Genomic DNA, 111,143 nt, shown 5'->3' with positions numbered 1-111,143 from the left:
AACGATACTTACTTAGATAGTTTCGCTTTAGCGTCAGATCATTGGTGTTTATTCGCATAACAAAATTAGCTTAGTTATATAAAGCTAATTCTGTTACCGAATTATCTAACCTTTACAATTGCGAGCGAAGCGCGGCAACCTCGTAGCTATACAGGGTTAAGAGGCATAGCTACGAGATTGCCACGTCGCTGCCTTCCTCACAAGGCCCGGCATGCTCCTCGCAATGACATATTTTTAATTGTTTGCAAATAACTCTTAATATCAATCAATATAACATGATCAAAAGAGTAACCATAACCCCCGAAGCTTCAGGATTGATAGCCGAACTCAAATCCCGCTTTGGCGAACTGATGTTCCATCAAAGCGGCGGTTGCTGCGACGGCTCATCGCCCATGTGTTTTGAAAAAGGAGAGTTTAAACTCGGTGGCAGCGATGTGAAATTAGGGGAGGTGGATAACTGTGAGTTTTGGATGAGCAAAGACCAGTTTGAATACTGGCAGCATACCCAGCTACAGCTTGATATTACCAAGGGGCGGGGCTCGAGTTTTTCAATAGAGATCCCAACGGGGTTTAGGTTTATGATCCACTCCAGGTTGTTTGCTGATGATGAATTGAAGGATTTGGAGCCGGTGAGTTTTATTGAAGATTGATGTTCGTACGTATCCAACAAAACCGTCCCTTAATGGCGCAAGTCTTGTATGGTTGTCGGCAGGGTGGATGACTTGTGACTGTCTTTTTTTAGTGTAGAAGGCACAAGTCACCCCCCAATGGCGCAAGTCTTGTGTGGTTGCCGGGAGGGCGGATGACTTGTGACTGTGTAGCCTTTTAGGACGACGTAGAAGGCAAAAGTCCCCCCGTTCAATATCCGCCGCACAAGACTTGCGCCAGTTTGGGAGACTTAAAAAAGCTTTCTACTTTGTAAATGCTTATTTCCCCGCCTGCACTTTATCCAGCTTATCCATAATTTCTTTGGTGTACTTGATTGATAAGGCCTTTTTGAAATACTGTTCAGCATTTTGTCTATCACCACGGGCTAAAAAGCAATCGCCCATGCTATCGTAAACGTTAAAGTTTTTGGGGTAATTATCGATATTCACCTGGAAAAACATGGCTGCTTTTTCATAATCCTTTTGTTGCAAAAATGCGTAGCCTATGCCATTCATCTCGGGTTCGGGCGGGCGCACATTATAACCCATTTCGGCAGACATTGCTTTGTAATGCGCTTCTATCATTTGTCTTAGCTGCGCGGCACTGTATTGCTTGTCAAAATATTGATTATAAGGCTGGTTTCGCGGAAAGCGGTTGTTTTTGAAAATAAACCGTAAGGCATCATATTCGGCATTGAAAGGAACGGAATTATGATCATCATCGGGGTAATACTTTTTAGCCCATTGCAGGTTGTTGATTCTATTAGCAGAAAGATTATCGGCCAGTTTCATGATCGACCGGATATGATGCGATATTGCGGACGTATCCTTTTTTACCTGTACCGTGTCCATGCCTGGGTTCATGGTATTGGCAAAACCAAGAAAAAGCTTTTTGCCGCCAAAATTCTTTTGTTTAAGGATGGCGGCAGCTTGTTTAAGCAAATTATCATTGTCATAAAACATACTGGGGTCAATAGCTGCATAGGCGTTAAAAACCTGTGTATGTTTCAATAACATATCAATCACCATTAAACCGCCCAGCGAATGCCCGATCATGGTTCGGTACGGTGCTGTAGGATATTTTTTATCTATGTAAGGGATCAGTTCATTCCCCATAAATGCTGCGAAGTTTTCGCCTCCTCCAGATGATTTATCCATAGCGCTGTTGGTAGGTGTAAGGTCGCGGGTACGGTGCCCGGGTGTATTCAGGATGCCGACTATAATCATTTGCGGAAACACTGTGTTTCCTGCCGTAGCACTTAATTCTTTGACCATAGTAACCAGCGACATGAAATGATCATCGGCGTCTAAAACGTACAAAACCGGGAATTCCGGTTTTGAAAAGTAGTTGGTATCATATCCTGGCGTATAAACCCAAAGCGGTCGGTTTTCTTTTAGGATGTTGGAATAAATGGTGTCCACCCGTCCCAAAACTATGGGTTGCTGCGGTGGCTGCGCCTTTAGCAGGTATGCAATGGTGAGGTGAACAAGTATCAGGATAAGTTTTTTCATGTGGCTGTTGATTTATTATTCAATGATACAGCAACAATGCACCCTACAGAAGTAAATGTGATGAATGCCCCTGTTGGTGTGATGGAAAATGATCTTTCGGAATTTATTAAGTTAGATAATATATAGGTTAAACAATTTGCTTACTGGGAAATAATTTCCAGTTCATTTTCGTTTTACAAGCGACTTAAAAAACATGTTTTGATAAGTTTGCGTTAATGTAAATCCATCTATAAATAATTGCCGTGTTAAATACTTACAATACTGCCCGTAAAAACAACAGCTTAATAAAGCTTGAGATCCTGATATTCGGGCTTGCGGCCGTTTTGACCCTGGCTGCTATTGTGATGTATTTTGTAGATAAAACATATTTTGAGATGATATATAATCCGGAAGGGGGATTTATCGGATATATCTCCGTCCTGCTGCTAACAGTGATTTTTGGAGTTGTGATTATATATTTAATAAGGCTTTCCCGTTATCGCAATATCCGGTTTAGTGTTGTTTTAGCTTTAACCGGAATTTTAAGTTTGTTCTTTGCTGCTGAGACGATGAGCGATTTGCCAAATCTCTTTCACACATCAACACATAACATTTTTAAAGCAAACAATACGGCAATATGGACAAATGTAAATAGGGTCATCAAAATTAATGCTGCCGGCAAAATTGCTTTCTGTTGGGTAATGATTGCTATAGGCGCTTTTTACTTTTTAATACTCCCGTTTATATACCGTGGTAATTTTAATGCTAAACGCTTTGCCGATAAAACTGGGATCCCTATCCCGCACCGTAATCATATTATAGCTATGATTATATTAACTGTTTTGGCCGTCTTGTTTTCCAGTGCAACTAATTCGGGGGTTTTACAGCTTAATCTGTCCGCCATATTTCTGCTGATACTACTTTACCCCGAAAATATTGGTGTTTTCAGACGGTAACCTGTTTTTTAATAGTGCTTTAATTTATTGTTTTACAGCCTTATTAATCCGAACATTTACTGCAACTTTGTAATAAACGTACCAGTTACAACCTTATAAAATATGGCTACAGTTTCATTGGGCAGCCCGGCCGGTAAATGGATCATGGTTTCGGCTATACTGGCTTCGGCCATGGCGTTTATTGATGGTACAGCGCTTAATGTGGTGCTGCCGGCCTTGCAGCAAAGTCTTGATGCCAAAGGTGCCGACCTATTCTGGATCCTGAATGCTTATCTTCTGATGCTGGCCTCCCTTATTTTGATAGGCGGTTCATTGGGTGATAAACTTGGGCGAAAGAAGATCTTTATGATAGGCATCTTCATTTTTATAGCTGGCTCCGCACTTTGCGGACTTTCACCGGGTGTTTTTTACCTTATTGTTTTCAGGATTATACAAGGTATTGGTGGCGCACTAATGATTCCGGGGAGCCTTTCACTTATTTCATCATCTATTGATGCAAAAGAAAGGGGTAAGGCGATAGGTACCTGGTCGGCCATTACCACGGTGGTTACCATGGGCGGGCCGGTACTTGGCGGTGCTTTGGCCGATGCCGGTTTGTGGAGGTATATATTTTTTATCAATGTGCCGATTGGGTTAGTGGCTTTACTCATACTGTGGCGCAAAGTTGCAGAAAGTAAAGATGACAGGGCCGATCAGGCCCTTGATTTGCCCGGTGCTATTTCTATAGCTTTGGGGCTTGCTTTGCTAACGTTTGGTTTTTTACGGATGCCTGCGGTTGGCTTAAGTAATTGGCAGGTATACGGTTCGCTTGCCGCAGGTATTTTATTGCTCATTATATTTATTTATATAGAAAATACAAGTAAACATCCTATGATGCCGCTAACCTTGTTTAATAGTAAAACATTTAGCGGCATAAATCTCCTTACATTTTTTCTTTATGCAGGCCTGGGTGGCGGGATGCTGTTTATGTCGTTAAATATGGTACAGGTGCAGGGTTATAGCCAGCTGCAATCAGGTTTAACGTTTTTGCCTTTTACGGTGCTCATGATCTCCATTGCGCGTTATGCCGGGGCTATTGCCGATAAAAAAGGTCCGCGTTTATTGCTCATTATCGGTCCGGCTTTGGCAGGAGCGGGGTTGCTGATGTTATCGTTTATCAAACAAACTGCAGGCCCGTCCGATTATTGGACAAGCTTCTTTCCTGGTGTGATTGTGTTTGGCTTCGGCATGTCAATAACTGTAGCGCCGCTTACGGCTACGGTAATGGGATCGGTGAGCGATCATTTTTCGGGTACAGCATCGGGCATTAACAATGCCATGACCCGCATTGCCAATGTTTTTGCCAACGCCATTTTCGGTGCGCTGGCCGTGCTGTTTTTTTCAGGTGCGATGCAGGGGGAGTTGAAGAAGCTGCCGCTTAACGAAAAAGATAAAAAGGTGGTTATGGAACAATCTGCCAATCTGGGCAATGCAAGGGTACCTGCCAATATTGACGGAGCCAATAAAAAAGCTGTAGAAATTGCCTATCATAACGGATTTATTTCGGCTTACAGCAATATTATGCGCATCTGCGCCGGGCTGGCGTTTTTAGGTGCGCTGATGTCGGTTATTTTTATCAGGAACAGTGCTGTTAAAAAAGAGTGATTTTTTTGTAGAGACGCATCACATGCGTCTCCTTTTGGACAGGCAGCCGGAAATGAATAACGGCAGACGCATGTGATGCGTCTTTACAAGGGTAACCATATGAAAAATTAAATTGGTGTTGCAACCATTTGTTTATAATCATCGTCTACTCTGTAAATCACATCAATCTAAAATATTGTTATGCTAAATCTGATATCACCCCCAAATTTTTTAAAACTATTTACTGTATGCTTTTTATGCCTTGTTACTATCGGCGCATCTGCACAGGATAAAACCAAAACAATAGGCAACAAACCGCGCACCGGCTCATCCAACACTTCTTTCGATGCTGTTAAAGGCAGGCAAGTTGGCATTGAAATGAATGCAGGTAAACATCCTGTTCAATTGCTGAAGCTAAGTTTTCACACCCAAAACCGTTCAAACGATAGCATCCCATTTAAAGTGAATGTTTACCAAATGGCCGGAAAGCTTCCAAACGAAGCTGATTTGGTTAAAGACGAAATAAAAGGCTATATCAAAAAATATAATAACCAGGATAATCACCAGCTAATCACAGTCGATCTATCGCCATATAATGTTAAGGTAGCCGGGGATATTGTTGTTTCTATTGAGTTTTTGACAACTAAAACCGGTTCCAATATTGGTTTTGCTTGTGGCTTGTTTAATGGCGGCACATTTCACAAAGACACTGAAACCGAGCCATGGAAAAAGATCCCGGTTGTTGGGGTTGATTTTAATGTTTTAGTGAAAAAGTTGAAGTAAAGCCCATCTAAATCTCCCCTAAAGGGGAGACTTTTAAATTATAAAGAGGGTATTATTTCGCGTAAACCCTTATAAAAAATGTCATTTCGATAGAGCAGAGGGCAGGCCTGAGCGTTGGGGCGAAAGAGAAATCTTCTACACGCTGCATGCCGTTTTGCAGGGTGTAGAAGATTTCTCACTCGTTCTTCGTTTCGAAATGACATTTTTTTATTTAAGTATAGATCGTCCTTTTAAGCTCATGGTTATCTACTCAAACAACTCTTGTTCATCAGTATAATAAGTTTTCCTTGAGGCTTCGTTAATCAGGATCGCGGCGCCGGTTGGGCTGTGTTTTTTCTTTGAATTGTGAATGTTCATGAAATCGCGTACCTCTCCATTAATAATGTCGGGATTTGATTTTAGGATACTTTTTTCGGCATCTTCCAATACTGATCTTATTGCCTGAACCAGGTCCTTCAGTTTTGCCTCCGGTATTTTGCTGCTTACAGAAAATGGAGAAATACGAGCATGCCATAAAATTTCATCAGCGTAAGCATTACCAATACCTCTTAATATTTTTTGATCAAGTAAAACAGTTTTGATATTGGTTTTTGTTTTAGCCAGGCGTTTTTTCAAATATTCGGCATCGGCGTCGAGGGCATCAGGTACGTCCTTTTTTTCGGGGTTGAGGGTAGGCGTAGCTATCCCCTGGAAATCGGTTAGCACCAATCCACTGTCATCTTCAAAGTGCAGCTCAATAATGCCGTATTTGTTTTCGTTTCTTGTGTCGAACAAAAACAGCTTGCCATGCAGCATCAGGTGTAAGCCAAGCACATCGCCTTTGCCAAATTTAATGTGCAGTTCCTTACCTTCGCGATAAACTTTTTCCAACTTTTGTCCGCTTAAAACCTCGTCCAGTTCATGTGCACTAACGTTTAGCTTTTTAGCATTCGGTACTTCTATCTTTTTTACTGTTTTACCGGCAAGTGTTTTTTGCAGGTTATGGCTAAAAGCCTGCAGATCTGGTAATTCGGGCATGATGTATTGTTTTTATATGTAAATATTGCTATAATTAATGTTTGTTATGCGAGGCCATTGAACTTTTTAAAACGCTGTACAGCGGTTTCAATAGCCTCACTTTGAGCTTTGCTGAGTTTATCAAATGGTTTTAGCTCAATATCAATATTCTTTTTACCGATGTTCCGGCTCCAGTTGCCTATCACCTGGTTATTGACCATTATGGTTGGAAAAAAGGTAATAGCGCCCATTTTATCATGGAATTTGACAGGTACTATGGCATCACGGTTTTTGTAGGCAATAATCAATTCATCGTAAACAGGCAGGAGGTAGGTGCCGGATTTTTTGGTCTTGCTCAAATCTACATCAGCACTCATCCAATAGCTTATTCCTTCAACATTGATATTACTTAACCGGCCCTTGTTTATCTCAATACCGGTTTTGGCATCGGCAACCGTAAGCCCGCTCCAATGTACAAAATCATTTACTGTAGCGGGGCCGTGACTTGTAAAATAACGCGAAACGAGGCGGGCGACCGCCTCATCACGAGGTATGGCCTTTGTTGCCGGCGCACGTTCATCAAGCAGCGCATAAGTAAACTGTTTGCCCCGCCTTGCACCGCTGCAAATTAACTGATCCAGTTCGGCTTTCATTAATAGTAAGGTGAGTCTTAGGTCGTCGGTTGCTATATCGGCCTCATGCAGGGCTGTTACAATTTCAGTCCGGGTTAATTGCTTACCGCCCTGCATGTTTTTTATAAATACATTAAAGCTTTTATTAAAAACGGCATCTGTAAGTTCATGTTTTTTATACATGGTGGCATTGCCCGCGTTGATCCTTGGTGCAGTAAGGCTAAGCATCCAGCGGATATCCTCTGGCAACACAAAATGCCAGGTTGGCCTTAATACATGGGTTCGTAATATGGTGCCGGTTGTCATGGCTTTTTCCACCGCTTTATCCGTAGCAGATAGCATCCGCAAACCAATTGCCCATTTGGCCAGAGCATATTCCTGCGCTTGCATAGCGCACATATATCCAACTACCTCTTCGGGCTTTTTAAATTTATTATAGTTAAGGTGCTGGTTATACACCCGCAGGTTGGCTATATCCCGTGTCGTCATGCTATCAGCTTTTATACTATTCAAAATAAATATATAGTTATGACAACTGTTTGTCAGCAGGGAAAAATGATTTAATTTGAAAACTTATTTTTTATGAACGAATGAACAGGATAGACCCTAATTATTTTGCAGGCGGGCTGGTTGTTGGCACTGCCATTGGGCTGGCATTACATAGCCTTGCCATGGGTATAGCAATTGGCGTAGCTGTAGGCTTGTCAGTGGGCTCGAGAAAGAAGAAAGGGTAGGGAAGCGTACTGAATTCCAGCCTTACGAAGTTTTTAAAACTTCGTAAGACTTAGCAGAGATTAAAAATCGTGGTATAAATTCCTGAACGAACTTCTTAATCCGAAAGTGATCAGGGTGGTTTTTGAATCCTTCAAATCATTTTTTTCCTGGCGATATAATGCGCCAAGTTCAAGGCGTAAATTATATTTAGGGTTCAGGATGTAGGCAACTGTGCCTTCGCCATAATAAAGTTGTGTGCTTATGCCCTGACCAATAGTAGTTGTAGTGTTTGCTGAAGGCACAAAGGGCTTGGTAATTATTTTGCCGTTGTTATCTGCTTTTGTAGCATCAAGACCGTATTTGGCATAGTTAAGCTGTCCCTGGAAATCAAAACGGCCAACCGAATAATTTAAAATTCCTAAAAGCTCCCTGAAATTTGCTCCATAAGGATGGGCCAGCGGATCGCCATAAAAAGAATAGCTGCTTATTGACTGCTGATTACTATAGGTATAAGGTTTAACGGTATTATATTCAAACAGGTAGTTTAACCTTTTAACTTTAAATATATCTGCCCCCCTGATACCCAGCTGCCAGCCGTTGGTATTATCTGTACTGTTGCCCGAAAAGAAATCACTGCCTTTAAACCTGTCAAACATGATCTGTCCGTATAAAGCAGCTTTATCAAAGATTTTGTATTTGGCATTAAAGCCTAAAAATACATTGTCTTTTTGGTATCCTCCCGGACCTAATGAACTTGCGAATAGAATAGGGTTTACAAAATTGGCGTCAAAGCCCGACCGGTTCCCCTGGTTATCTGCTTCAGGAGTTATAAGGGCATTAAACATACCAAATGATGCACGTTTGGTTATGTTCCAGTCAATGTAGTGGAACAAGGCCCATTTGCGGCGGTTTCCTCCAAAGGAATCAAATTTTGGCGCAGTAACAGTATTAAGGTCTTCGATGTAGGCCCAGGCTATCATATAACGTACTGGTCCAAGGTCGGCCGTAAGTCGTAACAGGGGCATATTGGCAGCAAAATCAGATAAAAGCACCGAGCGGTAACCATCACCGATAAACATTTTATCCTCGCCTAAAGTAATATTCAGCTTTTTAGTCAGAGAGTAGGAAAGGATGGCAGTTACGTACGACCAATCCTGTGAATTTCTTACTTGCCCTGTGTAATGCCTTGCATAAGCCTGACCCGGTATAAAGCCGCTGGCATTTATATAATTGTTGTAATAACCTGGAAACTTGGCCGAATTTTCAAAACCACTGGTGTAAAACGAAAATTTCTCACCTACTGTTCCTCCTATCTGGTAGCCACGTACATTTAAATTAGTTGTAGTACTGTTGTTGAAATCCCTGCCGGCCTGTACATCAGTGATATAATCGGCATAAAAAGTATATTCTTTGGCTTTTACATCAAAAAGGTGCTCATTAAATAACTTACGCCCGCCCCATGTTTTACGATCTTTAACACCAACATTCATCACCGAATCATAGGTGCGCAGAATAGTACTATCTATTAAAAACGGACGCAATGAAGTATGAACCGAATTTTTGACAGAATAGATATCCGAATTGAATTTTTGATACAGTTGGTATGAATTGGGTAAATAAACTGATTGAGCCTTACTTAACTGCGATGAGAGTAAGGCAATTACAGCTATTATGAGTGTTTTTCGGAAACTTAAGGAGTAGAGTTTTTGCATTACAACAAAATAAGTATTAATTGTTCTAAGATAAAAATTTCATTCATAAATAAGGGTATATACATAAATGTATGGCAGGTTGTTTCTGATATGTTTAAATTATACAAGCGGAATATAATTTCGATTAAAAATTACTGTCTGAATAACCTAAGAGAATATGTGAAAATTATGTATGAAAATCCGTTATAAAATGCTGCAGGTTAAAATCTGTGGTTAAATTTTCTTTAATCTCAATGCCTTGAAAAGTTAATTAGTGTTAAATTTTGTCACGCGGAGGTGTTTTTTTTAAATAAGTTATAAAAATCATGATATTTGCCGCGCTATTAAATCAATTGATATATTATTAAATGCAGTACAAAAAAATCAATAACCTGTTAGGCTGGCTTTGTTTTGTTATAGCCTCAATAACTTATATTTTAACATTAGAGCCATCTGTAAGCTTTTGGGATTGCGGTGAATTTATTTCATGTGCCTACCGTTTGCAGGTAGCCCACCAGCCGGGTTACCCGGTTTTTGCTATGATAGGCAAGGTTTTATCCCTGCTATCTTTTGGTGATAATACTAAGGTGCCTTTCTTTACCAATATGGGTTCGGCACTGGCCAGCGGGGCAACCATCATGTTTTTATTTTGGACAATTACTGCTTTTGCCAAAAAGCTGATGGTTGAAAAACGCAATGAAGCTATTGACGGTTATAAACTGTACGTAATTATGGGAGCCGGCCTTGTAGGCGCGCTGGCATTCACTTATACCGATACGTTTTGGTTTTCGGCTGTTGAAACCATTGTATTTGCCTTGTCATCACTATGTACCGCTATTGTGTTTTGGGCAATTCTTAAATGGGACGAACATGCCGATGAGCCTGGTGCCGATAAATGGATTGTTTTTATAGCTTATGTTATAGGCTTATCCATCGGGATCCACCTGTTAAACCTGTTAACTATCCCGGCCATTGCCATGGTATACTATTTCCGCCGGACTAAAAAGGTTACGGTTGGTAGCGGCATACTGGCTTTCCTTGCCGGTGTAGTGATCCTTGGTTTGGTTCAATATGGCATCAGGGGATATACCATCAAGTTTGCCGCTTACTTTGATCTCTTCTTTGTTAACTCATTAGGAATGGGCTTTGGCAGCGGGGCCTTCTTTTTTATTTTGCTGATATTAATCGCTTTAGTACTTGGTATCATTTACAGTATCCGCAAAAAGAAACCAATGCTTAACCTTGCACTGCTTTGTGTTGCATTTATTTACTTTGGTTACGGCTCATTCGCTTATATTCCAATCCGCGCTACTGCCAACCCCGATTTGAATAACTCACACCCTGATAATGCCTTTACACTTTACGGTTACCTTAACCGGATCCAGTATGGCGAAGTGCCTTTAGTAAGCGGTCCGTTTTATGATGCCCAGGTTACCGATCAAAAACAGGGCAGTATTATTTACCGTAAAGGTAATACCCAGTATGAAAACGCTGGTCACAAAACCGACTATGTATATGACCATACTACGGCCTTGCCGCGTATGTACAGTACTGACCCTAACGATGTGCAGTTTTACAAGCAATGGCTGCGAATCCCTGAAGGACAGGCACCAACTATGGGCGATAACCTGAAATGGATGTTTAGCTGGCAGATGTACCAGATGTATTGGCGTTACTTTTTCTGGAACTTTGTTGGCCGTTATAATGATGCCGACGGACAAACCAGTACCGAAGGTATTGACGGCAACTGGACAAGCGGAATTTTTGATGGTGGTAAGCACCTGCCAAAATCAGTAACCGAGGCTACCACCTATACCCCGCTATATGCTTTGCCTTTAATAATTGGTTTAATAGGTTTGTTTTTTCATGTTAACCGCCGCAGTAAAGATGCATTGATTGTTGGATTATTGTTTTTCTTTACCGGCTTGGCAATTGTATTGTATGTAAATCAGGCATCTGTACAGCCGCGCGAACGTGATTATTCGTACGTGGGCTCGTTTTATGCCTTTGCCATATGGATAGGGCTTGGTGTAATTGCCATTGCCGAATTTGGCCGTAAATATATTGATGCTAAAATGGCAGCTATCGGTTCAACCGTGATTGGTTTGCTGGTTTGCCCGGTAGTATTGGCTGCCAAAGAATGGAAAAATCATGACCGTTCAACCAAAATGACGCCGCATGATATGGCCTACAATTACCTTATATCGTGCCCGCCAAATGCCATTTTGTTTACTTATGGCGATAATGATACTTACTCGTTATGGTATGACCAGGAGGTTGAGGGCATTCGCCCGGATGTGCGCATCGTAAACCTGAGCTTGTTCACCGGCGACTGGTACATTCGCCAGATGCAGAAAAAAATGAACAACTCCGAGCCGCTGCCTATTACCATGCCTTTTGATAAGTATAAAGAAGGGGTGAGGGACGTTATTTATTTTAACGATCAGAAATTGCCAGGCTACCAGGATATCAAAGAGGTATTTGATTTCATTACTTCTGACGATAAAGCTGCGCAGGTACAGTATCAAAGCTTAGAATATGGCAACTATCTGCCAACCAAAAACCTTAAAGTTACTGTTAATCCTGATGAAGTAATTGCCAACGGTGTTGTAAAAGCCGATCAGAAAGATAAGCTGGCATCTGCCATGGAGTGGAAGTATACATCAAACTATGTAACCAAAGAGAACCTGGCCATGTTTGATATTTTGGCGCACAACCACTGGAAACGCCCAATCTGTTTCACAACTACTATCGGTAACGAAAACCTGATAGGTTTGCAGCCATACTTATACAAAGAAGGATTTACTTATCACCTGATACCGTTTAAACCTGACACGGCTTTACACGATCAGTTAAGTAAAACCAATACCGATGTAATGTATGACAACGTGATGAACAAGTTTAAATTCGGTAACTTCAAAAAGGCCAGATATCTTGATCATGAGTCAACCTCTATGTTTTACCCTGTAATGGTAACCACTTTCCTTGACCTGGCCCAAAACCTTGTTCAGGAAGGTAAAAATGATAAAGCATTAAAAGTTGTGCAGAAGTATGATGCTGAGCTGCCAGATATCTACCCGTATGTAGACGTTGCTGGTCGTAAGTTGTATTTAACACAGCTGGCTTACCAGCTTCATGATGTAGTATTGGGTAACAAACTGGCAACCAATATTGATAATTACCTTACCGATCAGCTTGATTATAATGCTTACCTGCTTAGCCAGGATGTGAACAGCATTAACGGCCGTGACGTGCAGATAGGTATGCAGGTACTGAATGGCCTTGTGCAGTTTACAAAGGACAATCATCAAACTGCCCTTGCAACCAAATTTGAAAACCAGTTAAAGGGCTATGAAACAAAATTCCGCGCTGTATTAGGCGGAGGACAATAATAATCCTTAACTATATTTATTAACAAAGCCATCCTGGGTTCGGGGTGGCTTTGCTGGTTTAAGGATTTTACTCACCCCGACATCGCTGCGCTTGTCACCCCTCTCTACGCAAGCGTAAAGAGGGGATAGAAAATTGTAATTTTGATTCTAATCGATATATTTATCATCCTATAGCCTTATCTAAATGATCAGTATTATTGAATTTTGCAGAGAATTAAGACAGCGTGAAACCGCAGCCGAAAAACTGCTTTGGCAGGAATTAAGAAATAGAAAATTAGTCAATAAGAAATTCCTAAGACAACATCCACTTTGTGTGCAATCATATTTTGGAAAAAGCTTATATTATATTCCTGATTTTTATTGCCATGAAGCAAGATTAGTTATTGAAGCAGACGGGCCGATTCATTTATATAAAAAAGATTACGACAAAAATCGCGATAGAGTTTTATCAGATTTAGGATTAAAAATATTGCGGTTTGAAAACGATGAGATAATAAACAATATGAATGACGTTCTGAACAAGATTATTTTAAACTTACGCTAATATTCTCAGATAGTATGGACATATTTAATCTCTGGTTGTCCCCTCTTTACGCAAAGCGTAGAGAGGGGTGGCGAGCGAAGCAACGCCGGGGTGAGTAAATTCTTCGCGCAGATTCAGCCTCCCACTTTATTATCCCATATAAATAAACCGTTAAATATTAAAATAGTTACACCAAGTTCAGTTGGTTTTCTTTATTTTCAAAGCCGGTATACAAAAGCTTTTAAAATGCGTTTTACGTTTTCCCTTTGTTTGGTGGTGGTGTTTTGGTGCAGCGGGGCTGCTTTTGGCGATACACCATCGGTACATATATCAACCAGGCCAACCTGGCTCAACACATTAAAACCATACAACCAAAAGCCATCGTCGCGCACTATTGAGCGTGGATTTTACTATGCGCTTATTGAGGAGCAGGTACAGGTTGAAAAACAGGCAGATTATAACCACATAATCCGCGAGATAGTATCTGAAACGGGGATCCAGAATGCTTCGCAGATCTCCGTTAGTTTTGATCCTGCCTATGAGCGGCTCGATTTTCATGATATTACGGTTTGGCGCGATGGTAAGCCGCTGAACCGTTTAAAAACCACGGCTTTTAAAGTACTGGCCGACGAAAAGGATTTATCCAACTTTATTTACCAGGGAAGCTTTTCTGCTTTGTATATTCTGGATGATATCCGCAAAGGCGACCGTATTGAATATTCATACACCATTACCGGCCGTAACCCTATCCTTAATGGCAAGTTTTGCGCCAATATGTATTTGCAGTGGTATACGCCCATCGCCCATCATTACACGGCCATAATTGCATCATCACAACGAAAACTGAACTTTAAAACTTTTAATAATGTGCCTAAGCCCACCATTAGTGAAGCCAATGGCTTAAAAAGCTATGTTTATGAGGGCTTCCAGGTGCCGCCGGCCCATGATGACGACAGCGAGCCGTCATGGTATAACGAACGTGGTTTTATCCAGGTAAGTGAGTTTGCCAACTGGGCCGAAGTTGTGAACTGGGCTTCAAGTATCAATCAGCCATCGCTGAATATTAAAGGTGAGCTTGGCGGGCAGATTGCCAAATTAAAAAAGGATGCAGGTAACGATAAAGAAAAATATTTCAGAGCGGCGGTTCGTACGGTGCAGCAGGAAGTGCGTTATATGGGTATTGAAATAGGTGAATACTCGCATCGCGCCAATAATCCCGAAAAGGTATTTAAACAGCGTTATGGCGATTGTAAGGATAAATCACTATTGCTGGTATCCATGCTGAAAGCCGGTGGGATTGATGCCTCCATGGTTTTGGTAAACGCCGATATGAATGAGCATGTTGAACAGTACATACCTACAGCTTATGCATTTAACCATGCCGTGGTAACTGCCAATGTGAACGGGAAACAAGTTTGGGTTGATGCCACTATGGATAACCAGGGCGGCGAGGGAACAGATATTTATTTTCCTCGGTATGGTAAAGGCCTGGTATTGAAGACGGGCAGCGATGCGCTTACCACTATTCCGCCGTCAAAAGGCGGTAAAGTTACCGGCGAGGATATTTATACGGTAAAGGACGGAAAGTCACCGGTGTTGTTCACTGTAAAAACCATTTATACCGGCGATGAGGCCGACTACATGCGTGGCAAGCTTGAATCATCAGGTATGGCCGAAACGGAGAAAAGTTATCTGGACTATTACGCAAAGATCTATAACAAAATTGAGACTAAGGACTCAATCACTGTAACAGATGATTTGAAAGCGAATAAACTTATTATCATAGAAACCTATAAGGTAGGCGATTTCTTTAAAAAAGACTCTACCAGTAATAAACTAACTGCCGATCTTTTCGCCAATTCCATTTATAATCAGTTTCCCACAATAACCGGTCGCATCAAAACACCGGTAGCCCTTACATATCCATATGATGCTGCCTACTCCATAAAAGTAGTTTTGCCTGGTGGATGGAATATTAATGAAGATCATGATGCCATTAACCGGGATTATTATCGTTATGAGTCGGATTTTACAACTGCAGGCGATACTTTGTTACTTAACTATAAGCTATCATTTTTGAAAGATAATGTACCTGTAAACAAACTTGACGAATTTAAGGCCGATATCAAAAAACTTAATGATACCAGTCTGGGTTACAGTTTTTCTTATACGCCTCCAGACTCAGACAGGCCGTCAACAATTAACAGTTTCCTGGTTTTGATTGCTTTTTTGCTGACTGTAGGGCTTATTGTACTTGGTGTATGGCTTTATCAGCGCGAAACGCCGGGTATTGTATTTGCTTACGGTTCAACATTTGTACCGTTGGGCGGCTGGCTTATTGTAATAGCCATTTTTTTAGGCGGTATGGTTATATCTGCTATATGGGGGCTATCGAGCAGGAGTTATTTTGAACTCAGTTCATGGAACTCACATGCGGTGAAAAATATTATGGAGCACCGGTTCCTGATTGTATTAGAGAGCCTTGGAAATATTGCAATGGCTTGTTATGCTGTGTTTTGCCTTGCCCTGCTGTTAAACCGGCGCGATATATTACCGCAATATATCATTGGTTTCTTTGTTTTCAGGGCATTAGTAGCTATAACAGATTACTACATAGCTTATAATCTTTACGGCACTGTAAGTGACACTGCAATGCAGGCTTTAGCCGGTTCTTTTATTGTGGCAGCTATATGTGTGCCGTACTTTAAACGATCATCACGTGTGCAGGAAACCTTCATCGTGCCGCATCCGCCTTATAACTATAGTTATGAGGGGCCCGGGGTTGCAGAAGAATCAGCATAATTATATTTAGTTAAAAGGCCTTAGCAATAAGGCTTTTTGCTTTTAACGTCATAACGTTTCGGCATTTAACGATATATCGTATTGCGATTTCGTGTATTGCTGCTCAATGTATTGATATTCAATTGTATGGTTGTGTGGCATGCAGTTTGTAAATGCAAAGACAAACATTTTCTTGCCTTTTGTATAAACAATGCCCGATAAATTGATGTTTCTCCGCGGGGCATAGCTGCAATTAGGTATTTTTAAAATAAATTTGATTTACTTTAACAACAAAAAACTACGATGAAATTTCAACCGCTGTTAGAACAGGTAAAGCAGTATGTTATATCCTATTTTGATGTACATCATGATCCCGATTTAATTTATCATAACCTGAGGCATACCAAAGACGTTGTTGCAGCGGCCACCCAGATAGCTAACCATTACCAGTTAAGCGATGAGGACTTTTTTGTGGTGATCTCGGCGGCATGGTTTCATGATACAGGATATTTTACAGATAAAAAAGACCATGAATCAAAAAGCGTGGGCATTGCTACGCATTTCCTGAAACAGCATAAATTTGATCAGCCTGTTATTGATAAGGTTACCGGTTGTATTACCGCCACTAAAATGCCGCAAAACCCGGCCGACCTGCTGCAGCAGATCATTTGTGATGCCGATCTGTTCCATTTAGGTACCGATGACTTCCGCGATAAGAACAAGCTTTTGCGTAAAGAAATGGAAGCAATCAAAAAACATGATATTGATAAGGACGAATGGCGCAGCTATAACATCGAGTTTTTACAGGGGCATGAATATTATACCGACTACTGCCGCCTGCTGCTTAACGATCAAAAACAAAAGAACCTGCAAAAACTGGTAGAAAAGCAGGCCGATGTTGAGGTGAAGGAAACACCGGTTATCCTTACCGCTGATACCGATGGTGGCACTGTAGTTTCGCGTGAAAAGGACGACGACGATGATGACCAGGGGCACGGTCACAACAATAAAAAGCATAAAAATGACAGGCCCGACCGCGGTATTGAAACCATGTTCAGGATCAGTTCAAGCAACCATCAGCGTTTGAGCGATATGGCCGATAACAAGGCTCATATCATGATCACGGTTAATTCCATTATCCTTTCGGCCATTATCAGTTTGGTGCTGCGCAAGCTTGATGAACATTCCAATTTGCTGATCCCAACTTTTATGCTGTTATCGGTTAGTTTGGCTACGATGATCTTTTCCATACTTTCAACCCGTCCGTCAATTCCACCGGGCTTGTTTACCCCTGAGGATATCAGTAAGAAAACTGTTAACCTGTTGTTTTTCGGTAATTTCTACCGTATGTCATATCAGGATTACAGCGATGGTATGGAAAAAATGATGGAAGACAGGGAGTTTTTGTACGGCAGCCTGATCCGTGATAATTATTCGCAGGGGGTTGTGCTGGGCAAAAAATACAGGTTGCTCAGGGCATCGTACAACATATTTATGTTTGGGCTTATCGTATCAGTAGTAGCATTCATCATATCATCATTATTGTAAGCAGCAGGGGTACTGCCAAAAACAAAATCTGCAACTATGGAATACTCATTTTTTGACAGGGACCTAAGCTGGTTACTTTTCAATGAGCGCATATTGATGGAGGCCGAAAGCGAAGAGCTCCCTGTAATGGAAAGGGTAAATTTTCTTGCTATATTCTCTTCAAATCTCGATGAATTTTACCGCGTGCGGATGCCAGTGGTAATGGCATTACACAAACTTAACCTACTCAATAAAACAGAACAAACCGAGGATGTGCTTCATAAAGCCCAGGAGCTTGTAGGGGGTCAGCAAAACCGTTTTGGAAAGGTTTTTACCGGCAGGCTTATCCCGTTGTTAAAAGAAAACAACGTAAACCTGCTGTTCAATGAGCCTATCCCGGCTTCGATAGCTGATAGGGTGAGCGACTATTTTTACAGCCAGGTACTTGCCTTTTTACAGCCCGTTAATCTGGTGGGTGGTAAAAAACAATTCTTCCCCGAAAATAACCGGCTTTACTTTCTGGTAAACCTTGGGCTGGATAAGGGGAAAGAACGATCGGTGATCCTTAATATTCCATCTAACCAGTTGCCACGATTTTTTAGCGTTAATGAGGATGGCAAGCAATACATTATTTTCCTTGATGATATTGTGCGGTATAACCTCGGCAAGATCTTTAAAACCGAAGAAATAAAAGGCTGCTACAGCTTCAAAATAACCCGCGATGCCGAGCTTGAGCTTAGTGATGATTACAATGGTGATGTTCAGGAACAAATTGAAAAACAGCTTCAAAAGCGTGACCAGGGTTTAGCAACGCGCTTTTTGCACCAGCCGGGTATCCCGTTGCGCATCCTTCATGTAATTGAAAATAAGCTGGGGGTACAAGGTTCAAGTATTGTGGAAGGTGGATTTTACCATAACTTAAAAGATTTGATGGGTTTACCTGTAAGCATTCCCGGTTTAAAATATGCTAAATGGCCGCCATTGGTAAACAGGCAGATCAGCGCTGATGAATCCATATTTGATTATATAGATAAAGGAGATTGCATTTTTCATGCCCCTTATCAGTCATATAACTCCATTCTCCGTTTTTTTAACGAGGCTGCTATCGACGAAAGTGTTGAAGAGATCTCCGTAACCCTTTATCGTGTAGCCAGCGACTCGCGGATTGTAAATGCCCTTATCAGTGCCGCCGAAAGCGGTAAAAAGGTAAGGGTGCTTGTTGAGTTGAAAGCCCGTTTTGACGAAGCCAATAATATCAAATGGGCAAAAAGGTTAAAAGCAGTAGGAGCAAATATCATTTACAGTGATAAGGCCATAAAAGTACACGCTAAGGTAGGTCTGGTAAAACGTCTTGTTGATGGCCGGGTGAAATATGCCGGTTTATTGGCCACTGGTAACTTTAATGAAAGTACGGCTGCTTTCTACACCGATCATATCATGATGACAGCCAACCCGCAACTGCTGCGCGAAATGGACCTGTTGTTCATCTATCTCGCCAAAAAAGCCAAATCGGCTGAGGGCTACGATATCGATTTTAAGCACCTGCTGGTAGCCCAGTTTAACCTGCATTCGCGTTTTATTGAATTGATTGACAGGGAAATTGAGCAGGCCCGTAAAGGCAATCCGGCAGGCATCACTATAAAACTGAACAACCTTGAAGAGCGTGTGCTGATAGGCAAACTTTATGAAGCATCGCAGGCGGGGGTAAAGATCAGGATGATTGTGCGCAGTATTTGCTGTTTGATACCTGGAGTACCGGGCATGAGCGAGAATATCAGCATAAGACGTATTGTTGATCGTTACCTGGAGCACGGGCGTATTTTTATATTCCATAACAGCGGCAACCAGGAGGTTTTCATGGGCTCGGCCGATTGGATGAACCGCAACATTTATCGCCGTATTGAGGTGTGTTTCCCTGTTTATGATGAACGCATCAGGAACGAGGTAATAGCCATGCTTGAGATCCAATTGGCAGATAATGTGCAGGCTGTAACTTTAAATGAACAATTGCAAAACATAAGGGTTGATAGAACTGAACCGCCGGTACAATCGCAGCGGGCTGTTTATGAACTTTTACAGCAAAAAAAATATGACAGGGTTTAAAAAACAAGATGCTAAACGTAAGCTGGCTGTTTTAGTGACGGCAATGTTTGTCGTGGCTGTTGTTTTTTTAACCATCTCATGCAAAAATAAAGAGAAAGCTATTCCTGTTAGTCCACCGGGATACGATCTTAATAAGCCCGTTAAGTATAAAATGCCTGAGGACCTTACCGAGATCTCCGGCTTTGCTTTTCATAATGGTAAAAATGATTCGGTTTATGCCGAGCAGGACGAAGAAGGCTTTTTGTTTAACCTGAAGCTGGGCGACAAAAAAGCCAGCTATACCAAATTTGCCAAAAGCGGCGATTACGAGGATGTGGCCATTTGCGGCGAACAAGTGATCATGCTTAAAAGCGATGGTACATTATTCACCTTTCCTTTTAGCCAGGTAAGGAGTAAAGTGGTATCAAACGTACAAAAAACTAAAGGTGAATTGCCCGAAGGTGAATTTGAAGCCATGTGTGCCGATGAAAAATCAGGCCTTATTTATGTACTGTGCAAGCATTGTGCTGATGAAAAAACATCAAAAAGCAGCAGCGGCTATGTATTAAAACTACAGCCGGATGGTACGTTGAAGCAAACCGGCAGTTTTGTGATAGATGTTAAAGAAATTGAGCGGCTGGTAAATAAAAAGCGTGTGCCCTTCCGCCCGTCGGCAATGGCAAAAAATACATTCACTAATGAATGGTATATCCTTTCATCTGTAAATAAAATGCTGGTTGTTACTGATGCCAACTGGAAAGTGAAAAACGTTTATCCCTTAAGCGTTACCATATTTGGTCAGCCCGAAGGTATGGCATTTGATAACCAGCGCAACCTGTATATCTCTAACGAAGGTGACCAGTTAAGCGCCGGTAATATTTTGAAATTCAGCTTTATAAAATAGCGTACAGGTATCGCTAAACTATAATACATCTTAACCAAGCCTCATGATTAAAAAGTTACTTTTATTGTCTATTTTACTAATAGGCCTGTGCAAAGTACAGGCGCAGGATTCTATAAAGTACAGGATGATCCTGATTGGTGATGCCGGCGAAATGGATATACAGCAAAGCGCTGTATTAAAACATGCCGCAGCCAATGTCCTCAAAAATAAAACCTCGGTATTTTACCTTGGTGATAATATTTACCCGCGCGGCATGGGGCTGCCCGGCAGCCCTGAAGAAGCCGAAACCAAAAAGATCCTGCAATCACAATATCAGCCTATGCGGGCGGCTGGTGCACCGGTCTATTTTATCCCCGGCAATCATGACTGGGACAAGAGTGGGCCACTTGGTTTGGCTAAAATAAAACGCCAATGGGAGTTTTTAGATCAGGAGGGCGATAAGCTGCTGAAAATGGTGCCGGAAAACGGCTGCCCCGATCCGGTTGAGATCCACCTTACCGATAACCTGACGGTGATAGCTTTCGACAGTGAATGGTTTTTATATCCTTTCAGTAAAAGCAACCCCGGTGCCGAGTGTGATTGCAAAAACAAGGACGATATTGCCGATAAAATCAAGCTGATATTTGAGCGCAACAAGGATAAGGTGATCATATTGGCCTCACACCACCCGTTCCAGAGCTACGGTACCCACGGCGGGTATTTTTCGCTCAAGGATCATATCTTCCCGCTTACAGTGGTCAATAAAGATTTTTGGATCCCGCTGCCTGTAGTTGGTTCGCTTTACCCGTTTTTGCGTTCTACATTTTCAAACCCCGAAGACCTGGGGCATCCCCTGTATCAGGATATGATCAAAAAGGTGGACGCCGTTTTTGCTGGTTTTCCAAACCTCATTCATGTGGCCGGTCATGAGCATGGTCTGCAGTTTATCAAAAGCAAACAGGTGCAGGTAGTGAGTGGGGCGGGGGCTAAGCAAACCTATGCTATCAAAGGTAAATACTCACTTTTTGCCGATGCAACGCAAGGTTACGTAACCGCCGATCTGATGACTGATAAACGGATGCGTTTCACGTATTATATAGACAGTGATCAGGGTGTTAAGCAGGTGTTTACCTATACACAGCCCTATACCTCGGTGAAAAACGTTCCTGATAGCCTGCATACGCCTATCAAAGCAGATAGCATTATGGTTAGGGTACACCCGAAATATGACAGCGTAAGCAATTTTCACCGCCGCTGGTTTGGTGAAAACTACCGCAAGGAATGGGCTGCCGAAACAAAACTGCCGGTAATCAGGCTGTCGCAAATTCATGGCGGGTTAAAGGCCGAAAGTATTGGCGGCGGTTTCCAAACGCATTCGCTCCGTTTAGTTGATAAGGATGGCAAAGAATGGGTACTGCGCAGTGTAGAGAAACAACCTGAAAAGATCTTGCCTGATGAGTTCCAGGAAACGTTTGCCAAAGACTGGGTTAACGATGCCATGAGCGCTCAGCACCCGTTTTCGGCGCTGATAGTGCCGCCATTGGCTACTGCAGCGCGTGTGCCGCACGCTAACCCGATAATCGGTGTGGTATCGGCCGATCCCGTTTTGGGTCAGTATGCCAATATTTTTGCCAACAAGGTTTGTTTGCTTGAAGAACGTGAACCGGGCGGTAAATCAGATAATACGGTAAAGATGATAGGTAAGATGCTGGATGACAATGATAATACGGTTGATGGCGAAGAGTTTTTACGGGCCCGACTGCTGGATCTGCTCATTGGCGACTGGGACAGGCATGGCGATCAATGGCGCTGGCGCGATGAGGACAAAGGGAAAGGCAAATTTTACACCGCTGTTCCGCGCGACCGCGACCAGGTATTTTATACTAACCAGGGGGTATTGCCAACTATAGCGGCCCAACCATGGATAGCGCCGAATTTGCAGGGTTTTAGCGGCGAGATCTATAATGTAAAATACTCTTTATGGAAAACCATGTTTATGCAAAGGTGGCCATCGGTACAATACAGTCATGAGCAATGGACAAAAATTGTAAGTGATTTTGTTGCCGCCGAAACTGATGAGGTACTGGAAGCTGGTTTAAGGCGTTTGCCCGAGTCATCCTATAAACTGAGGCATGATGTACTGCTGAAACAACTGAAGGAACGTCGCGCCAATATCCCGGCCGAAATGGAGTACTATTATAAGTTCATCAACAAAATAGTTGATATTCATACCTCCAACAAAAATGAGCTGGTAACGGTAAAGGACGAGCCAAACGGCAGTCTTAATGTGGTCATTAACAAAATTAATAAGAATGGTGAGGTTAAGGATACCCTCATGAACCAGAACTATCACCCCGACATTACCAAAGAACTCCGCATTTATGTAAGTGGTGGTGATGATAGGGTAGTACTTGATAATGCCACATCGCCAATAAAACTGAGGTTTATTGATAGTACAGGTACTAAAACCTACAATATTGTAAAGTCGCTTAATACGGTGCAACTGTATGACAGGGGTAAAAAACTCAGCATAACCGGCGATGAATCAAAAGTTAATAAACACATTGATAAGGACAGCGCCAATACTTCATATCTGCGTGTTAACCTCATGAATGTGATAGCGCCGTTGGCCAATATCTCTTATAATCCGGATGAGGGTGTATTGCTTGGCGCTGGTTTTAAATATACACACCAGGAGGGTTTTCAGAAGCTTCCTTATAACGATGTACAAACGGTATTTGCCAGCCATTCGTTCAGTACAAAGGCTTTCAAGATCAGTTACAGCGGCGAGTGGATCCATGCTTTTGGCAAGGCCGACTTTTTGATGAACGGTCAGCTTGATTATCCGGATAACATTAACTTTTTTGGCAGGGGTAATGAAACCCAGTTTATTAAAGTGGGCGACTACCGTAAATACCACCGTATCCGCTTCACTAACTTTACATTTAGTCCGGCGTTCAGATGGCGTAATGAATCGGGCACTTCGGTAACCATAGGCCCTGCGTTTCAGTATTATAAATTAGATGTTAATGACAATATCGGCCGATTTATTACATACCCCTTACTGACAAACGCGCCTGACAGTTATACCTTTGATAAAACAAAACTGCATGCCGGTATAGTTGTTAACTTTACCAACGACAAGCGTAATAATAAGGTACTTCCGGCCTGGGGAAGTTTTATAAATATCAAGCTTCAGGAGTTTAAAGGTTTAAATAATAACTCCACGAGTTTTGCCCAGCTAATTCCCGAGGTTGCCTTGTACAAAAGCCTGAATGCTAAAAGCAGTATTGTATTGGCCGATAGGGTAGGTGGCGGTATTACCATTGGCAAAACTTCCTTTTATCAGTCGTTATTTTTAGGCGGACAGGATAATTTATTAGGATACAGGTTATACAGGTTTGCCGGCCAGCATAGTTTTTATAACAACCTGGAGCTGAGGATAAAATTAAGTGATTTTGCCAGTTATATAGTTCCCGGCCAGATAGGCGTTATAGGTTTTTACGATATAGGCCGGGTTTGGGAAAACGGGCAAAGTTCAGATAAATGGCATAACGGCACAGGCGCAGGCTTTTACGTAGCACCGGCAAGGCTTGCGGTTATTAAAATAATTGCCGGTTACTCTGAAGAAGGATGGTACCCTTATCTTTCAACCAGTTTCAGATTTTAATGAAGGGTAAAATTGTAATTTAAAAAATGCACACCGAAGTAATCAATATAAACAAAAACGAATGCACCATTTGCCAGGTTGAAACATGCCTGACATTTAACCCGTTCGTGGCGCATTTAAAAGAACGGATTGCTACAGAAAAAACGCTCAAAAGCGAGTTTTACCGCTATGTGCTGGGGCGTTTTGAGCATGATATCTGCATTGACCTGGATATGCGGCCATCTGATGCCGAAAAATACCGGGAAATGCTGGAACTTATTTACTCCATACTCACGCCGCCCATAGCTAACGAAAAGGAATTATACTGGGCACTAAGCACACCGGTACCTGATAAGATCTTTTTCAGCACCGAGGCTTTTTATGATTTTCATTCAAGCCACCATTCCAATTTGTACGCGCTGAATGTGCCTAAAAATGAAATGTTCAGCGACAGGCAAAAGCGTTTTATTTATAACCTGATCTTGGAGCGTATGTACGGCTTTTCATCGGCTATAAAGAATGAAATGCTGTTTTCATATGAGGATCCTGAAACCGGCCTTTCCCGATACTTTAATATCCAGACAGACCCCCGTTTTGTAGAAATTGAACTTATGGGCGAATTGCCTGAACTTAGCTTTGATACTATTGAGCCATATTTACATTCCAATACAAGTCTTGATTTAATTGAACAGGTACTGCCGCTTAACAATTTTAAATTTACGGGCTTCTCTATAATCACCTTAACCGATGTAACCCTTACCCATGCGCTCGAAAGTATCCGTACCGAGCTGGTTAATCATTCGGCAAATGAGGAGGAGCAGTATGCGCACGTGATCAGGTCACTTAAAACCCTCGCCGAAAGCCCGGGCATTGAGTTTGGGCTGATGCCTTTTTTAACCATTAATAATGAGCCGATATTTGACAACGACGAATGTTCAAAAAGCGTTTTGCTTGAGGCAGCCAAAGAATTTAATCTGGCCGAAGAAACATTTGACGCTGTTGTTGATGATTATAATCAAAACCCGCGGCCAATTTTCTTCAATTCCATTACCGACGATAAGATAGAGAAGTTTCCGTTTTTGCAGGTTTTGAAACAGGCAGGAATTAAATCATACGGCATTTTTCCGGTATACTACAACAAGAAAAATGTGGGGATCATGGAAGTGTTTTCATATAAAGAGATTGTTTTTTATGAAAAACTGCTTTCAAAGCTCCAGGCCACTATTCCGCTGATAGCACAGCTGCTGCAAAATAGCATCGATCAGTTTGAGGCACGTATTGCAGGGGTTATTAAACATAAATTTACCTCGTTACAACCTTCCGTTCAATGGAAGTTTAACGAGGTAGCCTGGAATTATCTAAAAGAAAAAAGAAAGAAGAAAAAGAACCAGGAGATAGAAACGGTATCCTTTAGCCATGTTTACCCATTGTTTGGCGCGGTTGATATCCGTAATTCAACAGTTGAGCGTAACAGTGCGCTGCAGGAAGATTTAAAAAGCCTGCTTACCATACTTATTGATACGCTCCGCCACCTTGATGAGCATATTCACTTAAGCCTTACAGGTAAGCTGGTATCTAAATGTGAAGAATGGCTTGAGCGTGTCAGCGGTTATATTACAACCAACGATGAGTTGATGCTGGATACTTTTCTGCATAACGAGGTTAACCCCTTTCTGGAGCATTTCAGAAATAATTACCCTGCCGAAAGAGAAATTATAGGCCGGTATTTTGATGCCATGAATGAGGAAACCGGCGCGTCATTTGAGCACAGGCGCGGCCTGGAAACCTCTATGCAACTGATTAATACTTCTATTAACCAATACCTGGAACAGGCTCAGACTGAAGTGCAGGAATCGTTTCCATGCTATTTTGAAAAGTTCCGTACTGATGGGGTGGAGTATGATATTTATATTGGGCAGTCAATAGCACCGCAACGTGTTTTCGATACATTGTACCTTAAAAATATCCGTTTATGGCAGTTACGGTCGATGGCCGAAATAGCCCGGATGACAAACGAGCTTAGCGAACAGCTTTCGCGCCCGCTTCAAACTACGCATTTGATCTTCATTCACTCCAACCCGATAGATATCAGTTTCAGGAATGATGAAAGGCGTTTTGACGTTGAAGGTGCTTATAATATCAGGTACGAAATAATAAAAAAACGTATTGACAAAGTTTTGATAGCCGGCACTTTTGAACGCCTCACGCAGCCCGGAAAAATAGCCATGGTGTATTTTAATCCAACCGAAGCTGCCGAATATGATGAATACATCAGGTACCTGCAAGTGCAGGGCTATTTACTTGACGATTTGGAATACCTTGAACTGGAAGAATTGCAGGGTGTAAGCGGATTGAAAGCATTAAGGGTAGGGGTTAATTATCAATTGCCGTTGTTGACTAATTAAACAAGTAAAATACAATTAAAAAGAGTCGTCACTGTGAGTTTGTGCCGTTGTTGTCACTACAACTATTCGGAAGATGCAAATCAGTTGAAAATGTTGGTTAATAAAACCCATGTCATTGCGAGGAGCTTGTACGGGGCTGCGCATGGCGCGACGTGGCAATCTCGTCGGTATGCATAAGCGACATGCTTATTCGACATGCATTGGCTACGAGATTGCCACGCTACGCTCGCAATGACATACTTTTTTTAAGAAATAATTTCATCTTCCGAACAGTTGTAGTGTTGTCACCAACAAAAGCGAGAGTTTGGGATTGCTTCGTACCTCGCAATGACGCTTTTTTATGCAAAGCATTCGTGTATAAATTAAAACTATTTTGTAATATGCATTATTCTACTGTTGCATCACTTACAAAACCACATGGGCGGTAAAAACCTGTTAAAAGCTTTATCCATTTTTTTAACGGCAGCCTTGTGCCTGGCCGTCAATATTTCATATGCCCAAACCCATGGCGATAGTGTTAAACTGGCTATCGAGCCGTCCTATAATAATGTAAGCGGTACCCACCAGTTTTTTTTAGGCGATAATTACCGTAAGCTTTGGGCCGCTCCGGTTACCCTCCCAGTATTTCATCTTACTGCCGAAAAGGGTGGCCTCAAAATATTGCAAAGGGGCGGGGGCAAGCAAACCAAATCATTGCGTCTTCAGGATCCTACCGGGCAGCAATGGGTGCTGCGCACCATTCAAAAATATCCTGAAAAAGGTTTACCTGTTGATCTGCGGCCTACCGTAGCTAAAGATATCCTGCAAGACCAGGTATCGGCCGCTCACCCATTTTCGGCGCTTACTGTACCACCATTGGCCGAAGCGCTTGGCGTTCCGCATTCTAATCCTAAAATTGTTTATGTTCCTGATGATCCTGCTTTTGGTGAGTATCAGAAAGATTTTGCCAACCAGGTGTTTTTGTTTGAAGAGCGCGAGCCGCTTGATGCCGAAAAAACTGATAATACCGAAAAGGTACAGCGCAAATTACAGGATGATAATGATAACCGTGTTGACCAGAAGATTGTGTTGCGTGCCCGGCTGCTGGATATGCTTTTGGGTGATTGGGACAGGCATGAAGACCAATGGCGCTGGGAAAAGATAGATGGCAAGCATGAAACCGTTTACGAACCTGTTCCGCGCGACCGTGACCAGGTGTACTATAAAACATCGGGCGTGCTGCCATGGATTGTAGCGCACCAATGGCTTAAATCAAAATTTCAGGGTTACAGCAACGAGATCAGGGATATTAACGGGTGGAACTTTAATGCCCGCTACTTTGACCGCTATTTTTTAAACCAGTTGAGCGAAGATGACTGGAAGGAACAGATTGCCTTTGTACAAAGCAAATTTACTGATGAGTTGATCAAAAAAGCAGTGCATTTAATGCCCGATACCATTTACAAACTTTCGGGCCAGGAAATCATCAGCAAAATGATTGCGCGGCGCAATATCCTGCAAAAACAGGCACTGGAGTATTATAAATTTATCTCGATATATGTTGATGTTCCGGCAAGTGATAAAACGGATAAGTTCAGCATCGTCCATGAAAGTAATGGCGATATCAGAGTTACAGTAAACAAAATAAAAAAGGACGGCAGCATTGATAAAGTGACCTACCAGCGCACTTTTAAACCTGGTGTTACCAAAGAGGTTAGGTTGTATGGTTTTGATGGAGATGACTTTTTCACGGTAACAGGCTCAACGCCGTCGCCTATAATAGTTAGGATGATAGGCGGGGAGGGCATGGATACCTTTGCTGTTGACAGCGGTTTGAACAATAAAGGCAAGACTTATATTTATGACCGTTCGGATCAGAAGAATGTACTGCCTTCATCATCGCTCGCTAAAAATCGTACTTCAACAGATACTGTGGTAAACAGCTATGATAAAACAAGCTTTAAGTTCGACAGGTTTGAACCTATCATTTTAGCTAACTACAGTAATGATATCGGTATTTTGCTGATAGGTGGTTTCTCGTACGAACGGCATGGTTTCCGGAAGGAACCTTACGCGTTCAGGGAGGAGTTTTTAACCAATTATTCGCTGGAGCGTAAGTCATTTTTGTTTACCTACATGGCCGACTGGAAAAAAGCCATCGGCGAAAATGACCTGCGGATCAACCTGCTTTCGCGCGGGCCAAGCAACCTCAGCAATTTTTTCGGTATAGGTAACAACACCGTTTTTGAAAATAAAGACGACAGGAAGATTTCCTACTATCGTAACCGCTATGACTATGTTACAAGTGATGTTTCCCTGCACCGCGATTTTGGGAAACTGCATGTAAGCGCAGGTATTGCAGGTCAGTTTTATAACAGCAAGGCCTCCAACAATACCGAAAGGTTTTTAAATGGCTATAATACAGCGCTTCCGGATGAGAAGGTATTTGGTACCAAGGTTTACGGAGGCTTAACTGCCAACGCAACGGTTGATACCCGCAACAAACTGATCATCCCTACGCAGGGTATTTTATGGACAACTACTGTAAGCGGCTTTAGTGGCGGTGGTTCGGGAAGCCATAATACCTATGGGCAGGTATTATCTGAGTTTAGTTTTTATTTAAACCCCGACCGAGACTCGGTACTGGTAATTGCCAATCGCACAGGGTTAGGTACTACGGTAGGTGATGCTGCGTATTTCCAGCAGATGAAGCTCGGCGGGGCACAAAACTTCCGGGGCTTTCATACCAATCGCTTTACCGGTCGCACTATCGCCTACAACAACCTGGAGCTGCGATTAAAAGTGCTTGATTTTACCTCGTACCTATTGCCGGGTTCATTCGGTTTGATAGGCTTTAATGATGTAGGCAGGGTATGGGTTCCCGGCGAATCGTCAGACAGGTGGCATGATGGTTATGGTGGTGGCTTGTACATCATCCCCGCTCAATTGGTGCTGATAGAGGCTGTGATGGGTTTTTCAAAAGAAGGATCGTTGCCTTATATATCTATCGGGTTTAGGTTTTAGATATAAAGCTGCCCGTTCAAGCGTCCACGCTTGAATGATTTTGGGCAGGAGCGTCCACGCTCGCGGTTAAATGTTAAGCGTGGACGCTTAACATTGTTTAGATTCAAGCGAAGGACGCTTGAACCTGCGGAACCGGAAACAAACAATAGCACCTCTATTTTTTTACACTTATATCATAAAATAATTACCCTTTCCGGGCATGCGGGTTGGCGGGTTTTATATATTTGCATATGAATCACCTCATAGCACCATCTATCTTAGCGGCCGATTTTGCCAACCTGCAGCGCGATATCGAAATGATCAATAACAGCGAAGCCGACTGGATCCACGTGGATATTATGGATGGTATGTTTGTGCCAAATATCTCTTTTGGCTTTCCGGTGGTAAGTGCAGTAAAAAAGCATGCTACCAAACCGCTTGATGTACACCTGATGATTGTTGACCCCGACCGTTACCTTAAAGCGTTTAAAGATGCCGGGGCAGATAGCATTACCGTGCACCAGGAAGCTTGCCCGCATTTGCACCGTACCATTCAGGTAATTAAACAATTAGGTTGTAAAGCCGCTGTGGCTATTAATCCGGCAACGCCTGTTTTCTTATTGGAGGATATTGTTGCCGATCTGGATATGGTTTTGATCATGTCGGTTAATCCCGGCTTCGGCGGACAGCATTTTATTGAAAATACCTATAAAAAGATCAAGGAACTCAGGACACTAAGTGCCGAAAAAAATCCCGGGCTGTTAATAGAGATTGACGGTGGGGTGGATGCCAGCAATGTAACAAAACTGATAAAGGCCGGTGCAGATGTGTTTGTAGCTGGCACTTCGGTGTTCTCGTCGGCCAGTCCGGTGGCCGCAATTTCAAAACTCAAACATCCCTAAAAGTATTATAATGATAATAATTACTACCAGCCCTGTAGGGTTAGTTTAATTATTTGCAATCAAAAGCCCGTTTGTTGATTAATTGTATATTTTTTCAAAAAATGTAAATAATGTCTATATATTTTGTCAAATTAATTAACTTCGGCCCAACAAAATACAAACTTCCTAATAGTGTATTTAGAACCTACAATTCGTTAATTATATGAAACATAATTTTGGTGCCGGACCCGGCATTCTACCACACGAAGTTTTAAAGCAAGCTTCAGAAGCAGTTATTGATTTTAATGGTACTGGACTCTCTTTGCTTGAAATTTCACACCGATCGAAAGAGTTTGAAGCCGTTTTAGACGAAGCTGTGAGCCTGGTAAAAGAATTATTCAACGTTCCGGAAGGTTATTCGGTATTGTTTCTGCAGGGCGGTGCAAGCACCCAGTTTGCTTTGGCTCCTTACAACCTGTTACCTGAAGGCGGCAAGGCAGCTTATGTTGAAACAGGTGTTTGGGCCAATAAAGCTTTAAAAGAGGCTAAATACTTTGGCGAAGTACAAGTTGTAGCAACTTCAAAAGAAGCCAACTTTACTTACATCCCCAAGGATTTTGAAATCCCTGCTGATGCTGCTTATATCCACATTACTTCAAACAATACCATTTACGGTACGCAGTTACAGGAGTTCTTTAAATCGCCTGTTCCGGTGGTTTGTGATATGTCGTCAGATATTTTCAGCCGCGTGGTTAACGTTGCCGATTTTGGTTTGATTTACGCCGGTGCTCAAAAAAATATGGGCCCTGCCGGTGTTACTTTAGTTATTGTTAAGGATGATCTGCTGGGTAAAACAGGTCGTAAGATCCCCGCAATGTTCAACTATCAAACTCAAATTGAAGGTGGTTCAATGTACAATACCCCACCGGTATTTGCTATCTACGTATCAATGCTTACCCTTAAATGGTTAAAAGCAAAAGGTGGTGTACCGGCAATTGAGCAGGAAAACATAACTAAAGCACGTGTACTTTACGAAGAAATTGACCGCAACCCATTGTTTAAAGCAGTGGCTGCCCTTGAAGACCGCTCAAAAATGAACGTTTGCTTTGTAATGGAAAATGCCGAGCTTGAAAAACCATTCCTGAAACTTGCCGAAGAACGCGGTATAGTAGGTATTAAAGGCCACAGAAGTGTAGGCGGTTTCCGCGCTTCAATTTACAACGCGTTGCCAATAAGCAGCATTTATGCGCTGATTGACGTAATGCAGGAATTTGCTGAGAATAATAAGTAGCACCCTAACCCCCTAAAGGGGGAACAATAGTTTATAATTACCCCCGGCCCTTAAAAGTGTGGAATATTCACTCCCCCTTTAGGGGGCCGGGGGGCAAATACTAAATATAATGATCAAAATATTAGCTAATGACGGTATCGACCCGATAGGTAAAAAAATGCTGGAAGATGCCGGCTTTTTTGTTGATACCAACAATATCCCACAGGATGAGCTTCCTGAAAAATTAAAAAATTATGATGCTATCACCGTACGTAGTGCAACTAAAGTACGCAAAGCATTAATCGATGCTACACCTAACCTTAAACTGATTGGTCGCGGTGGTGTAGGTGTTGATAATATTGATGTTGATTATGCCAAAGAAAAAGGTATTGGCGTATACAACACCCCGGCATCATCTTCATTATCAGTTGCCGAACTGGTATTTGCCAGCTTATTTGGCTCAGTACGTTTTTTACCTGATAGCAACCGTAAAATGCCGGTTGATGGCGGCACTAAATTCAACGACCTGAAAAAAGCTTATGCTAAAGGTGTTGAGCTTCGCGGTAAAACTTTAGGTATTGTAGGTTTTGGCCGTATCGGCAGGGAAGTGGCTAAAATAGCCATCGGTGTTGGTATGGATGTTTTAGCTTATGACCTTTTTGATTTCAACCCTGAGCTGGATATCGTTTTAGGTGGCGGCACTACTGTTAAAGTATCTGTAAAAAAATCTACCCTTGATGAGATCACTACCACTGCTGATTTCATTACATTGCATACGCCATTTATCGATAAAGCCCTTTTTGGTGCCGAAGAATTGGCTAAAACTAAAAAAGGTGTTGGCCTGGTAAATATTTCACGTGGTGGCCTTATCGACGAGCTTGCTTTGGTTGATGCCTTAAACAGCGGCCAGGTTTCATTTGCAGCGCTCGACGTGTTCGACAATGAGCCAACTCCTCGCGCAGAGATCTTAACTCATCCAAAAATTTCCCTGACCCCGCACATTGGTGCTGCTACCAACGAGGCCCAGGAAAGGATTGGCGTGGAGCTTGCAAGTTTGATTATTGATCACTTTAAGAAAGCTTAATTACGTTAATTCGTTAATACAGAAACGGCACTAATCTTAATGATTGGTGCCGTTTTCATTTTGTTCGATTATTTATCTACCTGATATTGGGAAATGGGAAACGGTAGGATATTGAAAATTTTCGCCCGTTTACCTCTACAGCCTGATTGTCTTTTAATGAGTTAACCAGCTTTTTGAGTTTGTTAATATCATTCTTATCAAGATAGATACTATATAGATCTACACTTCTTTGTACAGAGTGCGGGTTTTTTAGGTCCGGCCATTCTGTCGGCCATTTTAGCGGTTTTTCGGGGGAGTTACTATATGTTGTAAACATCACCTCGATAATATCAGGCACCCATTCTTTTGCTTTGTCATCTTTAAAATTAATAAGGTTATCATAAACTTTTAAAAATGGCGCCGGAGTGTTTTCCCTTGCTTTGCTTTTTTCGTAACGCAGACTTCCGTATACACTTATTTGTTTAGTAGAATTTAGATTCAGGATTAGTTCACTCGTAGGTTGGTCTGAAGCGCTGGATGCATTTATTTCTGCCGGAAGTTTTTGGAGGCTATCTGTAATACCAAGCTTTTTTAAGGCTGCCCCAACCTCATCTTGATCCAGTTTAACCTGAAAGTATTTGATTTTATTGGAAACTTTTTTTTTATATAAAATCTGCCCTTTTTTATAAAGTACAAAGGTCGGTACATCTGATCCAATTACCATTAACCATGGGTTTGTTTCGGTCAGTACAACAAGCGGAGTTCCATATTCAGGTTTATAGCTTTGCCCTGATGCAATCGAAGTATATAAAGTTATTAAAACTAATGTCAGTATTTTCTTCATGGTCGTTTTTGAACAGGATGCATTGACTAATAGATTTCCATAAATCTTTTAATGAAATACGACAGAATGCCGCGAGTTTAGCGCAGCGTAACTCGTGGTGTAGCATAGTTTGAGCTTTCAGCTCAAGTACGGGGACTAAAGTTGAAAACTTTAACCATAGGTAACCACGGGTTACGCTGCGCTAAACCCGCGGGAGATATATTGGAGGCGCAGCTTAATTATATGATATAAGAAACACCCTTCTCCGGTATCGTTACACCATAACCTTCCTGCTCCAAATCATTAGCTAATAGCTGCATGCTTTCACCCTCGCCATGTACCAGGAATACATGTTTCAGCCTGTCTTTACCAATGGCTTTTACGGTATTCATGAGGTCGTCATGATCGCCATGGGCACTTAGTACATCGGTTTGTTTAATGGTGGCGTAAACGGCCAGCTCACGGTCTTTAATATGGACTATGGAATCTCCACGCAACAAACGATGCCCCAATGTTCCCTTGGCGCAATAGCCAATGAAAAGGATAGTGGCATAGTAGTTTTGGATATTATAAAACAGGTGATCCTGGATGCGGCCCCCTTCAAGCATCCCTGCAGATGATATGATGATACAAGGTTCCCAATAATTGGAAATCTGCCGGCTATCTTTCAATGTTTCCACATAGGTGAGGTTGTCAAACTCAAACTCGTCGCCGCGTTTCTGGTAAAACTCCTGGGCTTCCTGGTTTACGTGGTTATGGTACTTCCTGAACACCTCGGTGGCTTGGGTAGCCATAGGGCTATCAACAAAAACCTTAACAGGCGGCAGTAAGCCGGTGCTGAAGATCTTGTTTAAAGTGTAAACCAGTGATTGCGTACGCCCGATACTAAACGCCGGGATAATCAAACGGCCCTGCTCTTTAATACAAGCCTTATCAATAACTTCTATCAGGGTTTGCTCAACGGTTTTGTCTTTACTGTGATAACGGCCGCCGTAAGTAGCTTCGGATACCAGAAAATCAACCGGAGGAAGGGGCTGCGGGTCGTTCAGCACCGGGTAGTTCTTCCTGCCTATATCACCGGTAAAGGCTATTGATTTTTCTTCGCCATTATCCTTTACTTTAAACACTGCTGCTGCTGCGCCTAACAGGTGACCTACAGGTACAAAAGTTAATTCGATATCGCCCGTAATACGAAAAGGTTTGTCAAAGCCAATGGTAACAAAGCGTTCCACTGTATCCATTACATGTTTTTGCATGTACAACGGCTGTGCGTGGGTATTAAATTTGCCCCTGCCGCGTTTGTGGTGACCGCCTTTACTTGCAGCTTTGCGCATGAAGATATTTACAGAATCGAGCAGCAGCAATTCAGTCAGATCTGCTGTAGGAGGGGTGCATAGTATCTGGCCTTCAAAGCCTAAACGGATCAATGTGGGCAGGTTACCAGAATGGTCGATATGGGCGTGGGTAAGTACAACTACATCAATATCTTCAGGGCGAAAAGGGAAGTTTTCGTTAGATATTATACTGCGGTCCTTTTCATAATCCAGCCCGCAATCCACTAAAATTTTATATTGTCCAACCTCAAGCAAATGCATGCTCCCGGTTACCTGCCGGGCCGCCCCGTGTATAGTTAGTTTCATTTTTTATACGAGATACCTGTTTTAAAGCCGGTATCGATAGTTATATTACGTTATATGTAATCTTTAATTTGTGAATATAACGGTTTACACTCGCTTTATTGCGAGTGTAAACGCATTAATGATTTATAAGTTTAGTTATAAACCTATAAGTTTTAAGGAGTATTTGCTAAGCCTGGCTACTTTCAAACTGTAACTGGCTCAGGTATTTGTAAAGACCTTGTTCGTTACCAATAAGTTCAATGTGGCTGCCGCTTTCTATAATATGGCCTTTTTCAAGCACAATGATCTTATCTGCCTCGCGAATAGTTGACAGGCGGTGGGCAATGATAATAGAGGTACGGTCTTTCATCAGTTCTTCTAATGCTTCCTGTACCAATCGTTCCGATTCTGAATCTAACGACGAAGTAGCTTCATCAAGGATCAGGATAGCAGGATTTTTAAGTAATGCCCTCGCAATGGCAATGCGCTGTCTTTGTCCGCCTGATAATTTAACCCCGCGCTCGCCCACAATGGTTTCATAACCTTCGGGGAAGGAAGATATAAACAGGTGCGCATTAGCGCGTTTGGCAGCCTGTATGATATCTTCTTCCGAAGCCCCCAGCCTGCCATAAGCAATGTTTTCCAAAATAGTACCGCCAAACAGCAATACATCCTGCGGAACGATAGCTACCTGGTTGCGGATATCGGTAAGTGAGTAATTACCGGCAGGTTTTCCATCAAATAAAATGCTGCCGCTTTGCGGATGATAGAATTGTAATATCAGCGAGGCCAAGGTCGATTTTCCTGAACCACTTGGCCCAACAATAGCTACGCGCTGCCCGGCATCGGCATTAAAAGAGATGCTTTTTAATACAGTGAGCTCTGGGCGTGAAGGGTAGGCAAATACAATATTGTCAAACGCTATGTCACCAGTTATGGTTTGTTTAATATGGTTATCGCTTTCAACTATCGAAATAGCTTCGCCTTGTTCGCCTAATAGCTCCAGCACACGTTCACTGGCGCCTATGGCTTTTTGCAGGTTGGCATACAGATCGGGAAAGCTGCCCATTGCCGCACCCGCGAAAATAGAATACATAATAAATTTGGTTAGTCCGCCGAAGAGCAACTGATGATCATGGACTAAAATGGAGCCGTACCATATTACGGCCACAAAAGTACCGAACAGAAAGAACACGATAAATGACGCGAAAATACCTCTGAATTTGGCACCCTTTACAGCTATATTAACTACTTGTCTTAAAACTTTATCATATCGTGATGCTTCGTGCGATTCATTTACGAAAGCTTTTACATTGGCAATGCCTTGTAATGTTTCTTCAACTATTGTATTTGATTCGCCAAGTTTATCCTGCGCCTGCCTTGATGTTTTACGTATAAAGCGACCAAATACTACCGCGAAAGCTACTAAGAAAGGGAGTATCGCTAATATTGCAAGTGTTAGCTTTGGCGAAACGATGGCAAGGAAGATCACACTGCCAATCAATATCACACCCTGCCGTACAATTTCTGCAATTGTAGTAGTAAGTGTGTCCTGTATTTGAGAAAGATCTGCTGAGATACGGCTGTTCAATTCACCAACCCTATGGTTGGCAAAAAAGTTCATGGGCAGGGTAACGAGTTTGAAATACGTATCTCGGCGGATATCCGCAAGCGATTTTTCAGAAACCTGTACAAACCACAGAACCCTGAAAAAAGAAATTATAGCCTGCACAAATAGTAATGCTATACCGGCAAGGCCAATCGCATTTATGCTATGAGGTAAAAAAGGATAATCAAATTTATTTTGAGATGCATTAATGAGCGAACCAAGAATAGTAGGGAATGCTAATCCTACCAGGCTTGATATAAAGAGGAATATCATTCCTGCAATAAATTTCCAACGGTAGGGTTTAAGATAAGTTAGCAGTTTGGCTACGTTGCGTAGGCTGCTTCGGTTTATTTTTGCTTTAGGTAGTTCTGCTTCGGCCTTGCTGCCACTGTTCAGTCGTCCTCTTGCCATGTATGGGTTTGAATGTTAAAGTCGCGAATTTACGCTTTAACACGGCTTTTTCTGAACAAACTGAATAAAATTGACGCAAGCATGAGAACGATGATCACAATATAAATAGTTTTTGAACTACCCTGATCTTTTTGGGACTGTTGCAGATCGGCTTTTAATTTGATGTTTTGCTGCCTTAACCTGTTAATCACTTCCATGTAACCGGCAGCAGTAGTTTCGGCCTCTTTGCTGTGGTTCTGGATCTGTCTTTGCTGAAAATCGCGGTACTCAAGCAGGATCTTGAGCTCTTTAAAAATAGCATCATCTGTTTTGGCAATATCCATCAGGATACTGGCCGACCGGCGGATATCATCCTTGGTTTGAAAGCCGAAGATGCCGGTATGTTGCCCCAAACTTTGTTCATACTGCCCAAATTTTTGCTTACGGGCCGCCAGCATGTTATTTATTTTTTGTCGCTGAAGCTGATAAGCTACAGAATCCGGGTTAACAGGGCTTTGGGCCGATGCCCCTAAAGTTGCTACCAGGCAGAATAAAAGAAGCAGCGCAATTTTTCTCATTTATACAAATACCTTATTGAAATTCAATGATCACTTTATCATTCAGATTAAGCCCCAGCAGGCCGCTTGCATTGCCTTTGTTTATGGCTATTTCCAGATGATCGCTGATGCCAAATAAGCAAAGTTTTTCGCCGACAGGCACTTCGTTATAATGCCAGCTTAAATGGTTAATGGTTTCGTTTCGCTTAAAGTTAAGCACAAAACGCCTGCCTTGTTGTACGCTGTTAAAAAACTCCTTGGTAATATTGGTTATCACATTCTGAAATGAATCGATATAGATCACCACGCCTTTGATCAGGTTTTTTTCGATAACAGGCTGTAAATTCATTTTATTTTCGATATCGTTCACCGGCAGGCCTATCTCGTTCAGTTTACCGCCCTTAGCCAAATGACAGGCTGTTTTTACAAAGATATCGGCCAGCGGAAAATGCAGAAATTTAAGGTCCTGCATAATGTTGATCTCAACTATTTCTTCAGGGGCCTCCTCAAACATCAGTGAAAAAATGCCATTATCTGCACCTACAAAATAGTGCTTTTTATAGCGGATAGCAAGGTATTTGGTATGGTCATTATAAACGGTATCAATCCCTATCAGGTGTACGGTATCTTCCGGAAAATAATGAAAGCTGTTTTTGAGTATAAAAGCAGCCTGCTGTACGTTAAAGGCCGCTACGCTGTTGGTAATATCAACAATATTTACTGTAGGCAACAATTTGTAGATACTGCCTTTTAACGCAGCCTGGTAAATATCTTTATCGCCTAAATCAGTAGTTAATGTTATAATTGCCATTAATTTTATAAATATTTATTGCTAATCTTGTAGTAGCATTTGAAGCTACAAATATTCAATTTTTAATTCATAAAAATCTGTAACTAAAAAATCAAATTACTATTGAACGAACTTAAGCTATCAATTGAAAACGTGAACCCTGCAGTATTGTGGGGGCCAAATAATGATCATTTTGAGATCATTAAGAAACAATACCCCAAGCTTAAAATCGTTGCCCGTGGCAGTGAAGTGAAGATTTTGGGCGATGAAAATGAGATCAATATTTTCCAGGAGAAGTTCACTCACCTGATAAATCATGTTGAGAAATTTGAGAATCTTAACATAACCGACCTCGAGCGTATTCTTGGTTCAAGAGCCAGCAATACCACCACCGTTGCTGAACCAATTGCTGTTGATAAATTTGCAAGCGGCGAAGTAATTGTATTTGGGCCAAACGGCATTATGGTTAGGGCCCGTACTACCAATCAGCGCCGTATGGTTGACAGTATTAACAAAAGCGATATCCTGTTTGCCATTGGGCCTGCCGGTACCGGTAAAACTTATACTGCAGTAGCCTTAGCTGTAAGGGCGCTTAAAAACAAAGAAATTAAACGTATTATACTGACCCGGCCGGCCGTTGAGGCAGGGGAGAACCTCGGTTTTTTACCGGGCGACCTTAAAGAAAAGATCGACCCGTACCTGAGGCCCTTATATGACGCGCTTGATGATATGATCCCGGCCGAAAAACTGAAGGTTTACCTGGAGAACCGTACCATTGAGATTGCACCGCTGGCCTTTATGCGTGGCCGTACTTTGGATAACTGTTTTGTGATTTTGGACGAAGCCCAGAATGCTACTGATATGCAGCTGAAGATGTTTTTAACCCGTATGGGGCCATCGGCAAAATTCATAGTAACCGGCGACGTAACGCAGATAGATTTACCTAAAAAACAACAATCGGGCTTACATACCGCTTTAAGGATCCTGACGGATATTAAAGGCATTGAAATAGTGTACCTGAGCGGCGAAGACGTAGTAAGGCACAAATTAGTACGTAAGATATTAGAAGCTTACGGGGATATACAGTAATTAGAGGTAAGTTCATAGTTCATAGTTGATGGTTCATGGTATTAAATGCAGATCAGCTATGAACCATGAACCATCAACCATGAACTAACACACATGAACGCAATAAACGAAACACATTTTAACTTTCCCGGCCAAACGGCTTTTTACAAAGGGAAAGTACGCGATGTTTATACGATAGATAATAAATACCTGGCCATGGTTGTTACCGACCGCATTTCGGCCTTTGATGTTGTACTGCCAGAAGCAATTCCTTTTAAAGGACAGGTACTTAACCAGATTGCTGCCCGCTTTTTAGAAGCAACGGCAGATATTGTTCCAAACTGGGTTATTTCGGTTCCGGACCCCAGTGTTACCATTGGCCGTATTTGTGAGCCGTTTAAGGTGGAGATGGTGATCCGCGGTTACCTGGCCGGTCATGCCGCACGCGAATACAGCGCAGGCAGGCACCATGTATGTGGTGTTGCTTTGCCCGAAGGCTTAAAAGAGAATGACATACTGCCCGAACCTATCATTACGCCAACCACCAAAGCATCGGTAGGGCATGATGAAGATATTTCGCGCGAGGAGATCCTGGCAAGGGGCATTGTATCTGAAGAAGATTATGTTAAGCTTGAAGCTTATACCCAGGCTTTGTTTAAACGCGGTACCGAAATTGCAGCCAAACAAGGTTTGATACTGGTTGATACCAAGTACGAATTTGGTAAGGTTGACGGACAGATTTACCTGATTGACGAGATTCATACACCCGATTCATCGAGGTATTTTTATAAAGAAGGATACGAAGAACGCCAGCAAAAGGGTGAGCCCCAAAAACAGCTTTCAAAAGAGTTTGTTCGCAGGTGGCTTATCGAAAATGGTTTTCAGGGTAAAGAAGGCCAGGTAGTGCCGGTTATGACCGAAGGGATTGTTAATTCGATATCTGAACGTTATATTGAGCTTTACGAACAGATCATTGGCGAAACATTTGTTAAGCCTGCGGAAGGCAGCGTACTAACCCGCGTTGAAACGGCAATTAATAACGCGCTGAGTGTTATGTAATTTTAAAATATCCATAAAATATTTATCTTAGCTTATTAAATTTAATAAGAATGAAATTTACTGTAGATAAACACGAGAAATATATATTATTGAAGCTTAATGAATCAAAGTTAAATTCAATAGTAACTCCTCAGTTAAAATCAGAGTTGATTTTGATCAACACAGAGGGTCAGCGCAACATTATTCTCGACTTGTCGCAGGTGAAATACGCCGATTCATCGGGCTTAAGCAGTTTGCTGGTTGGTCATCGCTTGTGTAAAAATGCTACAGGTTCCTTCATTTTGGCAGGTTTAAATGATGCGGTTGCCCGTTTGGTAACCATATCACAATTGGATAATGTATTAACCATTGTTCCAACTGCCGAAGAGGGTGTCGATCATATTTTTATGGAAGAGATTGAAAAAGAGTTAAAAAAGGAAGCACGATAAACCATTTTATTGTTTACCTATTATGAAATTTGAGGTAACAATACTTGGCAGCAGTTCCGCAACCCCCATCTTTAACAGAAATCCCACTTCACAGGTGCTCAATATCAACGAGCGCCTGTATTTAATAGACTGCGGCGAAGGTACGCAGCAACAAATGCTCCGCTTTGATATTAAAGCCAGCCGCATTGATCATATTTTTATAAGTCATCTTCACGGCGATCATTATTTAGGCTTGGTTGGTTTGCTCTCATCCATGCACCTTAACGGGCGCAAAAAGCCGCTTAAACTGGTGTGCCCGGTACAGCTCAAAGAAATAATTGACCTGCAATTAAAATATTCAGACACCGAGCTGCAATTCCCTGTTGAGTATATATTTACTAATGCGCAACAAAGCGAAGTGGTGATCAACAATAATGATGTTGTTGTGGAAACCATACCGCTTGATCACCGCATTGCCTGTACCGGCTTTTTGTTTAAAGAAAAGAAGCGGCTCCGTAAGCTGATCAAAGAAAAAATAGAAAAGCTTGATATTTCGGTTGCTTACTATTCGGTGTTAAAAAAGGGGGGAGATTATACAGATGAAAAAGGCACTGTTTATAAAAACGAGAGCCTGACCATTGATTCGGCCGAGCCTAAAAGCTATGCTTACTGCTCGGATACGATGTATAATGAAAGCTATTTTGCGCAAATTGCCAATACTACGCTGCTTTATCACGAAGCTACTTTTTTAAATGATATGCTTGACAGGGCGGTTATAACCCATCATACCACAGCGTTACAGGCCGGGGAGATAGCCCTGAAAACCAATGCTAAAAAACTGCTGATAGGCCATTTTTCGGCCCGCTATAAAACTCTGAACGAGTTACTGGATGAGGCTAAAATAAATTTCCCCTCAACTGAACTTGCAATTGAGGGGAAAACCTTCTTTATAGAATAGTTTTTAGAGCTGAAAGCTTAAGGCAAAAAGCTGAAAGCTCAATCAAGCTTTAAAGCTTTAGGCTTTGTGCATTCAGCTTTTAGCTCTTCCTTAATCCTTTTTACCACCGAAAACCGAGAAGCTTACGTAGCGTTTTGGATGTGCCTTTAAATCAATAAACAGGTTGTTGAGGTTGTTTGATGCATCGGTAAGGTTTTTGTACATCTTATCATCGTTAAGCAATAAACCTAATGAACCCTGGCCTGAGTTGATCTTGGCAATAGTTGCCTGTAAATCGGCCATGGCTTTGTTTGCATTGTCAAGTGTTTGTTTAAGGTTAGCGGCTGCTAAATCATTACTAACCTTTTCAAAGTTAGCTGTCATGCCGTTAAGATGGGTTGTACTGGTTTTTAAGCTGCCCGATACCTGTTCGGCATTGGTGAGTATGGCATCGATATGGCCGGTTTGTGAACCTACAAGGCGGTCAATCTTTTTGGTGGTTCCTTCAAGCGTTTGCAATGAGTTGGCAATGCTCATGAAGCTGCGGTCGATGTTTTTCTGAAAGTTAGGGTTCAGGATCTTATTAACAGCGCTTAATGACGAATCGAGCTTAGACATTAGCATTTCTGCCTTTTTTTGTATCGGCTGCAGGCTTTCGGCAAGGCTGCCCTGGATGTCGGCTTTAAGCGTATCCTGATCTTCGGCAGGTACATTGCTGTTCCCTAACTCAAAAACAATAGCTTTGCTGCCCAGCAAATCGGTACTTTCAAGCTTGGCAAGGGTGTTTTTAGGCACAACTACGTCAGGTTCAATTTTAAATTCAACCACGGTATGCCCGTCAGGCTGAAGTTTCATTTTAGAAATGCGGCCTATCTGGTAACCGTTAACCAATACTGGCTTAGAAACGGTTAAGCCTTCAACACTGTTATAAATAGCGTAGTATTTATTTGATCCGGAAAAAATATCATTACCGCGTAAATAACTGTAACCTAATATGAGTATAGTAATTGCTATTGCCGTGAGTGCACCAATTTTGGTTTCGTTAGAGATTTTCATTAAGTAGAGTTTATGCGTTAATTGTGTTTAAGGCTATAAACCTGCAACGAGGCTTATATGTTTTATTATGTACGTTTTATTTATGCAGAATGTAACGGTTTGGCTTTTATAATTATTGCGAAACCTGTTCCATCTCTTTTTTATAGCTTGTTAATGCACGGATAATGGAAGCTACGATCTCGTTTTGTCCATCTTCCGAATTAAGGTATTTTTCATCATCAGGGTTATTGATATAGCCGGTTTCAACCAGTACCGATGGCATTGCGCTGTGGCAAAGTACATAAATACCCTGTTCCCTGATACCTTCACTTCGCCTTCCGTCAGTATCAACAAACTCGCCGTTAATTAACGTAGCCAGTTTAATACTTTGCTGCCTGAACTTTCTTTTATACTCGTTTGTTAAAATAATGGTCATCGGATCATTCGGATCCAATGCGCCGCCGTCAAGTTCTGATTCTTCACCTACCTGGTTTTTCTGAATGGCGCTTTCTTCTTCGCGGGTACGGTGTAAACCGTAAACCAAAATCAGTACGCCTTTGCCAGATCTGTCCGGAACCCTGACGGTACGATATACTGCTTTATGACGCTTAGTGCCAACTTTTTCGCGAACTGTTCTGTCAGATAATGAGTTACAGTGAAGCGATATAAAAAGCTGTCCTTTGTTTTCATTAGCTATTTCGGCCCGGCGTTCAAATGAAACATCATCTTCGGTGGTACGGGTCATTACAGCTTTAACGCCGGTTAATTCTTTTTCTATAGCGGCCTGCAATTTAAAGGCAATAGCCAGCGTTACATTCCTTTCTGACGAATAAGAGCCCGATGCACCATGAGAATAATGACCTGTAGAGGCTGATGGTTTGCCGCCATGCCCCGGGTCGATAATAATTGTTTTGATCTTAAAACCGGTACTGTTGACAACGGTATCCGTTTGAAGACGAAGCTTATTGGTTACAATAGAACTGTATGATTTAAGAGGAAAAAATGAAAGGAGAACCAGCAATACCCACAAACTATAAATCAATCTTTTCAATGCCTTATTTTTCATTATTTTTGAACGCTGTTAACTATATCTGCAAAAATACTATTCATAATCAATTTTGAAATTCATAACCTTTTTTTTTCTGCTTGCAATTATATTAATAGTAAACGGACTTGCTAATGCTGGTACTATTTTAACTAACAGCCATGGCAGGAGGCCTTTAACTGATACTATTATCAAACTTGATTCGCTTCGTGATAAGAAACTTCTTAAAGGTAAAAAATCCGGCTCAATTACGCCACTAAGAAATGGCAAACCGGTAAATTCTTTACCCGCAAATGATACCACCAAAAAGAACAAAAGTGGTATTCAGTCAGAAATAAAGGCAACTTCTGAGGATTCGACACATTCAGACAGGGATCACCAGATTAATTATTTTTATGGGAAGGCCCGTGTAACCTATGAGGATTTTGAGCTTGATGCCGATTATATCAGGGTTGATGAGAAAAACCACCTCATATTTGCACGGGGAAGCATTGATCCGCGCACACACCAGTATACGCGCAGGCCAATCATGAAACAAAAAACTGATAAGCCGGTAGCCTCCGATTCGCTTATCTTTAATTATCAAACAAAAAAGGTAAAGATCTATAACCCTGCATCTGAGCAGGAGGGCAACTTTATTTCGGGCGGGCAGGCAAAAAAGCTCAATGACGATGAAGTAGCATACCGTAACGTAATTTTCAGTACCTGCGATCTGCCTTACCCCGATACACACTTTGGTATAGTGATAACGCGTGGTATAGGCGAAAAGAAACGGATCATATCGGGGCCGGCCTACCTTGAAATTGAAGGGGTGCCATTGCCGCTTGCTATTCCATTTGGCTTTTTCCCTAAGCCGGACACCAGGACATCTGGGGTTATTTTACCAACTTTTGGTGAGGACAATACCCTTGGCTTTTATTTGAAAGGGCTGGGATATTATATAGGTATAAGCGATTATGTTGATTTAACTACCACGGGCTCTATCTATTCAAAAGGTTCGTACGAGTTAAGCAGTACTGCCCGGTATCTGAAAAGATATAAATATACAGGTAACGTTACCCTGAGTTTTGGCTCACATAACTATGGTTTGGAGGGGGATCCGGCTACAAAAGATGCACATATTTACTGGTCGCACGTGCAGGATGCCAATGCTAATCCTGGTTCAACTTTCAGTGCTTCGGTTGATGCAGGTACTTCCGGTTTCTTCAGCAACACGCCATCGGCAAGTAATTATAATGTTAATTCGATTGCTCAAAGTAGTTTGCGTTCAAGTATCGCTTACGGTAAAACATGGGCCGGTACGCCGTTTAACTTGAGTATCGGTATTTCGCACAGTCAGGATATAGCCCGTAAAACTGTGAATATCGAGTTGCCTACTATTGCCTTTGGCATGTCGTCAATAAATCCCTTCGATTCTAAAAACAGGGTTGGCGAGCAAAAATGGTATCAAAAAATCACCATCAGTTACAATTTGGTGGGTACCAACAAATTGAATGATATTCCTGAAGCACAATTGTTCAAAAGCGAAACTTTGTCAAAAAGGTTACAAAATGGTTTTCAGCACACTATCCCGGTAAGTTTAGGTTTAAACGTGTTAAAGTACTTTCAGTTTAATAATAGCATAAACTATACCGAACGCTGGTATTTTCAAAGCATTAATGAAAGGTTTGAAAGGGGAAGCATTGCAGGCTCAAACCAGTTAATTATTGATACCATACCGGGCTTTAAGCGTGCCGGGGAGTATAGTATAAGTACCGGTTTATCAACAAAGTTGTACGCTACCATAAATTTTAAACATGGCAACCTGAAAGCTATCAGGCACGTGGCTACACCATCAATAAGTTTCAGCTACCGCCCTGACTTCAGCGATCCGAGCTTTGGCTATTATAAAACAGCAGTAAGTACAGCTACGGTGCCTTATCCGTATACTTATCAAAAGTATTCTATTTTTCAGAACGGGGTTTACGGAGGGCCTTCGGCGGGTAAGCAGGCAGGCTTAAACTTCTCGGTAGATAATACGATAGAGGCAAAGGTGAAGGCTAAAAGCTCTGATACATCCGGCACCGACCGTAAGATCACCATTTTGCAGGGCCTGTCATTTTCGACCTTTTATAATTTCGCGGCCGATTCAATGAAGCTGTCGGATATCTCATTTTCGGGGCATACCGCTATTTTTAACCAAAAACTAAGTATTAGCTTTTCGGGGGTGTTTAGCCCGTACGTAACCAAGGTGAGCGATTCCATTTCCAATAATCAGATCGTAAAAACAAGCCGTTATATAAACAGGTTTGCCTGGCAGGACGGTAAATTTCCAACCTTAACAGGTTTGAATATCTCCATGGGCGGAAGCTTGAACTCGACCAAGGCAACGCCTGGCAATGCAGCCCTGAATACCATTGCAACTATGAACACCACCCAGGCCCAAAGATTGGCCCTGGTAAACAGCGATCCGAATGCTTATGTGGATTTTAACGTTCCGTGGAATATCTCGCTTAACTATAGTTTCAGCTATCAAAATTATTTGAATAATAAAAATACCAGCAATACGCTTCAGATTTCGGGCGATGTGAACCTTACACAAAAGTGGAAGATCCAGTACACCACCACATATGATATAAAGGCTGCTAAGTTTGCCAGTGCAACTTCCTTTTCCATATATCGCGATCTGCATTGCTGGGATTTAGCGTTTCAGTGGATCCCTTTTGGAGTATATAAAATGTATAACGTAACTTTAAAGGTGAAGGCGTCTATCCTGCAGGATTTGAAACTGAGCAAGAAAAGCGATTACAATCCACAATCATCTTTTTATTAATATAAAAATGCTGGCAGAAATAATTACCATCGGCGACGAAATACTTATCGGACAAATTGTTGATACAAACTCGGCCTGGATGGCTACCGAACTTAATAAAATAGGTGTAAGGGTAAAGCAGATCTCATCAATAAGCGATGATAAGGAACATATCCTGAAAGCATTAGCCGAAGCAGCTAACCGGGCCAACATCATTTTTATAACCGGCGGCCTTGGCCCAACAAAAGATGATATTACCAAGAAAACCCTGGCCGAATACTTTGGCGTTGAACTTGTTGAAAACAAGGAAGCACTTGCCAATGTAGAACGCATTTTTGCCAAATATAACCGCCCTTTGCTGGAGGTTAATAAGCAGCAGGCGCTTGTTCCTGCCAATTGTGAAGTTGTGCTTAATGAAAATGGCACTGCTCCGGGAATGTGGTTTAATCAAAATGGTGTTATCTATATGTCCATGCCGGGCGTGCCATTTGAGATGATGTACATGATGGAAGGACAGGTGCTGCCTAAAATTAAGGCTACCTTAAAGCTGCCTGTAATTATCCATAAAACACTGTTAACCGTTGGTGAAGGCGAATCATTTTTGGCAGAACGGATTTCGGATATCGAAAATGATCTGCCATCGCATATAAAACTGGCATACCTGCCCAAGTTAGGCCAGGTGCGTTTACGCTTAAGCGCCTTTGGTGAAAACGAAACCACTTTACAAAAAGAAGTTGATGTGTTTGCAGCCCGTTTTATTGAGCGGATTGGTTCGCCATTTGTTATTGACCGGGATATTCCGCTTGAAAAAGCTATATTAGACCTGATGGAAAGCAACGGCCTTACCTTATCAGTAGCCGAAAGCTGTACCGGAGGTTATCTTTCACATTTGTTTACCCAGCATCCGGGTTCATCGCACGTGTTTTTAGGCGGTGCGGTATCGTATTCGTACGAGTTAAAGGAGAGTATTTTGGGGGTTAAGAACGAAACTTTGTGGCAGCACGGGGCAGTTAGCGAAGAAACTGTTAGAGAAATGGTAGAGGGTGCACTGTTAAATTTCAAATCGGATTTGGCTGTTGCCATTACAGGGGTTGCCGGTCCGGATGGCGGAACGGAAGACAAACCCGTTGGTACTGTGTGGATTGCAGTTGCAGGAAAAGGGAAATCATTTATAAAGAAATACACATTTGGCACTAAACGCCGGCAAAACATTGAAAGAAGTGCTATAATGGCCCTGTCAATGTTGAATACTTTACTTACTGAAATTAAAAAGTAAAGATTTAAATACATAATTTTGGGGTTAAACTATATTCTACTGTATGGCCAAATACCAACTGTTATTGCCAAAAATGGGAGAGAGTGTTGCCGAGGCAACCGTTATCAAATGGATAAAAAATCCGGGTGATAAGGTAAATGCCGATGATGCGGTAATGGAAATCGCTACCGATAAAGTTGACTCGGATGTACCTTCACCTGTAACAGGTAAGTTAGTTGAACAACTGTATAAAGAAAATGATGTTGTGCAGGTTGGGGCGGTTATAGCAATTATTGAAACTGAAGAACCTGAAGCAGCACCTGTAATTGTTCAGCCGGAAGAAGCTCCTGCAGTTCAACCTGTCGAAGAATCCAAGATAGCAGAATCAACTTATTACGAAACCGTTCAGTTTACTGAAACTGCAAAAACTCCTGAACCTGAATTAAACGAAGTTCAATCTGGAAATTTAGCGGGTATTCCGGGTATTGATCAGCTTGAGCAAAAAAGTTCACTGGCTGTTCCTGCATTTAAATCGGAAGGGCGTTTTTATTCGCCACTGGTAAGAAATATTGCATCCCAGGAAGGTATCAGTACTGATGAACTTGATAGTATCCCCGGAACCGGTTCTGAAGGTCGCTTAACCAAAGATGATTTGTTGAATTACCTGCAGGCAAAAACTTCGCCTGCTGTTCAAAATACGCCGCCACCGGCCCCGGTTGAGCCGGTTAGTGCTCAGCCTGCCGAACCTCCAAAAGAAGCACAACCGGTTGCTGAACAAGTAAGCACAACTGTACAGGAACCGGTGCCGCAGCCGGTAATTACTGAAGTTCCGGAACCTGCAAAAACAGAAACACCAAAAGCTGCTCCTGTTGAGCAAAGACCTACCCCGGCTACTTCTGTATCGGGTAGCGATGAGATCATAGAGATGGACAGGATGCGCCGTTTAATTGCCGACCATATGGTGATGAGCAAGCAAACATCGCCTCACGTTACCTCTTTTGTTGAAGCAGATGTTACCAACCTGGTATTATGGCGCGAAAAGGTAAAGAACAGCTTTGAAAAACGCGAAGGTGAAAAAATAACCTTTACGCCTATATTTATTGAAGCAGTGGTGAAAGCCATTAAAGATTTTCCGATGATCAACGTATCTGTTAATGGTACACAGATCATCAAGAAGGCGGCAATCAATATCAGCATGGCAACAGCTTTACCAAGCGGTAACCTGATAGTACCTGTAATTAAAAGGGCTGATGAACTTAACCTGGTTGGCTTAACAAAAGCGGTTAACGACCTGGCCAACCGTGCACGCATTGGTAAATTATTGCCTGATGATGTAAAAGAAGGTACGTTTACCATCACCAACGTTGGCTCCTTTGGCAATGTTATGGGGACGCCTATAATTAACCAGCCGCAGGTTGCAATTTTGGCTGTTGGAGCTATCAAGAAAAAACCGGCCGTTATTGAAACCAAAGAGGGTGATATGATCGCTATACGCCACATGATGTTCCTGTCATTATCATATGATCACCGCGTTGTAGATGGGGCCTTAGGAGGCTCCTTTGTAAGGCGTGTGGCTGATTATCTGGAGAAATGGGATAGCAGCAGGGAGGTATAAACTCTTTACTATATAAAACAAGGAACGCCGGGCAATTTTGCCCGGCGTTCCTTGTTTTGGGACTATATCGTTCGGAAAATGAATTTTAAATTTTTACTAATGAAGCACATAAATAGCTGCCGGTGTTAAAACCCCTGCAAATCATGCTTACAGGTCAAATTGTGTGAAAATTCGTATTAACTTTGCCTTTGAAAATGGCTTACAAGTATATTGATAATTACCGCGAACAGGGTGCCCGTAAAAGATTGGTTGATGTTTTAAGAAAGAAAGGAATTGGCGACGAACACGTTTTAGAGGCTATTGGTAAGGTAAAACGTCATTGCTTTTTTGATGAAACTTTCTGGAACCAGGCTTACAGGGATATCGCGTTCCCGATAGGCGAGGGGCAAACCATATCGCAACCCTATACTGTGGCCTATCAAACCGAATTGCTGCATATCCGTAAAGGGGATAAGGTACTTGAAATTGGCACAGGTTCAGGTTATCAAACCTGCATTCTGCTTGAGCTTGGTGCTACTGTTTATACTATTGAGCGCCAGGAAAAGCTATATCACCGCACCAAATTTGTATTGCCTAATGAAATGGGCTACAATGCCCATTTTTTACTGGGCGATGGCTCCATCGGCAAAGCCGAATATGCTCCTTACGATAAGATCATTGTAACTGCCGGGGCCCCAACCGTTCCTGAGATACTGTTAAAACAATTAAAAATAGGCGGCATCCTCGTTATCCCCGTTGGCGATGAAGAAACCCAAAAGATGGTTACCATACTAAAAGTAGGCGATAACGACTACGAAAAGATTGTGCTTGACACCTTCAGGTTTGTGCCATTGGTAGGGGATAAGGCTTGGTAAGCCCGCCCCCAACCCCCTAAAGGAGGAGCTTCTTAGCATGATTAATCAAATATTGAAAATTAACAAGGCCCGGATTTTAAACCCGGGCCTTGTTAATTTATGCCAATCAAAAACCCCCCTTTTAGGGGGCTGGGGGGCAACTACCTTTTCATCACCCTGTCCAGTTCTATCTTGGTATCGCGTTCTTTTAATGTTTCGCGTTTGTCAAATGTCTTTTTACCCTGTGCAAGACCGATCTCGAGCTTTGCAAAGCCACGTTCGCTGATAAATAATGCAAGTGGGACTATGGTTAGCCCACGTTCTTCACCGCGGGTCTGGAGTTTTTTAAGCTCTTTTTTGTTTAACAGCAGGATCCGGTCGCGTTTGGCTTCATGGTTATAGAATGAGCCAAATGAGTATTCAGAGATGTGCAGGTTGCGTACATATAACTGGTTGTTAATGAAAGTACAAAAAGCATCGTTAATGTTAGCCTTCCCCTGCCTTATCGATTTGATCTCGGTACCCAGCAATTGTATGCCGGCTACGTACTTATCAAGTATATGATATTCAAAGTAGGCCTTTTTATTTTTTATATAGATCTTATCCTCGCTCATAATTAATCAACCGCAAACTTACAAAATTAGTTTGACTGTGGCTTTACCACCAGCACCGGCACGTTAACCTTGTGCCTTACAGAATTTACGGTGGTACCAAATATAAGGTCTTTCAGCGCCTTGTGCCCGTGCGAGCCCATTACAATAAAATCAACCTTTTCATCTTTAACAATCTCGGCAATGGCGCTGGCCGGGTTGCCATAACCAATTTGCCCCTGTGCGTTATAACCAAGATTTTTCAGGGTACATACGTATTTGTCAAGATTATCAAAGTCGATTTGGGTTTCATTGTCCAGTACCTGGCCGCCGTAATAACGCGCACCGGCGGTTTCAACAACATGTATCAAGGTGTAGTCGGCTTTTTTGCCGCCCTGCATAATGGCGTGGCGAAGGCAGTCGGTATCATTTTTTGAAAAATCGATAGTTATGGCAATATGGCTATAAGTGATCGCATCAAGTTCGGTAATAGCATTGGCTATACCATGTGGTACAATAGCAGGCCTGTCATAATGTTTAAATAGTAATGGCCGTATAAAAACGTAGATCAGCAATATGGCTACACCAATAACAATCGGAACCACTATAGTATAGATCCATATTGATGACGGGTTTCCGCTTACCCAATCGACAATTTGTTCATACACCAGTTTGGCATTTAATGCAACAATTAAAAGTGCGCTTGCCCATGCTAATGCCCTTGTTTGGAAATTGATGGCAAATTTGCCCATCCTTTTCCTATCGGATGTAAAATGGATGAGAGGAATTACTGCAAAGCCCAGTTGCAGGCTTAATACTACCTGGCTTAAAATAAGCAGCTTTCCTAAGCCCTCTTCGCCATAATAAAGTATGGTGAACACTGCAGGCACAATAGCCAGTATGCGGGTAAGCAGCCTGCGTAACCAGGGCTCTATGCGCAGGTTGATATGCCCTTCCATAATGATTTGCCCGGCAAGCGTACCTGTAATGGTTGAGCTTTGTCCTGAAGCAATCAAGGCTATGGCAAATAAGGTAGGCGCTATCGTGCCAAAAATATGCTCCAGCAGCTTAAACGCATCCTGGATCTCTGCTACTTCAAAATAACCGTTCCTGAAAAAGGCGCTTGCAGCTAATATCAAAATGGCTGCATTTACAAAAAAAGCAAGATTAAGGGCTATAACAGTATCAAAAAGATTAAACTTAATAGCGGCCCTGAAACCTTCTTCTGTACGGGTTATTTTGCGGGTTTGCACCAGCGACGAATGCAGGTATAAGTTATGCGGCATTACCGTTGCGCCAATAATACCTATAGCTATATAAAGCATTTGCTGGCTGATCTTATCGCCTTTAAATAAGTTAGTGGGAATGAAGCCCTTTGCTACCTCTATTACATCCGGCTTAACAATAAACATTTCGACCAAAAAGGAGAGCCCGACTATAAAGATCATCGAAATGATAAACCCTTCAAGTTTGCGCATGCCCTTATTCATCAGATAAAGCATGAGTATGGTATCGGTAATGGTTAACGATACCCCCCAGATTAATGGCAGGTGAAACAGTAGCTTTAAACCAATGGCCATACCAATAATCTCGGCCAGGTCACAGGCAATAATGGCTATTTGTGCAAGTATGTATAAACAAAAGTTTGCAAAACGGGGGTAGGAGTTTTTTGAGGCCTGTGCAAGATCGAGCCCGCGCACTATACCCAACCGGGCTGCAAGCGACTGTAGCAATAACGCTATCAGATTTGATACAAACAGCACCCATATCAGTTTATATCCAAAAGCGCTGCCACCGGCAATATCCGTTGCCCAGTTGCCGGGGTCCATGTAGCCTACACTTACCAGGTAAGCCGGGCCCAAAAAAGCCATCAGCTTGCGCCAGCCGGTTTTATTTTCGGTGGTTACAGATCCGTGTACATTGCCTAAAGATTCGTTGTGTGTGTTATTCATAGGGCTATAAGCAGGTTGTTGGCTACCTCACGGCTGATATGCACTTCTTTATTGCCGGTTTGTACCACTACCGAGTGGTCATATTCAATAATATCGGTGATCATTATTTTGCAGCCGATGGTAAGCTGTTGTTTATCGAGGTATTGTAAAAAAGATGAACTATGATCGCGAACGCCGGATATAATGCCGCTTTCACTTATCGCTATCGCCGAAACCGGTTTTAATTCATGGGTATTAAAGCGGCCATTACAATCAGGTATCGGATCGCCATGGGGGTCGTGTTTGGGGTAACCCATAAATTCGTCAAGACGGTCAATCAGCTCTTCGGATGAGATATGTTCCATTTCTTCGGCAAGGTCATGTACCTGATCCCATTTAAAATTAAGTTTCTCCACCAAAAAGTATTCCCATAGCCGGTGCTTGCGGATTATGCCTATCGCTATCTTTTCGCCTGATGGGGTAAGATTTACGCCCTGGTAAGGGGTATAGTTGATGAGCGCCTTATCGGCAAGCTTTTTCAGCATGTCGGTAACCGAAGATGCTTTGGTATTTAGCGAGGATGCGATTTGATTTGTACTCGCATTTCCATCATTTACAGCGAGATGATAGATGGCTTTTAAGTAGTTTTCCTCGGCTAAGGTATTCATTTAAACAAATCTAATAAAAAATTTAGACTAATCTAAAAAAATAAACGTTAGGAAATATGTTTTCGTTGAAGTACTTTAAAGAAAAATTAAATTTTGCGAAGCAAGGAAAATACTATATTTGCATACAACTATGGCCGCCGAATTAGATAAAATAGACCTACAAATACTCAAGATTTTACAGGAAAACGGAAGGATAACCAACCTCCAGTTGTCTAACGAGATAGGGCTTTCGCCAGCACCTACTCTTGAGCGAGTGCGTAAACTTGAGAACGCTGAATACATTAAAAGCTACCACGCGCTGGTAGATGAAGAAAAGTTAGGATTAGGGATCAAAACCTTTATCCAAATCTCGCTTGATTTTCATCAAAAGAACACCATTCAAACTTTTTTGGATGAGATCAAAACTATTAAAGAAGTTACCGAATGCCATCACGTAACCGGTCAGTGCGATTTTTTGCTGAAAGTATACGTACGCGACATTAAATCATATGAGCAGCTCATCATGGAAAAGATCAGCCGCATTACCGTGGTAAAAACATTCCAAACTATGATGATCATGTCCACCAGTAAAAAGGAGCCGATAGTGCCCCTGGAATATTAGAGGGCAAGAGTCAGGACAGTAAGAGTCAGGACATCAAGATACAAGAATCAGGAAGAAGAAAATCCCCGGGAAACGGGGATTTTCTTTATTATGGTTATCTTGTAAATAGTCTTCCGCTCGTATGCCGGATTCTTAAATCCTTATTCCTTCTTTGTAGTTTTTTCAGTATTCCTGTTATAAATCTTTATCGCTTTCAGATAATTTTTCCATTGAATGCTTTCAATGGCGTCGAGGTCGTCACCAATCATTGCCCTCAGATTTTCCTCGTTGTATTGAACAATCGGCCCGTTGTTAAGCTGAATGCCAACTATGGATTTGGGATTAAACATTTTCCCCTCCTGTTCACTTAAAAGCGAGTATACGTTGATGGAACCGCTTATAACTTTAAACATCCAGCAGCTGTCTTTAGCAACACCTGTATAATAATAGGGGGATGAGGTAATAACAGCGTGCTTTTCACTTGGTGAAGGCGTAAGGTTGCGTGCTATTTCAACGGTTTGTTCGGGATAGATTACCTGCTCCCTGTTCGTGTCTGTTTTTGCCAATGAATGATCAATGAACAGCAGGTAGCTTTTATGGGCATAGGCATCTACATAAATCCTGGAATTAACTTCTTTTTTAGTTCCGTTGAGCATCGTTACTAAAAATGTATATTCAGGATTGCTGGTGCTTTTATTGTTATTGCTCCAAAATGTCCACATGGCAAGGGGCGTTTGCTGCCCCATTTGCAAATCCATGTTCTGCCTGTTAACCGTGCTATTAACAGCAGGCAATCCGCTTTGGGCAAATGCACAATTTGCCAGGATAAAAAGAAGAAAAATTGGAGCGTACTTAATTACAGGTTTCATAATATAAAGTTTAGATGGGCTAAATATATGAAACCAGTTTAACCAAAATGTTAACTATTACTGATACTGGATATAAACAGGAGCAGGCTTCAAACTCAAAACTTCTTTTGGTGTAAGCATCCTGTGAGGTTCGTTTTTGATGTCGTTTTTATAAAAAAGTTTAAACCCGGTAAATTGAACAGGCTCTTCGGAAATGAAATATTTATAAGTGCCTTTTTTTAATTCAGGGCCGCCCCAGCCATCCATGTCCATCACTACCTGTACTTCAGGCCTTAGTTTAATATCCTTATAATTGGTCACCATACGTTTGGTAAAGCGGTGAACCACAAATATTTTTGGCGGCAGGTCATTCTTTTTTACCAGTTTGGCCAGGTAACCGGTTACATAATTAATATCATCAGCATCAAAAGTACCAATGCGCTTGCCGGGTACGCTGCCTTCCTTCATGGAAAATTCCGGGTCGATACCTAAATGAACGTTAGGCATTTTCATGTACTTCTCCAATAAAGGCAACTCGGTTTGTACCGTACTGAAGCCAACCTGTATATCTAAAAATACAATGGCATTAATACTTTTGGCCCAGCTTAACACTGTGTCTATCTGTTTAAAGGGCATCCGCAGATTATGAAGGCCGTTGCGCCCGGCATCGGCCTGGGCGGTTACACAGATATAATGCAACGCCGGGACTACACTGGTGGCTGTATCGGCCTTTTCCCAGTTTTTAACTTCTTCCTTTAATTTATTGAGCATGGTTTTACGGGGATATTGCCCGAGTATGCCCATGTTTTTTGAGTAAAGATTGCCGTAGAAAGCTACAATGCGGTTAAATGGTAAAATAGCACCGGGCAGGGGATACTCTTTAGTCTTCACCGGCCAGCGTCCGCTTTTGTCGCCATTGGCAATTTTCTTCATCAGTGAGTCGTACTTTAAAGTATCCAGCATTGATGTTTTTGCAGTAGTATCGCGAAAGTGTTTGCGGGTTGCAGCACAGGCCGTATTAGTTACAGCAATAAAAATAAATAGGACGAAAGCAGATATTGTCTTTTTCAAATTTTAAGATTTTTGACTTGATGAGCAATATCTGTGCCTATTCAATGCTTTTGCCCCGCATAGCTGTACTTATAGCCTGATCCATGAGGCGTTCTGCAAAAGGACGGGTAAACTCGTTAAGCTCGTCAATGCTTTTCAATATCAGGTCTTTATCACCGCTGGTTAGCGCGTCTTTTAATTTCTGTACAAGTTTTGTAGTATCTGCTATTTCAGTGATAGAAACATAGTCGGCATTTTTTTGCAGGAAGCGTTCAACAGTATAAACCATTTGTTCACCTTCGGTACGTGCCTCAATAAGCATCCGCTGGCTTACATCATCCTTGGCGTGGGTAATACTGTCCATCAACATTTGCTCTACCTGCTCGTCGGTAATGCCATAGGTTGGTTTTACTTCAACTTCCTGTTTTACGCCTGAACGAAGCTCTATTGCCTGTATGGTAAGGATACCGTCGGCATTCAGTAAAAAGTTAATATCAACCTTAGGGAAACCAGCCGGCATGGAAGGGATGCCTTTTAAATCAAATTCGGCGAGTTTACGGTTCTCTTTGATCAGGTCGCGCTCGCCCTGGTAAACGGCAATTTTCATGTTCACCTGTCCATCTATTGATGTGGTGTACTGCCTGCCGCCTTTGGTTGGTACCTTAGAGTTACGGGGAATGATCACATCCATCAGGCCGCCCATGGTTTCAATACCTAAGGATAGGGGCGTAACATCAAGCAATAAAATATCCTTACGGTTACCGGCCAAAATATCAGCCTGTATAGCAGCGCCCAAAGCAACTACTTCATCAGGGTTTACATCATCATGTACCGGGCGACCGAAAAATTCGGCAACCATACGTTTTACCAAAGCTGTACGGGTTGAGCCGCCAACCATAACCACCTCGTCAATCTGGTTGATGGTTAGTTTAGCGTCTTTAAGTGCGTTTTGACAGCTGGTGATGGTTTGCTGCACTTTGGGTAATATCAGTTCTTCAAAAGTAGTGCGGTCAAGCGTACACCAGATGTCGCCTATTTTATCGTTAACCATGCTTTGGTGAGCAAAGGCTTTTTTAGCTTCTTCGGCTTTCAGGCGCAGTTGCTGAGCTAATTCATTATTGGCCAAAACTTCTGTCCTGTTAAGCTGGTTCTTTTCAATCCAATAATCAACAATAATGCGGTCAAAGTCATCGCCGCCTAAAAATGTATCGCCATTGGTTGAAAGTACTTCAAAAATACCATTTTGGATCTGCAGTATGGATACATCAAACGTACCGCCGCCAAGGTCATAAACGGCAATGGTTTTTGTTTCTTCGGGGTTTAAGCCTATGCCGTAGGCTAAACTTGCAGCTGTAGGCTCGTTAACAATCCGTAAAACATCAAGCCCCGCAAGTTTACCGGCATCGCGGGTAGCCTGGCGCTGCGAATCATTAAAATACGCAGGCACGGTGATCACCGCACGGTTAACCGGGGTTTTAAGGGCATGCTCGGCTCGGGCCTTAAGCTCTTTCAGGATCTGGGCGGATAGTTCAATAGGGGTGTAGAATTTATCGCCTACCTTGATCTTTACCAGGCTCTCGGTATCGTCATCAATTACTTTATAGCTAAAAAAGTCTTTGTAGTTTTCAATATCATGGTAACTGCGACCCAGTAAACGCTTAACCGAAAATATGGTGTTTTGCGGATCGGTTATCAGAAACTCTTTTGCCTCATTACCAACCAAAACATCCCCGGTGGCGCCAAAATGCACTACAGAGGGCACCAGTACGCCTTTGCCGGCATCATTAATTACCTGCGGGTTTTTATTAGGGTTGATGAATGCTACCAGCGAGTTGGTGGTACCAAGATCGATACCTACAATGATCTCTTCTTTTTGTAATGAGCCTGTTGCCAGGTTGATAGAAACTTTAGCCATTATATTAATTTAACAAAGGGCAAATGTACTTAGTTTTAAGCGATGCATTGTCGTTTTTAATTCAGTTTTGTTACAAATAAGCAACAGGTTATTTCATTTAGCTGACAAACAAATGCGGCTTAATTCATCTTTTTATAAAAAATAATAACATATGGAAAAGCGTGAATTAGGCAGATCCGAACTATATACAGCGCCACTGGTTTTTGGCGGTAACGTTTTCGGTTGGACTGTTAAAGGCAATGATGCCGCCGTTTTACTGGACGCGTTTTTAGATGCCGGTTTTAACACAATTGATACCGCCGATGTGTACACCCGCTGGGTTGAAGGCAATAAAGGGGGAGAATCGGAAACGGAGATAGGCAAATGGTTAAAGCAAAGCGGTAAGCGCGATCAGGTCATTATTGCTACAAAAGTGGGTTCGGAATTGGATTCGGAAAGAAAAGGTTTAAAAAAGGATTACATTATCAGAGCTGCCGAAGATTCGTTGAAAAGGCTGCAGACAGATTATATCGACCTGTATCAGACCCATTACGATGATCCTTCAACGCCGGTTGAAGAAACGCTGCGCGCTTATGATCAATTAGTGCAGGAAGGTAAAGTCCGTGCTATAGGTACATCCAACATGTCGGTTGAGCGACTACATGAGTCTTTAAAAGTGAGCGTTGAAAAAGGACTCATCGCATACCAAACCCTGCAGCCGGAGTACAACCTTTTTGACAGGGAAAAGTATGAAACCACCTATGAACCTTTTCTTAAGGAGAAAAATATTGGTGTAATTAACTATTTTTCTTTAGCCAGCGGTTTTTTAACCGGGAAATACCGTTCGGAAAGCGACCTGCAGGGGCATAGCCGGGCCCGTTCGGTTAAAAAGTATCTTAATGACCGTGGTTTTAAAATATTGAAAGCGCTTGATGACGCTGCCGCTCAGTACAACGTAAGCCAGTCGGCAATTGCTTTGGCCTGGTTAATTGCACGGCCAAGTGTAACTGCCCCAATTGTTAGCGCCACCAATCTTGATCAGCTTAAAGAGTTTGTCACAGCGGCCAATTTGAAGCTGAGCGATGAAACCATTGAAGTATTGAATACCGCGAGCGCTTATTAAATGTTCATTATGTAGTTTTAACAGCGCATTTTTCAAATGGAGGATGCGCTGTTTGTTTTTACCCAACTGGTTAACCGGCAAAATGCCGGTTTTGCATTGCTTAATAATTACATTGGTTTTTTTAATTAATTATTAAACAACAATGCCCTGTTATTTGCTTTTTTAAACACAAATGTTTTAAACATTTCCCGAAAAATACTTTATTTACTGAACAGAACCCTTTGTTTTAGAGTATAAAGGGTTTTCCCTAATTAATTTTTTATTTTAAATGGAAAAGCTGAAGCAGATTATTGGCTACGGCAAGCCAGACTTGTCGCTGGAGAACAAGTTATTTAATGCGCTCTCGTTGTTTATTTGCGTAAGCAGCGTTTTTTCGCTGATCTGTAATTTGTTTTTAGGTTTAAGCTACAAACTGGAGCTTGTGCAGCTTTTTGTGATCCTGATGTCGGGCTGGGCTTTTTACAGGAGCCGCTTTGTTAAGTATAAGGAGAATGTTGCCGTAATTTATATTTGCTTTGGCCTGGCTGCAATGGTTCCCGGCTGGTTTTACAATGGCGGTATCGGGGGCTCTACAACGCTTTCGGGAATTTTCTTTATTGTGCTCATAACCCTGCTGGTAAAAAGGCGGTACCATTATATTTTTATCGGTGCTTTAATAGCCATATTTTTAGGATGTTACTATGTTGAAAAGCGCTTTCCTGATTTGGTACAACCTTATGATAGTGCAGCATCAAAAGAATCTGACCTGATCACATCGGCAGTAACAAACGTTTTAATTGTTGGCTTGTTGGTAGGTTTTATCAAAAAAAGTCATGAAACCGATAAGCGCGACCTGATACGTAAAAGCGAAGAGTTACAGGCCTCGCAAATTGAGCTTTCGGCCTCGCGTGACCAGGCCGAGGCAGCTACATTTGCAAAGTCGAACTTCCTGGCCAATATGAGCCATGAAATCCGTACGCCGCTTAACGGTATCATTGGCACAGCACAACTGCTTTCCCGTACCAGTTTATTGCCCGAACAGCAGGAGCTGCTTCAAACATTACAATCCAGCAGTAACTTGCTGATCAATATCATTAGTGATATCCTTGACATCTCAAAAATCGAGGCCGATAAGCTGATACTGCGCCCGGTTTCAACGCATTTGCGCAACTGCATAAAAACAGTTATTGAAATTACCGAACCAGCCATAACTACGTTGCACAAACCCTTAAAGCTAACTTGCCAGGTTGATGACAATGTAACAAACTATGTAATAGCAGATGAAGGCAGGCTTCAGCAGATCCTTGTTAACTTAATAGGTAATGCCATTAAATTTACAGATGAGGGCAAGGTAAGGTTAAGGGTTACCGCATCTGAGATCAGGAATAATATCCAGGAAATAACTTTCAGTGTGAAAGATGATGGGATTGGGATAAGTGAAGAGGCATTAGCGCAATTATTTAAACCGTTTACACAGGTAAATACCACTGCTTTGCGCAAATACGGCGGCACTGGCCTGGGCTTGTCCATTTGCAAAAAACTTGTTGAAATGATGCAGGGCAGGATTTGGGTGGAGAGTAAGGAAGCTGAAGGCTCCTTATTTAGTTTTACTTTACCCTTACATGTTACTTATAGTTCCGCCACACTGGAGATGCAATCAGGCGAAAAAGAAGCATTTCAATACCGGCCCTTACGAATTTTATTGGCCGAGGATAATAAGATGAACCAACTGATAGCCAGTAAGATATTTAAAAAGGTTGGCTACACTATAGATATTGCCGAAAACGGGCTGGCTGCTGTGAATATGGTTGAGCAATGTAATTACGATTTGATATTCATGGATATTCAAATGCCCGAAATGGATGGCTTGCAGGCTACCCGGCATATTTTAAAGAAGCATGGAAAGGGCGCCCCGCCTATTATTGCCATGACAGCCAATGTACTTAGCGAAAATGAACGCGAATGCGCCCAGGCAGGCATGAAAGATTTTGTGAGCAAGCCCTTCACTTTTGAGCGCCTGGAAGATATCATCCAAAAATGGACATGATTTGTCAGTAAAGGGTACTAATCGTTGATTAGTACCATACAAAATAAAAATAGTACCATTAGTGGCAGAGCTATTGTGTGTAGTTTTGTATCATGTTACAAAGCATTCCAACAATTGATATTTGCACACTTGCTGATGATATAAAGCAGGATGAAATCCTGATCAGCAGGTTTGCCCCTTATCTGGATGCCCACAAAAACCTTTTCTTCCCTCACCGTCATTCTTTTTATCACCTGGTAATGTTTACCGATGGCGAAGGCTCACATACCATTGATTTTGAAAGCTTCGATGTAAAACCGGGCCAAATTTATTTTATGGTTCCGGGACAGGTACATTCATGGGGTTTTGAAGGCTTTACGGATGGCTATATCATTAACTTTTCAAGCTCGTTTATCCAGTCGTTTTTACTACGGTCGGGATATTTTGACAACTTTAACTTTTTAAACGGTAACCCAAAGGATGAGGTAATTGATTTACCTGCCGAGCAGTTACCGATGATCGTATCCCTTTTTGAAAGGATAATAGCCGAGGTTGAAAGGCCTGCTACTTTAGGCAGCGATATGGTAAGGGTGCTTATGCTGCAAATTTTCATCCTCATAAACCGCTGCCAGGGCAAGGGCGATAACTTTGGAAAGCAGGGCTATAATCAAACCCTCATCCGTAATTTTCAAAAACTGATTGAACAGCATTATATTGATGTAAAGCTACCTAAGGATTATGCCGAACTGCTTTATATCACCCCTAATCATTTAAATGCAGTATGTAAGGATGTGCTCGGCCTGTCGGCAGGAGAAGTGATCCGTAACCGTACGCTCCTTGAAGCAAAGAGGCTATTAACCAACCCCAGGCTTAACATAAGCGAAATTGCTTTCAACCTTAATTTTAGCGACAACTCATATTTTACCAAATTCTTTAAAAAAATAGAGGGCATAACCCCCGAAGAGTTCAGAAAGAAAATCTTAAACAATAAATCATAGTATTATGGAAACCCCTAAATATAAATTATCTGCATGGCCTGCCTTTGCAAACGCCAAATGTCCGCGTTGCAGGCGTGGCGATCTGTTCATTACCGGTATGTATGAATTTAAAGGGCAGGAGATGCATAAAACATGTTCACATTGTGGCCTGGTGTACGAGCGGGAGCCAGGTTATTTTTATGTAGCCATGTTTGCCAGTTATGCACTTAATGTTGCCGAGATGGTTACACTGGCAGTGGCAATTAGTGTTTTAACAGGCAGCAGTAATCCATGGTTGTATGTATCCATTATTTTAGGGGTGGCTGTAGTATTAGCACCATTTAATTACAGGTATTCGAGGGTGATGCTTTTACACTGGCTTACACCAGGTTTGCACTACCATCCGGAGATGAGTGAAGACAAGGCAGAATAATTTAATTGACTGAAATACATAGAGATGCCCTTGATTGAAAAATTAAGGGCATTTTCATTTAAACCAAAATCAGCGACTGCAGTCATAATAATAACAAGCTTGATTTATATAAGTTAACTAAGTATTTGAAATTAAGCTGTTTATAATTATTAAAAATCTATTGTCATGAAAGCAAAATTTAAATCACTGAAAGCCGATCTATATAATGTATTTGTAGCTGGTAATGCCGATGACAGGCAATTGGCCAAAGCATATTTTTTATTAGCGATCCCTTTGTTCGCTATATTTTTTGGCCTGGGTTCATTTCCAAAATTCTGATCATAAAAAAACAGTCGGTACATTTCTGTAACGACTGTTTACAACTGTTCCTAACTAATTAACTAACTATTAAACTAAATTATTTTTCGATTTGGTTTAGGCTAAAATAGTTTGCAGCGGCAAGCAAATTATTGACAGGGTGAATTTTGTGCCCGGCCTGATTGCCGCCGTTGGTATATTTGCTTAAAACATTATAGTAATGAAAATCCGGAAATATCAACCGGGTATTTACCCCCGAATTAAACAATGAATCCTTATCTAAATTAATACCGCTGCGTTCTGCAGGTTTGTCAAGTTTTTTTTCGGGTGTTGAGGCAAACATATTGGCGCATGCTATTAAAATAAGGGATGCCGCAACCAGAACAAGAAAATGGTAAAATAATTTCATAAGCAAGGTATAAGTTTTTTAAAAGTGTTTCTGAGCGTTCAGAAACAAATTATACTTCAAAAGTAACCAACGCTTTATAAAAAATAATCAGGGATTTCACCGTTTTGCGTACGTAGTTTTACGCATTTTTTAATAGATGTGGGTGAATAGTTAAATGTAGAAAGAAAATTTGATATAACGTTATAAGATCGATAAAAAAAAATTAAACTTTTTTTGTTACAAATGCCGGTCTGTCTTCGTAATCTTCCTGGGCATATAGTATTAAATGAATTGAATTATAAAGCATTCAGCTATACTATTTAGCGTTTAATTAGGTTGGCTTTTCCCAATTTTAATTAAATTAGCATGCCTGCATACATCCATAAAACCAATTAAAAGATCATCGATCTAAAACTACATTATGAAAAAAAATGAATTAACCGTTTTTAAGGCTATTGTACCATGCTTATTGGCATTGCTTGTTGTTTCCGGGTGTTCAAAAAAGAATACCGATAATACCCCTCAAACGCTGAATGTTGTAGTAACAACATTTGCCGGTAATATAAACCCGGGCAAAGCTGATGGCACGGGAACTGCGGCTTCTTTTAACCGGCCAAGCGGTATGATTACAGACGCCGCGGGTAATATTTATGTAGCTGACGCCGGCAATAACCTGATCCGTAAAATAACATCGGACGGTAAGGTGACTACTTTTGCAGGGAGCGGGGAGCTGGGAGATACTGATGGCATTGGTACAGCTGCTACTTTTAACGGTCCGCAAGGTATAACACTTGATGGAAATGGAAACCTGTATGTAGCCGAAGGTACAGGCAGAATGATCAGGAAGATAACTTCTGCAGGTGCTGTTACTACATTGGCAGGCGGCGGACCAAGCGGGGCCGACGGTACCGGTACAGCTGCAGGCTTTAACGGGCCAACCGGAGTGGCGGTAGACGGAAGCGGAAACCTGTTTGTTACCGACGTTACTAAGATTCGTAAAATAACACCTGCAGGTGTTGTAACTACTTTTGCAGGTTCAGGAACAGCCGGTTCAGCAAACGGAACAGGGACTGCAGCAAGTTTTGCCCAGATTATAAGCATCCTGATTGATTTGTCGGGTAATCTTTATGTAACGGATGCAGGCAATAATATGATCAGGAAAATTACTTCTGATGGCGTTGTTTCCACATTGGCCGGTAATGGAACTAAAGGTTCTACAGATGGCGCCGGTAATTCTGCTACTTTTACAACGCCAATAAGCTTAACCGCCGATAACCAGGGCAATATTTATGTAGGAGATTCGGCACACTTTATAAGGGCTGTTGATACTTTTGGGCAGGTTACAACAATTGCAGGTACAGGTTTTTCAGGATTGGCCAACGGCACCGGCTCCACCGCAAGTTTCTCAATTCCTTATGGATTATCTGTAGGGATAGGTAAAGTTTACGTTGCCGATACATTCAATAACATGATCAGGGTAATTACGGCTCAATAGATACCAGATCCTGGTTCCTTTATAAATTAACATCAATCTGATCGCCGGCAGGAGTAAAAAATCTTACTTTTGCCGGCGATATGAATGATTCGCTTAAAAACAAATACGATAGCATAATTTTTGATCTTGACGGTACACTCTGGGATAGTACCGCTAATGTTGCCCTGGCTTGGCAGGCAGCTATAAGCAAGGTTGATTATATTCAGGAAGAAATGACGCAGGAACGTGTGCGTTCTATAACAGGCATGACCTATGATGCCATTTTTGATAAATTATTCCCCAATCTTAATGATGAACAACGTAAAGAGGTGCAAACCCTTTGCGGTATCAGTGAGCTGGAAATATTACATACCAAAGGAGGGGAGCTTTATCCGCAACTGGAAGAAACGCTTAAATCTCTCGCTGCAAATTATAAGCTTTACATAGTAAGCAATTGCCAGAACGGTTATATCGAACTGTTTTTGGATTTGAACCAATTGCACGGCCACTTCCTTGGGCACCAATGTTTTGGCACAAAAGGAAACCCTAAGGCTGATAATATCAAAGATGTGGTTATCGATCATCAATTGAAAGCCCCGGTTTATGTAGGGGATACCATGGGCGATTATAATGCCTCAAAACAAGCCGGTGTGCCTTTCATTTTTGCCAACTACGGTTTTGGTGTTGTGCCTGATGGAATGGTAGCAACTATCAGTAATTTTGCCGAACTTAAGGAACTGCTTTAAGCTACTTTTGTATAGGATTTTGTTCAGGATAGCATTTAAACCCTATCCCGAAACGTGATGCAGCTTACTGTAATGTTATAATCCTATTGTAAAACAATTTTAAGCTTTTGCCATTGTACTTTCAGCTTTACAGCTAAAAATTTAATTTAGTAAAATGAAGTTCATCAAATATCTGCCCGTAGCCGTATTGTTTGTTTTTTTTGTATCATGTAAACCTAAAACTAAATCAATGCAGGTGCCTGTAGTTGGTTTTGTTGATGCTTTTGAAGATGCCACCATATCCCAGGCGCGGAAAGGTTTTACTGATGCTTTAGCTAAGAATGGTTTCAGCGAAGAAAAAAAGACCGTGCAAATTGAATACAGTAATGCACAGGGCGACATTCCAACACTTACACAGATAGTTAATCACTTTGTTACTGATAGTGTTAACCTGCTGGCAACGTGTACAACACTATCGACGGTTACAGCGCTTCAGAAAACTAAACATATCCCGGTTTTTGCCATGGTATCTCCAACTGCCGAACGCATGAAGGTGGTTGATGCCAGTGGGAAAGCCCCGGCTAACCTTTTTGGTGTGGTAGAAGAGTTGAATTATATCGATACTTCATTCAGCATTATTCCAAAGCTGCTTAAGCCTAAAGGTGCAAAGCTGGTTATCGGTATGATCTATAATCAATCCGAACCGCAATCGGCCGATGCACTGGCCCGGATTAAATCATTAGCTGCAGGCTTAAATGTTGATATTGTAGCACTTCCGTTAAATACTTCGGCCGATGCGCAGCTGGTTACACAGTCGCTGTTAAGTAAAAACATCGATGCCTTTTTTGCAAACCCGGATAATACCGTTTTTGCATCTTTTGAAACCATCCTGAAAAACTGCAATCAAAAAAATATCCCCATTTTCACCAGTGAAGCAGGCTTGGTGCAGCGTGGGGCTGTAGCTGCTTTTGGCGCCGATATTTACCAGTGGGGATACCAGGCCGGCGAGCAGGCTGCCCAATTCCTTAAAACCCATAAAACTGATGGCCTGCGGCCCGAAATGGTGAAGGTCAGGAAGAGGGTATACAATCCGGCTGCTGCTAAAAAATATAACATTACTATTCCGCCAAATTTTGAGCCTGTAAAATAAATGGATTTTTACCTTACCGCTTTACTGCAGGGCCTGTGCTTTTCGGCCATAGCGCTGGGGATTTATATATCCATGAAAATCTTTAATATCCCTGATATCACAACCGATGGCAGTTATACACTGGGCGGTGTGGTTACGGCGGTATTGCTTACCAACCATCAGCCTGCGTATGTTATATTACCTGCAGTGATGTTGGCAGGAGCGGCTGCAGGGGCGCTTACCGGCATTATTCATACCAAATTAAAGATCAATGCACTGCTGGCCGGGATCCTGGTCATGACGGCGCTTTACTCAGTTAACCTTACTATTTTAGGTAGGTCTAATTTGCCGCTCATCAATTTGCCATCGCTGTTTACCATTGTAAATTTAGTGGGCGACCCTAATCAAAATACATTCTGGATCCTTGCCATTTTTGTTGTCGTGATCACCTCCCTGATTGGTTATCTGCTCAAAACTGATTTTGGCATTGCCATGCGTGCCACAGGTAACAGCGAATCCATGATCCGATCGTTAGGCGTAAATACCGACAGAATGAAAATCACAGGATTGGCTTTAGCTAATGCGCTTACCGCTTTGAGCGGTTATCTTGTGGCACAGTTTCAGGGTTTTGCAGATATAAGCATGGGCATTGGGATTGTTATAGTAGGGTTAGGGTCGGTAATCATAGCCGAAACATTGATCAACTGGTTCAAGCTAACTTCGGTATGGTTAAGTCTTGTATTGGTATTAACAGGGGCGGTGATATTTCAATTGGTACTGGCGTTTACTTTGTCGGTAGGTGTCGACCCTAAATTGCTGAAAATAGTTACTGCCGGTTTTGTGCTGGTAATTGTGAGTTTGCCGCGTTTATCCTTATTAAAATCATCATGATAACGATAACCGACGTACATAAAACATTCAATAAAGGTAAAGCTAACCAGGTAAACGCGGTTAATGGCATTACACTGGAGATTAAGGACGGCGAGTTTTTGGTTGTTGTGGGTTCAAATGGCTCGGGCAAAACCACCCTGCTTAATTTAATTGCAGGCAGCGTATTGCCTGATAATGGGGTTATCAATATCGATGGTACTGATGTTACCAAACTGCCTGATTATAAACGCAGCCAATGGATTGCAAGGGTGTTCCAAAATCCGCTGAGCGGTACGGCTCCCGATCTTAGTATTTTAGATAATTTTCGGCTGGCGTCGCTCCGCACAAAAACTAAGGGTTTGTCCGTTGGGGTAAATGATGCATTTAAAAAGCAGGTTCAGGAAAAAGTGGCCAGTCTTGGCATGGGTTTGCAGGATAAGATAGAGCAACCGATGGGTACTTTATCAGGCGGGCAGCGGCAGGCGCTTACATTGCTGATGAGTGTTATGGATAGTTGTAAAGTTTTACTGCTGGATGAACCCACCGCAGCGCTCGACCCACGTTCGGCCGATGTAGTGATGCGGACGGCTGATACACTGATCCGTGAATTTAACCTGACAGCGGTATTCATTACGCATAATTTAAAGGATGCTTTTAATTATGGTACACGAATAATACAAATGGGTGAGGGCTTGATTATTAATGATTTATCAGGCAGGGAGAAAGCTTCTTTGAAACAAAATGACCTGTTTGATTGGTTTGCTTAAAAACTGGCAGAGTAATTGTATATAACTCTGTACTATGAAAAACAATAATTTTGAAACCATATCCGACGCTTACCAGTTAGTGAGCGGCGCAAAAATAAAGGGCAAAAAGCACGACGAAGTATTTGAACTTGGCGCATACGATGCCCTGAAACGCGGCTATATACTTTACCCGCTTGAACATGGTGTTAAGTTTGATGATTTCAGTGTAATGATCTCTGAAAAAGAATTAAAAAATAACTTCCTGATTGAGGCAGTTAAACAAAACGCAATAGCAGCTTAATTAACAAGTTGTTGTTTTTATATATTGTCTTTTCAGGTCATGTAAAGGCAATAAACCTCATGCACAATGTATTGGCCTTGTGCATGAACTTTTCTTCTCTTGCTTTTCTCATTCAATAATTGTAGGTTTGCACTCATAAAGTACAAACGGATGCTGTTTAATAAATCATTCTGCTCAACAATAATGTGGCCCATGGTGTCGCAGCAGAAGAGTTTTGCATCGATAATTCTCTTCTCTACTCCGGTATAGCGGTTTCGAAGTACCCAAACCGATCCTACATTTACCACATTAGTATAACTTAAGTATTACTTAAACGTAAGCTTAACTGAATTTGAAATTTTATATGGACAATTATTATTCAATAGAAGAAAAGTACCTCCAGGCTGTTGATGAACTATCGTTCGGGGAAACACCTAAAGGCCTTAATATATTAAACCAGATTGTTGCGGATGAACCTTTTTTTGCGAGGGCGCATTACCAGTTAGGGATGATCTACTATTACAAGATCCAGGATTACCAAACCGCAGGCTATCATTTTAAAACCTGTATGGAGCTGGAACCATCGTTCCCAGATAATTACACACATTATCTCGATTTGGTGGTGTTCCTTGGCATGGAAAAATTGGTTGCAGCTATTTCTGCCCAGGCGTTAACTATACCGGGCGTTGATAAATCCCGCACTTTTGAGTTAATGGGCTTGTTTTACGAAAAACAAAAGGACTGGAATAAAGCATTAGGCTACTACCAGGAAGCTTTTATGGAGGTAACTGAAAAAGATGAGCGTAAAGACATTGAAGATAGCTTTAAACGTGTACGCTCAAAAATGAAGCAAAAACAGGCTTATACTTATTTCATTACCGAATAGCCTGTATAGTTTTTGCCAGGTACTTTAAACAAATAAGCCCCAAACTTTGGGGCTTATTTGTAATAAAAAATCCTAATTAATAACGTATGCATAAATGTACGTGTTTAATATAAGGTGCTGTTATACAGATGCAATACAATTTTTGTGAAAAATGTGTATTGATTGTAAATTATGTTGCATAACTAAACTTCCACCTTAATGAAACAGATCGCTATCAGCCATGCCTAAATACTTAGTAAAGCAAGCCTTATTACTTGCAGCTATAGTTATAATTGTTTTCCTCCTGAGATATTTGATGGCACTTTACGCTATTAACCGATAATTTAAACACTTGGCAAATGCACCTCTGCCATCATACATCTTGCGCTGCCGCCTCCATTAGTTTCAATGGTATTGATATCGGTGTAAATCAACTCGCCATACTTTTGCAAAGCAGAACGCTGCACTTCACTTAAAGCATTATAGGCATTTTGCGACATTACGATCAATGTATCACCTGCCTTATTTTTCACTTCAAGCATATTGCCGGCAAACTGGTTCATCTGCTCAAAAGTGATCTCAATAATTTCTTTGTGCGATGATTTTAATGATTCGGTAACCTTTATTCTTTCGTGTGGGTTGGGGATACTGTCCAAACAGATCACGGCAAACCGGCTGCCAATACACATCAGTACATTGGTATGGTAAATGGCTTTGCCTTTTTCATCAACAGCTTCAAAACTGATAGGCTGAAAACCAGATTGCTCACAAAAATAGTTAAGCACATCTTTATCTGTACGGGGCGACAGGCAGGCATATGCTATTTTATTGTCCCTGTCAAGTACCATACTGCCGGTACCTTCCAAAAACTGGCGCTCATGTTCAAAGCGGCTCAGATCAATTACATGTGCAACTTTAAATTTATCCTCCAGATCGGTTATAATATCCTCCCTGCGTTCAAGCCGGCGGTTTTCGGCCTGCATAGGGTACAGGAAAACGCCGCCATCACTATGAAACGATACCCAGTTGTTAGGAAATATCGAATCAGGTGTATAGGGCTGTGGTGTGTCGTCAACAACGGTAACGTCTACACCATTATGGCGCAAAACGTTAACCATTCCATTAAATTCGCTCAACGCTTTTTGCTGTACACCATTTTTTTCTGCATCTGGGTTCTGGAAAGCATTGCTTGCAGCAGTTTCTTCATTAAACCCGAAATTAACCGGGCGGATCATTAATATATGCGATGTTGATTGGCTCATTTTAGTTTGTCATTTTGTCGGAACCAGGATTTGGGTGGATTTTTTAGATTGCCGGATTTTTTATTTTGCATTGTAACTTTGCTTATCAAATCCCGAAATCCTGAAAATCCGTTTAATCCAGGTTCAGTACATTATCCCTTAATATCGGCATGCTCATACAATGGAAACCACCGCGGGCACGGGAAAGTTCGGCTGATGGCATTAATATTAAGGTATCGGTTAAGTTTTGCGGATCGAGTTCGTTATTCTCAAATTTCTGAAGCAGTTCGGCTACCCTGATTACGTTAAAGCCGCCTTCTTTAAAGGCTTCTACTGTTTTATCATTACGGTCATACCCAACAACTACACCTTCTTTTAGTGCGAGCAGATTGCATGAGTCTGTCCACTGTTCGCGGGCATCAAAGGGGAAGGTGTTATTGCCCGAGTAAATGAATTTTGTTTTTACGCTGCTTTTGAGATCGTTTTCGCTGATATCGGCCAGCAGGTCTTCAATGCAACCAAACAGCCTTGGTTTTTTATCTTTTTCAAACTGAACAATTTCTGTCCGCTCTTTCTGTTTTTTATCAGCAAACCATGATATCGGTTCCCGTTCCTCAATAGGGGCTTCGGCAACGGCCAATGAGCGGAGCAGTACCCAGGTATCGCGCCTTACCTGCGTAAAAACGGTATCGATATGCATGTAATCGCGCTTATTCGGGATTTTTACAATGGTTACCTTTTTTACCACGTTATTATCAAATAGCAGCCTTATAGCTTCATTGGCCCCGCTAACAGAGGTACGCTCGCTACAGCCGATCACTAAATGATCGGGACTTACCATCATCACATCGCCACCCTCTAAAGTAGTACGGCCTTCTGACTCTTCGCCGGGGCGTAAAAAATGCTGGGCAGTTTCAGGGATCTCCAGAATGTTATCACGATAGGCTTCAAACAACGGGTGGTTGAAAAATATGTACCGCATCAATAAGGTTTCGCGGAAACGGGCCTTTTTTGCGGGTTTGTTGAGCAACATGTGGTTATTTACCGCTATACCCAAATCCCTCGAAAAAATAAGATTAGGGATAGGCGCAAAGATCATTTCTTCGGTTGTTAACGAACCCGAAATAAAGATCTTGGCCAGCTCAACAGGGTTGGTATCCGTAAGCTGCTGCTGCAAACGGTAATTGCAGCTTTCAACAGCGCACACAGAGGCTACCAGTTTTTTACGAATGTCCGGCTGTTGTAAAATATCGGCCAGCAGTGTTTGGATCTCGATTACTTTTTCTGAAGAATGGAAGCCCGCATTATCAGGTTTAAAAAACGAACGGCGCGTACTTTCTTCATCAATTTGATGAAGCTTGCCTTTTATTTTATCCGGATCAAGAAAATAGAGCAACAGTTTTACATAATAATCATATTCATTCCTGCGCACGGTATCCAGGTGGATTATATCTTCAAAAAGCCAGTCCTGTGCTTTGGAGGGCACAACTTTGCCCAGACCGCTATCCGGACTGTGAATAAGCAGTGTGCGCAGTGTGCCAATTTCGGAGGTTACATCAATTTTAAAATCGGAGTTGGTTAATGTCATAAAGTACTATAATCGTACACAAATCTATCAGAAATTAAATTACAAAACGGGCTTACCAGGTAAAATTAGAACCCGGTAATATTTGCCCGTTACTTATATCTTAAATCAGAACGTAAATGTATTGATTATATGCTGTGACGTATTAATCAGCGATCTCCCGGTAGGTGTTTCTTTCCATGCTGATGTTTAATCTTTGCAGCATCGCCTTCATATCAAAACCTTGCTGCTGATATTCCTGCTGAACCGCTTCTTTAGCTTTTTTTAAAACATCTTCGTTTTGCCAAATGGCAGTCGTAATGCAAATGAGGTTGCCTTGCTCATCATGGCGTTCATACGCCCTGTCTTCAATAAAGCCTTCAAGCTTTTTAATAAAATTCCTGTTGATCTTCATCCGTTCTTTAAATTCCTGTTGAGCTGTGGGGGGAACAACAAATTGATCTATAAATATCTGTTTCATGGTTATCCTTGTTTTTTATTCAAAAATCGGGACAATTGAACCCCGATCCTTGTAAAAAATCATTGATTTACCATGCTTGCGGAATTTTAAAAAAATCGGCAGGGCTTAATCCTGTAAACAGTTTAAATTCTTTATTGAAGTGCGGCTGGTCAAAATATCCGGCTTCCAAAGCCATTTGACTGAGTGAACTATCCGGGATTTTGCTATCAACTACCGACTTGATCTTGATAATAGTTGAAAACTGTTTCGGCGAAGTGCCAACCACCCGCCTGAACCGTTTTTCAAATGCATCCTGGCTGATATAATGCGCATCGGCAAGTTCCTTGATCTTGATCTGCCCTTTTGATAAGCGGATTTTTTGCAGGGCAGATAGGATCAGTTGATCCTGTTTATAATTTGCAATATGCTTAATCAGGAATTGTTCAATGATGATTATCCGCTGCCGATTATTAACGGCCTCTGCCAGTTGTTCCTCAAGCAGGGCTAATTCATCCGGCACAATAAAATTATCAAGAGAAACGCTTGCCTCAAACAGCTCATGAAGCGGGTGTTTAAAAAACGCAGCCGCTCCGGCAGCTTTAAATAGTACCAGCATATTGCCCGTGCCCGGCCCGTAATTAATTAACCTTGGCGATTTTTTTAAACCGGTGATCAAAGCTGAGGGAAGTTGATCGGCATGTGCCTTACTAACATCGCTGATATTTCCACCGTACCTGAACGCCATCACCAATGATGTATCCGGCAAAATACGATTGACGAGATCTTCAGTAGTTTCAACAAAAACATAGTTTCGTATAAAAGGCTTTAGTATTTCGCAAGGTGTAAAGCGTTCGATGTGCATTTAACTAAGATACAGAATTTGTTAATTAAGTGATTTTCACAATCGATTGCGAAAATCGTAGGCGGTTAATGCTTTTTTAATCTTTTATTAAGTTGCAGCAATTTATTTGCATCATCAATTAACCAATTAACTCCAGCAAGAATTGGAGCTGCCTAATAATTTGTACTGATGCTTTTTAAAAAGATCTGCCTTTTAACTTATCTCTGTTCAGGTTGGTTGTTCATCCAGGCAAAACCTATACCGCCTGGTTCTGCTTTATTGGCTGATACTGCCACTAAAACCGGCTGTAACTGCAATGTGGATGAACAAATGCAAAAGGCCAAAAATCAAAGCTCAGCTGTTAGTAAACCTGCATCTGATATTAATGGTAGAAAAATAACTGCCGCTACTCCAAAATATCTCGACCCTAAGCTGCCGGTAGAGGAGCGCATAAATGACTTGTTGCCCCGCCTCACGCTCGAAGAAAAAGTGATCCAGTTAAGTGATAGCTGGGGATCAAAGGGAATACCAAGGCTTAAAGTACCCGCCATGCTTAAAACCGAAGGATTACATGGCCAGTCATATGCCACTGGTTCAACCATATTCCCGGTCCCCCTGGCTATGGCTGCCACCTTTAACGAAGCCCTGATCTACAAAGTAGGTGTTGCTACAGCAACAGAGGCTAAAGCTGCCAATTTAAGGGCAAGCTGGTCGCCGGTACTGGATGTGGCCCGTGATGCCCGCTGGGGCCGGGTTGAAGAAACCTACGGAGAAGACCCATATTGGGTAAGCCGAATGGGCGTTAACTGGATCAAAGGTTTCCAAAGTTTGAATATGATAGCCATACCCAAACATTTTGCAGGCCATGGCGAACCTTTAGGGGGTAGGGATAGCCATGATGTTGGCCTGTCGGACAGGGTGATGCGTAATATTCATCTCGTTCCGTTCCGGGCGGTAATCAAGGAAGCCCATGCAGGTGGGGTAATGGCTGCTTACAGTACCTGGAACGGCGTGCCCGATAATGCTTCGTCCGAATTGCTGCAAAAAATTTTACGGGAAGAGTGGGATTTTAAAGGCATTGTAGTATCTGATTGCAGCGGCCCCGAAAACTTTATGAGCAAGCAGTATATTACTGCCGATCTTGAAAATGCCTCCCGCCTGGCTATTTTGGCTGGTGTAGATATTGAATGCGGTTCGGCTTACAGTAAAGCGCTGGCATCGGCTGTAAAGAACGGGGTTTTGCAGGAACGTGACCTTGACGTTAATGTGCGTCGTGTGTTAAGGGCTAAATTTGAATTGGGTTTGTTTGAAAATCCCGGCTCGCCGGATATGGTATGGGATAAGCTGCCGGCTTATGATACACCTGAACACCGTATGCTGGCCCGCGAGGTAGCAGTAGAAAGTTCTGTGCTGCTTAAAAACGATAATAAACTATTACCCCTTAAAAAAGATTTAAAAGCCATAGCTGTAATTGGCCCCAATGCCGATATAGCCCAAACCGGCGATTATTCGGCCAAACCCGGGGAGGGACAGTTAATTACCGTTTTGCAGGCGGTAAAATCGCATGTCGGTGCTTCAACGAAGGTGCTTTATGCAAAAGGCTGTGATATCAACAGTAAAGATGAATCACAGATAGCGGCAGCTGTTGATGCTGCTAAACAGGCCGATGCAGTGATCATGGTAGTCGGCGATAATTCGATGGGACAGAACGCAACTACCGGCGAAAATGTTGATGGTGCTACACTGGAAATACCGGGCGTGCAAAGGCAGCTGATCCGCGCGGTACAAGCAACAGGTAAACCTGTTGTACTGGTGTTGGTAAACGGTAAGCCCTTTACACTTTCGTGGGAGAATGAACATATTCCTGTTATTCTTGAAACCTGGTACCCGGGTGAAGAGGGGGGCAATGCAACCGCCGATATCCTTTTTGGCGAAAGGAACCCATCAGGGAGGTTACCGATCACTTTCCCGAGGCATGTAGGGCAGGAGCCGTTGTTTTATAATTATGAGCCATCGGGCCGCAGGTATAATTATTACGATATGCCTTTTACCCCATTATATCGCTTTGGGCACGGCTTAAGCTATACCACGTTTAAATATTCAAATATCAAAGTTTCGCATAAAACAGAAGGCAGTGGTTTTGTAACCATTACTGCAGATGTTGAAAACACCGGCGACCGTGATGGCGACGAGGTGGCACAGCTATATGTTACCGATATGCTTACCCCGGTTATAACACCCGTTATTGAGCTAAAAGGTATAAGCCGGGTAAGTTTGCACAGCGGCGAAAAAAAGACGGTAAGCTTTGAGCTTACGCCATACCAGCTTTCGTTATTGGATGCCGGTATGAAGCGTGTGCTGGGCCCTGGAAAATTCAGAATTCACATTGGTGGCGAAAGCCCCGAGCCTCCTGCCAATGAAACCGACTGGCACAAACAAAAGATAGGCTTTACAGACCCTGCCAAAGGTATTTCGGGGGAGTTTGAAATATCAGAGGCTTATAAAGCCAACTTTAGCTACACATTCAGCATACCGGTAACGGTAAAGAGCGGTGTACCCTTTGAGGCTACAGTAACGGTAAAAAATAACGGCAACCTCACCGATGCCGGAGAGGTAAAATTATTCGGACAAACAGAGCTGGATAATTATCGCTTTGAACTTGATCCCGGTAAAAGTATCTCTCATGATTTTAATGCAATACTGTATAAAAACGGCTCCCAAAACATAAGCATTGTTGCCGGAGGGCAGCTGATTGTCAAAACCGTGAATGTATTAAAAGCCCCCGCAAAGCTTGTGCTTAAAAATGCTAAGCTTTCAGTTAACGGGCAGGGTGTACTCACCTATACAGCCCTTGCTATGAATACCGGCAGCGAACCTTATAAAGCCGGCTTTACGTTATCGGTTGATGGTGCAGCGGTTAAAAGTATCCCGCTTAACATAGAGGCAGGCGGTCAGCAACCGCTTTCATTAAGCTATGATCTGCCCCATTCGGGCACTTTCAGGATCAGGGCGGGTAATGATCCCGTACAGCAATTGATTGTACCAGGTGGCATAAAATTGGCCTTACAGGATCCGCTTATCTACCTCAACTTTGATAATGCCAATGGCCAAACCGTTAAGAATGAAGTAACCGGTGCCCAATTACGGATAAATGGCAAACCGCAATATATAGATGGTAAAAACGGTAAAGCCTTTTATACAACGGACAGCGATAACTACGTCAATGCCGGGGGACTGGATATTTATCGCAAGCCTTTCACTTTTGCTGCGTGGATAAAAGCAGATGAGCTTACAAATGGTCAGGCTGCTTTTTTTGGAGGCCAGGCGCCTATGGGGGCCGATGTGGATGTAACAGGCACCAGTCTTGCCGCCGGTATATCTAATAACAAAGCAACCCTGTCATTCAAAAGCAGGGATGTAAATAGCCGTAATATTTTCCCATTGAATGAATGGGTACATGTGGCTTACACTTATGATCCACAGGCGCAGCAGGGAAGCATTTATATTAATGGTAAGCTTGATAGATCGGCAACCCAAAAACCTTATGCCGGTCCGCTTGATATGATCGGCAATGCTGTGGGACTTGAGCATGGAAAATTTGCAATGGATGAGGTATTGGTTACCCGCAATTGCCTTAACGCCTCTGCTATTGCCGACCTGGCGGTAAAAGGAATTACTGCTTTGCAAAGCGCGCAGGTCAGCACCCAATGGCAGCCTGTGAAAGGAACTGTTAATATGCTTAAAACATGGAGCGAGATCCCTGCGGGTTCGTCAATAACCGCTGTTGTGGAAATGGCAGGAGATAACGGCACAGCCACAGATTCACTGAAAGTAAAACTGGTGCCGGGCATGCAAAGCATCGTTTTAAACGGGTTAAAGAAAGGTACACAGTTAAGGGTTAGGTTTGAGCTCTCTTCAGTTAAATGGGATGCGGTGCCATTACTCCAAACGGCTGTGATTGAAATGACAGCGGGAGAAAAAATCCGCTGGTCAACTGAAAGTGAATGGCGCAAAAACACCACATCGGGCGGTTTAATTATTGGCCGGTAATTATATAATGTTTAACTATTTTTGATCATCATCTGCATAAAAATACCATGAACCTAAAGAGAACTAAACTGGCATTTATGGCCGGGATCCTTGCTTTTACCTCTACATTCTGTCTTGCACAATCGGCCGCACAATTAGATAAATATAACGTTGAATGGGATACACCCGGCCCAACTTCGGCACAGTCAATGCCATTAGGTAATGGTGATATCGGCCTCAATGTATGGTTCGAAAAAAATGGCGACCTTGTTTTTTACATCAGTAAAACCGATGCTTGGGGTGGCGAGCTCGAAGCCGAAAAGGACGATTGGATGAAGCAGGGTGGGGTATTGATGAAATTAGGTGCGGTAAGGGTTTCTGTAGATCCTTTAACAACCGGTACCTCTTTTAAACAGATCCTGAAATTGAGTAACGGCGAAATCTGGGTACAGGCAGGTGAAGGGAAATCATCAGTTCAGTACCGCATTTGGGTTGATGCCAATCACCCGGTTATCAGGGTTGAAGCAAAAAGCGCAACGGCCACTACTGTTAATGTGAAGCTGGAGAACTGGCGTGCCGGTAAAACAGATACGGTGCTGAACGGGCAAAAGAACCGGATAGCCTGGTATCATCATAATTCGCCCACAACCGATCCGCATTTGGCTAATCTTACCTTCGGTGCGGTGATTAAGGGTGCAGGCTTGTCCAATGAGGATGATGTTACTTTAAAATCGGGCAAGGTAACATCACAGGTTATCTCTATTTATCCTTTAACCGCAGTTGCCGGGAGTGGAAGTGAATGGCTTGGTAAATTGGAACCAAAAGTTAAGGCTATTGAACAATTAAGCCTTGAACAAACCCGCTTAGCCCACCAAAAATGGTGGCAACAGTTCTGGAACAGGAGCAGCGTATTTGTAAGCGGGGATGAGGAAGCTGAAAAGGTTACGCAAGGCTATATTTTGCAGCGCTTTGTTACAGCATGTGCGGGGCGGGGTGCATATCCCATTAAATTTAACGGCTCAATTTTCGTGATTGATAACCCCGCCAAAAACGCCAATGCTGATTATCGCGCCTGGGGCGGGCAATATTGGTTTCAAAATACCCGGCCAATGTACTGGCCGCGGTTGATGGCAGGCGATTTTGATATGATGCTGCCGCTGTTCAGGATGTATGCCAATATCCTGCATGCCAATGCTAAACAGGTTAATGAATTTTATAAACATGGCGGGGCCTACTTTGCTGAAACGGCGCCTTTTTGGGGCGGTTTAAACTATATGGGGCCTGAGGTTAAAGCCAATTATACCAATCATTATTTTACCCCTATATTGGAATTAAGCATGATGATGCTTGATTACTATGAGTATACGGATGATACCGCTTTTGCTAAAAAAACAATGCTGCCTGTTGCATCGGCAGGTTTGCAGTTTTTTGACGAACACTTTAAGCGGGATAGTACCGGCAAGCTATTGCTTGATCCGGACAATTCGATAGAAATGTTTTGGAAGGTACATAATCCCGCACCCGACATTGCCGGATTGCATGCGGTACTAAGCCGGATGATCAAACTGCCATCAACAATTATTGATGAACAAACCAGGCAACGCTGGCAAAAGTTTTATAACGAGCTGCCCCCGCTGCCCACTGCAGATCATGACGGAAAAACCGTTTTGCTGCCATACACCGGTCTGCAAACAGCTAAATCATTTAACAGTGAAAACCCGGAGTTATATGCTATATATCCGTTCAGGCTTTATGGTTTAGGTAAGGCAGACCTGGATGTGGCGATAAATACTTTCAATACCCGCAAGCAACGTGCTAAAGGCTGCTGGGTGCAGGACCCCATCCAAGCCGCTATGATTGGTGATGCTGAAGTAGCAAAAGATTATACCAGCTTTGCCCTTACCCGCAAAGATCCGGGCTTGAAGTTCCCCGCATTTTGGGATAAGGGAAACGACTATATGCCCGATGAAGATAACGGAGGTAATGGCGAGAATGGCCTGCAACTCATGTTAATGCAAATCGAAGGTAAAAAGATCATGCTGCTACCTGCATGGCCCGCCGGCTGGAATGCCGATTTTAAATTGAATGCCCCTTATAAAACAACAGTTGAAGGTAAAGTAATTAACGGCAAGCTTACCAGTTTGAAGGTTACACCAGTCAGTCGCCTGGCTGATGTTATCGACATGAGCAAAAAGCAATAAACCATGAAAAACATACTGAGCATATTAATAGCTTTTTGCCTGGTAAACGCGGCAAATGCTATAACAAGAATAACTTGCATAGGTGCAAGCATCACTTACGGCGCTACCTTGCCTGATCCGGCTACACAATCGTACCCGGCGCAACTGCAAAAGCTTTTAGGTAAAAATTGGGAGGTGAGCAACTTCGGGGTAAGCAGCGCCACGCTTTTGCGCAAGGGCGATCTGTCATACTGGGGTACCAAAGCCTATCAGCAGGCGCTGCAAAGTAAGCCCGATGTAGTATTTATTGATTTGGGCGGCAACGATGCCAAGCTCATCAATCGCGTACATCTTGACGAATACGAGCATGATTATCATGACCTGGTCCAATCGTTTGCCCAATTGCCATCACATCCGCGCATTGTTTTGTTATTGCCGATACCATCATTTCAAGCTGATACTAATCAGATCTATGATAGAGTTATCGTTAACAGTATTATTCCGAAACTCAGGAATGTGGGCTATAATGAACATCTGGAAGTGATTGACATGCATTCCATGTTTGTTAATCATGAAAGCTGGATGCCCGATAAAATTCACCCCAACTTAGAGGGCACAGCCATGACAGCTAAAAGATTGTACGACGTTGTTGTACAGCCCCGGGATAATACCTTTGATGTTTTTAGCCGTATGAACCAGCAATTTAAAGAGAGCAATTTTTATGGTTACCCCTGCGCCGAATTTACTTTTGACAACCGCGATTGCAAAGTGGTAAAACCAAAATGGGCAGCCAAGGGCCATCCATGGGTATGGCGGGCACGTTTCTGGGGCCACGAACCGCAAACAGACATTGCACTTTTGGAGCACGGCTTCCATATCGTTTATTGCGATGTGGCCGAACTATTGGGCAATAATGAAGCCATTGGCTACTGGAATGATTTTTATAAAATGCTTAACAATGCCGGCCTGGGTAAAAAGGCTGTGCTTGAAGGCATGAGCAGGGGAGGTATTTACATGTACAACTGGGCGGCGGCTAACCCGAACAAAGTGGCCTGTACCTATGCTGATAATGCCTTGCTCGACCTGAAATACTGGCCCGACTCTGCCATCCTCAAAAAAGACTTCAATTTAACCTATGCCGGCCAGATTGGATCGTTAAAGGTAAGCCCTATAGATAAGGTATCCCAAATTGTAAAAGGTAACTTCCCTATGCTGCACCTTTCGGCCGACGACGATGAGGCGGTTGACCCTTCAAAAAATACCCTGTTGTTTGAGCAAAAGGTTAAGGATCTGGGTGGTTCAATAACGGTAATTCATAAGCCGGGCTTTAAACATCATCCGCATAGTTTGCCCAATCCGGCCCCGATAGTTGAGTTTATTTTGAAGGCGACAGGCTATGCAATCCCCCTGCCAAATTAATATCAAATTATATTGTACACTAAGTATAAGTTCACTAACTTATTGATGCTTAAACCGCTTTATGAGCCGTTGGATTATAATGTTATAATCCTTGAAACTAAACGGTATTTATTGTAATTTTAGCCAATCGAGCCAATTGAAAAACATTGAATTTGGGCCTAAATTATAAATTACAGAGCGGTACATAAGTTGTAATGCTTAAGGTGTACTTATCAACATGAGATTTTTTTTATCGGGGATAATTGTTGTTGTTTTATTGAATTTATTGTTCATATCGCCGGTCTGTGCACAATCGTACGGGCTGGGGTTTTACAGTCATGAGGTTGTACAGGATAAACGTACCGGGCTTGACCTTGACCTTAAAAACCTTGCCCGAAAAGATAAATTTGAGCTTTCGTTCGATCTCTCTTTCATACCCAACAGGGCCATTTATTTCGGTTACATTTTACGGTTGATAGGCGATGATAATCAAAATGTTGACTTAGTGTATGATAACCAGGCTAATACAAAACACTTTAAGATCATAATCGGCGAACGCCTTTCAAAAATATCTTTCAATATTGATGATAAACCGCTTTTTGAACGCTGGAACAATTTAAAGATCCTGATTGATTATAAAAGCGACCGGATCACGGTTATTTCGGGTAATGAATCATTCAGTGAAACCGGCATCCACCTAAAAGCAAGTTCAAATTATAAGTTGCTCTTTGGCGCAAATGCCTATAAGCAGTTTCAAACTACAGATTTGCCGCCGTTTAAACTGCGCGATGTACGCGTGCTGCAAAATACAGAGCAAATAGCTAACTGGCCGCTTAATGAATGGCAGGGAAGCGTAGTCAACGAAACCGAAAACCAGAACAACGGCTCGGTTAATAACCCGCTTTGGATCAAAGCCCGGCACCGAAACTGGCAATTGGAAAAGGAATTTACCGTTCCGGGCGATGCCAGTTTGGCTTTCGATGCTGCAAATGAAGATGTATTTATCATCACGGCCGACTCGCTTGTTACTTATTCGGTCAACAAAACTCCTCAGCTAAAAAGTAAGGCTTATGCTTCGGGCCGCCAGATGCTGGTGCCTGGCGACCAGACTTTATATGCCAATAATAAACTATATTACTTGTTTATGGATCAAACGGCCGTTGGTACGTTTGATTTTGTTACCGGTAAATGGGATAAAGGTTATCGTAACCTGGCAACCAATAACGGGCATCTTAATAAGTTTTTCTGCAAAACTGATACATCTGTTTATACCATAGGCGGCTATGGTCAGCTTGTTTATAAAGACAGTGTGCGCCGTTTTAGCCTTAACACCAAGCAATGGGAAAAAGTAAAATTTAAGGGGGATGTTTTTACCCCGCGTTACCTGGCTGGGCTTGGAGCTAATGTCAATGGCGATACCGTTTACGTAATTGGTGGTTATGGCAGCGCATCGGGCCAGCAAATCGTAAACCCGCGTAATATTTATGATATGGTGCGCTTTACGGTTAAGGACAAAGCCTTTAAAAAGCTTTTTAATATCGATGTTAAAAATGAGGATTTTGTTTTTGCCAACTCACTTGTTATCAACTCAAAGGATAAAACCTATTATGGTTTGATCTTCCCTCAGCATAAGTTTAACTCCAGTTTACAGTTGATAAAAGGCTCATTAGATAAGCCTGCCTACGAAATGGTAGGGGATACTATCCCCTTTCAGTTTCATGATGTAAGCGCTTATGCTGATCTGTATTATCTGCCGAATAGCGCCAAATTTTTATCGGTAACGCTGTTTAAGGAAAATGACCGTACCAGGGTTAAAATCTATTCGCTGCTTAGTCCGCCGGAGCCGATTGCTACTAATATCCTGTCGGAGAGCCATATCGGTTATTTATTATGGATCGGTGGCGCTTGCGTTTTATGTTTAGGAATAGGGGCATTTGTTGTTATTAACCGCCGTAAAAAGGCCGCTTTACAACCATTGCCCGAACCTCAGAAAATTGCGGCAGAAATGGTATTACCTGTTAATGAATTGCAGGATTTAGCTGTGCCGGAAGATAATGAAAGTCGTCTTCATGCTAACAAAAATGCTATATTTTTATTTGGCGACCTGCAACTGTTTACGCCCGATGGTAACGAGATTACCAAGTACTTTACGCCGCTGTTGAAGGAGCTGTTTCTCGTGATCCTGATGTATTCGGTTAAGTTTGACAGAGGGGTAAGCTCCGAAAAGCTGAACGAGATTCTTTGGTTTGATAAATCGGAAAAAAGTGCGCGGAATAACCGCTCGGTAAACATAGCCAAATTGAAATCCCTGCTGGATAAGATGGGGCATTGCCATCTGTCTAAAGATACCGGCTACTGGAAAATTGAGATTGATTATAATGAGATCCAGGTTGATTATCATAATTATCTCAACATCGTATCAAACAAAAGCAAGCTCAATAAACAAAAGATCATTCAGCTTACGCACATCACCCAAAGGGGTAATTTCCTGTCGAATATTGAATATGAATGGCTCGATGCCTTCAAGTCAGAAGTATCTAATGAAATCACTGATTCCTACATCCAGTTTGCCAATTCGATAAAAGTTACGGATGATCCAGAGTTTTTGATCAAGCTTGCCAATGATATCTTCTATTTCGACCCGGTGAATGAGGAAGCCATGATCCTTAAATGCAAAGCGCTGTCACATATCGGCAAACACTCGTTAGCCAAAAATACGTTTGAAAATTTCAACAAGGAGTACAAGGCCATTTACGGCGAAGCTTTTGAGCGCGATTTTCATTCAATTCTTGAATAAAATCTGTTACAATAGATATTTATTGGATTAATTAATCAAATTTTAATGATTAATTAAGTTGTGCGAGCAATTTTGAGGCTATTACCAGTTAATAAGCCCGGTTGCTTTTACTTTTGTGTAGTTGCTTTAAACGGTTCTTGTAGAGACGCATCACATGCGTCTCCGGGAGGACAAGCAACTTACGAAATGATATGTGGTATTTAGGAGACGCATGTGATGCGTCTCTATGAAATGAAATAAGACATTAATCAGAAATAAATTAATATTCATGTTAAGCCCACTTCCCCGGTTGTTTAAACCGCTGTTTTTATCTACGGTAATTGGTATCAGTAGTTTGTGCGGCAGTATAACCGCATCTGCCCAAACAAAAGACGAAGGCAATCTTCAATACATCGATCCTCATATTGGCAACGTAGGAGCTTTGCTTGAGCCCACCCGGCCAACAACACACCTGCCTAACCAGATGATCAGGATGCTGCCGGTTCGTCACGATTATATTGACGATCAGATTTCCAGTTTTCCGCTAAATATAGTCTCGCATCGGTTAGGAGAGGTGTTTTCAGTTAAGCCGGACAATAACACATTAACCCCGGCTTCGTGGAATGAACGGATGACCTATGACCATGACCTTGAAGTCACCCGCCCATGGTATTATTCAACCTATCTTATTGATAAAGATATTACCGTTGAGTTTGCTCCGGGTAAAAAGGTTGGGAACTATAAATTTACCTTCCCGGCTAAAAGTGCAGCTAAAAGCATTTTGTTTGGACTTTATAATGATGGTGCCGCCAATTTTACTTTCACAGGTGGCAACGAGCTAAGCGGTTTTGAAACCTATCATGACGATATTAAGGTTTATGTTTATGGTAAGTTCAATGCAAAAGGAACTACAGGTACCGTAAAAGATAATGCTTTGGTTCAGCAGGCATCTGCTGATGGAAAAGATTTGAAATCATACATCATTTTTGCAAACGGTACGCCGGATGTGATCGAATTTAAATATGCCATATCCTACGTAAGCCCACAGCAGGCCAAGCAAAACTTTAACGATGAGTTTAGCAATGCCGGTTTCGAAACGCTGAAAGAGGCGGCCAAAGCAACATGGGCCAAAGTTGTTGGACAAATTGAAACCGAAGGTGGTACCGAGGCGCAGCGCCGGTCGTTTTATACAGCCTTGTACCGCTGTAATGAGCGGATGGTGGATATTAACGAGGATGGGCATTATTACAGCGGTTACGACAAAAAAATACACGACAGTAACCGTCCGTTTTATGTAGACGATTGGGTTTGGGATACTTACCTGGCCCTCCACCCGCTTCGTACCATCCTCCACCCGAAGTTAGAGTCGGATATGCTGAACTCGTATGTTAACCAGTATGAGCAAAGCGGCTGGATGCCAACCTTCCCGGTATTGTTTGGTGATAACCCTTGTATGAATGGCTTCCACTCTACTGTAATGTTTTTGGATGATTACCGTAAAGGCATCCGCGGTTTTGATGTAGATAAGGCCTACGAAGGTATCCTGAAAAATGCCAACGAAGCTACCATGCTGCCATGGGAAAACGGCCCAAAATGTGAGCTGGATGATTTTTATCATACCAAAGGATATTTCCCGGCTTTGAAAAAAGGCGAAAAAGAAACTGTAAGCCTGGTTCACGGCTTTGAAAAACGGCAGGCAGTGGCGGTTACCCTCGGTGGGAGCTATGACGATTGGGCTGTCGGTCAGTTGGCTGGTGAGTTGAAAAAAACAAATGATGAAGCCACCTTCGCTAAACGTGCCCTCAACTATAAAAACCTGTGGAACGATGATAAACAAATGTTCATCCCTAAAGATAAAGATGGTAACTGGATTGATATCGACCCCAAATTTGACGGCGGCTTAGGCGGTCGCGAGTTTTATGATGAAAATAACGGCTGGACTTACCTTTGGCAGGTACAGCATGATATCCCCGGTTTGGCAAACCTGATGGGCGGCCAGGATAAATTCCAGGCGCGGTTAGATCAGCTGTTCCGAGAAAGCCTTGATAGGAGCAAATACCAGTTTTGGGCCAAGTTTCCTGATGCTACCGGATTGGTTGGCCAGTATTCAATGGGTAATGAGCCAAGCTTTCACATCCCATACCTGTATAACTTTGCGGGCGCACCTTGGAAAACGCAAAAACGCGTAAGGTTTCTGCTTGATGTTTGGTACAAAGACAACATCTTCGGCATCCCGGGTGATGAGGATGGCGGCGGCATGTCGGCCTTTGTGGTATTCTCGTCAATGGGTTTTTATCCCATAACACCCGGTAAGCCCGTTTATACCATAGGCAGCCCGGTTTTCAGCAAGGTTACCATCAACCTGCAAAACGGCAAGCAATTTAAACTGGTGGCCAGCAATTGTTCGGTAATTAATAAATATATCCAAAGCGCTAAGTTTAATGGGCAGGTGCTCAATAAACCGCTCTTTACCCATGAGCAACTCATGGCAGGCGGCACGCTTGAACTTGAAATGGGGCCTAAACCAAATAAAAACTGGGGTATCTGATCTAAGCAAAAAATCAACACATATTAAAATCTATCCTGATGAAAAAACACGTTTTTAGCATCCTGCTGCTACTGCTATGCGCTGTTGCCAACGCGCAGTTAAGGCACAGTAAAACATCGGCATTTAAAAGTTACAAAGGTTTGGTAATGGCCGGATACCAGGGATGGTTCAACGCGGCCGGTGATGGAGGCAACCGCTGGTGGAACCATTACCTTTCACATGGTAAATTTGAACCGGGCTATACCAATATTGACCTGTGGCCCGATGTAAGCGAATATCCTAAAATCTACAAATCCCCGTTTAAGCTGGCCGATGGCAGCGATGCTTACCTGTACAGCTCATATGATGCCTCATCAACCGAAACCCATTTTAAATGGATGCAGCAATATGGGGTAGATGGTGTTTTTGTACAGCGTTTTATTGGCGATGTGCAGCGGGGGGCAGGAAAGCACCATAACGATGTGGTGCTGGGCAACGCGCTTAAATACGCTCAGAAATACCATAGAGCTATTACAGTAATGTACGATCTTTCGGGTATGAACGCCGGCGGCGATTCGTTAGTGATCAAAGACTGGAAGCATCTTATTGATAGCATGAAAGTTACCAACCGGGGTAATAACCAAACCTGGCTGTACCACAATGGCAAACCATTGGTGGCTGTATGGGGGATAGGTTTTAACGACCACCGCCGTTACGGTTTAACCGAGGGCGAAAAGATCATCGACTTTTTAAAGAACGACCCGGTTTACGGCGGCTGTGCCATATTGCTTGGCGTACCAACCTACTGGCGTGATTTCGGTAACGACACCGAAAACGATCCGCACCTGCATGACCTGCTACGGAAAGTTGATATTGTACACCCCTGGTTTGTAGGGCGCTTTAATGAAGATGCTTATCCTGCTTTTCAAAAGCGCATTGCCGATGACATTGCCTGGTGCAAAACCAATAAGGTTGATTATGTGCCTACGGTGTTCCCCGGTTTTAGCTGGCACAACATGAACCCGAGGGCAAAGCAAAACCAGATTCCACGCAACCGCGGCCATTTTTACTGGAAGCAAATTAACGGCGCTATCAACAGCGGTGCCGAAATGCTGTATGTGGCCATGTTTGATGAGGTTGACGAAGGCACGGCCATTCTCAAAGTATCAAAAAATCCGCCGGTTGGCTTAAGCACTTTTGTTACATTTGAGGATGATATCCCTAACGATTATTACTTATATTTAACCGGTTATGCCGCTAAAATGCTGCGTAAGCAGGTTCCTTTAACAGCAGATGTGCCGCTGCCGGTAAAAAAGTAAGCTCAATATGATCAGTTTTAAAATACATAGACTTGTTATTGCTGATAGCCTCGTTGTAAAACGCTGGCTATTTGCTTTGCTAATGCTTTTAAGCTTGCAAAATGCATCTGCACAAACAAGACGAGGCATAAAAACTTTTTGCAATCCTATTAACCTGCCGTACAATTTCCAGACCGACGGGGTTATGCGGCGGGAGGCTGCCGATCCTACAATTGTCCTTTATCAAAACAGATACTGGCTGTTTGCTTCTAAACAAAAAGGGTATTGGTATTCTGCCGATATGCTGGACTGGAATTTTGTTAAGCCTGAAGGTTTGCCGCTTGATGTTTACGCGCCATCCATTGCAGTAGTTAACGGAAAACTGATCTTTTTCGGCGGGAATAATACAGGCGCTTTCACTACTGATGATCCTTTGGAAGGTAAATGGGTTAACATCAATGGCTACGCTCCCGGCTGTACCGATCCGGCGCTGTTCCAGGATACTGATGGTAAAGTTTATCTGTATAATGGCTGTTCAGATGTAAACCCGATTCAGTACGTGCAATTAGACGCCAAAACATTTTTACCCATTGGTGAACACGTTCCTCTCTTCAATTCAAATACTATAAAACATGGCTGGGAAGTGCCAGGAGATACCAACGGCGAGCAAAATGCCAAACCCTGGATAGAAGGATCATACATGAATAAAATAGGCGGCAAATATTACCTGCAATACGCCGGTCCGGGTACACAATTTAAAACTTATGCGGATGGTGTTTACGTAGCCGATAAGGCAACCGGGCCGTTTGTATATGCGTCATACAATCCTTTCTCATTTAAGCCAACGGGTTTTATAACCGGCGGCGGTCATTCGGCAACGTTTGCAGATAAGTATGGTGAATACTGGCATATTGCCACAGGTACTATATCTGTGAGGCATATGTTTGAGCGCAGACTTGTACTTTTTCCAACGTTTGTTACCGGGGACGGGCAACTGGTTACCGATACCTACCTGGGCGATTATCCCCAATATGCGCCCGGTACATTTAAACACAATCTGCTTAAAAAGTCTCCGCCATGGATGCTTTTATCCTATAATAAAAAGGCCACAGCATCATCGGTCCTTGATGCTACAGGTAAACAAAACTTTGATATCGGTAATGCCTTTGATGAGGAAATCCGTACCTGGTGGTCGGCCAAAACTGGTAATGCAGGCGAATGGCTTAGTGTTGACATGGAAAAGGTGTGTACGATTAATGCTATACAGGTGAACTTTGCCGATGAGGGCGCAAAAGCTGAAGCGTTTACAACATTTTATGGATATGGTTATCAATATTTGATTGAAGCATCTGTTGATGGAAAAGCTTGGAACATTCTTATTAACAAGAAAAAGGTTGAAGAGACCCCACATGATTATACGCAACTTTACAGATCAGTAAAAGCACGTTATATCCGGATCACTAATGTGTACAGTCCGGCTAACAGTCTATTCTCATTATCAGACCTTCGTGTTTTTGGAATAGCTCCCGGCATTAAGCCTGCATTGGTTAAACATATTTTGGTAGCCCGGAATATCACTGATCGCCGTTCGGTGCACCTTGAATGGGATGCTGCTAAAGGAGCCGAATTTTATATTGTAAGATACGGCATTGCTCCCAACAAACTTTACTCCAGCTACCAGGTTTACAAAAATACAGGTCTTGATATCAACTCATTGAATACTGATGTTGATTATTACTTTACGGTTGATGCCGTAAATGCTACAGGAATAACCTTTGGTAAAGCTCCGCTCAAAAAATATTAATTAATAGCAGGGCAAATCTTCAAAAAGCCCTGCTGTTAATGTTTTATTAATCACTTATTAGTTTCCCCGCATAGTTTTAGCCTCTGATAAACCGGGCCGGATTTGTATATCCGGATAAACAATCGATTGTATCGGTAAATGTTAACCTTACCAATTATAAATTTATGAAGCAAAAGAACGCCTATGTATTGGTTCTTTTAGTAATCACTTTTTGTTCATTTAATACCCCTAAACCTAAGTTTAAGCTTCCGTACAAGGATGCATCGCTACCGGTTGAAAAGCGTGTTGCTGATTTGCTGAGCCGCATGACCACTGCCGAAAAAATCCGCCAGCTGGATATGTATTGGGGGCATGAGGTTGCCAACATGCAGGGGCACGAAGCGGTTTCCATGTCGGATAGTGTAAGTATCAATATAGGTACTGAAGGCGTCGGCTCTGTTCATGACCTGTATCCGCTAACAGCTGATGTAAGCAACCAGATTCAGCGTTATGCTGTTGAAAAAACACGCCTTGGTATCCCGGTACTTTTTATTGAAGAAGGCCTGCATGGTTATGAAGGTTTGGGCAGCACCACTTTCCCAAGCCCGATGGCGCTGGCCGGGGCCTGGGATACTACTAATGTACATAAGGCAGGCCGTATTATAGCAACAGAGATGCGCGCGCATGGGGTTGCCATGGTATTAGGCCCGGTACTTTGCCTCCCGCGCGACCCGCGCTGGGGACGTGTTGAAGAAACTTATGGTGAAGATCCTTTTTTATCGGCAGCTAACGGTGTTGCCATGGTGAAAGGCCTGCAGGGAAATAAACTGAGCGATCATAACGCGGTTTTATCTGAGCCAAAACATTTTGCTGTGCACGGGGTCCCCGAGGCAGGCAGTAACACAGCACCTGTTAACATGGGGGAGAGGGAAGCACGTTCATCTTTTTTATATGTATTTGAAAAAGCCGTTAAAGAAGGCGGTGCTATGGGTATGATGGCAGCTTACAGCGAAATTGACGGAATTCCCTGCGTGGATAACCGTTGGCTGCTGAAAGATGTGCTGCGCGGTGAATGGGGCTTTAAGGGTTTCGTTTTGTCTGATTTAGGGGCTATCAAAATGTCGCTCATCAACCACCAGGTAGCAACTGATGCAGCCGATGCACTGGCGCAGACTTTTACTGCCGGTATGGATATGCAGTTTTATGATTTTCCGCATGTGCCATTTCAACAGGCTATGAATAAAGCTTTGGCAGGAAAAAAACTATCAATGACAGATTTAAACAGGGCTGTATCAAATGTACTGCGGGTGAAATTTATGCTGGGTTTGTTCGATCATCCTTATATAGATGTCGACCTGTTGAAAAAGGTAAATCACACGGAAGAGAGCCACGCTGTTGCCCTGAAACTGGCACAGGAAGGGATCAGTCTGCTGAAAAATGAAAATAACGTATTGCCGCTTGGGCCTAATGTGCATTCGGTGGCGGTTGTTGGGCCGTTGGCCGAAAGCACATACCTGGGCGGTTATGCCAATAAGCAAGGCAAGGGTGTTGCCATATTAGATGCTTTGAGGCAAAAGGCAGGTAATAATCTCGATATTAAATTTGAAACCGGTTATACAGCCGATACATCTGCTGCAAAACAAACCGAAGATCTTGAAAAAGCGATAAATACTGTTAATCAATCGGATGTTGCGGTGGTTGTTTTGGGTGAAGATATTAATGAAGTAGGCGAGGGTAAAGACCGCGCCAATCTCGACCTGAACAAACAGCAAAGCCGCCTGATTGAAGCTGTTTATAAAACGGGCAAACCCACGGTAGTGGTATTGTTTAATGGCAGGCCATTATGTATCAATTGGGTTGCCAAAAAGATCCCGGCTATTGTTGAGTCATGGTTTTTAGGCGAAACCGGCGGGTTGGCTATTGCCGATGTGTTATTGGGTAAAGTAAATCCTTCAGGTAAATTGCCGATGAGTTTCCCGCGTTCGGTAGGGCAGATCCCATATTACTATGATCATAAACCGACCTCGAGGCACGTATATGTCGACCAGGATACTTCGGCCTTATTTCCTTTCGGACACGGATTAAGCTATACCTCATTTGAATATTCCGGCCTGAAAATATCGCAGAAACAAATTCCGCTTAGCGGTTCCGCAAACGTTAGTGTTACTATCAAAAACACTGGCAAAGTTGAAGGCGAAGAAGTAGTGCAGCTTTATTTACGCGATGCCATTGCCAGCGTTACCACCCCGGTTAAATCATTGAAAGGTTTTAAAAGGATCAACCTTAAACCGGGTGAAAGCGGTACTGTACAATTTAAAATAGATAACAAGGAACTGATGCTCTGGAACCGCCAAATGAAACAGGTTGTTGAACCGGGTGAGTTTAAAGTGATGGTGGGCAGCTCATCTGAAGACATCAGGTTGAGAGGGAGTTTTTACGTGAAATAAATTATTAGATGTGCAGATGTGTAAATTTCAGATGTGCAGATGTTTGGAATGAGCATAATTACAATATCCCGGAGCATACCAAACATGAGTCCGGTGTTTAGTTGATGATTACCATGATATTTTGGTAACCGGTGTGCCTGGGGTGAGATACAGGCACACCTTTTTTGTATTCCATCAGGCAAACTCCCCCTTTAGGGGGCTGGGGGCAGTGACTAAAGCTCCTTCAAAAAACCCAGCAATGCAATGGCAACACCTGCCAACACCGCTATCATCTTGCGCATATTAAAACGGTGATCAGCACTTGATTCAAAAAGTATGGTAGTTGAAATATGCAGGAAGATGCCGATAACCACACCCATGATCCTGTTAAAATAATGCTGCAGATTGCCAATGTTTCCGCTGCTTAGTGCATCGCTGAAAAAGTAACCGGCAGGTGCCATTATCGCGAATACCGCCACGAAGAATATAGTTTTGTTTTTACCTTGCTTGTTGGTTAGCAGCACCGTTGCCAACGCGAATGCTGCGGGAATATGATGTAATGCAATACCATAAACCAACTGGTCCTGATTGCCTTGTGCAAGGGGCATGCCTTCTAAAAATGCATGAAGACAAAGACTTACCATGATGCCTATAGGAAAAACAGCCAGATCATGTGAGTGTTTGTGCATGTGGCCGTGTTCAATCCCATCCGAAAACTGTTCAAGCACGATCTGGAACAGGAAACCGATCAAAATAAATACGCCTACATAGTTATCATTGCCATGATAAGCATCGGGTATGAGGTGTAAAACCGTAATCCCAAACAAATAAGCCCCGCTGAACGACAGCACCAGCTTCAGTGTTTTGTGGTTGTCGCCCTTAAATAAAAATACAGAAGTACCGCCAAAAAAGGCAGCAAAGAAAAGCAGCAGAATTTTCCAATATCCCATTAAAAGGCAGGTTGTAATTTTTTAAACAATAATGAAAACAGCCATCCCACAAAGGCGCCATATAAAGCGCCGCATATCACATCTACAGGGAAATGCACGCCTACATATACCTGCGCAAAGCAAATGCTGCCTGCCCATAGTATAGCCCAAAGCCAAACCCACTTCCATTTTCTGCAAAATACAAAGCCAAGAAATATCGCCATGGCAAAATGATCAGTAGCATGGGTTGACGGAAAGCTGTACCCGCTGCCGCAGGGAACACGGCTAATATCGGTTACAGATACAACCGGGTCACGACAGGGACGTAAGCGCTGGATGTTATGTTTCATGATGACCCCGCTGGTAAAATCAGCAACACCTGCCGATGCCGCTAACAGTACGATAATTATGGCACCGGTTTTTTTATATCGCCATAAACAAAAAGCGATGATGAAAATATACAGCGGGATCCAGAATTTAGGATTGCGCAGCAAGGGCATGATCCAGTCAAAAAACGAGTTGGACAGGTCGTGGTTAATGAAATAAAATAAATGCCGGTCGAGATTTAAAAGATAGTCGGGCATTGTTTCTATTATAGATGGTTGTTTGTTGTAATTTCCAAAGTTATCAATTCGCTTAAAAAATCCTTCAAGTTTTAATACTTAGGCTTCGTATTATCCCGTTAAGCATAAAATAATGCGCAGGAATGACAAATGAAACAATACTATACAGTATTAACAAACAATAAATTAATCAGGGCCTTGTGTGCAAGCGTTTGCGCAATTCCTTAAAACAATAGGCATTTGTAGCTTATATTTTTTACTTTTACCACACCAAAAACACAGCATTTTGACATTAATAAAATCTATTTCAGGGATACGCGGCACCATAGGTGGTGCTGTTGGCGATGGTTTAACACCGCTTGATATTGTAAAATTTACTTCGGCCTACGGATCATGGGCTGTAAAAAAATCCGGAATTAAAAAGATTGTAGTAGGTCGTGACGCCCGTTTGTCGGGTACTATGGTAAATAACCTTGTAATTGGTACGCTGCAGGGTTTAGGTATTGATGTAATTGATCTTGGTTTATCAACCACGCCAACTGTTGAGGTTGCCGTTACCGGCGAGCAGGCAGCAGGTGGCATTATCCTTACCGCAAGTCATAACCCCAAGCAATGGAACGCTCTTAAGCTGCTTAATGCCAATGGCGAATTTATAAGCGATGCCGATGGCAAAGAAGTGCTTGAAATTGCCGAAAGCAGTGATTTTAAATATGCTGATGTGAACGATTTGGGTAAAGTTACCCATGATGACAGCTGGCTGCAAAAACACATTGACCTTGTACTGGCCCTGCCATTGGTTGATGTTGAAGCAATAAAGAATGCCAACTTTAAAATAGTAATTGATTGCGTAAACTCAACAGGCGGTATTTTTGTACCTGCTTTACTGAAAGCTTTAGGCGTTGAAACCGTTCACGAATTGTATTGTGAACCCGATGGTAATTTTCCGCACAATCCAGAGCCACTTCCGGAAAACCTAACTGAATTATCAAAAGAAGTGCTTGGTAAAAGAGCCGACCTTGGTATAGCGGTTGACCCGGATGTTGACCGTCTTTGCTTTGTTTGTGAAGATGGCAATATGTTTGGCGAAGAATATACACTGGTTGCCGTGGCCGATTATGTATTGAAAAATAACGTTGGCAATACGGTTTCCAATCTTTCATCAACCCGTGCACTGCGTGATGTAACCGAAAAAGCAGGCGGCGAATACCATGCAGCGGCAGTAGGAGAGGTGAACGTGGTGAACAAAATGAAAGAGGTTGACGCGGTTATAGGAGGTGAAGGTAATGGCGGGGTTATTTATCCCGAACTGCATTACGGGCGTGATGCTTTAGTTGGCATAGCGCTGTTTTTAACTCATTTGGCAAAGTATGGCAAATCTGTTTCAAGCCTGCGTTCGTCATACCCGGGTTATTTTATTTCAAAAAACAAGATCACTTTAACGCCCGAAATGGACATTGATGCCCTTTTGAGCAAGGTGGAAGAGAAATACATCAAACAGCCTCACTCAACAATTGATGGCCTTAAAATAGAATTTGATAAAGAATGGGTACATTTGCGGAGGTCAAACACCGAACCCATTATCAGGATCTACTCCGAAGGCAATTCTGAAACTGTGGCAAACGGTTTGGCCAACAAGATCATCACTGATATTAAAGAGATCTTACAACTGAAGGGTTAATTTACTGGTATAAAAATATAAGGCAGCCGGCGATAAATATCGTTGGTTGCTTGTTTATTTAATTTTACCGGGCATGTGTTTTGAAGTTACTGATCCATTAATTTATAAATTAAAAAAAGAATGCGCGTTTATTTTGATAATGCCGCCACCACACCGCTTGACCCTGACGTAATGAAGGAGATGTACAAGGTTATGGAAAACCAGTTTGGTAATCCGTCATCAATACATGCCCATGGCAGGGAAGCACGTACTTTAATTGAGCGTTCGCGTAAAACGATTGCCGGTTTACTGCATACCTCGCCGGCCGAGATCTTCTTTACATCAAGCGGTACCGAGGCCGATAATACAGCCATCAGGTGCGGTATTATTGACAATAACATTACCCACGCTATCACCAGCCCTATTGAGCATCACGCAGTGCTCCATACACTGGAAGCGATGGAGAAAGCGGGTCTAATTAAACTGAGTTTTGTAAATATTGATAACAAGGGTGCTGTAGATTACGATCACCTGGATACTTTGCTGAAAGATAACGAGCGCAGTTTTGTATCACTGATGCATGCCAACAATGAGGTGGGTACACTATCGGATATGGAGCGTGTAGGTGATCTTTGCGAAGCATATAATGCCATTTATCATTGCGATACCGTTCAAACCATGGGGCATTACCAGCACGACCTGAGCAAGCTAAAGGCTCACTTCCTGGTATGCGCCGGTCATAAATTGCATGGCCCTAAGGGCGTAGGTTTTCTGCATATCAATCATAAAATAAAAATAAAACCATTTATTTATGGTGGCGCCCAGGAACGCAACATGCGTGGTGGTACCGAAAATATTTATGGTATAGTAGGTTTGGCCAAGTCGCTTGAGCTGGCTTATGCAGAAATGGAACAGCACCAAAACCATATCCAGGGTTTAAAATCGTACATGATGGAGCAATTGATCAGCAATGTGCCGGGTGTAAGCTTCAACGGTGAAACTGATCCTGCCAAGAGTTTATATACTGTATTGAACGTAGCTTTCCCTGAAATGGAAATGAGCGATATGCTGCTGTTTAACCTTGATATTGCCGGCATCTCTGCATCGGGTGGTAGCGCCTGCAGCTCGGGCAGCGATATTGGTTCGCATGTGTTAACCGCTATAGGGGCGAGTTCATCAAGGCCTTCGGTGCGCTTTTCGTTCTCAAAATATAACACGAAAGATGAAGTTGACTTCGTAGTTGCCAAAGTTCGTGAACTTTGCGCTGTGAATGTATAAGTTTAAAGAAATGTTAAATTAAAAAGCCTTAGGAACTCAGTTCTTAAGGCTTTTTAATTTAATGAAAAAACGTCATTGCGAGGTACGAAGCAATCGCGAACTATACAGGGCGGACCTGCAAATAGGGGATTGCTTCGTACCTTGCAATGACGTTTTATTTTTTAATCTCTAAAAACCTACAACTCCTTCCTTAACCTCGCTACCGGGATGTTCATTTGCTCGCGGTATTTGGCTACGGTACGGCGGGCTATGTTGTAGCCTGCATCTTTAAGGATTTCGGTCAATTTTTCATCAGCAAGGGGATGGCGTTTATCTTCCTGGCCAATATGCTCTTCCAGGATCTTTTTAACTTCTTTGTTGGATACCTCTTCACCGCTTTCGGTTTGAATAGCTTCGGAGAAGAATGATTTTAGCAGGAAGGTACCAAATTCAGTTTGTACATATTTGGAGTTGGCTACGCGGGATACCGTTGATATATCCATGCCTATCCTGTCGGCAATGTCCTTTAGGATCATTGGCTTCAGGTTTTTGTCATCGCCGGTAAGGAAAAACTCGTACTGGTATTGCATAATGGCATTCATGGTTTTAAGCAGCGTTTGCTGGCGCTGTTTAATAGCATCAATAAACCACTTGGCCGAATCGAGCTTTTGCTTTACAAACTGAACTGCTTCCTTCAGTTTTTTATCTTTTTGGGAAGCCTTGTCATAATGCTGAAACATTTCCTGGTATGAGCGGCTTACCCTAAGTTCGGGAGCATTTTTGGAGTTAAGGGTAAGTATGAGTGTACCATCATTGTTGGTGATATGAAAATCAGGGATCACCTGCATTTGCTTGGTATTGATCTCGTTTGAATCACCAGGTTTTGGGTTAAGTTTTAAGATCTCATTAACAACACCACGCAACTCAATCGAGTTCATGTTTAATGATTTTTCAAGCTTGTCATAATGCTTCCGGGTAAACTCATCAAGATAATGCTCAACAACCTGGATTGCTTTTTTGATGATGGGATCGTTCACATCCTTTTTACGAAGCTGGATCAGCAGGCACTCCTGCAAACTGCGCGCCCCTACGCCTGCAGGGTCAAAACCCTGGATCACCTTTAGCATGTCCTCTACTTCATCATCCTCGGCCAATACGTTTTGTGAAAATGCAAGGTCGTCGGTAAGTGACATGATCGGGCGGCGCAGGTAACCGTCATCATCCAAGCTGCCTATGATCTGCTTGCCAATCATGAAATCTTTATCACTTAAAGGCAGCAGGTCCAATTGTAACTGCAGGCTTTCAAAAAATGAACTTTGTACAGCAATAGGTATTTCTTTACGCTCATCCTCATCATCGCCATTTTGGTCATAGCGCGATCCGTAATCATTTACGTTATCTTCCTGCAGGTAGTCGTCAATATTAAATTCATCCATCTCGCCCTTTTCCTCGTCGCTGTTGAAATTATCTTCATCAGGGTCGCGGTCGGGATATTGTTCTTCTGGTTCGTTTAGGTTGGTAAGGCTCAGATCTTCAAGCGCAGGGTTTTCTTCCAGTTCTTCTTTTATCCGGGTATCAAGGGAAACAGTAGGCACCTGCAGCAATTTTATAAATTGTATTTGCTGCGGTGAAAGTTTTTGTAAAAGTTTTTGTTGAAGGTTCTGTTTAAGCATAATTAAGACGTAGCCAAAAATACATCAAATTAATATTAACTAAAAATTACTTGATGTATCTGCTTTAAAGTTGTTAAATGTTTAAACCCGATTTTTGTTTTTTTAGCAAACAAAAATCTTCATAAACACTTAACTGAACTATTATTACTAACTTTAAATTAACCAAACTTAAATTTTATGGCTATAATAAAAGAATTCAAAGAATTTGCAATGCGCGGAAACGTAGTTGACCTTGCGGTAGGCGTTATCATAGGTGCTGCATTTGGTAAAATTGTTACGTCTCTGGTTACGGATATTGTAATGCCGCCAATAGGGTTGCTTACCGGTGGAATTGATTTTAAAGATTTAAAGATACATCTGAAAGCCGCGGATGCTGTTGCCAAAACCCCGGCTGTTGACATCAACATAGGTAACTTTATCAATATCGTAATCGAATTCCTGATCGTTGCTTTTAGTATATTTATAATTGTTAAAGGCATTAATGCTCTTAAGAAGAAAGAAGAAGCAGCTCCTGCAGCACCGCCCGAGCCAACCAAAGAAGAACTTTTACTTACTGAAATTCGCGATTTACTTGCTAAAAAAGCATAAAGTTCATGGTTCATAGATCATAGTTTTTAGCTTATTCTGCCTTGAACTATGATCTATGAACCATGATCAATTGGCGCTAAAACGTCTTTGGCAGCTTAGGATCGGTTACAATGATATAATCGGCCATGCCGGTAAATTTGCTCCAGTCGGGGTTGTCAAAGCTGTCATCGGCATATGTTGCTATGTTAAGCACATGCAGTTTGGGTGCATATTTTTTAAGCTGGGCTACTGTACCCAATTTCTCTTCGCTGTGAAAGCCGCCGTTTAGCTGTAATATTTTAAAACCAGGATGGCTTTTCATGAATTTCGCTATCGACCAGCCCATGGTAGCATCCCAAAGGTTTTGTGACTGATAGATCTGCATGCCCGGCATTGAAGCGTGACCTCCCATTATTTTAGCAAATTTATCGTAATAAGCTCCTGTAGCAGTATCAATAGGCAAGGGGGCAAGATAGCTTTTGGCCTGTGTGTCAAGCTGCTTTAAAATATCAAGGCCGCTACGGGTAACCATGTTGGTATAGCGGGTAGGGGCATTGGCTGCTATCACAGGCAAGTGATTAATTTTAGCCAGCTCAATTATTGCTTTGTAATCCTTGTAGTTTGGCCAGGTGCGTGCATCTGTTATCAGGTTTTTTTCGCGGATGAGTCCGGCAAGATATTCATTCAAAACCAGCTGACAATCTGTTTGAAACATCTCCATTGAAAGCGCTGTTTTTTGCGGATATTTTTCTGAGAGCTTTTTGAATAAAGTAAACTCAAGATAATGGGCTGTTGAATCATTATGCTCTTCGCCAAAAAAAAGTACATCAGCATTTGCCATGTCGTTAATGATGTCATCGGGCGAGATGAGTTTTTGTGCCGATGTATTGTATATTTTATAGTGTGTGGCAGGTAACTCCTGTGCTACGGCAATGGCCGGTAAGAATGTTATTAGTATGAAGGTGATTAATTTCATTTGCTATAATAAAGAACTGAATTTAAGCTTTGATTTTGGTTAAGAGCTATTTTGTTTAATGTTTTTTAGGTTTTATGTCATATCAATGTCAGCTATTATTCTTTAAAGATTTACGTCAATAAACTAATAATTAACCTTTGGTTTAACTGTTTGTTCACCCGGCTTAACAGTTGGCGGTTTGTTTCAGTTCATTTCGTTCATTTTTTCTGAATATTATGATATTATAAATTTAAATGCTAAGAAAGTGGCCGTTTTCCTAATGGTCTCTTTGTCTCAATCAGTAGACAGACAGTTAAAATCAGGGTAACGTTTTTTTTGTTAATTGCGATGATTTATTAACCGGCTTAGGCCACTAAACTATTGATTATTAATGAAAAAGAAACTTACCCTGTTGTGCCTGATGCTTGCATGTTCATTGCCGATCTTCGCTCAAAATATTTTTACAGCCATTCAGACCAACGATATCCCCGGGGTTAAATTTTTGCTGAACAAAAGCGCTAATGTAAATGTGAAAGACGAAAACGGCGATACGCCTTTACTTGCTGCAGTTAAAAATAACCAGGGCAGGATCATGAACCTGATACTGCAGGCTGATGTTAAAGTAGATTATAAAGATAAAGAAGGCTATACTGCTTTAATGATAGCCAGCAAAAACGGCAATGCCGAAATGGTTGATCAGTTGCTGCATTATTATCCTAATATTAATAACCGTAACAGCAATGGCGCTACTGCATTGATGTTGGCCGTAAACGAAGGCAATACAGGCGTAGTAAAAAGCCTGCTTGAGCATGGTGCAAGCACCAAAATTAAGGATAAGCAAAATAAAACCGCTGCCAATTACGCTAAGGATGCCGGCAAGGCCGAAATGCTATCATTGCTCAATAATACTTACCCGGTTACTGCCAGCCTGAAAAATAGCGGCTCATACGCTATCCCTTTTCAATAAAAATAGGAGAAGATGCTCCCGTTAAGGCGGGGCGATCTTTATAAAAGCTAACAGTCCCGGACAGGTGAATTATTGAAAAGCCTGTTCCGGGATTTTCATTTAATTGTTGACCATGATTGGTTAACCGACAGAAAATATCGCAGATCAATTAGTTATTACCAATAAAAAACTGCTAATTTGCTGTTATTGGGCAGGTGTACGCATGTTATCATAAATAAGAAAAATAGTATTTGAATTATTAAATAAAATAACTACATTTGCGCTCTTGTTTTAAAAAGACGAATAGAATAAAATATAGCCATGAAAAGAACGTTTCAGCCTTCTCAAAGAAAAAGAAGAAATAAACACGGTTTCCGTGAACGCATGTCAACTGCTAACGGTAGGAGAATATTAGCAGCCAGAAGAGCTAAAGGCAGAAAAAGGTTAACTGTTTCTGACGAAGGCAGACACAAAGCATAATTGAGGTTGCCCTGCCCTTATTTATAAGGGTTTGGAACCGCTTATCTGCTTTATCCTTCGGTTCAAAAATGGCAACTATGTATACTTTTAAAAAAGAAGAACGGTTATGTAACAAGAGGCTTATTGATAAGCTTTTTCATAACGGTTCTTCTTTTTTATGTTATCCCTTCCGGGTATCCTGGCTTGTTAATCCTGAGCCCCAGATTCATCCTGCGCAAATTCTTTTTTCCGTTCCTAAAAAGCGTTATAAGCACGCTGTCGACCGTAATTTGGTAAAGAGGTTGATGCGCGAGGCCTACAGGCTTCATAAGCAACAGCATCTTTATGATATACTGCAACAAACCGATAAAAGAATAATTGTTTCAGTAGGATATGTGGGTAAGCAAGTTGAACCATATCTTTTCATCGAAAAAAAAATGCTGAAGCTGCTTGCCCAGCTTGGTAATGAATTAACTGCAGCTGCGGTACCGGTTACGGCCAACTAATATGGAAAGCGTATGGATGTAATTGCCAGGTTTTTAAAAGCATTAGTCGGTGGGATTTTTATCATCCTGATCAAATTTTACCAATATTTTATATCTCCGCTTTCGGCTGCATCATGCCGGTATACGCCTACCTGTTCACAGTACGGTGTAGAAGCCATCAGGAAACATGGTGCTTTCAAAGGCGGCTGGTTAACTATTAAACGTATTGCCAGTTGTAATCCATGGGGCGGTCATGGCCATGATCCTGTACCATAAATCTGTAATATGAGCCTGATACTTCAAATAGAAACAGCAACAACATCTTGTTCGGTAGCACTTGCCCGCGATGGCAAAGTTTTGGATTTTAAGCAAATAAACGCCCGTAATATCCATGCCGAAGTTATTACCTTATATATAGATGAGTTGCTGAATAACGCAGGGATAAATTACAATGATCTTGATGCCATTGCCGTAAGCAGTGGCCCTGGTTCATATACCGGTTTAAGGATAGGGGTATCTACTGCCAAAGGCTTGTGTTTTGCCCTTGATAAGCCTCTTATAGCTATTGAAACACTGGAGGCTATGGCTTACGGTGTTATTAACAGTACCGGCTTTGTTGCCGATACTAATATGCTGTTATGCCCGATGATTGACGCCCGTCGAATGGAGGTTTACACGGCATTATTTGATACGGCGGGTAACAGGGTACGTGAAACAGCTGCTGATATTATTGATGAAAACAGCTTTGCCGACTATTTGAGAGATCATAAAATTCTGTTTTTTGGTGATGGCGCTGAAAAGTGCAAAAGCGTTTTAAGTGAAAATCCCAATGCTGCATTTTTGGATGATTTTATAAACTCGGCAACATATCTTACTCAAAAAGCAGCTCAAAAATTTACCGGTGGCGCTTTTGAAGATGTGGCTTATTATGAGCCTTATTACCTTAAGGATTTTATAGCCGGGAAAAAAGCGCTTTAATTATTGGTTTTAAAAATACGGCCAAACAACCGCCCGAAAAAGCCTTTTTCTCCCATTGGAATATAGCTGGCGTTCATTGGGTGCTCAATTACACGTCCAAATTTCAGTGAAAAACCCAGGAAGAGATCTGCCCCAGTATAGTTACCCACACGGTTTATTTGATTGGTATTATTCAAAGCCGCTAAAGTAAAGCGGCCTGTATTCAATAAACGCTCGGAGCCGATGAAGAATTCGGCATTAGCCGATTTTACCATGATCTGCGCGCCAAGGTTAAATAATTTATAATCATCATAGGTAGCTGATAAGGTAGCTACGAGGTTGTTTTTTTGTACCGAATTAACTAATGCGCCTGTAAAGCCGGTATCGAAAACTTCTTTTTGAGCAACAACCGTTGGGAAATACCTGAATGTTTTTTCATCATCAAGCCAGTAGCTTTTGGATACGCTTAGCTCGGCTTTGGCGTTGGTTTTGGTATTAAAGGAGGTAACCATACCGTTACCTCTGAACAAGGAATAAAATGAGTTGTAAATATTTTCCTCCCTGTGCTCGGATGTGACATCGGCTATATTTGTAGTGTTATTAAAATCAGTAATGGTTGAGCGCTTGTTCCAGTGAATGAAGCCCAGGTCTTTTATATTACCCTGTATAAGTATCCCATCCTCCGTTCGGTAAGTAGCGCCCATAGTTATTGAAGCCCCCGGATTGCGAAACGTTGGTAAAAAATCACGACCCGACAACCGCCCCGGCACATAACTCCTGTAATAACGTCCTTTCATATAAACGTCGGCATTGTCGTTGTTCGGATCTGCCAGGTCCCGGTTAATTTGCAGGCTCGACTCATCTACATCTATTTTATTATATTGAATACCCGAAAGGTAACTCAGCTTAAAGCCTATCGACAATTGTTTATCAACCTGTTCGCGGTAGGTATAACTTAGCTGATCATACATCTGCACCTTGTAATGGTTGTTGAATATATTATCGTAGTTATCCTGCGGGAAATTTGTTGGCGCGTTAAGAAAAGCTACAGATTCATCAGTGACAAGGCCCTTGCTTTCTATTCTTGTTTGGGCCGAGAAGCCCATTTCAACAGATCCTTTCAGATTGGTGAAAAACTTAAGCATTATAACATAAGCGTTACCGTTAACATTAAAATGGTTTAAAGCATTTTGGCCAATGCGCAGCGATGAGGTGTTGTAAAAAGCGGGTTTTGCAAATGCACGGCTTTTGAGCGGTCGCTGGATATCGCCTGTTATATAGAAATTAGCATCGAAATTAGGGACGAAAAAATTGAATGCTACCTGCCTGCTTGAATCGGGGATGAAAGCTCTTTGAGATGGGTTTTCAAAAGAATCATATAGCGTGCCCGTATTATATTGCGAAAACTGTTGAGCCGATACGGATAAAGAACAAAAGATTAAAAAAAGAATAGTAAAGATCTTATTCATATTATAGGTCATACCTTTACTTTGAATTTTCTTAAATATAACTCAAAGTTGATTGCCGGTAAAATTTATTACAAATTTCAATTGTAATCTTCTACGAAATCGGGCGGTTATTGTTGTGTAAACACACAATAAATTTATTTTTTTACTGTGCTTGTATCAGGAGCATTTAAACGCATACAAAAATTGGTATAGAAATTTTTATCGGATGCGGTGAGCTGGAATGCTGCACCGTAATAGTTTTTCCAGCCGGGGCTGCTGTTTTCAAAGGCATCATAAAACGGCTTTTTCAGGTCGCGCTTTAATACCTGCTGTGTGTTTTTAAAGTTGATAAAAAATGCCACGTTGCTTCTTTCGGCCAGTAAATTATCAAACTGTGTATATTGATCGGTTTTACCGATGAATTTTCGGTTGAAATAGGTATCGCTATAACTCTCCAACTCGGATACCGATGCCGCAAGTATGAGGTAATTATCAATGATCATGAAGTATGGCTTCCGGAAAACGCTGAACGCATCACCTAATAAAAAGAAAGGCAGCTTTTCGTAATTAAACTGGCCAACTTTATCATTAACCATATTACTGATGTTCATCATCAGTGGAAGCAGTTTTGAACCATCCTTAACTGAAATGATGGCAAATTTTTCAAAATAGCGTGTAGTAACTATGGCAAACTCATTGCCGAGCAGCTTTTCAAATTCGGGTTTTATGAATAAGCCTGCTTCTGATTTTACTTTGTTTAAGAGTTCATTTTTTTCTTTACCTACTCCGGCTTTATCATGCCATTGAGAAAGATCTGCCTCGAATTTTTCAGGATCTGAAACAGCAAAGCTTACACTATAAGCAGTTGTAGCGGGGAAAATATCCTTTAAATGATTTTCTACCGGTTGTTGATCTGAAAATAGATTTAAATAGCTTGTGGCGTTATTTTGCCTGGTAGTAAACCCGTTAAACATCAAAGCATCGCTTTTATAATTTAAACTTAAAGCAGCATAGGCTGGTAACAGCCTGAAGCTTTTAAAAATATCAGTGGTTTTATTCTGGAACAGCTGATCAAAAAGCGGGTTAAGCTGGTTGTAATTAATGTAAAGGTTAGCCAGTGAATTTGCGTTTTGTTGCTCGGGCAGCGGCACAAAGCCATTGTGGCCTTTATCCTGCTGGTATATGGCGCTATGATCAATAAGGTCTTTTGAAAAACTCCCCGAAAAAATATTATCTCCTTTTTGGATGATGTAAAAATGTTTGTCGATTGGTTTTATAAAGATATTGTAACCCTGGCTACCTGCTATTTGCATTGGTGATACCTGCAATACGCTTTTTGAGGCCGCGGCTAAATTGTTAAACATTGCAGCCGAAAAAGTTTTTGAAGCAGAGGTAGTTACCAATAAGTTAATATCATCATTAGTAGTAGGATGCAGCGAAATGAATATATTTTGCCCCTCAAAAAACTGGCTGAGCTGCGGTGTGGCTATAAGCAGCTTGCGTAGCGTATCAAGTTCACTTAATTTGTCGTGACCAACAAAAGCGCCCAGAAGCTGGTTGCCGGCAAAAATTTCGTAAAACCCTTTTTCGTTGTTAAACTCAAATACCGCTACAGCATTGTCAGGAATAGCATGCATAACCTGCCCGGTACGCACGCCCGGAGGACTTAAATTTTTAAAATATAATACCGTTACAAGCACGGTAGCTATAATTAAAAATATAGTGGTTACTATCAATCGTTTCATAGCAGGGAGGTGCAGCAAATATAGAATTTTACCCCACGGCGTTAAAGTAATACTTTCAATTGGTTAACTTAGCTTTTTATATCTGCATGAATAAACAAATAATTATTACCGCTTCGTTTTTAGGTATGCTGGCCGTTATAACCGGCGCTTTTGGTGCCCACGGTTTAAAGGCAGTGCTTACACCTGCACAGCTTGAGGTATGGCATACGGCAGTACAATATAACTTTTACCATGTATTTGCCTTATTGTTCCTGGCTGCTTTTGCAGGTAAAAAAGACGGCGGGTTGATATCTGCCGCGCATTACCTTTTTACTTTCGGTATCATTCTCTTTTCAGGGTCGCTGTACCTGCTTTCCTGTCGCGATCTGCTTGGCTGGAACTGGTTGATTAAGCTGGGGCCGGTTACCCCCATCGGCGGTTTACTGTTCATATTAGGCTGGCTTATGCTGGCACTGGCTGCTATCCGCAATAAATAAAAAAGCATGTTAGAGTTTGCCGAAATTGAACATACCGACCGTGAAACACTTTTTGCCGAAGTGATTTTGCCCCTGGCTATTTCAAAAAACTACACCTACCGTGTGCCATATGATCAAAACGATGCGATTGCCATTGGCAAAAGGGTGGTGGTGCAGTTTGGGAAAAGCAAACTTTATACAGCTGTTGTTAAAGGGATCAGCAAACTGGCCCCCGAAAAATACGAGGCCAAATATATCATCGAAATACTTGATGAGCACCCCGTGGTAACCCCTAAACAGCTTGAGTTTTGGCAATGGCTGGCCGATTATTATATGTGTAATATAGGTGAGGTTATGAATGCGGCGCTGCCATCGGCATTAAAACTGGCCAGCGAGACCCGCATTGTACTTAATCGCGAGTATGAGATAGATAAGGCTACGCTTCATGATAAGGAGTTTTTAATTGTTGAAGCCCTTGAAATTCAGCCGGAACTTTCTATAAGTGATATTACCAAACTGCTGGGGCAGAAAACTGTAATGCCGATATTGAAATTGATGTTTGAGAAAAACATCATCAATATATCCGAAGAGGTAAACGAACGCTATAAGCCCCGTAAACGCACTTTCATTACACTTAACCCGGTTTACAATAACCAGGATAATTTACGGGAACTATTCCCGATACTGGAAAAACGTGCTCCTAAACAGGCCGATGCTTTACTGGCCTATATCAAACTGTCCCGTCATTCAAAAAATATAACCAAAAACGAGCTTATTGAAGAAAGTGGAGCGGGAGAGTCGAGCATTAAATCGCTCATTGAAAAGGAGATCTTTTTTTCGGAGGACAGGAGCGTTAGCCGCCTGCATTTTGAGGAAGAGGGAGAAGAAGGTAATAACTTTGAACTAAGCGAGCAACAAACAGCCGTACTCCAAAGTATCCGCGAGAAGTTCAGGGAAAAAGATGTTGCGCTGCTGCATGGCGTAACCTCATCGGGCAAAACACAATTATATGTAAGGCTGATTGAGGAGATAATAAGCAGTGGAAGGCAGGTGCTGTATCTGCTGCCAGAGATAGCGCTTACAACCCATATTATCGAACGCCTCCGGATGTATTTTGGTGGCGATATCGGCGTTTATCATTCGCGTTTTAATGATAACGAAAGGGTAGAGGTTTGGCAAAAGGTTTTAAGCGGCGAATATAAGATAGTGCTCGGTGCGCGTTCATCTGTATTTTTGCCATTTGCCGATCTGGGCTTGATCATTGTTGATGAGGAGCATGAAACCTCATATAAGCAATTTGATCCTGCACCTCGCTATAATGCACGTGATGCAGCCATTTTTTTAGCTAACATGCACCAGGGTAAGGTGCTTTTAGGGTCGGCTACACCATCATTTGAAAGCTATTATAATGCCCGCACACATAAATATGCTTTTGCAGAGCTTACCGAACGCTTTGGCGGCGTTGAGCTGCCCGATGTGCAGGTGGTGAGTATTGCACACGAAACCAAACAAAAAACTATCCAGTCGCATTTTACCAGTGTGCTGATGGAAGGCATAAAACAGGCACTTGAAAATAAAGAACAGGTAATTTTATTCCAGAACCGGCGGGGCTATGCGCCTATCCTGATGTGCAAAGTATGCGCTTATACACCAAAATGTATCAATTGCGATGTTAGCCTCACTTACCATAAAAGCGGCGGCAAGCTGCATTGCCATTACTGCGGCTATAAGGAAGATACTCCATCCATTTGCCCGGCCTGCGGATCAACTCATTTGGAGTATAAAGGCTTCGGTACCGAAAAAATTGAGGATGAGCTGAGTGTTTTACTGCCCGAAGCGCGCATTGCCCGGATGGACCTGGATACCACGCGGTCAAGAAATTCCCTGCAGACTATCCTTAATGATCTTGAGGAAAAAAGAATAGATATCCTGGTTGGCACCCAGATGGTAGCCAAGGGACTTGATTTTTCGGATGTAACCCTGATAGGCATTATAAATGCAGATAGCTTGCTTAAGTTTCCTGATTACAGGGCCAACGAGCGCAGTTACCAGTTGCTGGCGCAGGTAAGCGGCAGGGCTGGGCGTAGGGGCAAGCAGGGTAAAGTAGTGGTACAAACCTATGATATTTATCACCGGGTGCTCAAGCAGGTAATTGATAACAATTACGCCGATCTCTATTTTACCGAAATGGAAGAACGGAAGAGCTTTAAATATCCGCCGTTCTACCGTATTATTAACCTTGATATCAAACATAAAAATCCCGATGTGCTGCATAACCAGGCCGAGTACCTTGGTGCCCGTCTCCGGGAACATTTTGGCGACCGGGTAATTGGCCCAGAGCCGCCACTCATCAGCAGGATCCGTAATTACTATATCAAAAGCATTATGCTCAAATTTGAGAAGGATGGCATCTCTATAGTAAAAGCAAAGTCTGTTTTAAAAGATATCATTACCCAGTTTTATACAACCAAGCTGAGTACGGGGAGTATTGTACAGCCCGATGTTGATCCGTATTAATGCGTTTAATCGGAAGTTTGTCAAAACACGTCATTGCGAGGTACGAAGCAATCGCACGTAAGCTATAGTTCGCGATTGCTTCGTACCTCGCAATGACGTTTAGGAGAGGTGTAATTACTTTTCCAACTCCAATCCCCAGTCTTTCCCTTTATCAATAGCAGGGACGCCCCTATCCATCCACACTGGTAAGGTGGCACCTTTTAAAAAGTGATCAAAAAATTGTTGCTCACGTATAGTAATATCTTTGCGGTTTTGACGCAGCACCAGGTTGTGGGCCTCGCCATTATATTGCAGCAGCCAAACGGGTTTACCCAAACGGCGTAATGCGGTAAACATTTCAATCCCCTGGTACCATGGCACGGCCCCGTCGGCATCATTACTCATGATCATTACCGGTGTTTTTACTTTAGGCAATTGAAACAGGGGTGAGTTTTCGATATACAACTCCGGTTTTTCCCATAATGTAGCGCCGATACGACTTTGGGATTTCTCATACTGAAACTGCCTGTTCAAACCGGATTCCCAGCGGATCCCGCCATAGGCAGATGTCATATTGGCTACCGGTGCTCCCGCCCAGGCTGCCGCGTACATATTAGTTTGGGTAATAAGATAAGCTACCTGGTAACCGCCCCAGCTTTGGCCCTGGATGCCAATGTGCGCAGCATCAACCCAGGCGTTCTTTTTTAAAGATTCTACCCCCGAATTTATAAACTCAACTGCCGAAGCGCCCGGATGACCGGTTTGATAACTGATATCAGGTGCGAAAACCAAGTATCCGTTACTTACAAAAAATGAGATAGGCAGGCGGGAAGGCGTAGGGGCAGGGGGCAAGTAATTATATAACCCATCCGAAAGTTTTTCGTAAAAATAAACCACCATCGGGTACTTTTTATCCGGGTCAAAATCCTCTGGTTTGTACAGGATGCCTTGCGATTGGTAGCCTTTAGGCGTTGTCCACCTCACAAGCTCGGCTGTGCCCCAGTTGTACTCACTTTGCTGTGGGTTGATGCTGCTTACTTTGATCTCTTTTTTCAAATCGGCTGACAAATACAGGTCAGGCGACTGCTTATAGTTTGCCTTGGTGTAAATATAAACATCTGCGTTTTTGGCTTTCAGCAGGTTGTCATAACTCATTGGGGCTGTTACAATTTTTTCGGGCAGGTTGTTAGCCTCAGGGAACTTCCGAAAATATCCCCATTGCTTGTTTTCTTCATTTTGAGTTAAAAGCCACATTGGCTCTTTTACCGGAATGAATTTTTGCTCCGGATCGGTTTGATCATACCTGATGATGAGTTTGTTTTTGCGGCCAATGCCTTTGGTGAAATTAAAGGTATCACCGGTTGCCGGGTCAAAGCGCCATATATCGTACCGGTCATAAATAAACACGGCTTTGTCGCCCGCCGTCCAACCTGCTATACCATAGGCCGAAGCATACCCTGGTACATCGTTCAGCTCGTCACCCATTTTGGTGCCGGTTGATTTGCTGAGGTTTATCTTTTGCCCCGTTGCAATGGTATAACAGTACCAGGCCTGATCTTTCAGATCAAACCAAAGCACATAATTGCCATGCGGAGAGATAAAGTAGCGTCCCATGGAGGCATTAATGAACCTGTGGTTACCGCTTTTTGTATCAATTAAAATAGCCTGCTGTTTGGTACCGCCTTCCCACTGCGCGGATACGCGGGCGCCGGTATCCGTAAGCCCTAAAACATAGCGGGCATCTTTATTTTCGGCAGTTAATATTTCAGGAATGGCTTTGCTGCCTAACTGAACAACTTTACTGTTTGTTTCCTCGGGTTTTATGACAGCAAGATAGCTTCGCTTTAATTCAGTTTGTAAGTTTTTGAGTTGTTGAGGCTGCAGGTAATCATCTTTATAATTCCAGATATCCAGCTTAGCTACCTCAAAATCAACCAGGGTAGTATCAGCGGGTTTGGGGATAGGGGCAGTGCCAAAGTAAAGATTATTACCACTTTTGCTAAAACTAACCTTGCCATCACCGCTTACCGCCCAGTTATTGGGTATGCCTGCAAAACCTGCGGCGGCAATAACGTCCGCACTATCTTTTGTGGTGTTATAATAATAAAGCTTAAAGGGTTTTATCAAGGCCTTTTCGGGGTTCTTTTCAGCGGTAAATGCTACCTGATGCCCGGCATCATCTATGCTGATGTTATGGTAATTACCCCTGCCGGTGCTTAGCTGTTTAACCTCGTTTTTTTCAAAATCAAATAAATACAGACCAGATGCAATTTCTTTTTGTTTTGCCGGTGCTGTTACAGCAAATGCAATCCATTTACCGTTTTTACTTACCTGGTATTCGGTAACGTATT

Annotated in this window: 85 protein-coding genes (1 of these 85 running past the window's edge); 56 read left to right on the top strand and 29 right to left on the bottom strand. The window is 42.2% G+C overall.

Annotated features, from left to right (window positions below; genetic code table 11):
• The first annotated feature begins 275 nt into the window (after positions 1 to 275).
• Positions 276 to 650 (top strand): DUF779 domain-containing protein, encoded by a 375-nt coding sequence (locus ACFFGT_RS29670; RefSeq protein ID WP_377026142.1) that lies wholly within the window; start codon positions 276 to 278, stop codon positions 648 to 650.
• A 276-nt stretch (positions 651 to 926) separates the two neighbouring features.
• Here the strand turns inward: ACFFGT_RS29670 and ACFFGT_RS29665 are convergent, their stop codons facing one another.
• Positions 927 to 2,159 (bottom strand): alpha/beta hydrolase-fold protein, encoded by a 1,233-nt coding sequence (locus ACFFGT_RS29665; RefSeq protein WP_377026141.1) that lies wholly within the window; start codon positions 2,157 to 2,159, stop codon positions 927 to 929.
• A 341-nt stretch (positions 2,160 to 2,500) separates the two neighbouring features.
• On the opposite strand from ACFFGT_RS29665, the gene ACFFGT_RS29660 reads away from it, so the two are divergent.
• The 3 genes from ACFFGT_RS29660 to ACFFGT_RS29650 all read left to right on the top strand — a co-directional run bounded on the left by ACFFGT_RS29660 (position 2,501) and on the right by ACFFGT_RS29650 (position 5,500).
• On the top strand, positions 2,501 to 3,094 hold the full coding sequence (locus tag ACFFGT_RS29660) for a hypothetical protein (RefSeq protein ID WP_377026140.1): 594 nt from the start codon (positions 2,501 to 2,503) through the stop codon (positions 3,092 to 3,094).
• A 102-nt stretch (positions 3,095 to 3,196) separates the two neighbouring features.
• Positions 3,197 to 4,738: an MFS transporter gene (locus ACFFGT_RS29655; protein WP_377026139.1), complete on the top strand. Its 1,542-nt coding sequence runs from the start codon at positions 3,197 to 3,199 to the stop codon at positions 4,736 to 4,738.
• A 180-nt stretch (positions 4,739 to 4,918) separates the two neighbouring features.
• Complete coding sequence (locus ACFFGT_RS29650; RefSeq protein ID WP_377026138.1) at positions 4,919 to 5,500, top strand: hypothetical protein; 582 nt, start codon at positions 4,919 to 4,921, stop codon at positions 5,498 to 5,500.
• Positions 5,501 to 5,746: 246 nt separating this feature from the next.
• On the opposite strand, the gene ACFFGT_RS29645 is transcribed toward ACFFGT_RS29650, so the two are convergent.
• Together ACFFGT_RS29645 and ACFFGT_RS29640 are read right to left on the bottom strand one after the other, a co-directional pair.
• Positions 5,747 to 6,517, bottom strand: coding sequence for a DNA-formamidopyrimidine glycosylase family protein (locus tag ACFFGT_RS29645; protein ID WP_377026137.1), 771 nt, complete (start codon positions 6,515 to 6,517; stop codon positions 5,747 to 5,749).
• A 44-nt stretch (positions 6,518 to 6,561) separates the two neighbouring features.
• The gene (locus ACFFGT_RS29640) at positions 6,562 to 7,617 is read right to left on the bottom strand and encodes a winged helix DNA-binding domain-containing protein (protein WP_377026136.1); all 1,056 of its coding nucleotides are present in this window, start codon (positions 7,615 to 7,617) and stop codon (positions 6,562 to 6,564) included.
• A 101-nt stretch (positions 7,618 to 7,718) separates the two neighbouring features.
• On the opposite strand from ACFFGT_RS29640, the gene ACFFGT_RS29635 reads away from it, so the two are divergent.
• On the top strand, positions 7,719 to 7,862 hold the full coding sequence (locus ACFFGT_RS29635) for a hypothetical protein (protein WP_377026135.1): 144 nt from the start codon (positions 7,719 to 7,721) through the stop codon (positions 7,860 to 7,862).
• A 60-nt stretch (positions 7,863 to 7,922) separates the two neighbouring features.
• Here the strand turns inward: ACFFGT_RS29635 and ACFFGT_RS29630 are convergent, their stop codons facing one another.
• On the bottom strand, positions 7,923 to 9,554 hold the full coding sequence (locus tag ACFFGT_RS29630) for a gliding motility protein RemB (RefSeq protein ID WP_377026134.1): 1,632 nt from the start codon (positions 9,552 to 9,554) through the stop codon (positions 7,923 to 7,925).
• Positions 9,555 to 9,901: 347 nt separating this feature from the next.
• On the opposite strand from ACFFGT_RS29630, the gene ACFFGT_RS29625 reads away from it, so the two are divergent.
• The 12 genes from ACFFGT_RS29625 (at position 9,902) to ACFFGT_RS29570 (ending at position 32,992) form a co-directional block, all read left to right on the top strand.
• A complete protein-coding gene (locus ACFFGT_RS29625; RefSeq protein ID WP_377026133.1) occupies positions 9,902 to 12,925 on the top strand; it encodes a glycosyltransferase family 117 protein in 3,024 nt (1,007 codons plus the stop codon).
• A gap of 184 nt (positions 12,926 to 13,109) precedes the next feature.
• Complete coding sequence (locus tag ACFFGT_RS29620) at positions 13,110 to 13,469, top strand: endonuclease domain-containing protein (RefSeq protein ID WP_377026132.1); 360 nt, start codon at positions 13,110 to 13,112, stop codon at positions 13,467 to 13,469.
• A gap of 225 nt (positions 13,470 to 13,694) precedes the next feature.
• Positions 13,695 to 16,250 (top strand): DUF3857 domain-containing protein, encoded by a 2,556-nt coding sequence (locus tag ACFFGT_RS29615; RefSeq protein ID WP_377026131.1) that lies wholly within the window; start codon positions 13,695 to 13,697, stop codon positions 16,248 to 16,250.
• 282 nt (positions 16,251 to 16,532) lie between these two features.
• Positions 16,533 to 17,777 (top strand): Pycsar system effector family protein, encoded by a 1,245-nt coding sequence (locus ACFFGT_RS29610; RefSeq protein WP_377026130.1) that lies wholly within the window; start codon positions 16,533 to 16,535, stop codon positions 17,775 to 17,777.
• Positions 17,778 to 17,813: 36 nt separating this feature from the next.
• Positions 17,814 to 19,859: a polyphosphate kinase 1 gene (gene ppk1 / locus ACFFGT_RS29605; RefSeq protein WP_377026129.1), complete on the top strand. Its 2,046-nt coding sequence runs from the start codon at positions 17,814 to 17,816 to the stop codon at positions 19,857 to 19,859.
• The gene (locus tag ACFFGT_RS29600) at positions 19,846 to 20,742 is read left to right on the top strand and encodes an SdiA-regulated domain-containing protein (protein ID WP_377026128.1); all 897 of its coding nucleotides are present in this window, start codon (positions 19,846 to 19,848) and stop codon (positions 20,740 to 20,742) included. The genes ppk1 and ACFFGT_RS29600 overlap by 14 nt, the downstream gene beginning before the upstream one ends.
• A 43-nt stretch (positions 20,743 to 20,785) precedes the next feature.
• Complete coding sequence (locus ACFFGT_RS29595) at positions 20,786 to 24,391, top strand: BamA/TamA family outer membrane protein (protein ID WP_377026127.1); 3,606 nt, start codon at positions 20,786 to 20,788, stop codon at positions 24,389 to 24,391.
• Between the two features lie 26 nt (positions 24,392 to 24,417).
• Entirely contained in the window at positions 24,418 to 26,775 is a 2,358-nt protein-coding gene (locus ACFFGT_RS29590; protein WP_377026126.1) for a GAF domain-containing protein, read from the top strand.
• A 417-nt stretch (positions 26,776 to 27,192) separates the two neighbouring features.
• Positions 27,193 to 29,778: a BamA/TamA family outer membrane protein gene (locus ACFFGT_RS29585; RefSeq protein WP_377026125.1), complete on the top strand. Its 2,586-nt coding sequence runs from the start codon at positions 27,193 to 27,195 to the stop codon at positions 29,776 to 29,778.
• A gap of 230 nt (positions 29,779 to 30,008) precedes the next feature.
• A complete protein-coding gene (rpe, locus tag ACFFGT_RS29580) occupies positions 30,009 to 30,659 on the top strand; it encodes a ribulose-phosphate 3-epimerase (protein WP_377026124.1) in 651 nt (216 codons plus the stop codon).
• 202 nt (positions 30,660 to 30,861) lie between these two features.
• Positions 30,862 to 31,929 carry a 3-phosphoserine/phosphohydroxythreonine transaminase gene (gene serC, locus ACFFGT_RS29575; protein WP_377026123.1) on the top strand — a complete coding sequence of 356 codons (1,068 nt, stop codon included), beginning with the start codon at positions 30,862 to 30,864 and terminating at the stop codon, positions 31,927 to 31,929.
• A 109-nt stretch (positions 31,930 to 32,038) separates the two neighbouring features.
• A complete protein-coding gene (locus ACFFGT_RS29570) occupies positions 32,039 to 32,992 on the top strand; it encodes a D-2-hydroxyacid dehydrogenase (RefSeq protein WP_377026122.1) in 954 nt (317 codons plus the stop codon).
• A 76-nt stretch (positions 32,993 to 33,068) separates the two neighbouring features.
• Here ACFFGT_RS29570 and ACFFGT_RS29565 read toward each other — a convergent pair whose 3' ends face one another.
• From ACFFGT_RS29565 to ACFFGT_RS29545, 5 genes are all read right to left on the bottom strand, one after another.
• The gene (locus tag ACFFGT_RS29565) at positions 33,069 to 33,815 is read right to left on the bottom strand and encodes a hypothetical protein (RefSeq protein WP_377026121.1); all 747 of its coding nucleotides are present in this window, start codon (positions 33,813 to 33,815) and stop codon (positions 33,069 to 33,071) included.
• 218 nt (positions 33,816 to 34,033) lie between these two features.
• Positions 34,034 to 35,434 carry an MBL fold metallo-hydrolase gene (locus ACFFGT_RS29560; RefSeq protein WP_377026120.1) on the bottom strand — a complete coding sequence of 467 codons (1,401 nt, stop codon included), beginning with the start codon at positions 35,432 to 35,434 and terminating at the stop codon, positions 34,034 to 34,036.
• Between the two features lie 166 nt (positions 35,435 to 35,600).
• A complete protein-coding gene (locus ACFFGT_RS29555; RefSeq protein WP_377026119.1) occupies positions 35,601 to 37,433 on the bottom strand; it encodes an ABC transporter ATP-binding protein in 1,833 nt (610 codons plus the stop codon).
• A 29-nt stretch (positions 37,434 to 37,462) separates the two neighbouring features.
• The gene (locus ACFFGT_RS29550) at positions 37,463 to 37,990 is read right to left on the bottom strand and encodes a hypothetical protein (RefSeq protein ID WP_377026118.1); all 528 of its coding nucleotides are present in this window, start codon (positions 37,988 to 37,990) and stop codon (positions 37,463 to 37,465) included.
• A 13-nt stretch (positions 37,991 to 38,003) separates the two neighbouring features.
• Positions 38,004 to 38,780: an SAM hydrolase/SAM-dependent halogenase family protein gene (locus tag ACFFGT_RS29545; protein WP_377026117.1), complete on the bottom strand. Its 777-nt coding sequence runs from the start codon at positions 38,778 to 38,780 to the stop codon at positions 38,004 to 38,006.
• Positions 38,781 to 38,882: 102 nt separating this feature from the next.
• Here ACFFGT_RS29545 and ACFFGT_RS29540 point away from each other — a divergent pair, with 102 nt between their 5' ends.
• From ACFFGT_RS29540 to ACFFGT_RS29525, 4 genes are all read left to right on the top strand, one after another.
• A complete protein-coding gene (locus ACFFGT_RS29540) occupies positions 38,883 to 39,848 on the top strand; it encodes a PhoH family protein (protein WP_377026116.1) in 966 nt (321 codons plus the stop codon).
• Positions 39,849 to 39,941: 93 nt separating this feature from the next.
• Positions 39,942 to 40,886: a phosphoribosylaminoimidazolesuccinocarboxamide synthase gene (locus tag ACFFGT_RS29535; RefSeq protein WP_377026115.1), complete on the top strand. Its 945-nt coding sequence runs from the start codon at positions 39,942 to 39,944 to the stop codon at positions 40,884 to 40,886.
• Between the two features lie 50 nt (positions 40,887 to 40,936).
• A complete protein-coding gene (locus ACFFGT_RS29530; RefSeq protein ID WP_377026114.1) occupies positions 40,937 to 41,314 on the top strand; it encodes an STAS domain-containing protein in 378 nt (125 codons plus the stop codon).
• 22 nt (positions 41,315 to 41,336) lie between these two features.
• On the top strand, positions 41,337 to 42,251 hold the full coding sequence (locus tag ACFFGT_RS29525; RefSeq protein ID WP_377026113.1) for a ribonuclease Z: 915 nt from the start codon (positions 41,337 to 41,339) through the stop codon (positions 42,249 to 42,251).
• A gap of 90 nt (positions 42,252 to 42,341) precedes the next feature.
• Here the strand turns inward: ACFFGT_RS29525 and ACFFGT_RS29520 are convergent, their stop codons facing one another.
• Positions 42,342 to 43,286, bottom strand: coding sequence for an MlaD family protein (locus tag ACFFGT_RS29520; protein ID WP_377026112.1), 945 nt, complete (start codon positions 43,284 to 43,286; stop codon positions 42,342 to 42,344).
• 112 nt (positions 43,287 to 43,398) lie between these two features.
• A complete protein-coding gene (locus ACFFGT_RS29515) occupies positions 43,399 to 44,331 on the bottom strand; it encodes an N-acetylmuramoyl-L-alanine amidase family protein (RefSeq protein ID WP_377026111.1) in 933 nt (310 codons plus the stop codon).
• A 52-nt stretch (positions 44,332 to 44,383) separates the two neighbouring features.
• Here ACFFGT_RS29515 and ACFFGT_RS29510 point away from each other — a divergent pair, with 52 nt between their 5' ends.
• The 4 genes from ACFFGT_RS29510 to ACFFGT_RS29495 all read left to right on the top strand — a co-directional run bounded on the left by ACFFGT_RS29510 (position 44,384) and on the right by ACFFGT_RS29495 (position 50,825).
• Positions 44,384 to 47,122 (top strand): putative LPS assembly protein LptD, encoded by a 2,739-nt coding sequence (locus tag ACFFGT_RS29510; RefSeq protein WP_377026110.1) that lies wholly within the window; start codon positions 44,384 to 44,386, stop codon positions 47,120 to 47,122.
• A 7-nt stretch (positions 47,123 to 47,129) separates the two neighbouring features.
• Positions 47,130 to 48,377 carry a competence/damage-inducible protein A gene (locus ACFFGT_RS29505; RefSeq protein WP_377026109.1) on the top strand — a complete coding sequence of 416 codons (1,248 nt, stop codon included), beginning with the start codon at positions 47,130 to 47,132 and terminating at the stop codon, positions 48,375 to 48,377.
• A 43-nt stretch (positions 48,378 to 48,420) separates the two neighbouring features.
• Complete coding sequence (locus ACFFGT_RS29500; protein WP_377026108.1) at positions 48,421 to 49,971, top strand: dihydrolipoamide acetyltransferase family protein; 1,551 nt, start codon at positions 48,421 to 48,423, stop codon at positions 49,969 to 49,971.
• 194 nt (positions 49,972 to 50,165) lie between these two features.
• On the top strand, positions 50,166 to 50,825 hold the full coding sequence (locus ACFFGT_RS29495) for a protein-L-isoaspartate(D-aspartate) O-methyltransferase (protein ID WP_377026107.1): 660 nt from the start codon (positions 50,166 to 50,168) through the stop codon (positions 50,823 to 50,825).
• A 140-nt stretch (positions 50,826 to 50,965) separates the two neighbouring features.
• Here ACFFGT_RS29495 and smpB read toward each other — a convergent pair whose 3' ends face one another.
• Genes smpB through ACFFGT_RS29480 form a run of 3 tightly spaced genes read right to left on the bottom strand, consistent with a single transcriptional unit; the run spans position 50,966 to position 53,993 of the window.
• Entirely contained in the window at positions 50,966 to 51,418 is a 453-nt protein-coding gene (smpB, locus tag ACFFGT_RS29490; RefSeq protein ID WP_121224698.1) for an SsrA-binding protein SmpB, read from the bottom strand.
• Between the two features lie 26 nt (positions 51,419 to 51,444).
• Positions 51,445 to 53,346, bottom strand: coding sequence for an Nramp family divalent metal transporter (locus ACFFGT_RS29485; RefSeq protein ID WP_377026106.1), 1,902 nt, complete (start codon positions 53,344 to 53,346; stop codon positions 51,445 to 51,447).
• Positions 53,343 to 53,993 (bottom strand): metal-dependent transcriptional regulator, encoded by a 651-nt coding sequence (locus tag ACFFGT_RS29480; RefSeq protein ID WP_377026105.1) that lies wholly within the window; start codon positions 53,991 to 53,993, stop codon positions 53,343 to 53,345. Before ACFFGT_RS29480 ends, ACFFGT_RS29485 begins: the two co-directional genes overlap by 4 nt.
• Positions 53,994 to 54,123: 130 nt before the next feature.
• Here ACFFGT_RS29480 and ACFFGT_RS29475 point away from each other — a divergent pair, with 130 nt between their 5' ends.
• Positions 54,124 to 54,594: an Lrp/AsnC family transcriptional regulator gene (locus ACFFGT_RS29475; protein WP_119409338.1), complete on the top strand. Its 471-nt coding sequence runs from the start codon at positions 54,124 to 54,126 to the stop codon at positions 54,592 to 54,594.
• A gap of 140 nt (positions 54,595 to 54,734) precedes the next feature.
• On the opposite strand, the gene ACFFGT_RS29470 is transcribed toward ACFFGT_RS29475, so the two are convergent.
• The 3 genes from ACFFGT_RS29470 to hscA are packed head-to-tail and all read right to left on the bottom strand — an operon-like array spanning position 54,735 to position 58,386.
• Positions 54,735 to 55,442, bottom strand: a complete 708-nt coding sequence (locus tag ACFFGT_RS29470; protein WP_377026104.1) for a hypothetical protein — start codon at positions 55,440 to 55,442, stop codon at positions 54,735 to 54,737.
• Positions 55,443 to 55,499: 57 nt separating this feature from the next.
• Complete coding sequence (locus tag ACFFGT_RS29465; RefSeq protein WP_377026103.1) at positions 55,500 to 56,492, bottom strand: hypothetical protein; 993 nt, start codon at positions 56,490 to 56,492, stop codon at positions 55,500 to 55,502.
• A 37-nt stretch (positions 56,493 to 56,529) separates the two neighbouring features.
• Positions 56,530 to 58,386 (bottom strand): Fe-S protein assembly chaperone HscA, encoded by a 1,857-nt coding sequence (hscA, locus tag ACFFGT_RS29460; RefSeq protein ID WP_377026102.1) that lies wholly within the window; start codon positions 58,384 to 58,386, stop codon positions 56,530 to 56,532.
• A 151-nt stretch (positions 58,387 to 58,537) separates the two neighbouring features.
• On the opposite strand from hscA, the gene ACFFGT_RS29455 reads away from it, so the two are divergent.
• The 5 genes from ACFFGT_RS29455 to ACFFGT_RS29435 all read left to right on the top strand — a co-directional run bounded on the left by ACFFGT_RS29455 (position 58,538) and on the right by ACFFGT_RS29435 (position 63,221).
• Entirely contained in the window at positions 58,538 to 59,488 is a 951-nt protein-coding gene (locus ACFFGT_RS29455) for an aldo/keto reductase (RefSeq protein WP_377026101.1), read from the top strand.
• A 268-nt stretch (positions 59,489 to 59,756) separates the two neighbouring features.
• Complete coding sequence (locus ACFFGT_RS29450) at positions 59,757 to 61,514, top strand: ATP-binding protein (RefSeq protein WP_377026100.1); 1,758 nt, start codon at positions 59,757 to 59,759, stop codon at positions 61,512 to 61,514.
• A gap of 92 nt (positions 61,515 to 61,606) precedes the next feature.
• Positions 61,607 to 62,491, top strand: coding sequence for an AraC family transcriptional regulator (locus ACFFGT_RS29445; RefSeq protein WP_377026099.1), 885 nt, complete (start codon positions 61,607 to 61,609; stop codon positions 62,489 to 62,491).
• Positions 62,492 to 62,495: 4 nt separating this feature from the next.
• Positions 62,496 to 62,903, top strand: coding sequence for a DUF983 domain-containing protein (locus tag ACFFGT_RS29440; protein ID WP_377026098.1), 408 nt, complete (start codon positions 62,496 to 62,498; stop codon positions 62,901 to 62,903).
• Between the two features lie 165 nt (positions 62,904 to 63,068).
• Positions 63,069 to 63,221, top strand: a complete 153-nt coding sequence (locus ACFFGT_RS29435) for a hypothetical protein (RefSeq protein ID WP_377026097.1) — start codon at positions 63,069 to 63,071, stop codon at positions 63,219 to 63,221.
• A gap of 79 nt (positions 63,222 to 63,300) precedes the next feature.
• Here the strand turns inward: ACFFGT_RS29435 and ACFFGT_RS29430 are convergent, their stop codons facing one another.
• Positions 63,301 to 63,609 carry a hypothetical protein gene (locus tag ACFFGT_RS29430; protein WP_377026096.1) on the bottom strand — a complete coding sequence of 103 codons (309 nt, stop codon included), beginning with the start codon at positions 63,607 to 63,609 and terminating at the stop codon, positions 63,301 to 63,303.
• A gap of 400 nt (positions 63,610 to 64,009) precedes the next feature.
• Here ACFFGT_RS29430 and ACFFGT_RS29425 point away from each other — a divergent pair, with 400 nt between their 5' ends.
• The 7 genes from ACFFGT_RS29425 (at position 64,010) to ACFFGT_RS29395 (ending at position 69,698) form a co-directional block, all read left to right on the top strand.
• The gene (locus ACFFGT_RS29425; RefSeq protein WP_377026095.1) at positions 64,010 to 65,083 is read left to right on the top strand and encodes an NHL repeat-containing protein; all 1,074 of its coding nucleotides are present in this window, start codon (positions 64,010 to 64,012) and stop codon (positions 65,081 to 65,083) included.
• Between the two features lie 80 nt (positions 65,084 to 65,163).
• Positions 65,164 to 65,808: an HAD family hydrolase gene (locus ACFFGT_RS29420; protein ID WP_377026094.1), complete on the top strand. Its 645-nt coding sequence runs from the start codon at positions 65,164 to 65,166 to the stop codon at positions 65,806 to 65,808.
• Between the two features lie 154 nt (positions 65,809 to 65,962).
• The gene (locus ACFFGT_RS29415) at positions 65,963 to 66,937 is read left to right on the top strand and encodes an ABC transporter substrate-binding protein (RefSeq protein WP_377026093.1); all 975 of its coding nucleotides are present in this window, start codon (positions 65,963 to 65,965) and stop codon (positions 66,935 to 66,937) included.
• Entirely contained in the window at positions 66,938 to 67,807 is an 870-nt protein-coding gene (locus tag ACFFGT_RS29410) for an ABC transporter permease (RefSeq protein ID WP_377026092.1), read from the top strand.
• Positions 67,804 to 68,553, top strand: coding sequence for an ABC transporter ATP-binding protein (locus ACFFGT_RS29405; RefSeq protein ID WP_377026091.1), 750 nt, complete (start codon positions 67,804 to 67,806; stop codon positions 68,551 to 68,553). Before ACFFGT_RS29410 ends, ACFFGT_RS29405 begins: the two co-directional genes overlap by 4 nt.
• A gap of 34 nt (positions 68,554 to 68,587) precedes the next feature.
• Positions 68,588 to 68,833: a hypothetical protein gene (locus ACFFGT_RS29400; RefSeq protein ID WP_377026090.1), complete on the top strand. Its 246-nt coding sequence runs from the start codon at positions 68,588 to 68,590 to the stop codon at positions 68,831 to 68,833.
• Between the two features lie 343 nt (positions 68,834 to 69,176).
• Positions 69,177 to 69,698, top strand: a complete 522-nt coding sequence (locus ACFFGT_RS29395; protein ID WP_377026089.1) for a tetratricopeptide repeat protein — start codon at positions 69,177 to 69,179, stop codon at positions 69,696 to 69,698.
• Between the two features lie 323 nt (positions 69,699 to 70,021).
• On the opposite strand, the gene ctlX is transcribed toward ACFFGT_RS29395, so the two are convergent.
• The 4 genes from ctlX to ACFFGT_RS29375 all read right to left on the bottom strand — a co-directional run bounded on the left by ctlX (position 70,022) and on the right by ACFFGT_RS29375 (position 73,804).
• Positions 70,022 to 70,939, bottom strand: coding sequence for a citrulline utilization hydrolase CtlX (gene ctlX, locus ACFFGT_RS29390; protein WP_377026088.1), 918 nt, complete (start codon positions 70,937 to 70,939; stop codon positions 70,022 to 70,024).
• Positions 70,940 to 71,051: 112 nt separating this feature from the next.
• The gene (locus ACFFGT_RS29385; protein ID WP_377026087.1) at positions 71,052 to 72,506 is read right to left on the bottom strand and encodes an arginine deiminase family protein; all 1,455 of its coding nucleotides are present in this window, start codon (positions 72,504 to 72,506) and stop codon (positions 71,052 to 71,054) included.
• Between the two features lie 142 nt (positions 72,507 to 72,648).
• Positions 72,649 to 72,963, bottom strand: coding sequence for a hypothetical protein (locus ACFFGT_RS29380; RefSeq protein ID WP_377026086.1), 315 nt, complete (start codon positions 72,961 to 72,963; stop codon positions 72,649 to 72,651).
• A 67-nt stretch (positions 72,964 to 73,030) separates the two neighbouring features.
• Entirely contained in the window at positions 73,031 to 73,804 is a 774-nt protein-coding gene (locus ACFFGT_RS29375; RefSeq protein WP_377026085.1) for a helix-turn-helix domain-containing protein, read from the bottom strand.
• 168 nt (positions 73,805 to 73,972) lie between these two features.
• On the opposite strand from ACFFGT_RS29375, the gene ACFFGT_RS29370 reads away from it, so the two are divergent.
• The 8 genes from ACFFGT_RS29370 (at position 73,973) to ACFFGT_RS29335 (ending at position 92,221) form a co-directional block, all read left to right on the top strand.
• A complete protein-coding gene (locus ACFFGT_RS29370) occupies positions 73,973 to 77,833 on the top strand; it encodes a glycoside hydrolase family 3 N-terminal domain-containing protein (RefSeq protein ID WP_377026084.1) in 3,861 nt (1,286 codons plus the stop codon).
• A gap of 47 nt (positions 77,834 to 77,880) precedes the next feature.
• A complete protein-coding gene (locus ACFFGT_RS29365) occupies positions 77,881 to 80,013 on the top strand; it encodes a DUF5703 domain-containing protein (protein ID WP_377026083.1) in 2,133 nt (710 codons plus the stop codon).
• 3 nt (positions 80,014 to 80,016) lie between these two features.
• Positions 80,017 to 81,411: a GDSL-type esterase/lipase family protein gene (locus ACFFGT_RS29360; RefSeq protein WP_377026082.1), complete on the top strand. Its 1,395-nt coding sequence runs from the start codon at positions 80,017 to 80,019 to the stop codon at positions 81,409 to 81,411.
• Positions 81,412 to 81,628: 217 nt separating this feature from the next.
• Positions 81,629 to 84,187, top strand: coding sequence for a galactose oxidase (locus ACFFGT_RS29355; RefSeq protein WP_377026081.1), 2,559 nt, complete (start codon positions 81,629 to 81,631; stop codon positions 84,185 to 84,187).
• Between the two features lie 268 nt (positions 84,188 to 84,455).
• Positions 84,456 to 86,714, top strand: a complete 2,259-nt coding sequence (locus ACFFGT_RS29350; RefSeq protein ID WP_377026080.1) for a GH92 family glycosyl hydrolase — start codon at positions 84,456 to 84,458, stop codon at positions 86,712 to 86,714.
• 38 nt (positions 86,715 to 86,752) lie between these two features.
• Positions 86,753 to 88,012 (top strand): glycoside hydrolase family 99 protein, encoded by a 1,260-nt coding sequence (locus ACFFGT_RS29345; RefSeq protein ID WP_377026079.1) that lies wholly within the window; start codon positions 86,753 to 86,755, stop codon positions 88,010 to 88,012.
• A gap of 7 nt (positions 88,013 to 88,019) precedes the next feature.
• The gene (locus ACFFGT_RS29340) at positions 88,020 to 89,795 is read left to right on the top strand and encodes a family 43 glycosylhydrolase (RefSeq protein ID WP_377026078.1); all 1,776 of its coding nucleotides are present in this window, start codon (positions 88,020 to 88,022) and stop codon (positions 89,793 to 89,795) included.
• A 164-nt stretch (positions 89,796 to 89,959) separates the two neighbouring features.
• Positions 89,960 to 92,221: a glycoside hydrolase family 3 N-terminal domain-containing protein gene (locus ACFFGT_RS29335; RefSeq protein WP_377026077.1), complete on the top strand. Its 2,262-nt coding sequence runs from the start codon at positions 89,960 to 89,962 to the stop codon at positions 92,219 to 92,221.
• 212 nt (positions 92,222 to 92,433) lie between these two features.
• On the opposite strand, the gene ACFFGT_RS29330 is transcribed toward ACFFGT_RS29335, so the two are convergent.
• Positions 92,434 to 93,150 carry a ZIP family metal transporter gene (locus tag ACFFGT_RS29330; RefSeq protein WP_377026076.1) on the bottom strand — a complete coding sequence of 239 codons (717 nt, stop codon included), beginning with the start codon at positions 93,148 to 93,150 and terminating at the stop codon, positions 92,434 to 92,436.
• Positions 93,150 to 93,713 carry a phosphatase PAP2 family protein gene (locus ACFFGT_RS29325; protein WP_377026075.1) on the bottom strand — a complete coding sequence of 188 codons (564 nt, stop codon included), beginning with the start codon at positions 93,711 to 93,713 and terminating at the stop codon, positions 93,150 to 93,152. Before ACFFGT_RS29325 ends, ACFFGT_RS29330 begins: the two co-directional genes overlap by 1 nt.
• A gap of 265 nt (positions 93,714 to 93,978) precedes the next feature.
• On the opposite strand from ACFFGT_RS29325, the gene glmM reads away from it, so the two are divergent.
• Together glmM and ACFFGT_RS29315 are read left to right on the top strand one after the other, a co-directional pair.
• The gene (glmM, locus tag ACFFGT_RS29320) at positions 93,979 to 95,370 is read left to right on the top strand and encodes a phosphoglucosamine mutase (protein ID WP_377026074.1); all 1,392 of its coding nucleotides are present in this window, start codon (positions 93,979 to 93,981) and stop codon (positions 95,368 to 95,370) included.
• Positions 95,371 to 95,490: 120 nt separating this feature from the next.
• Complete coding sequence (locus ACFFGT_RS29315) at positions 95,491 to 96,627, top strand: cysteine desulfurase family protein (protein ID WP_377026073.1); 1,137 nt, start codon at positions 95,491 to 95,493, stop codon at positions 96,625 to 96,627.
• Between the two features lie 176 nt (positions 96,628 to 96,803).
• Here ACFFGT_RS29315 and rpoN read toward each other — a convergent pair whose 3' ends face one another.
• Positions 96,804 to 98,279 (bottom strand): RNA polymerase factor sigma-54, encoded by a 1,476-nt coding sequence (gene rpoN / locus ACFFGT_RS29310; protein ID WP_377026072.1) that lies wholly within the window; start codon positions 98,277 to 98,279, stop codon positions 96,804 to 96,806.
• Between the two features lie 177 nt (positions 98,280 to 98,456).
• Here rpoN and mscL point away from each other — a divergent pair, with 177 nt between their 5' ends.
• A complete protein-coding gene (gene mscL / locus ACFFGT_RS29305) occupies positions 98,457 to 98,867 on the top strand; it encodes a large-conductance mechanosensitive channel protein MscL (RefSeq protein WP_377026071.1) in 411 nt (136 codons plus the stop codon).
• Between the two features lie 76 nt (positions 98,868 to 98,943).
• On the opposite strand, the gene ACFFGT_RS29300 is transcribed toward mscL, so the two are convergent.
• Positions 98,944 to 99,822, bottom strand: coding sequence for a ChaN family lipoprotein (locus ACFFGT_RS29300; RefSeq protein ID WP_377026070.1), 879 nt, complete (start codon positions 99,820 to 99,822; stop codon positions 98,944 to 98,946).
• A gap of 370 nt (positions 99,823 to 100,192) precedes the next feature.
• Between ACFFGT_RS29300 and ACFFGT_RS29295 the strand changes: the two genes are divergently transcribed.
• The 5 genes from ACFFGT_RS29295 to tsaB all read left to right on the top strand — a co-directional run bounded on the left by ACFFGT_RS29295 (position 100,193) and on the right by tsaB (position 102,669).
• On the top strand, positions 100,193 to 100,768 hold the full coding sequence (locus tag ACFFGT_RS29295) for an ankyrin repeat domain-containing protein (protein WP_377026069.1): 576 nt from the start codon (positions 100,193 to 100,195) through the stop codon (positions 100,766 to 100,768).
• Positions 100,769 to 101,068: 300 nt separating this feature from the next.
• A complete protein-coding gene (rpmH, locus tag ACFFGT_RS29290; protein ID WP_110583460.1) occupies positions 101,069 to 101,227 on the top strand; it encodes a 50S ribosomal protein L34 in 159 nt (52 codons plus the stop codon).
• A gap of 77 nt (positions 101,228 to 101,304) precedes the next feature.
• Positions 101,305 to 101,712 (top strand): ribonuclease P protein component, encoded by a 408-nt coding sequence (locus ACFFGT_RS29285; RefSeq protein WP_377026068.1) that lies wholly within the window; start codon positions 101,305 to 101,307, stop codon positions 101,710 to 101,712.
• A 12-nt stretch (positions 101,713 to 101,724) separates the two neighbouring features.
• Positions 101,725 to 101,967: a membrane protein insertion efficiency factor YidD gene (gene yidD, locus ACFFGT_RS29280; protein ID WP_377026067.1), complete on the top strand. Its 243-nt coding sequence runs from the start codon at positions 101,725 to 101,727 to the stop codon at positions 101,965 to 101,967.
• Positions 101,968 to 101,976: 9 nt separating this feature from the next.
• Positions 101,977 to 102,669 (top strand): tRNA (adenosine(37)-N6)-threonylcarbamoyltransferase complex dimerization subunit type 1 TsaB, encoded by a 693-nt coding sequence (tsaB, locus tag ACFFGT_RS29275; protein ID WP_377026066.1) that lies wholly within the window; start codon positions 101,977 to 101,979, stop codon positions 102,667 to 102,669.
• On the opposite strand, the gene ACFFGT_RS29270 is transcribed toward tsaB, so the two are convergent.
• Both ACFFGT_RS29270 and ACFFGT_RS29265 read right to left on the bottom strand, forming a co-directional pair.
• Positions 102,666 to 104,117 (bottom strand): DUF5723 family protein, encoded by a 1,452-nt coding sequence (locus tag ACFFGT_RS29270; RefSeq protein ID WP_377026065.1) that lies wholly within the window; start codon positions 104,115 to 104,117, stop codon positions 102,666 to 102,668. The two genes, tsaB and ACFFGT_RS29270, sit on opposite strands and share 4 nt — an antisense overlap.
• 134 nt (positions 104,118 to 104,251) lie before the next feature.
• Positions 104,252 to 105,841: a hypothetical protein gene (locus ACFFGT_RS29265; RefSeq protein ID WP_377026064.1), complete on the bottom strand. Its 1,590-nt coding sequence runs from the start codon at positions 105,839 to 105,841 to the stop codon at positions 104,252 to 104,254.
• Between the two features lie 86 nt (positions 105,842 to 105,927).
• On the opposite strand from ACFFGT_RS29265, the gene ACFFGT_RS29260 reads away from it, so the two are divergent.
• Positions 105,928 to 106,317 (top strand): DUF423 domain-containing protein, encoded by a 390-nt coding sequence (locus ACFFGT_RS29260; protein ID WP_377026063.1) that lies wholly within the window; start codon positions 105,928 to 105,930, stop codon positions 106,315 to 106,317.
• 6 nt (positions 106,318 to 106,323) lie between these two features.
• Positions 106,324 to 108,813 carry a replication restart helicase PriA gene (gene priA / locus ACFFGT_RS29255; RefSeq protein WP_377026062.1) on the top strand — a complete coding sequence of 830 codons (2,490 nt, stop codon included), beginning with the start codon at positions 106,324 to 106,326 and terminating at the stop codon, positions 108,811 to 108,813.
• A gap of 114 nt (positions 108,814 to 108,927) precedes the next feature.
• On the opposite strand, the gene ACFFGT_RS29250 is transcribed toward priA, so the two are convergent.
• Positions 108,928 to 111,143 carry the 3' portion of an alpha/beta hydrolase family protein gene (locus tag ACFFGT_RS29250; protein ID WP_377026061.1) on the bottom strand. Its footprint extends 595 nt past the window's final position, so only the last 2,216 of its 2,811 coding nucleotides appear in the window; its start codon lies off the right edge, out of view; its stop codon occupies positions 108,928 to 108,930.

The sequence above is a fragment of the Mucilaginibacter angelicae genome (assembly GCF_042434235.1).
In the GTDB taxonomy this organism is placed as follows: domain Bacteria; phylum Bacteroidota; class Bacteroidia; order Sphingobacteriales; family Sphingobacteriaceae; genus Mucilaginibacter; species Mucilaginibacter angelicae.
This window is presented reverse-complemented; position numbering and strand designations above follow the sequence as displayed.

What these genes read in the sequence shown, in the direction of transcription:
- ACFFGT_RS29670 (WP_377026142.1), top strand. Translation starts at nt 276, where the DNA reads ATGATCAAAAGAGTAACCATAACCCCCGAAGCTTCAGGATTGATAGCC.
- ACFFGT_RS29665 (WP_377026141.1), bottom strand. Translation starts at nt 2,159, where the DNA reads ATGAAAAAACTTATCCTGATACTTGTTCACCTCACCATTGCATACCTG.
- ACFFGT_RS29655 (WP_377026139.1), top strand. Translation starts at nt 3,197, where the DNA reads ATGGCTACAGTTTCATTGGGCAGCCCGGCCGGTAAATGGATCATGGTT.
- ACFFGT_RS29650 (WP_377026138.1), top strand. Translation starts at nt 4,919, where the DNA reads ATGCTAAATCTGATATCACCCCCAAATTTTTTAAAACTATTTACTGTA.
- ACFFGT_RS29645 (WP_377026137.1), bottom strand. Translation starts at nt 6,517, where the DNA reads ATGCCCGAATTACCAGATCTGCAGGCTTTTAGCCATAACCTGCAAAAA.
- ACFFGT_RS29640 (WP_377026136.1), bottom strand. Translation starts at nt 7,617, where the DNA reads ATGACGACACGGGATATAGCCAACCTGCGGGTGTATAACCAGCACCTT.
- ACFFGT_RS29635 (WP_377026135.1), top strand. Translation starts at nt 7,719, where the DNA reads ATGAACAGGATAGACCCTAATTATTTTGCAGGCGGGCTGGTTGTTGGC.
- ACFFGT_RS29630 (WP_377026134.1), bottom strand. Translation starts at nt 9,554, where the DNA reads ATGCAAAAACTCTACTCCTTAAGTTTCCGAAAAACACTCATAATAGCT.
- ACFFGT_RS29625 (WP_377026133.1), top strand. Translation starts at nt 9,902, where the DNA reads ATGCAGTACAAAAAAATCAATAACCTGTTAGGCTGGCTTTGTTTTGTT.
- ACFFGT_RS29620 (WP_377026132.1), top strand. Translation starts at nt 13,110, where the DNA reads ATGATCAGTATTATTGAATTTTGCAGAGAATTAAGACAGCGTGAAACC.
- ACFFGT_RS29615 (WP_377026131.1), top strand. Translation starts at nt 13,695, where the DNA reads ATGCGTTTTACGTTTTCCCTTTGTTTGGTGGTGGTGTTTTGGTGCAGC.
- ACFFGT_RS29610 (WP_377026130.1), top strand. Translation starts at nt 16,533, where the DNA reads ATGAAATTTCAACCGCTGTTAGAACAGGTAAAGCAGTATGTTATATCC.
- ppk1 (WP_377026129.1), top strand. Translation starts at nt 17,814, where the DNA reads ATGGAATACTCATTTTTTGACAGGGACCTAAGCTGGTTACTTTTCAAT.
- ACFFGT_RS29600 (WP_377026128.1), top strand. Translation starts at nt 19,846, where the DNA reads ATGACAGGGTTTAAAAAACAAGATGCTAAACGTAAGCTGGCTGTTTTA.
- ACFFGT_RS29595 (WP_377026127.1), top strand. Translation starts at nt 20,786, where the DNA reads ATGATTAAAAAGTTACTTTTATTGTCTATTTTACTAATAGGCCTGTGC.
- ACFFGT_RS29590 (WP_377026126.1), top strand. Translation starts at nt 24,418, where the DNA reads ATGCACACCGAAGTAATCAATATAAACAAAAACGAATGCACCATTTGC.
- ACFFGT_RS29585 (WP_377026125.1), top strand. Translation starts at nt 27,193, where the DNA reads ATGGGCGGTAAAAACCTGTTAAAAGCTTTATCCATTTTTTTAACGGCA.
- rpe (WP_377026124.1), top strand. Translation starts at nt 30,009, where the DNA reads ATGAATCACCTCATAGCACCATCTATCTTAGCGGCCGATTTTGCCAAC.
- serC (WP_377026123.1), top strand. Translation starts at nt 30,862, where the DNA reads ATGAAACATAATTTTGGTGCCGGACCCGGCATTCTACCACACGAAGTT.
- ACFFGT_RS29570 (WP_377026122.1), top strand. Translation starts at nt 32,039, where the DNA reads ATGATCAAAATATTAGCTAATGACGGTATCGACCCGATAGGTAAAAAA.
- ACFFGT_RS29565 (WP_377026121.1), bottom strand. Translation starts at nt 33,815, where the DNA reads ATGAAGAAAATACTGACATTAGTTTTAATAACTTTATATACTTCGATT.
- ACFFGT_RS29560 (WP_377026120.1), bottom strand. Translation starts at nt 35,434, where the DNA reads ATGAAACTAACTATACACGGGGCGGCCCGGCAGGTAACCGGGAGCATG.
- ACFFGT_RS29555 (WP_377026119.1), bottom strand. Translation starts at nt 37,433, where the DNA reads ATGGCAAGAGGACGACTGAACAGTGGCAGCAAGGCCGAAGCAGAACTA.
- ACFFGT_RS29550 (WP_377026118.1), bottom strand. Translation starts at nt 37,990, where the DNA reads ATGAGAAAAATTGCGCTGCTTCTTTTATTCTGCCTGGTAGCAACTTTA.
- ACFFGT_RS29545 (WP_377026117.1), bottom strand. Translation starts at nt 38,780, where the DNA reads ATGGCAATTATAACATTAACTACTGATTTAGGCGATAAAGATATTTAC.
- ACFFGT_RS29535 (WP_377026115.1), top strand. Translation starts at nt 39,942, where the DNA reads ATGAACGCAATAAACGAAACACATTTTAACTTTCCCGGCCAAACGGCT.
- ACFFGT_RS29530 (WP_377026114.1), top strand. Translation starts at nt 40,937, where the DNA reads ATGAAATTTACTGTAGATAAACACGAGAAATATATATTATTGAAGCTT.
- ACFFGT_RS29525 (WP_377026113.1), top strand. Translation starts at nt 41,337, where the DNA reads ATGAAATTTGAGGTAACAATACTTGGCAGCAGTTCCGCAACCCCCATC.
- ACFFGT_RS29520 (WP_377026112.1), bottom strand. Translation starts at nt 43,286, where the DNA reads ATGAAAATCTCTAACGAAACCAAAATTGGTGCACTCACGGCAATAGCA.
- ACFFGT_RS29515 (WP_377026111.1), bottom strand. Translation starts at nt 44,331, where the DNA reads ATGAAAAATAAGGCATTGAAAAGATTGATTTATAGTTTGTGGGTATTG.
- ACFFGT_RS29505 (WP_377026109.1), top strand. Translation starts at nt 47,130, where the DNA reads ATGCTGGCAGAAATAATTACCATCGGCGACGAAATACTTATCGGACAA.
- ACFFGT_RS29500 (WP_377026108.1), top strand. Translation starts at nt 48,421, where the DNA reads ATGGCCAAATACCAACTGTTATTGCCAAAAATGGGAGAGAGTGTTGCC.
- ACFFGT_RS29495 (WP_377026107.1), top strand. Translation starts at nt 50,166, where the DNA reads ATGGCTTACAAGTATATTGATAATTACCGCGAACAGGGTGCCCGTAAA.
- smpB (WP_121224698.1), bottom strand. Translation starts at nt 51,418, where the DNA reads ATGAGCGAGGATAAGATCTATATAAAAAATAAAAAGGCCTACTTTGAA.
- ACFFGT_RS29485 (WP_377026106.1), bottom strand. Translation starts at nt 53,346, where the DNA reads ATGAATAACACACACAACGAATCTTTAGGCAATGTACACGGATCTGTA.
- ACFFGT_RS29480 (WP_377026105.1), bottom strand. Translation starts at nt 53,993, where the DNA reads ATGAATACCTTAGCCGAGGAAAACTACTTAAAAGCCATCTATCATCTC.
- ACFFGT_RS29475 (WP_119409338.1), top strand. Translation starts at nt 54,124, where the DNA reads ATGGCCGCCGAATTAGATAAAATAGACCTACAAATACTCAAGATTTTA.
- ACFFGT_RS29470 (WP_377026104.1), bottom strand. Translation starts at nt 55,442, where the DNA reads ATGAAACCTGTAATTAAGTACGCTCCAATTTTTCTTCTTTTTATCCTG.
- hscA (WP_377026102.1), bottom strand. Translation starts at nt 58,386, where the DNA reads ATGGCTAAAGTTTCTATCAACCTGGCAACAGGCTCATTACAAAAAGAA.
- ACFFGT_RS29455 (WP_377026101.1), top strand. Translation starts at nt 58,538, where the DNA reads ATGGAAAAGCGTGAATTAGGCAGATCCGAACTATATACAGCGCCACTG.
- ACFFGT_RS29450 (WP_377026100.1), top strand. Translation starts at nt 59,757, where the DNA reads ATGGAAAAGCTGAAGCAGATTATTGGCTACGGCAAGCCAGACTTGTCG.
- ACFFGT_RS29445 (WP_377026099.1), top strand. Translation starts at nt 61,607, where the DNA reads ATGTTACAAAGCATTCCAACAATTGATATTTGCACACTTGCTGATGAT.
- ACFFGT_RS29440 (WP_377026098.1), top strand. Translation starts at nt 62,496, where the DNA reads ATGGAAACCCCTAAATATAAATTATCTGCATGGCCTGCCTTTGCAAAC.
- ACFFGT_RS29435 (WP_377026097.1), top strand. Translation starts at nt 63,069, where the DNA reads ATGAAAGCAAAATTTAAATCACTGAAAGCCGATCTATATAATGTATTT.
- ACFFGT_RS29430 (WP_377026096.1), bottom strand. Translation starts at nt 63,609, where the DNA reads ATGAAATTATTTTACCATTTTCTTGTTCTGGTTGCGGCATCCCTTATT.
- ACFFGT_RS29425 (WP_377026095.1), top strand. Translation starts at nt 64,010, where the DNA reads ATGAAAAAAAATGAATTAACCGTTTTTAAGGCTATTGTACCATGCTTA.
- ACFFGT_RS29420 (WP_377026094.1), top strand. Translation starts at nt 65,164, where the DNA reads ATGAATGATTCGCTTAAAAACAAATACGATAGCATAATTTTTGATCTT.
- ACFFGT_RS29415 (WP_377026093.1), top strand. Translation starts at nt 65,963, where the DNA reads ATGAAGTTCATCAAATATCTGCCCGTAGCCGTATTGTTTGTTTTTTTT.
- ACFFGT_RS29410 (WP_377026092.1), top strand. Translation starts at nt 66,938, where the DNA reads ATGGATTTTTACCTTACCGCTTTACTGCAGGGCCTGTGCTTTTCGGCC.
- ACFFGT_RS29405 (WP_377026091.1), top strand. Translation starts at nt 67,804, where the DNA reads ATGATAACGATAACCGACGTACATAAAACATTCAATAAAGGTAAAGCT.
- ACFFGT_RS29400 (WP_377026090.1), top strand. Translation starts at nt 68,588, where the DNA reads ATGAAAAACAATAATTTTGAAACCATATCCGACGCTTACCAGTTAGTG.
- ACFFGT_RS29395 (WP_377026089.1), top strand. Translation starts at nt 69,177, where the DNA reads ATGGACAATTATTATTCAATAGAAGAAAAGTACCTCCAGGCTGTTGAT.
- ctlX (WP_377026088.1), bottom strand. Translation starts at nt 70,939, where the DNA reads ATGAGCCAATCAACATCGCATATATTAATGATCCGCCCGGTTAATTTC.
- ACFFGT_RS29385 (WP_377026087.1), bottom strand. Translation starts at nt 72,506, where the DNA reads ATGACATTAACCAACTCCGATTTTAAAATTGATGTAACCTCCGAAATT.
- ACFFGT_RS29380 (WP_377026086.1), bottom strand. Translation starts at nt 72,963, where the DNA reads ATGAAACAGATATTTATAGATCAATTTGTTGTTCCCCCCACAGCTCAA.
- ACFFGT_RS29375 (WP_377026085.1), bottom strand. Translation starts at nt 73,804, where the DNA reads ATGCACATCGAACGCTTTACACCTTGCGAAATACTAAAGCCTTTTATA.
- ACFFGT_RS29370 (WP_377026084.1), top strand. Translation starts at nt 73,973, where the DNA reads ATGCTTTTTAAAAAGATCTGCCTTTTAACTTATCTCTGTTCAGGTTGG.
- ACFFGT_RS29365 (WP_377026083.1), top strand. Translation starts at nt 77,881, where the DNA reads ATGAACCTAAAGAGAACTAAACTGGCATTTATGGCCGGGATCCTTGCT.
- ACFFGT_RS29360 (WP_377026082.1), top strand. Translation starts at nt 80,017, where the DNA reads ATGAAAAACATACTGAGCATATTAATAGCTTTTTGCCTGGTAAACGCG.
- ACFFGT_RS29355 (WP_377026081.1), top strand. Translation starts at nt 81,629, where the DNA reads ATGAGATTTTTTTTATCGGGGATAATTGTTGTTGTTTTATTGAATTTA.
- ACFFGT_RS29350 (WP_377026080.1), top strand. Translation starts at nt 84,456, where the DNA reads ATGTTAAGCCCACTTCCCCGGTTGTTTAAACCGCTGTTTTTATCTACG.
- ACFFGT_RS29345 (WP_377026079.1), top strand. Translation starts at nt 86,753, where the DNA reads ATGAAAAAACACGTTTTTAGCATCCTGCTGCTACTGCTATGCGCTGTT.
- ACFFGT_RS29340 (WP_377026078.1), top strand. Translation starts at nt 88,020, where the DNA reads ATGATCAGTTTTAAAATACATAGACTTGTTATTGCTGATAGCCTCGTT.
- ACFFGT_RS29335 (WP_377026077.1), top strand. Translation starts at nt 89,960, where the DNA reads ATGAAGCAAAAGAACGCCTATGTATTGGTTCTTTTAGTAATCACTTTT.
- ACFFGT_RS29330 (WP_377026076.1), bottom strand. Translation starts at nt 93,150, where the DNA reads ATGGGATATTGGAAAATTCTGCTGCTTTTCTTTGCTGCCTTTTTTGGC.
- ACFFGT_RS29325 (WP_377026075.1), bottom strand. Translation starts at nt 93,713, where the DNA reads ATGCCCGACTATCTTTTAAATCTCGACCGGCATTTATTTTATTTCATT.
- ACFFGT_RS29315 (WP_377026073.1), top strand. Translation starts at nt 95,491, where the DNA reads ATGCGCGTTTATTTTGATAATGCCGCCACCACACCGCTTGACCCTGAC.
- rpoN (WP_377026072.1), bottom strand. Translation starts at nt 98,279, where the DNA reads ATGCTTAAACAGAACCTTCAACAAAAACTTTTACAAAAACTTTCACCG.
- mscL (WP_377026071.1), top strand. Translation starts at nt 98,457, where the DNA reads ATGGCTATAATAAAAGAATTCAAAGAATTTGCAATGCGCGGAAACGTA.
- ACFFGT_RS29300 (WP_377026070.1), bottom strand. Translation starts at nt 99,822, where the DNA reads ATGAAATTAATCACCTTCATACTAATAACATTCTTACCGGCCATTGCC.
- ACFFGT_RS29295 (WP_377026069.1), top strand. Translation starts at nt 100,193, where the DNA reads ATGAAAAAGAAACTTACCCTGTTGTGCCTGATGCTTGCATGTTCATTG.
- rpmH (WP_110583460.1), top strand. Translation starts at nt 101,069, where the DNA reads ATGAAAAGAACGTTTCAGCCTTCTCAAAGAAAAAGAAGAAATAAACAC.
- ACFFGT_RS29285 (WP_377026068.1), top strand. Translation starts at nt 101,305, where the DNA reads ATGTATACTTTTAAAAAAGAAGAACGGTTATGTAACAAGAGGCTTATT.
- yidD (WP_377026067.1), top strand. Translation starts at nt 101,725, where the DNA reads ATGGATGTAATTGCCAGGTTTTTAAAAGCATTAGTCGGTGGGATTTTT.
- tsaB (WP_377026066.1), top strand. Translation starts at nt 101,977, where the DNA reads ATGAGCCTGATACTTCAAATAGAAACAGCAACAACATCTTGTTCGGTA.
- ACFFGT_RS29270 (WP_377026065.1), bottom strand. Translation starts at nt 104,117, where the DNA reads ATGAATAAGATCTTTACTATTCTTTTTTTAATCTTTTGTTCTTTATCC.
- ACFFGT_RS29265 (WP_377026064.1), bottom strand. Translation starts at nt 105,841, where the DNA reads ATGAAACGATTGATAGTAACCACTATATTTTTAATTATAGCTACCGTG.
- ACFFGT_RS29260 (WP_377026063.1), top strand. Translation starts at nt 105,928, where the DNA reads ATGAATAAACAAATAATTATTACCGCTTCGTTTTTAGGTATGCTGGCC.
- priA (WP_377026062.1), top strand. Translation starts at nt 106,324, where the DNA reads ATGTTAGAGTTTGCCGAAATTGAACATACCGACCGTGAAACACTTTTT.